115 protein-coding genes and 2 tRNA genes (1 of these 117 running past the window's edge) are annotated in these 108701 nt (G+C 67.2%); 56 read left to right on the top strand and 61 right to left on the bottom strand.

From position 1 onward, the window contains the following. The 6 genes from gpmA to HNO88_RS06110 form a co-directional block, all read left to right on the top strand. A protein-coding gene (gene gpmA / locus HNO88_RS06135; RefSeq protein WP_184243211.1) for a 2,3-diphosphoglycerate-dependent phosphoglycerate mutase crosses the window boundary here: on the top strand, positions 1–251 show its final stretch. The gene continues 436 nt to the left of window position 1, outside the view; the window shows 251 of its 687 coding nt (coding positions 437–687); its start codon lies beyond the left edge, outside the window; the stop codon is at positions 249–251. A 1-nt stretch (position 252) separates the two neighbouring features. Further along, entirely contained in the window at positions 253–738 is a 486-nt protein-coding gene (gene purE, locus HNO88_RS06130; RefSeq protein WP_184243210.1) for a 5-(carboxyamino)imidazole ribonucleotide mutase, read from the top strand. Between the two features lie 25 nt (positions 739–763). Beyond that, positions 764–1819, top strand: a complete 1056-nt coding sequence (locus HNO88_RS06125; RefSeq protein ID WP_184243543.1) for a 5-(carboxyamino)imidazole ribonucleotide synthase — start codon at positions 764–766, stop codon at positions 1817–1819. A gap of 65 nt (positions 1820–1884) precedes the next feature. After that, positions 1885–2370, top strand: a complete 486-nt coding sequence (locus HNO88_RS06120) for a dihydrofolate reductase (protein WP_184243209.1) — start codon at positions 1885–1887, stop codon at positions 2368–2370. 8 nt (positions 2371–2378) lie between these two features. Further along, a complete protein-coding gene (locus HNO88_RS06115) occupies positions 2379–3314 on the top strand; it encodes a bifunctional riboflavin kinase/FAD synthetase (protein WP_184243208.1) in 936 nt (311 codons plus the stop codon). A gap of 39 nt (positions 3315–3353) precedes the next feature. Next, on the top strand, positions 3354–3776 hold the full coding sequence (locus HNO88_RS06110; protein ID WP_184243207.1) for a VOC family protein: 423 nt from the start codon (positions 3354–3356) through the stop codon (positions 3774–3776). Positions 3777–3805: 29 nt separating this feature from the next. Here HNO88_RS06110 and HNO88_RS06105 read toward each other — a convergent pair. Further along, positions 3806–3882: transfer RNA gene (locus tag HNO88_RS06105), tRNA-Arg, on the bottom strand. Positions 3883–4005: 123 nt separating this feature from the next. Here HNO88_RS06105 and HNO88_RS06100 point away from each other — a divergent pair. After that, entirely contained in the window at positions 4006–4509 is a 504-nt protein-coding gene (locus HNO88_RS06100) for an MmcB family DNA repair protein (protein ID WP_184243206.1), read from the top strand. Between the two features lie 576 nt (positions 4510–5085). On the opposite strand, the gene HNO88_RS06095 is transcribed toward HNO88_RS06100, so the two are convergent. From HNO88_RS06095 to pepN, 6 genes are all read right to left on the bottom strand, one after another. Next, on the bottom strand, positions 5086–5268 hold the full coding sequence (locus HNO88_RS06095; RefSeq protein ID WP_184243205.1) for a DUF1289 domain-containing protein: 183 nt from the start codon (positions 5266–5268) through the stop codon (positions 5086–5088). A gap of 76 nt (positions 5269–5344) precedes the next feature. Further along, positions 5345–6193, bottom strand: a complete 849-nt coding sequence (locus HNO88_RS06090; RefSeq protein ID WP_184243204.1) for a cytochrome c1 — start codon at positions 6191–6193, stop codon at positions 5345–5347. Positions 6194–6217: 24 nt separating this feature from the next. Continuing rightward, the gene (locus HNO88_RS06085; RefSeq protein WP_184243203.1) at positions 6218–7546 is read right to left on the bottom strand and encodes a cytochrome b; all 1329 of its coding nucleotides are present in this window, start codon (positions 7544–7546) and stop codon (positions 6218–6220) included. An 11-nt stretch (positions 7547–7557) separates the two neighbouring features. Beyond that, the gene (gene petA / locus HNO88_RS06080) at positions 7558–8124 is read right to left on the bottom strand and encodes a ubiquinol-cytochrome c reductase iron-sulfur subunit (protein WP_184243202.1); all 567 of its coding nucleotides are present in this window, start codon (positions 8122–8124) and stop codon (positions 7558–7560) included. A gap of 226 nt (positions 8125–8350) precedes the next feature. Next, a complete protein-coding gene (gene pgeF, locus HNO88_RS06075) occupies positions 8351–9115 on the bottom strand; it encodes a peptidoglycan editing factor PgeF (protein WP_184243201.1) in 765 nt (254 codons plus the stop codon). A gap of 24 nt (positions 9116–9139) precedes the next feature. Continuing rightward, entirely contained in the window at positions 9140–11809 is a 2670-nt protein-coding gene (pepN, locus tag HNO88_RS06070; protein WP_184243200.1) for an aminopeptidase N, read from the bottom strand. A 255-nt stretch (positions 11810–12064) separates the two neighbouring features. Between pepN and HNO88_RS06065 the strand changes: the two genes are divergently transcribed. After that, the gene (locus HNO88_RS06065; RefSeq protein WP_184243199.1) at positions 12065–12898 is read left to right on the top strand and encodes a Rossmann-fold NAD(P)-binding domain-containing protein; all 834 of its coding nucleotides are present in this window, start codon (positions 12065–12067) and stop codon (positions 12896–12898) included. On the opposite strand, the gene HNO88_RS06060 is transcribed toward HNO88_RS06065, so the two are convergent. Both HNO88_RS06060 and HNO88_RS06055 read right to left on the bottom strand, forming a co-directional pair. Next, positions 12808–13734: a DMT family transporter gene (locus tag HNO88_RS06060; protein WP_184243198.1), complete on the bottom strand. Its 927-nt coding sequence runs from the start codon at positions 13732–13734 to the stop codon at positions 12808–12810. The two genes, HNO88_RS06065 and HNO88_RS06060, sit on opposite strands and share 91 nt — an antisense overlap. Beyond that, the gene (locus HNO88_RS06055) at positions 13731–14726 is read right to left on the bottom strand and encodes a threonine aldolase family protein (protein WP_184243197.1); all 996 of its coding nucleotides are present in this window, start codon (positions 14724–14726) and stop codon (positions 13731–13733) included. Before HNO88_RS06055 ends, HNO88_RS06060 begins: the two co-directional genes overlap by 4 nt. A 78-nt stretch (positions 14727–14804) precedes the next feature. Between HNO88_RS06055 and HNO88_RS06050 the strand changes: the two genes are divergently transcribed. Then, on the top strand, positions 14805–15110 hold the full coding sequence (locus tag HNO88_RS06050; RefSeq protein WP_184243196.1) for a GNAT family N-acetyltransferase: 306 nt from the start codon (positions 14805–14807) through the stop codon (positions 15108–15110). Between the two features lie 171 nt (positions 15111–15281). Here HNO88_RS06050 and HNO88_RS06045 read toward each other — a convergent pair whose 3' ends face one another. Beyond that, the gene (locus tag HNO88_RS06045) at positions 15282–16493 is read right to left on the bottom strand and encodes a M20 metallopeptidase family protein (RefSeq protein ID WP_184243195.1); all 1212 of its coding nucleotides are present in this window, start codon (positions 16491–16493) and stop codon (positions 15282–15284) included. Positions 16494–16533: 40 nt separating this feature from the next. Continuing rightward, entirely contained in the window at positions 16534–17892 is a 1359-nt protein-coding gene (locus tag HNO88_RS06040) for a lipopolysaccharide biosynthesis protein (protein WP_184243194.1), read from the bottom strand. A 115-nt stretch (positions 17893–18007) separates the two neighbouring features. Between HNO88_RS06040 and HNO88_RS06035 the strand changes: the two genes are divergently transcribed. Next, the gene (locus HNO88_RS06035; protein ID WP_184243542.1) at positions 18008–18748 is read left to right on the top strand and encodes a phosphocholine cytidylyltransferase family protein; all 741 of its coding nucleotides are present in this window, start codon (positions 18008–18010) and stop codon (positions 18746–18748) included. Positions 18749–18836: 88 nt separating this feature from the next. Here the strand turns inward: HNO88_RS06035 and HNO88_RS06030 are convergent, their stop codons facing one another. From HNO88_RS06030 to HNO88_RS06020, 3 genes are read right to left on the bottom strand one after another with little or no spacing between them, the layout of a single operon-like run. Further along, positions 18837–19961: a glycosyltransferase gene (locus tag HNO88_RS06030; RefSeq protein ID WP_184243193.1), complete on the bottom strand. Its 1125-nt coding sequence runs from the start codon at positions 19959–19961 to the stop codon at positions 18837–18839. A gap of 12 nt (positions 19962–19973) precedes the next feature. After that, positions 19974–20399, bottom strand: coding sequence for an HIT family protein (locus HNO88_RS06025; RefSeq protein ID WP_184243192.1), 426 nt, complete (start codon positions 20397–20399; stop codon positions 19974–19976). Next, positions 20396–21544, bottom strand: a complete 1149-nt coding sequence (locus HNO88_RS06020) for a CDP-alcohol phosphatidyltransferase family protein (RefSeq protein WP_184243191.1) — start codon at positions 21542–21544, stop codon at positions 20396–20398. The genes HNO88_RS06025 and HNO88_RS06020 overlap by 4 nt, the downstream gene beginning before the upstream one ends. 220 nt (positions 21545–21764) lie before the next feature. On the opposite strand from HNO88_RS06020, the gene HNO88_RS06015 reads away from it, so the two are divergent. Genes HNO88_RS06015 through HNO88_RS06005 form a run of 3 tightly spaced genes read left to right on the top strand, consistent with a single transcriptional unit; the run spans position 21765 to position 24381 of the window. Continuing rightward, positions 21765–22742: a diacylglycerol kinase family protein gene (locus tag HNO88_RS06015; RefSeq protein ID WP_312857004.1), complete on the top strand. Its 978-nt coding sequence runs from the start codon at positions 21765–21767 to the stop codon at positions 22740–22742. After that, on the top strand, positions 22739–23635 hold the full coding sequence (locus HNO88_RS06010; protein ID WP_184243189.1) for a hypothetical protein: 897 nt from the start codon (positions 22739–22741) through the stop codon (positions 23633–23635). Before HNO88_RS06015 ends, HNO88_RS06010 begins: the two co-directional genes overlap by 4 nt. Beyond that, positions 23632–24381, top strand: coding sequence for a nucleotidyltransferase family protein (locus tag HNO88_RS06005; RefSeq protein ID WP_184243588.1), 750 nt, complete (start codon positions 23632–23634; stop codon positions 24379–24381). The genes HNO88_RS06010 and HNO88_RS06005 overlap by 4 nt, the downstream gene beginning before the upstream one ends. A 164-nt stretch (positions 24382–24545) precedes the next feature. Here HNO88_RS06005 and HNO88_RS06000 read toward each other — a convergent pair whose 3' ends face one another. Continuing rightward, positions 24546–25058 (bottom strand): DUF2141 domain-containing protein, encoded by a 513-nt coding sequence (locus tag HNO88_RS06000; protein ID WP_184243541.1) that lies wholly within the window; start codon positions 25056–25058, stop codon positions 24546–24548. Between the two features lie 278 nt (positions 25059–25336). Between HNO88_RS06000 and rpe the strand changes: the two genes are divergently transcribed. From rpe to dxs, 7 genes are all read left to right on the top strand, one after another. Next, positions 25337–25999 (top strand): ribulose-phosphate 3-epimerase, encoded by a 663-nt coding sequence (rpe, locus tag HNO88_RS05995; RefSeq protein WP_184243188.1) that lies wholly within the window; start codon positions 25337–25339, stop codon positions 25997–25999. A 5-nt stretch (positions 26000–26004) separates the two neighbouring features. Further along, positions 26005–27906, top strand: coding sequence for a heparinase II/III family protein (locus tag HNO88_RS05990; RefSeq protein WP_312857003.1), 1902 nt, complete (start codon positions 26005–26007; stop codon positions 27904–27906). A 184-nt stretch (positions 27907–28090) separates the two neighbouring features. Then, the gene (purH, locus tag HNO88_RS05985; protein WP_184243187.1) at positions 28091–29683 is read left to right on the top strand and encodes a bifunctional phosphoribosylaminoimidazolecarboxamide formyltransferase/IMP cyclohydrolase; all 1593 of its coding nucleotides are present in this window, start codon (positions 28091–28093) and stop codon (positions 29681–29683) included. 184 nt (positions 29684–29867) lie between these two features. Then, complete coding sequence (locus HNO88_RS05980) at positions 29868–30020, top strand: hypothetical protein (RefSeq protein WP_184243186.1); 153 nt, start codon at positions 29868–29870, stop codon at positions 30018–30020. A 4-nt stretch (positions 30021–30024) separates the two neighbouring features. Next, complete coding sequence (gene msrA / locus HNO88_RS05975) at positions 30025–30687, top strand: peptide-methionine (S)-S-oxide reductase MsrA (protein WP_184243185.1); 663 nt, start codon at positions 30025–30027, stop codon at positions 30685–30687. A gap of 82 nt (positions 30688–30769) precedes the next feature. Then, complete coding sequence (locus HNO88_RS05970; protein ID WP_184243184.1) at positions 30770–31228, top strand: Fur family transcriptional regulator; 459 nt, start codon at positions 30770–30772, stop codon at positions 31226–31228. Positions 31229–31342: 114 nt separating this feature from the next. Continuing rightward, positions 31343–33265: a 1-deoxy-D-xylulose-5-phosphate synthase gene (gene dxs, locus HNO88_RS05965; RefSeq protein ID WP_184243183.1), complete on the top strand. Its 1923-nt coding sequence runs from the start codon at positions 31343–31345 to the stop codon at positions 33263–33265. Positions 33266–33379: 114 nt separating this feature from the next. On the opposite strand, the gene HNO88_RS05960 is transcribed toward dxs, so the two are convergent. Together HNO88_RS05960 and HNO88_RS05955 are read right to left on the bottom strand one after the other, a co-directional pair. Then, complete coding sequence (locus HNO88_RS05960; protein WP_184243182.1) at positions 33380–33832, bottom strand: DUF3429 domain-containing protein; 453 nt, start codon at positions 33830–33832, stop codon at positions 33380–33382. Positions 33833–33906: 74 nt separating this feature from the next. Continuing rightward, positions 33907–35562 carry a peptide MFS transporter gene (locus HNO88_RS05955; RefSeq protein ID WP_184243181.1) on the bottom strand — a complete coding sequence of 552 codons (1656 nt, stop codon included), beginning with the start codon at positions 35560–35562 and terminating at the stop codon, positions 33907–33909. Between the two features lie 250 nt (positions 35563–35812). Here HNO88_RS05955 and HNO88_RS05950 point away from each other — a divergent pair, with 250 nt between their 5' ends. The 4 genes from HNO88_RS05950 (at position 35813) to HNO88_RS05935 (ending at position 37686) form a co-directional block, all read left to right on the top strand. After that, complete coding sequence (locus HNO88_RS05950) at positions 35813–36100, top strand: integration host factor subunit beta (RefSeq protein ID WP_184243180.1); 288 nt, start codon at positions 35813–35815, stop codon at positions 36098–36100. Between the two features lie 90 nt (positions 36101–36190). After that, positions 36191–36275: transfer RNA gene (locus HNO88_RS05945), tRNA-Leu, on the top strand. Positions 36276–36305: 30 nt separating this feature from the next. Further along, entirely contained in the window at positions 36306–36872 is a 567-nt protein-coding gene (locus HNO88_RS05940; protein ID WP_184243179.1) for a hypothetical protein, read from the top strand. A 178-nt stretch (positions 36873–37050) separates the two neighbouring features. Then, a complete protein-coding gene (locus tag HNO88_RS05935; protein WP_184243178.1) occupies positions 37051–37686 on the top strand; it encodes a PilZ domain-containing protein in 636 nt (211 codons plus the stop codon). 7 nt (positions 37687–37693) lie between these two features. Here HNO88_RS05935 and msrB read toward each other — a convergent pair whose 3' ends face one another. The 3 genes from msrB to HNO88_RS05920 form a co-directional block, all read right to left on the bottom strand. Continuing rightward, entirely contained in the window at positions 37694–38203 is a 510-nt protein-coding gene (msrB, locus tag HNO88_RS05930) for a peptide-methionine (R)-S-oxide reductase MsrB (RefSeq protein ID WP_376768753.1), read from the bottom strand. Positions 38204–38248: 45 nt separating this feature from the next. Then, positions 38249–39421, bottom strand: a complete 1173-nt coding sequence (locus HNO88_RS05925) for an ABC transporter permease (RefSeq protein ID WP_184243538.1) — start codon at positions 39419–39421, stop codon at positions 38249–38251. Between the two features lie 71 nt (positions 39422–39492). Further along, positions 39493–40470, bottom strand: coding sequence for an ABC transporter ATP-binding protein (locus tag HNO88_RS05920; RefSeq protein ID WP_376768752.1), 978 nt, complete (start codon positions 40468–40470; stop codon positions 39493–39495). Between the two features lie 73 nt (positions 40471–40543). On the opposite strand from HNO88_RS05920, the gene queG reads away from it, so the two are divergent. Then, positions 40544–41659, top strand: coding sequence for a tRNA epoxyqueuosine(34) reductase QueG (gene queG / locus HNO88_RS05915; RefSeq protein WP_312857001.1), 1116 nt, complete (start codon positions 40544–40546; stop codon positions 41657–41659). A gap of 55 nt (positions 41660–41714) precedes the next feature. On the opposite strand, the gene HNO88_RS05910 is transcribed toward queG, so the two are convergent. The 5 genes from HNO88_RS05910 to HNO88_RS05890 form a co-directional block, all read right to left on the bottom strand. Next, positions 41715–42986: an MFS transporter gene (locus HNO88_RS05910; RefSeq protein ID WP_184243175.1), complete on the bottom strand. Its 1272-nt coding sequence runs from the start codon at positions 42984–42986 to the stop codon at positions 41715–41717. A 28-nt stretch (positions 42987–43014) separates the two neighbouring features. Further along, positions 43015–44241, bottom strand: coding sequence for an NAD(P)/FAD-dependent oxidoreductase (locus tag HNO88_RS05905; RefSeq protein WP_184243174.1), 1227 nt, complete (start codon positions 44239–44241; stop codon positions 43015–43017). Positions 44242–44317: 76 nt separating this feature from the next. Beyond that, positions 44318–45307 (bottom strand): LLM class flavin-dependent oxidoreductase, encoded by a 990-nt coding sequence (locus HNO88_RS05900; RefSeq protein WP_184243537.1) that lies wholly within the window; start codon positions 45305–45307, stop codon positions 44318–44320. An 11-nt stretch (positions 45308–45318) separates the two neighbouring features. Continuing rightward, on the bottom strand, positions 45319–46164 hold the full coding sequence (locus HNO88_RS05895) for a tetratricopeptide repeat protein (protein ID WP_184243173.1): 846 nt from the start codon (positions 46162–46164) through the stop codon (positions 45319–45321). Positions 46165–46184: 20 nt separating this feature from the next. Next, positions 46185–46931, bottom strand: a complete 747-nt coding sequence (locus HNO88_RS05890) for an alpha/beta hydrolase (RefSeq protein WP_184243536.1) — start codon at positions 46929–46931, stop codon at positions 46185–46187. A gap of 270 nt (positions 46932–47201) precedes the next feature. Here HNO88_RS05890 and HNO88_RS05885 point away from each other — a divergent pair, with 270 nt between their 5' ends. The 3 genes from HNO88_RS05885 (at position 47202) to HNO88_RS05875 (ending at position 51654) form a co-directional block, all read left to right on the top strand. Continuing rightward, complete coding sequence (locus HNO88_RS05885; RefSeq protein WP_184243172.1) at positions 47202–48530, top strand: ArnT family glycosyltransferase; 1329 nt, start codon at positions 47202–47204, stop codon at positions 48528–48530. A 271-nt stretch (positions 48531–48801) separates the two neighbouring features. Beyond that, on the top strand, positions 48802–50808 hold the full coding sequence (gene thrS / locus HNO88_RS05880) for a threonine--tRNA ligase (protein WP_184243171.1): 2007 nt from the start codon (positions 48802–48804) through the stop codon (positions 50806–50808). 174 nt (positions 50809–50982) lie between these two features. Next, complete coding sequence (locus tag HNO88_RS05875) at positions 50983–51654, top strand: spermine/spermidine synthase domain-containing protein (RefSeq protein ID WP_184243170.1); 672 nt, start codon at positions 50983–50985, stop codon at positions 51652–51654. Positions 51655–51779: 125 nt separating this feature from the next. Here HNO88_RS05875 and HNO88_RS05870 read toward each other — a convergent pair whose 3' ends face one another. From HNO88_RS05870 to HNO88_RS22820, 9 genes are all read right to left on the bottom strand, one after another. Beyond that, entirely contained in the window at positions 51780–52667 is an 888-nt protein-coding gene (locus HNO88_RS05870) for a bestrophin family protein (RefSeq protein ID WP_184243169.1), read from the bottom strand. Continuing rightward, entirely contained in the window at positions 52664–52873 is a 210-nt protein-coding gene (locus HNO88_RS05865; protein WP_184243168.1) for a hypothetical protein, read from the bottom strand. The genes HNO88_RS05870 and HNO88_RS05865 overlap by 4 nt, the downstream gene beginning before the upstream one ends. A 236-nt stretch (positions 52874–53109) precedes the next feature. Then, a complete protein-coding gene (locus HNO88_RS22650) occupies positions 53110–53238 on the bottom strand; it encodes a hypothetical protein (RefSeq protein WP_281383987.1) in 129 nt (42 codons plus the stop codon). A gap of 35 nt (positions 53239–53273) precedes the next feature. Next, a complete protein-coding gene (locus tag HNO88_RS05860) occupies positions 53274–54260 on the bottom strand; it encodes an agmatine deiminase family protein (RefSeq protein WP_184243167.1) in 987 nt (328 codons plus the stop codon). Further along, positions 54257–54838: a gamma carbonic anhydrase family protein gene (locus HNO88_RS05855; RefSeq protein ID WP_184243166.1), complete on the bottom strand. Its 582-nt coding sequence runs from the start codon at positions 54836–54838 to the stop codon at positions 54257–54259. The genes HNO88_RS05860 and HNO88_RS05855 overlap by 4 nt, the downstream gene beginning before the upstream one ends. Beyond that, complete coding sequence (locus HNO88_RS05850) at positions 54835–57045, bottom strand: spermidine synthase (RefSeq protein WP_184243165.1); 2211 nt, start codon at positions 57043–57045, stop codon at positions 54835–54837. Before HNO88_RS05850 ends, HNO88_RS05855 begins: the two co-directional genes overlap by 4 nt. Further along, positions 57042–57611, bottom strand: coding sequence for a GNAT family N-acetyltransferase (locus HNO88_RS05845; protein WP_184243164.1), 570 nt, complete (start codon positions 57609–57611; stop codon positions 57042–57044). Before HNO88_RS05845 ends, HNO88_RS05850 begins: the two co-directional genes overlap by 4 nt. Further along, positions 57604–58599, bottom strand: coding sequence for a porphobilinogen synthase (gene hemB / locus HNO88_RS05840; protein WP_184243163.1), 996 nt, complete (start codon positions 58597–58599; stop codon positions 57604–57606). Before hemB ends, HNO88_RS05845 begins: the two co-directional genes overlap by 8 nt. A 31-nt stretch (positions 58600–58630) precedes the next feature. Continuing rightward, entirely contained in the window at positions 58631–60304 is a 1674-nt protein-coding gene (locus HNO88_RS22820; RefSeq protein ID WP_184243162.1) for a M23 family metallopeptidase, read from the bottom strand. Positions 60305–60578: 274 nt separating this feature from the next. Here HNO88_RS22820 and HNO88_RS05830 point away from each other — a divergent pair, with 274 nt between their 5' ends. The 5 genes from HNO88_RS05830 (at position 60579) to HNO88_RS05810 (ending at position 65098) form a co-directional block, all read left to right on the top strand. Continuing rightward, positions 60579–63125, top strand: coding sequence for a helicase-related protein (locus HNO88_RS05830; RefSeq protein WP_184243161.1), 2547 nt, complete (start codon positions 60579–60581; stop codon positions 63123–63125). 34 nt (positions 63126–63159) lie between these two features. Beyond that, positions 63160–63474, top strand: a complete 315-nt coding sequence (locus HNO88_RS05825) for an RNA-binding S4 domain-containing protein (RefSeq protein ID WP_184243160.1) — start codon at positions 63160–63162, stop codon at positions 63472–63474. Further along, positions 63471–63809, top strand: coding sequence for a ferredoxin FdxA (gene fdxA / locus HNO88_RS05820; RefSeq protein WP_184243159.1), 339 nt, complete (start codon positions 63471–63473; stop codon positions 63807–63809). The genes HNO88_RS05825 and fdxA overlap by 4 nt, the downstream gene beginning before the upstream one ends. A gap of 290 nt (positions 63810–64099) precedes the next feature. Further along, on the top strand, positions 64100–64636 hold the full coding sequence (locus tag HNO88_RS05815) for a CarD family transcriptional regulator (protein WP_184243158.1): 537 nt from the start codon (positions 64100–64102) through the stop codon (positions 64634–64636). A 135-nt stretch (positions 64637–64771) separates the two neighbouring features. After that, complete coding sequence (locus HNO88_RS05810) at positions 64772–65098, top strand: hypothetical protein (protein WP_184243157.1); 327 nt, start codon at positions 64772–64774, stop codon at positions 65096–65098. A 76-nt stretch (positions 65099–65174) separates the two neighbouring features. Here the strand turns inward: HNO88_RS05810 and HNO88_RS05805 are convergent, their stop codons facing one another. Continuing rightward, positions 65175–66122: an L-threonylcarbamoyladenylate synthase gene (locus tag HNO88_RS05805; RefSeq protein ID WP_184243156.1), complete on the bottom strand. Its 948-nt coding sequence runs from the start codon at positions 66120–66122 to the stop codon at positions 65175–65177. Positions 66123–66173: 51 nt separating this feature from the next. On the opposite strand from HNO88_RS05805, the gene HNO88_RS05800 reads away from it, so the two are divergent. Further along, on the top strand, positions 66174–67013 hold the full coding sequence (locus HNO88_RS05800) for an ATP-binding protein (RefSeq protein ID WP_184243155.1): 840 nt from the start codon (positions 66174–66176) through the stop codon (positions 67011–67013). Between the two features lie 13 nt (positions 67014–67026). On the opposite strand, the gene HNO88_RS05795 is transcribed toward HNO88_RS05800, so the two are convergent. After that, positions 67027–68502, bottom strand: coding sequence for a PQQ-dependent sugar dehydrogenase (locus HNO88_RS05795; protein ID WP_184243154.1), 1476 nt, complete (start codon positions 68500–68502; stop codon positions 67027–67029). A 61-nt stretch (positions 68503–68563) separates the two neighbouring features. Here HNO88_RS05795 and msrC point away from each other — a divergent pair, with 61 nt between their 5' ends. Beyond that, positions 68564–69046: a free L-methionine (R)-S-oxide reductase MsrC gene (gene msrC, locus HNO88_RS05790; protein ID WP_184243153.1), complete on the top strand. Its 483-nt coding sequence runs from the start codon at positions 68564–68566 to the stop codon at positions 69044–69046. Between the two features lie 142 nt (positions 69047–69188). Continuing rightward, positions 69189–69920, top strand: a complete 732-nt coding sequence (locus HNO88_RS05785; protein ID WP_246381229.1) for a glycine zipper 2TM domain-containing protein — start codon at positions 69189–69191, stop codon at positions 69918–69920. A 36-nt stretch (positions 69921–69956) separates the two neighbouring features. Here the strand turns inward: HNO88_RS05785 and HNO88_RS05780 are convergent, their stop codons facing one another. The 6 genes from HNO88_RS05780 to HNO88_RS05755 form a co-directional block, all read right to left on the bottom strand. After that, positions 69957–70907, bottom strand: coding sequence for a ParB/RepB/Spo0J family partition protein (locus tag HNO88_RS05780; protein WP_184243152.1), 951 nt, complete (start codon positions 70905–70907; stop codon positions 69957–69959). Continuing rightward, on the bottom strand, positions 70904–71680 hold the full coding sequence (locus HNO88_RS05775; protein WP_184243151.1) for a ParA family protein: 777 nt from the start codon (positions 71678–71680) through the stop codon (positions 70904–70906). The genes HNO88_RS05780 and HNO88_RS05775 overlap by 4 nt, the downstream gene beginning before the upstream one ends. After that, positions 71677–72306 (bottom strand): 16S rRNA (guanine(527)-N(7))-methyltransferase RsmG, encoded by a 630-nt coding sequence (gene rsmG / locus HNO88_RS05770; protein WP_184243150.1) that lies wholly within the window; start codon positions 72304–72306, stop codon positions 71677–71679. Before rsmG ends, HNO88_RS05775 begins: the two co-directional genes overlap by 4 nt. Next, positions 72303–74153 (bottom strand): tRNA uridine-5-carboxymethylaminomethyl(34) synthesis enzyme MnmG, encoded by a 1851-nt coding sequence (gene mnmG / locus HNO88_RS05765; protein WP_184243149.1) that lies wholly within the window; start codon positions 74151–74153, stop codon positions 72303–72305. Before mnmG ends, rsmG begins: the two co-directional genes overlap by 4 nt. A 62-nt stretch (positions 74154–74215) precedes the next feature. Then, positions 74216–75496 carry a tRNA uridine-5-carboxymethylaminomethyl(34) synthesis GTPase MnmE gene (mnmE, locus tag HNO88_RS05760; protein WP_184243148.1) on the bottom strand — a complete coding sequence of 427 codons (1281 nt, stop codon included), beginning with the start codon at positions 75494–75496 and terminating at the stop codon, positions 74216–74218. A 34-nt stretch (positions 75497–75530) separates the two neighbouring features. Next, a complete protein-coding gene (locus tag HNO88_RS05755) occupies positions 75531–75797 on the bottom strand; it encodes a DUF6489 family protein (protein ID WP_184243147.1) in 267 nt (88 codons plus the stop codon). Between the two features lie 119 nt (positions 75798–75916). Here HNO88_RS05755 and HNO88_RS05750 point away from each other — a divergent pair, with 119 nt between their 5' ends. Both HNO88_RS05750 and HNO88_RS05745 read left to right on the top strand, forming a co-directional pair. Further along, positions 75917–76615 (top strand): dienelactone hydrolase family protein, encoded by a 699-nt coding sequence (locus HNO88_RS05750; protein WP_184243146.1) that lies wholly within the window; start codon positions 75917–75919, stop codon positions 76613–76615. A gap of 80 nt (positions 76616–76695) precedes the next feature. After that, on the top strand, positions 76696–77664 hold the full coding sequence (locus HNO88_RS05745; protein ID WP_184243145.1) for a quinone oxidoreductase family protein: 969 nt from the start codon (positions 76696–76698) through the stop codon (positions 77662–77664). A 48-nt stretch (positions 77665–77712) separates the two neighbouring features. On the opposite strand, the gene HNO88_RS05740 is transcribed toward HNO88_RS05745, so the two are convergent. From HNO88_RS05740 to hemE, 4 genes are all read right to left on the bottom strand, one after another. Beyond that, entirely contained in the window at positions 77713–78441 is a 729-nt protein-coding gene (locus tag HNO88_RS05740) for a TerC family protein (RefSeq protein WP_184243144.1), read from the bottom strand. 12 nt (positions 78442–78453) lie between these two features. Next, positions 78454–79710: a transcription termination factor Rho gene (rho, locus tag HNO88_RS05735; protein ID WP_184243143.1), complete on the bottom strand. Its 1257-nt coding sequence runs from the start codon at positions 79708–79710 to the stop codon at positions 78454–78456. Between the two features lie 277 nt (positions 79711–79987). After that, positions 79988–80428, bottom strand: a complete 441-nt coding sequence (locus tag HNO88_RS05730; protein ID WP_184243142.1) for a CopD family protein — start codon at positions 80426–80428, stop codon at positions 79988–79990. Between the two features lie 163 nt (positions 80429–80591). Next, positions 80592–81617 (bottom strand): uroporphyrinogen decarboxylase, encoded by a 1026-nt coding sequence (gene hemE, locus HNO88_RS05725; RefSeq protein WP_184243141.1) that lies wholly within the window; start codon positions 81615–81617, stop codon positions 80592–80594. A 349-nt stretch (positions 81618–81966) separates the two neighbouring features. Between hemE and HNO88_RS05720 the strand changes: the two genes are divergently transcribed. The 10 genes from HNO88_RS05720 to HNO88_RS05675 all read left to right on the top strand — a co-directional run bounded on the left by HNO88_RS05720 (position 81967) and on the right by HNO88_RS05675 (position 88418). Beyond that, positions 81967–82812: a pyruvate, water dikinase regulatory protein gene (locus HNO88_RS05720; protein ID WP_184243140.1), complete on the top strand. Its 846-nt coding sequence runs from the start codon at positions 81967–81969 to the stop codon at positions 82810–82812. Between the two features lie 19 nt (positions 82813–82831). Then, positions 82832–83419 (top strand): Maf family protein, encoded by a 588-nt coding sequence (locus tag HNO88_RS05715; protein ID WP_184243139.1) that lies wholly within the window; start codon positions 82832–82834, stop codon positions 83417–83419. Next, the gene (locus HNO88_RS05710) at positions 83416–84246 is read left to right on the top strand and encodes a shikimate dehydrogenase family protein (protein WP_184243138.1); all 831 of its coding nucleotides are present in this window, start codon (positions 83416–83418) and stop codon (positions 84244–84246) included. The genes HNO88_RS05715 and HNO88_RS05710 overlap by 4 nt, the downstream gene beginning before the upstream one ends. Then, entirely contained in the window at positions 84243–84857 is a 615-nt protein-coding gene (gene coaE, locus HNO88_RS05705; protein WP_184243137.1) for a dephospho-CoA kinase, read from the top strand. The genes HNO88_RS05710 and coaE overlap by 4 nt, the downstream gene beginning before the upstream one ends. 48 nt (positions 84858–84905) lie before the next feature. Then, a complete protein-coding gene (dnaQ, locus tag HNO88_RS05700; RefSeq protein ID WP_184243136.1) occupies positions 84906–85589 on the top strand; it encodes a DNA polymerase III subunit epsilon in 684 nt (227 codons plus the stop codon). 26 nt (positions 85590–85615) lie between these two features. Beyond that, entirely contained in the window at positions 85616–86188 is a 573-nt protein-coding gene (gene hpf, locus HNO88_RS05695) for a ribosome hibernation-promoting factor, HPF/YfiA family (RefSeq protein WP_184243135.1), read from the top strand. Between the two features lie 143 nt (positions 86189–86331). After that, positions 86332–86793: a PTS sugar transporter subunit IIA gene (locus tag HNO88_RS05690; protein WP_184243134.1), complete on the top strand. Its 462-nt coding sequence runs from the start codon at positions 86332–86334 to the stop codon at positions 86791–86793. After that, positions 86768–87253, top strand: a complete 486-nt coding sequence (locus HNO88_RS05685) for a PaaI family thioesterase (protein ID WP_184243133.1) — start codon at positions 86768–86770, stop codon at positions 87251–87253. The genes HNO88_RS05690 and HNO88_RS05685 overlap by 26 nt, the downstream gene beginning before the upstream one ends. A gap of 8 nt (positions 87254–87261) precedes the next feature. Continuing rightward, positions 87262–87594, top strand: coding sequence for a DUF1491 family protein (locus HNO88_RS05680; protein WP_184243132.1), 333 nt, complete (start codon positions 87262–87264; stop codon positions 87592–87594). Between the two features lie 233 nt (positions 87595–87827). Continuing rightward, the gene (locus HNO88_RS05675; RefSeq protein WP_246381227.1) at positions 87828–88418 is read left to right on the top strand and encodes a cell wall hydrolase; all 591 of its coding nucleotides are present in this window, start codon (positions 87828–87830) and stop codon (positions 88416–88418) included. Between the two features lie 154 nt (positions 88419–88572). Here HNO88_RS05675 and xth read toward each other — a convergent pair whose 3' ends face one another. The 3 genes from xth to HNO88_RS05660 all read right to left on the bottom strand — a co-directional run bounded on the left by xth (position 88573) and on the right by HNO88_RS05660 (position 90193). Then, on the bottom strand, positions 88573–89349 hold the full coding sequence (xth, locus tag HNO88_RS05670) for an exodeoxyribonuclease III (protein WP_184243130.1): 777 nt from the start codon (positions 89347–89349) through the stop codon (positions 88573–88575). 8 nt (positions 89350–89357) lie between these two features. Further along, positions 89358–89702, bottom strand: a complete 345-nt coding sequence (locus tag HNO88_RS05665) for a HesB/IscA family protein (RefSeq protein ID WP_184243533.1) — start codon at positions 89700–89702, stop codon at positions 89358–89360. Between the two features lie 62 nt (positions 89703–89764). After that, positions 89765–90193, bottom strand: a complete 429-nt coding sequence (locus HNO88_RS05660; RefSeq protein WP_184243129.1) for a CBS domain-containing protein — start codon at positions 90191–90193, stop codon at positions 89765–89767. Positions 90194–90348: 155 nt separating this feature from the next. Between HNO88_RS05660 and HNO88_RS05655 the strand changes: the two genes are divergently transcribed. Next, positions 90349–90642, top strand: a complete 294-nt coding sequence (locus HNO88_RS05655; protein WP_184243128.1) for a tail fiber assembly protein — start codon at positions 90349–90351, stop codon at positions 90640–90642. Positions 90643–90654: 12 nt separating this feature from the next. Here the strand turns inward: HNO88_RS05655 and HNO88_RS05650 are convergent, their stop codons facing one another. The 5 genes from HNO88_RS05650 to HNO88_RS05630 are packed head-to-tail and all read right to left on the bottom strand — an operon-like array spanning position 90655 to position 94200. After that, complete coding sequence (locus tag HNO88_RS05650) at positions 90655–91059, bottom strand: (2Fe-2S) ferredoxin domain-containing protein (protein ID WP_184243127.1); 405 nt, start codon at positions 91057–91059, stop codon at positions 90655–90657. Further along, positions 91056–91490, bottom strand: coding sequence for an acyl-CoA thioesterase (locus tag HNO88_RS05645; protein WP_184243126.1), 435 nt, complete (start codon positions 91488–91490; stop codon positions 91056–91058). The genes HNO88_RS05650 and HNO88_RS05645 overlap by 4 nt, the downstream gene beginning before the upstream one ends. Before the next feature lie 39 nt (positions 91491–91529). Further along, positions 91530–92027, bottom strand: coding sequence for a DUF2497 domain-containing protein (locus HNO88_RS05640; RefSeq protein ID WP_184243125.1), 498 nt, complete (start codon positions 92025–92027; stop codon positions 91530–91532). After that, the gene (locus HNO88_RS05635; protein WP_184243124.1) at positions 92024–93592 is read right to left on the bottom strand and encodes a TolC family outer membrane protein; all 1569 of its coding nucleotides are present in this window, start codon (positions 93590–93592) and stop codon (positions 92024–92026) included. Before HNO88_RS05635 ends, HNO88_RS05640 begins: the two co-directional genes overlap by 4 nt. A 2-nt stretch (positions 93593–93594) precedes the next feature. Continuing rightward, a complete protein-coding gene (locus tag HNO88_RS05630; protein ID WP_246381225.1) occupies positions 93595–94200 on the bottom strand; it encodes a protein-L-isoaspartate O-methyltransferase family protein in 606 nt (201 codons plus the stop codon). 151 nt (positions 94201–94351) lie between these two features. Here HNO88_RS05630 and HNO88_RS05625 point away from each other — a divergent pair, with 151 nt between their 5' ends. The 3 genes from HNO88_RS05625 (at position 94352) to HNO88_RS05615 (ending at position 98135) form a co-directional block, all read left to right on the top strand. Beyond that, positions 94352–95872: a fumarate hydratase gene (locus HNO88_RS05625; RefSeq protein ID WP_184243123.1), complete on the top strand. Its 1521-nt coding sequence runs from the start codon at positions 94352–94354 to the stop codon at positions 95870–95872. Positions 95873–96013: 141 nt separating this feature from the next. Further along, positions 96014–97378, top strand: a complete 1365-nt coding sequence (locus HNO88_RS05620) for a sensor histidine kinase (RefSeq protein ID WP_376768751.1) — start codon at positions 96014–96016, stop codon at positions 97376–97378. Beyond that, positions 97371–98135 (top strand): LytR/AlgR family response regulator transcription factor, encoded by a 765-nt coding sequence (locus HNO88_RS05615; protein WP_184243122.1) that lies wholly within the window; start codon positions 97371–97373, stop codon positions 98133–98135. The genes HNO88_RS05620 and HNO88_RS05615 overlap by 8 nt, the downstream gene beginning before the upstream one ends. 301 nt (positions 98136–98436) lie before the next feature. On the opposite strand, the gene HNO88_RS05610 is transcribed toward HNO88_RS05615, so the two are convergent. Continuing rightward, the gene (locus HNO88_RS05610; protein WP_184243121.1) at positions 98437–98736 is read right to left on the bottom strand and encodes a UrcA family protein; all 300 of its coding nucleotides are present in this window, start codon (positions 98734–98736) and stop codon (positions 98437–98439) included. A 260-nt stretch (positions 98737–98996) separates the two neighbouring features. Continuing rightward, positions 98997–99287: a UrcA family protein gene (locus HNO88_RS05605; protein ID WP_184243120.1), complete on the bottom strand. Its 291-nt coding sequence runs from the start codon at positions 99285–99287 to the stop codon at positions 98997–98999. A 247-nt stretch (positions 99288–99534) separates the two neighbouring features. On the opposite strand from HNO88_RS05605, the gene HNO88_RS05600 reads away from it, so the two are divergent. The 3 genes from HNO88_RS05600 to HNO88_RS05590 are packed head-to-tail and all read left to right on the top strand — an operon-like array spanning position 99535 to position 101615. Continuing rightward, positions 99535–99801 (top strand): hypothetical protein, encoded by a 267-nt coding sequence (locus tag HNO88_RS05600; RefSeq protein ID WP_184243119.1) that lies wholly within the window; start codon positions 99535–99537, stop codon positions 99799–99801. A gap of 37 nt (positions 99802–99838) precedes the next feature. After that, on the top strand, positions 99839–100732 hold the full coding sequence (locus tag HNO88_RS05595) for a diacylglycerol kinase family protein (protein WP_184243118.1): 894 nt from the start codon (positions 99839–99841) through the stop codon (positions 100730–100732). A 10-nt stretch (positions 100733–100742) separates the two neighbouring features. Next, on the top strand, positions 100743–101615 hold the full coding sequence (locus HNO88_RS05590) for a metallophosphoesterase family protein (protein WP_246381223.1): 873 nt from the start codon (positions 100743–100745) through the stop codon (positions 101613–101615). Positions 101616–101753: 138 nt separating this feature from the next. Here the strand turns inward: HNO88_RS05590 and HNO88_RS05585 are convergent, their stop codons facing one another. From HNO88_RS05585 to HNO88_RS05565, 5 genes are all read right to left on the bottom strand, one after another. After that, positions 101754–102701 carry an acetyl-CoA carboxylase carboxyltransferase subunit alpha gene (locus HNO88_RS05585; RefSeq protein WP_184243116.1) on the bottom strand — a complete coding sequence of 316 codons (948 nt, stop codon included), beginning with the start codon at positions 102699–102701 and terminating at the stop codon, positions 101754–101756. 271 nt (positions 102702–102972) lie between these two features. Further along, positions 102973–104337: an acetyl-CoA carboxylase biotin carboxylase subunit gene (accC, locus tag HNO88_RS05580; protein WP_184243115.1), complete on the bottom strand. Its 1365-nt coding sequence runs from the start codon at positions 104335–104337 to the stop codon at positions 102973–102975. Between the two features lie 2 nt (positions 104338–104339). Continuing rightward, positions 104340–104792 (bottom strand): acetyl-CoA carboxylase biotin carboxyl carrier protein, encoded by a 453-nt coding sequence (gene accB / locus HNO88_RS05575; RefSeq protein ID WP_184243114.1) that lies wholly within the window; start codon positions 104790–104792, stop codon positions 104340–104342. Next, positions 104789–105637 carry an acetyl-CoA carboxylase, carboxyltransferase subunit beta gene (accD, locus tag HNO88_RS05570; RefSeq protein ID WP_184243526.1) on the bottom strand — a complete coding sequence of 283 codons (849 nt, stop codon included), beginning with the start codon at positions 105635–105637 and terminating at the stop codon, positions 104789–104791. Before accD ends, accB begins: the two co-directional genes overlap by 4 nt. Positions 105638–105836: 199 nt before the next feature. Continuing rightward, positions 105837–106583 carry an HAD-IIB family hydrolase gene (locus HNO88_RS05565; protein ID WP_184243113.1) on the bottom strand — a complete coding sequence of 249 codons (747 nt, stop codon included), beginning with the start codon at positions 106581–106583 and terminating at the stop codon, positions 105837–105839. Positions 106584–106851: 268 nt separating this feature from the next. Between HNO88_RS05565 and HNO88_RS05560 the strand changes: the two genes are divergently transcribed. After that, positions 106852–108486 (top strand): alpha-D-glucose phosphate-specific phosphoglucomutase, encoded by a 1635-nt coding sequence (locus HNO88_RS05560; protein ID WP_184243524.1) that lies wholly within the window; start codon positions 106852–106854, stop codon positions 108484–108486. Positions 108487–108701: the final 215 nt, after the last annotated feature.

Here is a 108701-nt window from a genome sequence, read left to right as displayed (position 1 = left end):
CCGAAAGCCTGAAGGACACCATCGCGCGTGTTCTGCCTTACTACGAAGGCTCGATCGTGCCGCACCTGAAGGCCGGCGCGACAGTGCTGGTCGCGGCCCACGGCAACAGCCTGCGGGCGCTGGTGAAGCACCTGTCGAACATCTCGGACGACGAGATCACCGGCCTCGAAATCCCGACCGGCCAGCCGATCGTCTACGATCTCGACGATGATCTGGGAGTCCAGGATCGCTACTACCTTTCGGAGCGGTGAGATGACCCTGGCGGTGCCGGTCGCGATCGTGATGGGCAGCCAGTCGGACTGGCCGACGATGACGCGCGCCGCCGAGATGCTCGACAGACTGGGCGTCGCGTACGACGCGCGAATCGTCTCGGCCCATCGCACGCCAGAGCGTCTGGTCGCCTTCGCGCAAGGGGCGGCGGCAGAGGGCTTCAAGGTGGTGATCGCCGGCGCGGGCGGCGCGGCACACCTGCCCGGCATGGTCGCCAGCATGACGCACCTGCCGGTGCTGGGTGTGCCGGTGCAATCGAAGGCCCTCTCGGGGCAGGACAGCCTGCTCTCGATCGTGCAGATGCCGGCGGGCATACCGGTGGGCACCCTGGCGATCGGTGAGGCAGGCGCCGCGAACGCAGGCCTGCTCGCCGCGGCGATCCTGGCTACCAGCGACGATGCCCTGGCCGAGCGGCTGAAGGCATTCCGCGCCGAGCAGACGGCGAGCGTCGCCGAGCGGCCGGCTTGAGCGCGCCATGTCGCAAGGCCGCGCCATGATCCCACCCGGTTCCACCATCGGCATCCTGGGCGGCGGCCAGCTCGGCCGCATGCTGGCGACCTCCGCGGCGCAGCTGGGCTATCGCTGCCACATCTACGCACCCGAACCGGACTCGATCGCCGCGGAAGTGAGCCACGCGTTCACCCAAGCCGAATGGTCGGACACCGTGTCCATGGCCGCGTTCGCGCGCGCCTGCGACGTCGTCACCTACGAGTTCGAGAACGTACCGGTGACCCCGCTGCTGACGCTCGGTACCGTGCCGCTGCTCCCCCATCCGCGCGCCCTGGAGACGGCACAGGACCGCCTGACCGAGAAGCAGTTCGTGCAGGGCCTCGGCGGCACTCCTGCCCCATTCGCCCCGGTCGACACCCTCGCCGAACTCGATGCGGCGATTGCCGCGATCGGCTTGCCGGGCATCCTCAAGACCCGGCGAGAGGGTTATGACGGCAAGGGTCAATGGCGCATCCAGTCGGCGGCCGACGTCGAGGCGCTCGACCTGTCGGCACAGCCGTTGATCTACGAGGGCTTCGTCGATTTCCTCGCCGAGTTCTCGGTGATCCTGTGCCGCGGTGCGGACGGGCAGGTCCGCTACTACGATTCGGCGCGCAACGTGCACGAGAACGGCATCCTGGCGCTCTCCACCATTCCCGCCGGCGAGCCGATCGCCAGCCAGGTCGCGCCCGCACGCGAACTGGCCGCGGCGGTGGCCGAGGCGCTGGACTATGTCGGCGTGCTCACGCTCGAATTCTTCGCGACCGAACACGGGCCCGTGTTCAACGAGATGGCGCCGCGCGTGCACAACTCAGGCCACTGGACCATCGAAGGCGCCGTTACCTCGCAATTCGAAAACCACATTCGCGCGATCTGCGGCCTGCCGCTCGGCGAGCCGGGTCTTGCCGCGAGCATCGCCGAGATGCGCAACCTGATCGGTGACGAGGCCGCTGGCTGGGCGGATATCCTGGCCGATCCGGCCAACCATCTCCACCTCTACGGCAAGGGCGAGCCAAGCCCCGGCCGCAAGATGGGCCACGTGACCCGGTTGGTGCTGTGAGGCTGAACCGTTGAGCCCTACCCTGCCCTCCCCTGCCAGTGGACCCGAGGCGCTGAGGACGTGACGTGAGCGCCGTTCTCACCCTCGTGTACGCCCGCGCCGCCAACGGCGTGATCGGCCGCGATGGCACCTTGCCCTGGCACCTGCCGGCCGATCTCAGACACTTCAAGGCGCTGACCACCGGCAAGCCGATGATCATGGGCCGCAAGACCTTCGAAAGCTTCCCCGCGCCCCTGCCTGGCCGCCGTCACATCGTTCTGACCCGCGACGCCGCATGGCACGCGGTGGGTGCCGAGGTCGCGCACACGCCCGAGCAGGCACTGGCGCTTGCCAGCGAGGATGACATTGCCGTCATCGGCGGTGCCGAGATCTTCGCCGTCTTCGAGCCTCTCGCCGATCGCATCGAACTCACCGAGATCCACGCCGACTATCCCGGCGACATCACGATGCCGCCGCCCGGCGCCACTTGGCGCGAACTGGCGCGCGAGGAACATGCCCCCGCGGACGGTCGGCCGGGCTACGCTTTCGTGACGCTCGCACGCGACCTATAGCGCCAAGCATGATTCGCCTCGACCACCGCGAGCCCGTTCCCGATTCGCTGCGCGGCGCGATCCTGGCACTCGGCAACTTCGACGGGTACCACCAGGGTCACCAGGCCGTCGTCGGTGAAGCGGTGCGCTGGGCGCGCGAGCAGGGCCGACCGGCGATCGTCGCCACGTTCGACCCGCACCCTGTGCGCTTCTTCCGTCCGGACGCCGAGCCATTCAGGCTGACCACGCTGGACCAGCGCGAAGAGCTGTTCGCCGCCGCGGGGGCGGACGCCATGCTGGTGTTCCACTTCGACGCCGCCATCGCCGGCATGGCGGCCGAGCGCTGGGTGCGCGAGATGATCCACGCGCAACTGGGCGCAGCGGGCGTGACCACGGGCGAGGACTTCGTGTTCGGCAAGGATCGCAGCGGCACCGCCACCTCGCTCCGTATTCTCGGCCAGCCACTGGGTATCGCGACGCGCGCCGTGCCTGGCGTTTCGGACGAGCAGGGCCCAATCTCATCGAGCCGCATCCGCGCAGCGCTCAAAGCGGGCGATTGCGAGACCGCGACCCGCCTGCTCACACGCCCGTTCGCGATCCGGGGCCCGGTGCAGCACGGTGACAAGCTCGGGCGCACGATCGGCTATCCGACCGCCAATCTGGCGCTCGGCGCCTACTTGCGTCCCCGCTACGGCATCTACGCCGTGACGGCACGGCTGCCGGGGGGCCGGACCGTGCTGGGCGCGGCGAACCTTGGCGTGCGCCCCACCTTCGATCCTCCCAAGGAGTTGCTCGAGCCTTACTTCTTCGATTTCTCGGGCGATCTCTATGGGCAGGAAATCGAAGTGGCCTTCCACCATTTCCTGCGCCCCGAAGCCAAGTTCGACAGCCTCGACGCGCTCACCGCGCAGATGGATCGCGACTGTGACGAGGCCCGGCGGCTGCTGACATCGCTCGCCGCCTGAACGCCGCGCGGACAAGCATCTCACAGAAGGTACACCGCGTTGGCCTTACGCCCGTTCCATCTCGCCTTCCCTGTCCATGACCTCGACGCGGCCCGGGCATTCTGGGGTGGCGTGATTGGCTGCCCGGAGGGCCGCAGCAGCGCCGAGTGGATCGACTTCGACTTCTATGGCCACCAGATCGTCGCCCACCTGATGCCGGACGATAATCGCACCGTGGCCGGCGGGAACGCCGTCGACGGCCATCACGTCCCGGTTCCGCACTTCGGCGTGATCCTGACGATGCCCGATTGGAAGGCCTTGGCCGAGCGGCTCAACGCCGCCGGTGTCACATTCGAGATCGAACCCCACATCCGCTTCGCCGGACAACCTGGCGAGCAGGCTACCATGTTCTTCCGCGATCCAAGCGGCAACGCCATCGAAATGAAGGCTTTCGAGGAGCTCGAACAGCTGTTCGCCACCTGACCGGCGGGCGCGCTATGGTGGCAGGAACATGGTGCACCCGACAGGATTCGAACCTGTGACCTCTGCCTTCGGAGGGCAGCGCTCTATCCAGCTGAGCTACGGGTGCAGTGCAGGCGCGGTTAGCAGAGGGGGCGCGGGCGCGCCAGTGGCATTTCGCGGGGGCGCGGTGCGGCCCGCGCGTGAGGATGCTATGGCTTGTCAGTTCCCTCTATGTTCCTATTGTGGGGCGATGTCTTCAATCGATTCGCTCGCCCGTACCGCTCCTACGAAGTCTCCGGTGATCGCTGCGGACGTGGTCCGCGGGATCTGCCGGCTGTTCGCACGCAACGACATCTGGTGTCTGCCCGAGATGCCGCTGCGCTGCGGCCGGCGCGCCGACCTGATGGGGATCGACGCCAAGGGCGACATCGTCATCGTCGAGGTGAAGGTGAGCCGGGCTGATTTGCTGGGCGATGCCAAGTGGCCCGACTATCTCGATTACTGCGACCGGTTCTACTGGGGCCTGTCGCCTGAGCTCGATCGGGCATGCCTAGGGACAGAGGCCTTCATGCCCGAGTGCTGCGGAGTGATCGTCGCCGATGGATACGACGCAGAGATCCTGCGCCCTGCACCCACCCGCAAGCTCGCCGCGGCGCGTCGCAAGGTGGAAACCGAGCGCCTTGCCCGGGCCGCGCTGCGGCGCCTGGTGACCGGCGCGGATCCTCACACGGTGCAATGGGGCCGGGAAGGGTAGGCCAAGCCGGATTGTATGGCTGGCGATTGAGCGGCCCTCTACGGAGTCCCGGTGGCTCAGGTCAATATCGCATGCGCTACCTGCAGGGTATGCGGCCGCGCTGCCCGACTGCGTATCTAGAGTGCAAGCGCACGGGGTGATGGAGCCGAGCGATCTGTCCATCGCTATTGGATGAGGAGCTTCTCATTCGAGCGTCCAAGAGCGCGTTTGCGGCATGTGGGAGAGGTTTCCAGGTAGCCCTGCCGGGACCGATCGGATGATCCAGATGGCGACTAAAGGGGGTTTCACGCATCTGGCCGTCAAGCTGGCCTGAAATTGGATTCACTCGCATCGACGCTGCACCAGCGGTTGCGCTCGCCTGACCTACCGCGCCCACAGGCTAGATTGCCGGGCGGTGCATGGGATGCCTCGCCCGGCCAGCTGAGTTGGATGAGGCCGTAGAGGCGTTGATCTGGATCCAGATCGCTCCCGTCGAGGCGATCCACCGGGCCGCGCTCAGGCCCGCCCACCCTGCAAGCGGCAGACGCACAGGGCGAATTGCGAAAGACACCTTTACGCCCTTCAGGCGACCGAGGATCAGTCGACGGTCGAGCGGAGCCGAGATAGGCAATCCTCCAGCACCCGTCGCTTCTCGAACGGCGAGAAGCGCGACCAGCCGGCGATCTCGTCCAGCGTGCGCCGACAGTCGACGCACATTTCGCTCGCATCGTCCAGCCGGCACACACCGCTGCAGGGCGACGGGACCTGCTCTGCGGTCATGAGTGCCCCCGAATGCAAAGCGCCCCTGCCATCCTGCGGATGGAGGGGCGCTGCATGTTGCGGCTTGGCGCGCAGATCAGCTGTGCAGCTGCTTCTTCTTGTCGTGCCAGATATTCTTGTACGACAGGAAGCCCAGGACCGTGGCGAAGAGCAGGAAGCCCAGGACCGGCCAGCCGGTCTGCTTGCGCTTCTCGAGCTTGGGCTCGGCGGTCCAGATCAGGAACGACGCGACATCCTTCGCCATCTGGTCGACCGTCGACTTGGTGCCGTCCGAGTAGGACACCTGACCCTCGCTGGTCAGCGGCGGCGCCATCGCCAGGTTCAGGTTCGCGAAGTAAGGGTTGTAGTGCAGGCCCGGAGGAGTCTTGGCGTCCGGGAATTCCTTCAGCAGCGCGGCTGGCTGAGGCTGGTAGCCGGTGATCAGCGAGTAGACGTACTTGCCACCATCGTGACGGGCCTTGGTCATCAGCGACAAGTCTGGCGGGACCGCGTTGTTGTTGGCGGCGCGCGCGGCGATGTCGTTGGCGAAGGGCTTGGGGAAGTAGTCCGTCGGCATGCCGGGGCGCATCGCGGCTTCACCGGTGTTGGGATCGATGCCCGGAACCTGGAAGCCCTTGGCGATCGCCTTGACCTCGGCGTCGCTGTAGCCGAGCGCGGTCAGGTCGCGGAAGGCGACGTGGCTGAGCGAGTGGCAGGCCGAGCAGACTTCCTTGTAGACCTGGAAGCCGCGCTGCAGCTGCTGGCGGTCGAACTTGCCGAATGCGCCGTCGCTGGCGAAGTGCACCTCCTTGGGATGCTTGTGGAACTCGTGCTCGGCGGTGACCGGGGCGGGCTCGGTAATGGCGGTATAGGCGCCGTTACCGAACGACCACGCCAGCGCGACCGTGAAGAACAGCCCGACGAGGATGGAAATGATGCGGATCATGGCTTGTTTTCCGTCTCGCTCGGTTCAGGCGTGCCCATGGGCGTTGGGGTGCTGGGTGCCCGGGAAGGGCGCGGTCGGGCTGGCGCTCAGCGGCACGTTCTCATCCTTGCCCAGCACCGCCTCGGTGATCGAATACGGCAGCGGATCGGGACGCTCGATCGCCGAGATGATCGGCACGATGATCAGGAAGTGCGCGAAGTAGTAGATCGACGCGATCTGGCTGATCATCACGTAGGGCTCGGCCGCCGGAGCACCGCCGCAGTAGCCCAGGACCAGCGCGTCGACGACGAGGATCCAGAACGCCTTGCGGTACAGGGGCCGGTAGGCGCCCGAGCGGACCGGCGAACGATCGAGCCAGGGCATGAAGAACCACACCAGGATCGCGCTGAACATGGCGAGGACGCCCATCAGCTTGGCCGGGATGAAGAAGAAGTCCGCGGTGAAGGCGCGCAGGATCGCGTAGAACGGCCAGAAGTACCATTCGGGCACGATGTGCGCCGGCGTGCTCATCGGGTTCGCCGGGATGTAGTTGTCCGGGTGGCCCAGAGCGTTGGGGAAGAAGAACAGCACCAGGCAGTAGAGGAATGCGAACGCGCCGACCGCCCAGCCATCCTTCGCGACGAAGTAGGGGTAGAACGGCACGGTGTCGCTCTCGGTCTTCACCTCGACGCCGGTCGGGTTCGACGAGCCGGGGATATGCAGAGCCCAGATGTGGAGGATGACCACGCCGGCGATCACGAACGGCAGCAGGTAGTGCAGCGAGAAGAAACGGTTGAGCGCGGCATTGTCCGGCGCGAAGCCGCCAAGCAGCCATTGCTGGATCGGCTCACCCACCAGCGGGATGGCGCCGAACAGGCCGGTGATGACCTTGGCACCCCAGAAGCTCATCTGGCCCCAGGGCAGGACGTAGCCCATGAAGGCGGTCGCCATCATCAGCAGGAAGATGGTGACGCCCAGCAGCCACACCATCTCGCGCGGGGCCTTGTACGAACCGTAGAAGAAGCCGCGGAAGATGTGGATGTAGATGACCACGAAGAACGCCGAGGCGCCGTTGGCGTGCGCGTAGCGCAGCATCCAGCCCCAGTTCACGTCGCGCATGATGTGCTCGACACTGTCGAACGCCACGCCGGCGTTGGCGGCGTAGTGCATCGCGAGGATGATGCCGGTCACGATCTGCAGGCCCAGGCACAGGCCGGCCAGGATGCCGAAGTTCCAGAAATAGTTCAGGTTGCGCGGCACCGGATAGCCGGCACCCACCGCGTTGTAGACGAGGCGCGGCAGCGGCAGTCGCTCATCCACCCATTGCGTGAACGCATTGGCCGGCTTGTATTCTTGGGCCCAGGGAAAGCTCATGATCTCTTACCTCAGCCGATCTTGACGACGGTGTCGGACGTGAATGCGTATTCCGGAACCTCGAGGTTCTTGGGCGCGGGGCCCTTACGGATGCGGGCGGCGGTGTCGTAGGACGAGCCGTGGCACGGGCAGAAGTAGCCGCCGAACTCACCCTTGCTCTCACCCTCGCCGGCGCCCAGCGGCACGCAGCCCAGGTGGGTGCACACGCCCATGGTGATGAGCCAGTTCTCCTTGCCTTCCTTGGTCCGCTCGGCGAGCGACTGCGGATCGCGCAAGGAATCGACCGGTACCGCATTGGCTTCGGCGATTTCCTTCGGCGTCAGGTTGCGGATGAAGACCGGCTGCTTGCGGAACACGCCCTTGATCGCCTGGCCCGGCTTGATCGACGAGATGTCCACCTCGGTCGAGGAAGCGGCAAGCACGTCGGCGGAAGCGGACATCTGGCTGATCAGCGGGTAGAGAATCGAGACACCGGCAACACCGGCCGCGCTGACCGCCGCGATGTTGATGAAATCGCGCCGGCGCACACCGTCTGCGTGGACCAGGTCCGGAGACTCCGTGACCGCTTCTTCTGCCATGTTCGCCCTTGCCCTACTCTCGTAGTTCTTCTTGAACCCGCAACCGAACGGCGCAGGCTGAATTCCTAGTCAATCTTTGCCTGGAATCCCCCCGTGCCGGCAAACGCCGGGCGCACGGACACCCCGGGCCGATGCCGACTTGGCGCGCTGATAGCCGTGAATATCCCACATGCCAACCGCATTTTTGGGCAGTTCGGATGGGCGTGGGTGCTTGCTTTCGAGCGGCTCAGGCCAGGGCAATCAAGGCAATCTGGCGGCCATATGACGGCTCGCGGGCGTGTGTGGCGCGGCGGAACGAGAAGAACCGCTCGGGCGCGGCATACGTGTCGAGGCCAAGTCCCTCGACCCGAGTCAGTCCCGCACCGCGCAGCCGCGCCACGACATAGCCTTCGAGATCGAACTGCCAGCGTTCCGGCATGCCGGGCACGAAGAACCGGGTATGCGCGGCGTCCTGCGCGAGGAAGCGATCGCGAAACGCTTCATCCACCTCGTAGCTTTGCTGGGCGATGCAGGGTCCGACGGCGGCAGCGATCCGCGAGCGGTCGGCGCCCAGCCTTTCCATGGCGGCGATCGTCGTATCGGTGATGCCACCGATCGCACCTTTCCAGCCGGCGTGAGCCGCGCCGATCACGCCCGCCTTCCGATCCGCGAAGAGGACGGGCGCGCAGTCGGCGGTCAGGATGCCCAGCGCCAGGCCGGGTCGGTCGGTGACAAGCGCATCGGCATGAGGGCGAGCGTCGTCGGGCCAGGGTTCGGCCACCGTCACGCAATCTGCGGAGTGGACCTGATAGACGGTCGCCAGCCGTGAGCCAGGGGCGACGGCGGTGACGGCGCGCCTGCGGTTCTCGGCAATGTGCTCCGGGTCGTCCCCGGAGCCCAGGCCGACGTTGAGGCCGGCCACGATGCCTTGCGAGACGCCGCCGGCCCGACCGAGAAAGCCGTGGGCGACGTCACCCAGGAGCGAGGAGCGGACGACTTCGACCACGGTCATGGGCGATCCGGCATGGGCCAGCCCTCAACCAAGGCTCTTGGTCACCTGCTCGAGCACGTCCTTCGACAGCGACGGCTCGGCGGCGATCCGCTCCAGCTCGGCGCGCATCAGGGCCGCGCGCGCCGGTTCGATCCGGCGCCAGCGCCCGAGCGATGGCACGAAGCGAGCAGCGGTCTGCGGATTGATCGGATCGAGACGGCGGATGAGATCGCCGATGATGCGATAGCCCTCGCCGCTCGGCGCATGGAACGCCTGCGGGTTCACCGCCAGTGCCATGTAGAGCGCGCGCACCCGGTTGGGGTTGTTCATGGTGAAGTCCGGGTGCTCGGCCAGGGCCTTGGCATGCTCCAGCACCTTGGGATGCAGGGAGCCGGCCTGGAGCGAGAACCACTTGTCGATCACCAGAGCATTGCCGGCATAGCGGCCGTGGAAGTCGGCCAGCGCCTCTCCGCGCTCGGGACCGTCGAGCCCGGCGAGAACCATCAGCGCACCCTGGCGGTCGGTCATGTTGTCGGCGGCACAGTACTGCGCAATCGCGCGCCTGCGGGCCTCATCCGGAGCTCCGGCGGCGAGGTAGGTCAACGCCTGGGTCTTGAGCTTGCGCGCGCCGCGAGCCGCGGCATCGCGCGAATAGGGCACGGCGCTTACCCGGTCGTGCAGCGCCTCCAGATCGCCGCGCAGCTTGGTGCCCAGCCACGCCTTGAGCGCCTCGCGCTCGGCATGAATGGCACTGGGATCGGCGACCAGGAACTGCTCGGCGAGGTAGCCCTCGGCCGGCAGGATCAGCAGTTCCCCCCGCATGAGATCGTCGAGCGCCTCGTCCAGCAGGATCGAGCGGAGCGCCTGGACGATGGCCTCGCGCTCGGCAGTGCGGGCTTCCTCAGCGAGGTTGCTGCTCACCGCCGCGATGAGGTGGCGGACGACGAGACTCTGCATGGCTTCGTAGCGGGCGAAGGCATCGTCGTCGTGGGCGGCGAGGAACACCAGGTCTTCGACCGGACGCTCGAAGTCGATCGCCACCGGCGCCGAGAAGCCGCGGTTGATCGAGAGTACGGGCGCGCTTGCATAGCCTGCGAAGCTGAAGCTCTGCTCGGCCTGGTCGAGCACGAGCAACTCCTCGCCACGATGCGTGCCGGTCTCGCGATCGAACAGCGCGAGCTTGAGCGGGATCGGCATCGGCTGCTTCTCGGGCTGTGCCCCCCCGTCATGGTTCGGGGTGGGGGGCACCAGCTGCGTGAGCTTGAGCGTGAACGTATCGCCGCTGTGCTGGGTCGTCACCGTCACCTGCGGCGTGCCCGACTGCGAATACCACAGGCGGAACTGCTTGAGGTCGAGCCCGGCGCCATCCTCGATCGCGCGCACGAAGTCCTCGCAGGTCGCGGCAGTCCCATCGTTGCGGTCGAAGTAGAGGTCGGTGCCAGCGCGGAAGCGCTCGGGCCCTGCCATGGTGCGCATCATGCGGATCACCTCGGCACCCTTGTTGTAGATCGTGGCGGTGTAGAAGTTGCTGATCTCCTGGTACGAATCGGGCCGGATCGGATGCGCGAGCGGCCCCGAGTCCTCGGGGAACTGCGCCGCGCGCAGCACGCGCACGTCTTCGATCCGCTTCACCGCCGGGCTGCCCATGTCGGCGCTGAACATCTGGTCGCGCAGCACGGTGAAGCCTTCCTTCAGGCTCAGCTGGAACCAGTCGCGGCAGGTCACGCGGTTGCCCGACCAGTTGTGGAAGTACTCGTGCCCGATCACGCCTTCGATCGCGTCATAATCGCTGTCGGTCGCGGTTTCCGGATCGGCGAGGACGTAACGGGTGTTGAAGACGTTGAGGCCCTTGTTCTCCATCGCGCCCATGTTGAAGTCGGACACGGCGACGATGTTGAACAAGTCGAGGTCATACTCGCGCCCGAACGCCTGCTCGTCCCAGCGGAACGAGCGCTTGAGCGAGTCCATGGCGTGCTGGGTGCGGCTCTCGTCGCCCTTGCGAACCCAGATGTTCAGTTCGACTTCGCGGCCCGAGCGGGTGGTGAAGCTGTCGTGGTTGGCGACCAGATCGCCCGCGACCAGCGCGAAGAGGTAGCAGGGCTTGGGCCAGGGATCGTGCCACTCGGCCCAGTGCGTGCCGTCTGCGCTCTCGCCGGTGGCTTCGCAGTTGCCGTTGGAGAGCAGGATCGGGAACGCCGCCTTGTCGCCGCTCATCCGTACCCGGTAGGTCGACAGCACGTCGGGCCTGTCGGGGAAGAAGGCGATGCGGCGGAAGCCCTCCGCCTCGCACTGGGTGCACAGCATGCCGTGCGAGGCATAGAGGCCCATCAGCTGGCTGTTGGCAGCGGGGTTGAGCTGGGTCTCGATCTCCACCTCGTGCGCTTCTCCGGCGAGGTCGAGCAGCAGGTCAGGCCCGTCGAGCCGCCAGTCGTTCACCGCCTGTCCGTCCACGCGCACGGCCAGCGGGGCAAGCTGGTCGCCGTTGAGGCGCATCGTCCGGCTGCCGTTGCCATCCGGATTGCGGCGCACACTCAGCTTGCTGGTGACGTGAGTCGCATCGAGGCCGAGTGCGAAATCGAGCGCGATCTCCGGCACCAGCCAGGCCGGTGGCTGGTAATCCTCGCGCCGAATCACGCTGGGCGCATGCGGCGGCGGGGCGGCGTCGGCGATCTTGGGGTTCTCGGGTGCTTCGGAGGGTCTGCTGGCGATGTCCATGGGGCTGTACTTAGGCTTTTGGGGTGCGAATGTAAGCGCCTGTTCGGTTCAGGCGGTCGGAGCGAAGGTGACCATCACCGACCCTGCACACCTTCCTCCTTCGTCATCCCCGCGAACGCGGGGATCCATCTCCTGACCTCGCGTCAAACGGATCTGCGGGAGATGGATTCCCGCTTTCGCGGGAATGACGAAGGTAGAGGTCGGATTGCCGGCAACCGGGTTGCGCCATAGCTTTCGGGGCCGCATGAATCCGACATGCCCCGCATGTTCATCTTCGGCCTCGGCTACACCGCCTCCGTCATCGCCCGGTCCCTCCAGGCGCAAGGCTGGGACGTGGTCTCGACCGGCAGCGCCGGTACTCTGAGGTTCGAGGACGAGGGCAACATCCGCCTGGCGCTCGCCGACAGCGACCACGTGCTGTCCTCGGTGCCGCCGGGCGGCGAAGGCCTCGACCCGGTGCTCGACCGCTATGGCCAGGCACTGGCCGGCAAGCCGCTGAGCTATCTCTCCTCCACCGGCGTCTACGGCGACACCGGCGGCGCCTGGGTCGACGAGAGCGCACCGGTCGGCACCGGCCGCCGTACCGCCCGGGCCGAGGCCGATGCCGCATGGCTCGGACGCGGTGCCAGGGTCTACCGCCTGCCCGGCATCTACGGCCCGGGCCGCAGCGTGTTCGAGCGGATCGCGCAAGGCCGCGCGCACCGCATCGACTTGCCGGACCAGGTGTTCAGCCGGGTGCATGTGGACGACATCGCCTCGGGCGTGCTGGCCGGCCTGAACGCCCCGGCGGGCGCCTACAACCTCGCCGACGACCTGCCCTGCAGCCAGAACACGCTGGTGGAGGAGGCCTGCCGACTGCTGGGGCAGGCGCCGCCACCGCTGCTCAGCCTCGAGGAGGCGCAGCTCTCACCCATGGCGCGCGGGTTCTATGCCGAGAACCGGCGCGTCGCCAACGGCAAGGCCAGGCGCGTCCTCGGCTGGAGCCCGCGCTATCCCGACTACGCGACGGGCCTGCGCGCCCTCAGGGCCACGACCAGCCCGGCCATCGCCAGTCCCGCTCCGATCGCCGCGAGCAGCGACCAGCGATAGCCCTCGAACAGGGTCGAGATCACCATGGCGATGACGATCACCGCGACGCCGTTGTAGGCCGCGCGTCCGGCGCCGAGCTGGCGGATCAGCGTGTAGTACATCGGAAAGGTCACCACCGAGCCGGCGATCGCCAGATAGGCCGTGCCCCACCAGTATTCGCCGTCGAGCGGGATCACCGGCGGCCCCGACAGCACCAGCGCCAGGCCGGCGTTGCACAAGGTGCCGTAGAGCATCGCCCAGGCCAGCAGGCTGACGGCGGGCAGGTTTTGCCCGGTCTCGTTCGCCTGCATGACGTTCGAGATCGACGCGCACAGCATGGCCATCAGCGCCAGGAACACGCCCAGCGGCACTTGTCCCCCGAGTGGTGCCATGCGGGCTTCATGCAGGAGCAAGAGCCCGATGCCGAGGATCGCGATGGCGCTGCCCAGCGCGAAGCGGCGGGAAATGACCTGCCCCAGCAGCACCCGCGCGAACAGCGTGTTGGGCACCAGCAGCAGTCCGATCATGACCGCGACGATGCCGGAGGTGAGGTAATGCTCCGCGCGATAGACGAAGTTGTAGTTGCCGCAGAACTGCGTCAGCCCGACGAAGAAGGCGAGCCGCTGGCCCGCCGCGCCCAGCCGCAGGGATCGACGCATCGCCAGGGCCACGACGAACATCGCCGGCGTGGCGATGACGAAGCGCCACGTCACCGACCAGCCGACCGGCGCCGCGGAGTTCTGGCCCAGGATCACGAACCAGGTCGAACCCCAGATCAGCGCGACGATCAGGAAGGGAATGGCGATCGCGGGCCGCAGCAGCGCATGCGGCGGCGGAGGCGTCTCCGACGCGCTCATAGCGCCCGGATTGCCTTGGCAAGCGCCCCGACATGATCGGGATCGGCGTTCCACGATGTTACCAGCCGGGCGCCGTCGACGCCCCAATCGTAGAACGAGAAGCCCTGCGAGCGCAGCTCCGCCCGCTCCTCGTCCGAGACGGTCAGGAAGATCTCGTTCGCCTCCACCGGGTGCAGCAGGCGAGGGCCCGCCGCGGCCGCGATCTCGGCGGCGACGGCGTTGGCCGCCCGGCCGTTCTGCAGCCACAGGTCGTCCTTGAGCATCGCCAGGATCTGCGCGGCGAGGAAGCGGCCCTTGGATTGCAAGTGCCCCGCCCGCTTGCGCCGGTAACGCACCACATCGGCAAGGCCCGGCTCGAAGAACACGATCGCCTCGGCGCCAAGGCCGCCATTCTTGACGAAGCCGAAGCTCAGCGCGTCGACCCCGCCGCAAGCCTCGGCCGGAGCACAGCCCAGGTACGCCACGGCATTGGCGAAGCGGGCGCCGTCCATGTGGAGCCTCAGACCGCGAGCTTTCGCGAAGGCGGCGATCGCGGCGACCTCCTGCGGCCGGTAGACGCAGCCGTATTCGCTCGCCTGCGTGATCGAGACCGCGTGGGGCTGCACCTGGTGCACGTCGTCGCGGATCGGATCGATGACGGCAGCGATGCTCTCCGGCGTCAGCTTGGCGCTCCGCCCTTCGGCGAGCATGAGCTTGGCACCGTGCAGATAGAAGCCGGGCGCGCCACCTTCATCGGCTTCGATGTGCGCTTCGCGGTGACAGACCACGCCTCCATGCGGGGGCACCATGGCGGCGAGCGCCAGGCAGTTCGCCGCGGTGCCGGTCGCCACCCACAGCGCCGTGCATTCGCGCCCGAACAGGCTTGAGAATGCGCCGTCGAGCTCGCGGCTGAGCGTATCGGTATCGTACGGCGAATCGGGCGCATCCGCCGCGAGCATGGCGCTCCACACGGCAGGATGGACGGCGGCGGCATTGTCGGAGAGGAACTGCATGGCCACATCGCCTGTTACCGGACGATAGGCGCGTCAAGTCCCGCGCCAACGGGTTGTCCGGGCTAGACAGGAGCGAACATGGCAAGTGGAGAAGGCGTAGGCCTCACCATCACCAAGCACGACCGCGGGGGTGCGGGCGAATACCAGGCGCACCTCGCCGACAGCGATTCGATCGGCCGGCTGACCTGGGTCGAGCGGGGCGACGTGCACATCGCCGATCACACCCTGGTCCCGCCCGAGATCGGCGGCCGCGGCGTCGCCGCCCGGCTGGTCGAGGCGCTGGTGGCCGACGCGCGGGAGAGCGGCTTCAAGATCGAGCCGATGTGCAGCTATGTCGCGGTGGCGTTCAAGCGGCACCCGGAGTGGAACGACGTGCGGGCCTGAGCTGATCGCGCCGCGTCCCCATCATTCGTCATCCCCGCGAAGGCGGGGATCCATCTCCTGACCTGGCGTCAAACGAAGCAGCCGGAGATGGATTCCCGCTTTCGCGGGAATGACGAAACCGATGACGGGGTCAAACGCATGCCTTCGCCCTGATCCGCGGGCCAAAAACCTTTACGAATAGAACCCCTCGGCCAGGAAGCTCTCGGCCAATCCCGCCAGGTAGGCAGCACCCAGCGGCATCGTGCTTTCGTCCACCCGCATCCTGGTCGAGTGGATGCCGCAGCAATGCTGCCAGTCCTCGCCTTCGTGGCTGACGCCCAGGAAGAACATGGCGCCGGGCACCTTCTCCAGCACATAGGCGAAGTCTTCCGCGCCCATGATCGGGTCTGGCAGGCGCAGGAACTGGCTGAACAGGCCCTGCGCAACGCGTTCGCCGAAGTCGACGGCGCCGGGGTTGCACATGGTAACCGGAAAGCCCTCCTGGATCGTCACCTCGGCGGTGAGGCCATGGGCGCCGGCAATCCCGACGGCGAGATTGTGGACCTCGTCGCGCAGCCGTGCCCTGCTTGTGGGGGAGAGCGAGCGCATCGTGCCGGTGAGCTGCGCGGTATCGGCGATGACGTTGTGCGCGGTGCCGCATTCGATCTTGGCGATGGTGACGACGACCGGATCGAAGACGCTGAACTTGCGCGTCACCATCGCCTGCAGCGCGGTGACGATCTCGCAGGCGACCGGCATCGGATCGAGCGTGCCGTGCGGCATCGAGGCATGGCCCCCGCGCCCGTTGACGCGAATGCCGATCTGGTCCGCCGAGGCGAGCAGCGCGCCGGCTCGCCCGCCGAACACACCATGCGGCGCATTGGGCATGACGTGGAGCGCAAAGGCAGCGTCGGGCAGCGGCACGCCATCCTCGCCGCCGCCGAGCAGCCCGTCCTCCAGCATGAAGCGCGCGCCGTGGTACCCCTCCTCGCCGGGCTGGAACATGAAGCGCACTTCGCCCTTCAGCTCATCCGCCCGGGCGCAGAGCAGCTCGGCCGCGCCGGCGAGCATGGCGACATGGGCATCGTGGCCGCAGGCATGCATGACGCCGGGCACTTGGCTGGCGAACTCCAGCCCGGTCTCCTCGGGCATCGGCAGCGCGTCCATGTCGCCGCGCAACAGGACCGAGCGCCCCTCTCCCGCGCCGCCCTTCAGCGTGGCGACCAGTCCGGTGGTGGATGGTCCCTCGCTCCAGGTCAGCGGCAGGTGAGCGAGGGCGGCGCGGATCTTGTCACGGGTCTTGGGCGTGTGCAGCCCGATCTCGGGCTCGGCATGGACGGCCCGGCGCAAGGCCGTGATCCGGTCCGCCACAGCAACGGCTTCGGCGACGAGGGTTGTGGTCATGGCCGCAGCATAGGCTTGCGCCGGCCCATGTCGAGGTCGCTTACAGGGTGGACTGCTCGGCCGGTTGCAGGGGCTCATCGCCCTTTATGTGCCTCAAGGTGAAGAAGGCCATGCCCCCCATCACCACGTAGAGCGCCGCCGACCCCATCGCGACTGCCCAGGCCGCGCCGCTCGGACCGTTGTGGATCAGCAGCACCATGGCGATCCCCAGCACCGCCAGGCCGATCAGGCGCGCGGTCAGCGAAAGCTGCGCCTTGCCGGTCGAATGCAGCACGGGTTCGAACGCGACGCTTGCAAGGTCGAAGCTGGCGGCCACCGCGAGCGGCACCAGGATCGCCGCGCCGCCCTCGAAGGCCGTGCCACCGATCAGCCCCAGCAGCCCACGCCCGACGACAAGGGCGATGCCGACCACCACCAGGCCGCCCGCGCCGGCGATCAGGCTGGTCTGCACCGCAAGCTTGCGGAACTCCTGCAGGCTGGAGGCCACCCGCATGCGTGAGACTTCCGCGTAGACGGCGCGGGTCAGCATGGTCGAGAACTTGCTGAGCGCCTGGCTGAGCTGGCTCGCCAGGCGGTAGAGACCGGCCGCCCGGGTCCCGACGATGCCGCCGACGATCAGCAGCGGCCCATTCTTGGTGAGTGCGTCCAGCGTCGAACCGGCGAAGGTGACCAGGAAGAAGTGCCACAGGCCCGGGTTCTCATCCAGCGCGCGACGGTAGTCCTTCAGGTGCGCCAACCGCACCGCCTCCGGACACAACTTGCGGGCCATGGCCCAGTACAGCGCTGCCTCGATCAGGTCGACCAGGGCCCAGACGAACAGGAACCAGCCGACACTGGGCGTCATCAGCCAGACCGCGACCGCGCCGAGCAGGCGCCCGACGGGCACCACCGCCTCGACGTATACGGCCATCTGGAACTTGTTCATCGCCCGGACCATGCCGGTGGGCGCCGACACCAGCGCCCACAGCTGCGCGCAGCAGAACAGGAATCCCGGGACGATATAGTCCTCGTTGAGATCGAGGAGGTGCGCGAAGCCGAAGAACACGACCGCGGCGATCAGGCACCCGCATGCCGCGCCGACTGCGTCGAGCACGCCTGCGAACATGCCCAGCCGCCCGAAGGCCGCCCAGTTCCTTTCATGCACATGGCTGGCGCCATAGCGCACGACGACGCGCCAGGTCTGGAAGCCGGCGATCGCGATCAGCGCCTGCGCAGTGCCGAAGATCAGCGAGAAGTGTCCGAAGCCCTTGAGGCCCAGCGTGCGCGTCAGGATCGCAAGGTAGACGATCGAGCACAGCGCCCCGAAGCCCTTGCCCCCCAGCAGCCAGGCCGTGTTGGCGAGGATCCGCGCGATGGGTGAACTGGAGGATGGCGTAGGCTTGGCGCGACCGGCGGGCATTGTCGCCTCCTTTGCGCCTTTCGCCCCATGCTGGCAAGCCGGGCGCCGTCCCCGTACCGAGCGCGGACACACGCCGCGACTTCCGCTCGCGGCGCGAGGCGGGTAGAGCGTGGCGATGATCGAACACGCCATTCTCCTCAGCGCCGGGCAAGGCTCACGCATGCTTCCGCTTACGGCCGAACGCCCCAAGTGCCTGATCGACTTTTCCGGCCGCACCTTGCTCGAGTGGCAGATAGAGATGCTGGCGCGCGGCGGCGTCAGGCACATCGACGTCGTCACCGGGTTCATGACCGACATGGTCGACGATGTCGTCGCCCAGATCGACGATCCACGCGTGACGATCACCACGCGCTTCAACCCGTTCTTCAAGGTCGCCGACAACCTGGGCTCATGCTGGATCGTGCGCGAGCAGATGACGCAGGACTTCCTGATCCTGAACGGCGATACGCTGGTCTCCGAGGAGATCGTGCGCACGGTGCAGGAGGATCGCGGGTGGCCGATCGCGGTCACTGTGGACGTGAAGCCTGCCTACGACAGCGACGACATGAAGGTCGAACGCGAGGGCGAGCGCCTGGTCCATATCGGCAAGACGCTCACCGCGGCGCAATCCAATGCCGAATCGATCGGCTTCCTGGCATTCCGGGGCGAAGGCGTCGAACTGTTCCGCGAAACCGTGCGCAAGGCGATGCGCACGCCCGAGGGCGTGCAGCATTGGTACCTCAAGGTGATCGACAGCATCGCGCCCACCGGCAAGGTCGGCACCGTCTCGATCGAAGGCCAGGAGTGGGCCGAAGTCGACTTCCTCAACGACATCGAGATCGCGACTGCCCTGACCGACCGCTGGGCGTCGCGCTAGAGCATTTTCAAGTCGACCGGTCACGGTCAATGCGCGGGAAATGTCGGCATCGAAAACCCGGCGCGTCTTGGCTCGTAGCGAAGGCGCTCTAGCTGCGGATCAGGTCCTCGAACATCGCCTGGTACTCGGCCAGCGTGCGTGAGCGGTCGTAGTCGGCCGCGCGCGCGCCTGGCCGGATCGCACGGACGGAATCGACCTGCGCGAGCAGCGCCTGCGCCATGGCTTGTGCGTCCCAAGGGTCGACGAGCAGCCCGAACCGGCCACCGTCCAGCACTTGCTCGGCATTGCCCGCCGAGTACGAAGCCACGATCGGCACGTCGCAGGCGAGCGCCTCCAGCAGCACGTTCGACGCGCCCTCCCATACCGATGGCAGCGCCAGCACCGATGCAGCCCGCATATAGGGGAAGGGGTTGGTGACCCGGCCGACGAAAGCCACGTCTTCAAGCACACCCAATTCGCGCGCCTGCTGCTCCAACCGCTCGCGCGAGGCGCGCTTGCCGCCGCCCACGATCATCAGCCGCAGCGGGCGCTCGGCGCGCGCGTGGGCGAAGGCGGTGACGAGCGTCCCGAAGTTCTTCTGCCGCGCCAGCCGGCCGATGCCCAGCACGATCGGCACTGCCTCGTGAGTCCAGGGATGATCGCAAGGCTCGGCTGCGCGGGCCCGCACAGCGGCTATGTCGACACCGTTGGCGATGACCTGCGCCCTGCCCTCCGCCAACGCCGTGGTGAGAATCGCGTCGCTGGCGAGATGCGGCGAGACCAGCACCAGCCGGGAGGCCTCTCGCACTACCAGGTTGGCGATCAGCCGCCGCGGGCTCAAGGTGGCGATCGGATCGCCGTTGCGCGCATTGTGTAACAGGTCGTTGCTGATGCGGTAGACGATGCGGGGCGTCGGCCGCAGTCCGTGAGCCGCATAGACCATGGCCAGATGCGCATGGTTGCCGGCCGACATGACGATGTCGGGCGCGAGAGCGGTGAGCTCACGGCCGAGCGCCGGCACCGCGCGCAGCAGCTCCAGCTTGCGTGGCAGTTTCGCGCCGCCCAGCACCACATGGTCGAGGCCGTCCGCGAGGTGGGCGAGTTCGCCTCCCTGTCGCACGGTCACCAGAGTCACGCGCCAGCCCGCCTCGCGCATGTGCTGGGCGATGGCCACGGCATTGCGCGCGACGCCGGTGGCGACGAGTTGGTGCAGGAAGATGGCGAGGCTGGGCACGTCCGGCAGACTTCAGAAGCGGGTTGAGAGCTCCCCAGAGAGGGCGGCGATCGCTTCGGGCGCCAGCGCTGTCGCGGCGTTGAGATCGGGCACCTTGGGCCAGCCGATGTCGGCGAAGCTCATCCCCTGCCACTCGCGCGTGCCCTCGTAGCGCGGGATGACGTGGAAGTGGACGTGCGGGTCCACCATCATCAGCATGAGGTAGTTGAGCTTGGCATAGCCGACGAAGGCGCCCAGCACCCGCTCGATCGCGGCCGTGGCGGTCTTGAGCTCGGCATGGGCTTGGGCCGGCAGGTCGCCGAAGGCGGTTGCGTCCGACCTGGCGGCGAGCACCAGGCTGCCCAGTGTCGGCTGCGCGGGACGCAAAAGGACGACCCAGTGTTCGTATTCGGCCACCAGCGTGGCGGGATAGCCGAACTTCGATATGGTCGCGTTCATCGCGCGGCGGCTCCTTCGTCGGACAGCCAGCTGACGATCGTGCCGCCGCGGCTGCGGAAGAGCCACGCCTGGACCAGCCGGATGGCATGAACAAGGCAGGAGATCGCCGTCCACCACGCGACCGCGATCAGGCCGATGTCGGGTCGTGCGAACAGCATAGAGACGAACAGGATCACCATGTTCGGATTGCGCCGTGCGGTGATCAGGCGGAACTGGCTGTCGAACCGGCGCCAGACGTGGATGTGCATCATGCCGTTCTGACGCATGAACACGCCCTCGATCAGGCGCTGCACCCAATAGCCGAGCTGGATGACGCCCTGCACCCACCAGAAAGTCGTGTCGTCATAGCCCAGGTTCCAGTGGACCAGCCCGGTCGCCCAGAACCACCACCAGAACGGTGGGTGTACCAGATCCATGCCGTGGTCGAACACGTTGCCCCAGGCCGAGGACGTGATGGTGCAGCGCGCCAGCTTGCCGTCGACGGTGTCGAGCACCATGAATCCCAGCCCCAGCAGCATGCCCAGCCAATAGCGGCCCTCGGCGAAGCACCAGGTGGCGAGCACGCAGAGCGCCGCGCCGATCGTGGTGATCATGTTGGGGGTGAGGCCCAGCCTGGCCGAGATCCGCGTCAGGACCAGCGCCCACTCGGGCCACAGATACTTGGTCAGGACATCGGTGACGCCCTTGTAGGCGCCGAAGTAGCTGGCCCGCTCGATGTCACGCACCGTGTCCGCCCGCAGCGGCATCACGAAGGGTGTCTCGCGCTTGCGAAGCGCCTTGTTCTCGATCGTGGGGTCGTCCTCGTAGGCGAGCACCTGGAGCGAACCCGCCTGGACGAGCGCCCGTTCCTGCGCGATCGCCGCCTCGATCGCCTCGGCTTCAGCCGCGTCGCGAGCGTGGGCAAGGACGGGCACCCCGGCGACCGTCAGCACCAGTCCGGGCTGTGCGGCGACATGGCGGAACCAGGCCGGATCGAAGGCGTAGGCCGCGTTGGCGAGAACCACCGGTGCCGCCATGCCCTGGCGCGGGGTGAGCTTCGCGGCCACCGCGATGCGCCGCACGCGCTCCTCGACGCTTAGCCCCCAGAGCCGCGTCGGGTTGGTGCCGACGGTCGCGAAAGCGAGCGATGTTTCGGTCTGAACCATCGTTGCGCCCCTAGTCCAGGGGCGGCGCTGCGGCAATGCGGGAGCATGGTGGCAAGGCGCCCGAACCGCAACAAAACTGTAACAAGCGTGTGTCCGCTCGCCATTTGCAGGTGATTTTGGCGGGCACCGTCCCTAAGTAGGCCGGGTTGTGCACGGAACGATCTACGAATTCGAAGCCCTCCCCCGCGTCGGGCGACAAGGGCCCACGGCGGCATCCCGGGTGACGTCCTACGCTCCGCGGGCGCGCGCCGTGCCGCTGGTCGGCATCGTCCGCAATCCTCGCAGCCACCGCAACAAGGGGCTTGAAGCAGAGCTTGCCGACTGCTCGAACATCCTGACCGAAGAACCCCGCAGCCGCGAAGCCTTGCGGGTCAGCCTGAGGGATTTCGCGCAGCGCGGCATCGACTACCTGGTCATCGACGGCGGCGACGGCACCGTGCGCGACGTTCTCACCTGCGGCGCGGACATCTTCGGTGAGAACTGGCCCACGATGATCGTGTTGCCTAAGGGCAAGACCAACGCCCTTGCGGTCGACCTCGGCCTCCCCAACCACTGGAGCCTGGCCGAGGCGCTGGTCGCCGCACGCAGCGGCGGGATCATCCACCGCCGCCCGATGCGGATCACCGACCGCGACCAGGGTGAGAAAGGCGGCAGCGTGCTCGGCTTCTTCCTCGGCTCCGGCGTGTTCACGATCGGCACCGAAGCTGGCCAGGCGGCGCACCGTCGCGGTGCCTTCAACAGCTTTGCCGTCGGGCTCACCATTGCCTGGTGCATCCTGCAGATCGTGTTCGGTCGCGCCGGCAACCCCTGGCGGGCCAGCACCCGCATGCGCCTGCGCAACCTCGTCACCGGCCGCGAACTGCCGCGTCGCGGCCCCGGCAAGCCGGACGAGCGCTTTCTGGCGGTCGCCTCCACGTTCGAGCGGTTTCCGCTGGGCCTGCGGCTGTTCGGCAAGAATCCTCCCGCCGGGCTGAAGCTGGCGGTGCTCGACGCGCCGATTCGCTGGGTCCTGATGCTCCTGCCGATGATCCTGCTCGGCTTCCTGCCCAAGTTCATGCAGCGTGCCGGCACGCACCGGGTGGCGTCGGGGCCGGTCGACTTCGAACTCGGCGGCGCCTTCATCCTGGATGGCGAGGCGTTTCCGGCGGGGCATTACGTGCTGGAAGAAGGACCGCAGCTCACTTTCGTCGTGCCATGAGCGACACTCTCGCCGCGCGAATCGCGACGGCACTTGCGCGCCCGGTCGTTCCCGAAGTTCGGGCCTTTGCCGAGCGGCTGGCGGATGGACGCGTGCATGGCGTCCTGTTCTACGGATCGAACTTGCGCACCGGGTTGCTGGAGGGCGTGCTCGACTTCTATGTCCTCACCACCGGACCGATCGAGCGTGGGATCTGGCCGCGCGTCAGCTATCATGAGTGGGAGCACGAAGGCGTGGTGCTGCGCGCCAAGGTCGCGACGATGACGCTGGCGACCTTTGCCGCCGCCGCCGCCGGACGCCTGCTCGACACCACGATCTGGGCGCGCTTCGTCCAGCCGAGTGCGCTGGCCTGGAGCCGCGACGAGGCTTCGGCACTGGCGATCCGCGACGCGGTGGCGCAGGCGGCGCAGACTGCCGCGCGGCTAGCGGTGGCGCTCGGGCCCAACGAAGGCACGGCAGACGCATACTGGCGCGCCTTGTTCCGGGCCACTTACGCTGCCGAGTTCCGGGTCGAGCGCGGTGGGCGAGAGGAGTCCATCCTGGCGGCCAATCGCGAGCACTTCGACGGATTGCTGCCCCTTGCCCTCGATGCCCAGGGTATCGGCTTCTCGCGCGATGCGGACGGCACCTTGCGCCCCGCTCTCGCGCCGTCGCGCCGCGCCGCACTCTTGCGCTGGTGGGCGCGCCGGCAACGGCTGGGCAAGCCGTACAACCTCGTGCGCCTCATCCGCGCCTCCACCACGTTCGAAGGCGCGGCGCGCTATGGCGCATGGAAGATCGAGCGGCATACCGGCGTGCCCGTCAAACTGACGCCCTGGCGCGAGAAGCACCCGGTGCTCGCCGCGCCGGCGGTGCTTTGGCAGGTCTGGCGCGCGCGGCAGGCAAAGCCGTGACGGGACCAGCCGCTCTGGTCCTGGCCGGTTCGCGCCCGGGCGCCCCCGATCCCGTGGCGCTCGCAGAGGGGGTGGCGCACAAGGCTCTGGTGGACGTAGGCGGCGCGCCGATGCTGGCCCGCGTCGTCGAGGCGCTGCGACAGGCCGGCAGCGGTACGATCGCGGTCAGCGCGAACGAGCCCGCCGTGGTCGCCCTTGCGCAAGCGCTGGGCTGCATCGTCCTGCCCACCGGTCGCGGGCCGAGTGCCAGCGTCGCTGCCGCCTTCGACCGCCTCGGCGCGCCGATGCTGGTGACGACCGCCGATCATGCACTGCTGCGGCCCGAGTGGATCCACGACTTCCTGGCCGACACCCCAGACGATGCCGATGTCGCCGTGCTGCTCGCCCATCGCGATGCGGTGGAGCGCGCGCTGCCGGGCACGCGGCGGACCTACCTCAAGCTTGCCGACGGGGGCTGGTCGGGATGCAACCTGTTCCTGCTGGCCAGCCCACGAGCCGAAGCCGCGATCGCCACCTGGAGCGCGGTCGAAGCTGACCGCAAGCGCCCCTGGCGCATCGCCGCGCGTCTGGGCGTCGGCACCTTGTGGCGCTACGCCACGGGCAAGCTGACCATGACCGAGGCGATTGCAGGCCTGGGCCGGCGGATCGGCATCACGGCCGCCGCCGTACCTGCGCGGGACGGCCTGGCCGCGGTCGACGTCGACAAGCCCGAAGACCTGAGGCAAGTCCGCGCGTTGGTGGCTTGAAGGCTTCTTCTAGGAGCGCCTCTCGGAATCAGACCCCGTTCGGCAACCAAAGCATTCGTCATCCCCGCGAACGCGGGGATCCATCTCCTGACCTTGCGCCGAACGAACCACCTGGAGATGGATTCCCGCTTTCGCGGGAATGACGAAGAGATTTGCTTAGGGCGTCACATATACTTCATCTGGATGCGGATCGGCCTCACCCCATTGCCGACCGGAAACGCGGTCTTGCTCACGCTCGGCTTGCCCAGGTTGAAGATGTTGATGCTGGGATTGTTCGACATGCCGCCGCCGTCGCTGCGGATGTCGGTATCGCCGTTGCCGTTGACGTCATGGCGCACCGCCACCGCGTAGGACCCGGCGGCCGGGACCGGCAGGCAGAAGGTCATCCGCCCGGCACGCGCGGGAACCTCGATCCGCGAGAGCCAGCGTCCCTTCTGCAGCCAGTCGCCCGGTGTGCCGCGATAGGTCTGGATGCGCAGCTTTCCGGTGGAGCTCTTGACGCCCTCGACCGTCACCAGCACCGCGGGGCCGTCGCCCGTTTCGCAGCGGCGCATGTCGTTGCGCACTTCCTGCTTGTACTGCGCGGCCGCCGGCGCGCTGCCGGCGAGGGCCACGGCGCCCAGGGCGGCAGCAGCCAGAGTTCGGGAGAAAATTCCAGACGGGTTGTGAATGTTCATGTCCTGATAGTCTTTCTGCGGCCAGCGCATGTCGATGTTCGAGCCGCCATGTCGATGGAGCCGTATCGATCGTGAGGCCCCACGCATCCGTTCGTCTTGCGCGACGGCCGCTTAATCCGCTCTGAATTGACCGTCACGCTCCAGTTGCCCTGTGCAACGATGCGGGTCCTCTGCGAAGGATTCCTGTGCCATGCACCATCGCGTGTGGAAAACGCAGCGGCACAGCTTGTCGCCACAAGATATGGTGTACTAGTCGCCGATAAAGGACATTTCTTCGCATGCCCGTGCCATTGATCTCCCCCTCCATCCTGTCCGCCGATTTTGCCCGCCTGGGCGAAGAGATCCGCGCGATCGACGAAGCCGGTGCCGACTGGATCCACGTCGACGTTATGGACGGCCACTACGTGCCCAACATCACCATCGGTCCCGCCGTGGTCAAGGCGCTGCGCCCGCACACCACCAAGCCGTTCGACGTGCACCTGATGATCTCGCCGGTTGACACCTACCTGGAGGCCTTCGCCGCCGCCGGGGCCGACATCATCACCGTGCACCCCGAAGCCGGCCCGCACGTCCATCGCACGGTGCAGGCGATCAAGGGGCTGGGCAAGCAGGCCGGCATCTCGCTCAATCCCGGCACGCCCGCCAAGATGCTCGACTACTTGATCGACGAGATCGACCTGGTCCTGATCATGAGCGTCAATCCGGGTTTTGGCGGACAGAGCTTCATCTCCAGCCAGCTGCGCAAGATCGAAGCGGTGCGCAAGATGATCGACAAGACCGGCCGCGACATCCGCCTCGAGGTCGATGGCGGAGTGGACGCGACGACCGCATCCTCCTGCGTCGACGCCGGCGCCGACGTGCTGGTCGCCGGCACCGCGACGTTCCGAGGTGGACCGGAACGTTACGCCGCCAACATCCGAACGCTCAAGGGTCTGGACTGACCGGCGTGAAACAGGAGGTGCGCTCGAGCAGCCGCCCGGTTCCTTGGAACCGCAGCGAGCCTCGGGCGATACCGCTGCATGAAGCCAAGGATTTTCGGGTCGAGGAGGGCGTGCTGGAGGACGAGGATCGCGGCACTTCCCTTGACGGCGAGCCGCACGTCACCGCTGCGAACGGCGAGCTGATCGAGCCTGGCCGCGCCCTTGCGCTGACCGACTTCACTCCGCCCGAAATCGGCACGGGAGAGCGTCTGATCCGCCTCGCCTATCGTATCGGCGTGCCCGGCTCGATGCTGGTCTCGCCGATGGGCAAGAAGGCCAAGCTGCGCCTGCTCGCCACGGTGACCAGCCCTCTGCCCGGCAATCGCGTCTCCGGTACGGCCCTGCGCGCGGGGCACTTCCTGATCCATGGCGCCAAGACGCCGATCGCGCAGGTCGACTATGCCGGCGCCGCGCGCGTCACCCCGCCGCTGGAACGCGTGGTGCACGGCTTCTCCTGGCTCGCCGACCTGGAAGCCAGCGCACCCCGCGCGCAAGTCACCCCGATCGCCGAGCGGATCCTCAACACCTGGCTCAATGCCAATCCCAAGCCGCCCACCCGGCCCGGCAAGGGACCGGCGTGGACGGTGGGCAACACCGGCATGCGGCTGCTGAACTGGCTGGTCCATGCCCCGCTGATCCTCTCTGGCGACAAGCCGTTGCGCAGCCGCGCGCTGCGCGCGATGAACGAGACGGCACGCTGGCTCGATCGCAATGTCCACCACGCCGAGGATGGCCTGGCCGAGCTGGGCGGCTGGGCGGCGATCGTCGCGGCCGGACTGCTGCTGCCCGACGGCAAGCCGCGGCGACTGTATGCCGAGGCGGGTCTGATCAAGGCACTGGGCGAGCTGGTGGGCGAGGATGGCGGCGTCCTCTCGCGCAGCCCGATCGCGCAGATGGATGCCATCGCGCTGCTGGTCCGCCTGCGCGCCTGCTACCGCGCCACCCGTCGCGAACCGCCCAAGGCGGTGGAGACGATGATCGGCCTGCTGGTGCCGCCGCTGCTGGCGCTGGTCCACACCGACAGCGCGCTGGGCAACTGGCAAGGCGGCTGGGCGATCGAGGAAGACGAAGTCGTCACGCTCGTCGAGGCGAGCGGCGTGCGCACCCGGCCCCTGCGCGACGTGCGCCAGTGGGGCTACCAGCGCGTGCTGGCGGCTAGGACCGTGCTGCAGTTCGATGCCGCTCCGCCGCCGATGCCCAGGCACGCCCGCTTCGGCTGCGCCTCGACTCTGGCTTTCGAGATGTCGCATGCCGGCCAGCGCCTGATCGTCAACTGCGGCGGCGCGGCGGCGGCTGGCGGACTGGTGCCGGTGCGCCTGGAGCAAGGCCTGCGGGCAACGGCGGCGCACTCGACCCTGACGCTGGACGATGCCAATTCGACCGCCGTGCTGATCAACGGCGCGATCGGCGTCGGTGTCTCGGAAGTCGATATCGAGCGCCGCACGATCGAGAGCGGCGGCGCCTCGGCAACTCGCCTGGAGGCGAGCCACAACGGCTATGCCAGCCGCTACGGCCTGACCCACCGCCGCATCCTGATCCTGCGCGACGATGGCACCGAGCTGCGCGGAGAGGACCTGCTGCTGCCCTCCTCGCGCAAGGCCAAGCGCGGCAAGGTCGGCTTCGCCATCCGCTTCCACCTGGGGCCCGATGTCGAAGTCGGCCTGTCGGAGAACGGCCAGGGCGCCGGCCTCGCCCTGCCGGACGGCAGCTATTGGCAGTTCATCGCGTCGGGCTGCGACATCGCGCTGGAGGACAGCCTCTGGGTCGATGGCCAGGGCCGCCCGGTGGCGACGCAGCAGCTGGTATTGCAAGGCCTGGTGTCACGCGGCGGCGGCAACTTCGGCTGGCTGCTCAAGAAGATGGGCTGAGACGCCGCCACGGTGGAAAAAAAGTCCAGTATCTTCCTCCGTTCGTGTCGAGCGAAGTCGAGACACGTCGACGCAAAACCAGCGTGTCTCGACTTCGCTCGACACGAACGTAAATGAACCGCTTCAACTCAGGCCCAACCCGTTCTAGGAGCGCGCGCGAAAGCCACGTTGTCGAAAGCCTGCCATGACCCAGCTCGTCCCCGTCCGCCGTGCCCTCCTGTCCGTCTCGGACAAGACCGGGCTTGCCGAGCTGGGCCGGGCGCTCGCGGCGCGTGGCGTGGAGCTGGTCTCGACCGGCGGCACCGCCAAGGCGCTGCGCGACGCCGGGCTGAGCGTGAAGGACGTGTCGGATCTGACCGGCTTTCCCGAGATGATGGACGGCCGGGTCAAGACGCTGCACCCGATGGTGCACGGCGGGCTGCTGGCCGTGCGCGACAATGCCGAGCACGCGGCCGCCATGACCGAGCACGGCATCGGCGCGATCGACCTGGTGGTGGTCAATCTCTATCCCTTCGAGGCGACTGTCGCCAAGGGCGCAGAGCGTGACGAAGTGATCGAGAACATCGACATCGGCGGCCCCTCCATGGTGCGCTCGGCCGCCAAGAACCACGCCTATGTCGCGATCGTCACCGATGCCTCTGACTACGCCGAACTGCTTGCCCAGCTGGACGCGAACGACGGCGCCACCGACTTCGCGTTCCGCAAGCGCCTGGCCGCGCGCGCCTTCGCCGCGACGGCCGCGTACGATTCGGCGATCGGCCAGTGGTTCGCCTCAGTCGACCAGGGCGAGACCTTCCCGCCCCGCGTCAGCCAGGCCCGCGTGCTCGCCGGTACGCTGCGATATGGCGAGAACCCGCACCAGAACGCCGCGCTCTACCTGCCTGCGCAAGTCGAGGCCAAGGGCCTTCCGCAGGCCGAGCAGGTTCAGGGCAAGGAGCTTTCGTACAACAACTACAACGACGCCAACGCCGCCCTGGAACTGGCCGCCGAGTTCCGCGGCGGAGCACCCGCGATCGTGATCGTCAAGCACGCCAACCCTTGCGGCGTCGCGCAAGGAGCCTCGTTGCTCGAAGCGTGGAACGGCGCACTGCAGTGTGACAGCGTCTCGGCCTTCGGCGGCATCGTCGCCTCGAACGTGCCGCTCGACGGCCCGACTGCCGAGGCGATCTGCCAGATCTTCACCGAAGTGGTCGTCGCGCCCGGCGCCGACGAGGCGGCGCGCGCCGCATTCGCGAAGAAGAAGAACCTGCGCCTGCTGCTGACCGACGGCTTGCCCGACCCGCGCCGCGCCGGCCAGACAATGGCGGTGATCGCCGGTGGCGTGCTGGTGCAAGACCGCGACAACGGCGCGATCACCGAAGCCGACCTCAAGGTCGTCACCCAGCGCGCGCCCACTTCGCAGGAGCTCAAGGACTGCCTCTTCGCCTGGACCGTGGCGCGCCACGTGAAGTCCAACGCCATCGTCTATGCCAAGGACGGTGTCACCGCCGGCATCGGCGCGGGCCAGATGAACCGCCGCGACTCCTCGCGCATCGCCGCGATGAAGGCGGCCGAAGCGGCGCAGACCTACGGCTGGACAAGCCCGCGCACCGTCGGCAGCGCCGTTGCTTCGGACGCGTTCTTCCCCTTCGCCGACGGCTTGCTTGCCGCCGCCCAAGCGGGTGCGACCGCCGTGATCCAGCCGGGCGGTTCGATCCGCGACGAGGACGTCATCAAGGCCGCCGACGAGGCGGGCCTGGCGATGGTCTTCACCGGGATGCGGCACTTCCGCCACTAAGCATAGCTCGCGCCCCCTGCCACCATGAGGCAGGGCTGGTTGCAGTCCTGCCGTTGATCGCCAACTCGATGGCGTTCGTCGAGATGAAGGCGATCTGCACGCCGCATTCAGGCCAGCGCAATCGTCACAAGAGCAGATCCCGTCTGGACGGCGGGCTGCAACAGACCACGATCGGAATTTACAAATGTCGTTTCTCAAGACCGAATTCACGCGCTTCTTCGTGCTGGGCTTTGCCGGCGGCGCTGCCCTGGTGATTGGCGTGCTCGGCATCGATGCGGCGACGGAGATCGCGAACGGCGTCGTGCCGCCCGCGCAAGCGGCCACTGCGAGCCACTGATCCCATGAGGCGCGGCGCCATCGCGATCCTCCCGCTGCTCGCCGCCTGCAGTGCGGCGGCCCATGCGGATGCGGTCCAGGCGCCAGCCGCGGCGGTAACGTCGCACGATACCGGCAAGCGCGAGACGGCGGTGTTCGCCGGCGGATGCTTCTGGGGCGTCGAGGCGGTGTTCAGCCATGTCAGGGGCGTGACCAGCGCGGTATCGGGCTATAGCGGAGGTGCGCGGAGCACGGCGCAGTACGAAACCGTAAGCGGTGGCACCACCGGCCATGCCGAGGCCGTGCGCGTCACCTGGGATCCGCGCGTGGTGCGGTATGACGAGCTGCTGCGCGTCTACTTCTCCGTGATCGCCGACCCCACGCTGCGCGATCGGCAGGGTCCGGACGTCGGCACGCAGTACCGGTCCGCGCTGATGCCGCTGAACGCGGAGCAGGCGCGCGTCGCCAGGGCCTATGTCGCGCAGTTGGCCAAGTCTGGCCTATGGTCCCGCCCGATCGCCACACGTATCGAACCCTTTCGCGGCTTCTACCCGGCCGAGAGCTACCATCAGGATTTCGCCTCTCGCAATCCCGACCATGGCTACATTCGCCGCTGGGATGCACCCAAGGTCGTGGCTCTGAAGCAGACTTATCCGACGCTCTACAAGGCCGCGTTCACCGACGGCTGAGCACAGTAGGACTGGCACACGGGGCTGAGCAGCGGTCGAACGGGCGATTGCGCCTGGCGCGCTGCGGGCCCATATCGCGCTCATGTCCCACCACACGCATCACGAGCACTCGGGTGACAACCTCGTGGCCGCCGCCCAGGCTGCACTCGTCCAGGCCGGTGAGCAATGGACCGAGATGCGCGCCGACGTCTTCGAGGCTCTTGCCGATCGCGAGCGCCCGGCCTCGGCCTACGACCTGGCCGAGAACGTCTCCGCCCTGCGCGGCAAGCGGGTGGCGCCCAACAGCGTGTACCGCATCCTCGACCTGTTCGTGCGCACCAACCTGGCGCGGCGAGTCGAAAGCGCAAATGCCTACGTCGCCAACAGCCATCCGGGATGCCGCCATGACTGCATCTTCCTGATCTGCGACTCGTGCGGGACGGCCGTCCATATCGACGACGACCGGCTCACCGGGGCGCTGATCGGCGCCGCGCGCGAGAATGGCTTCGCCGATGTACGCCCTGTGGTAGAGCTGCGCGGCACCTGCGCCGCGTGCAACTGAGGCTGCGGGCGACCGGCGCCGCCCTAGCGGTTTTTCCTGTCCTTCGGGGCATGACACTCATAAGGCACCATGTCGCTATTCGACAGCATGACAACGCACGTGTAGAAGCCTGACATGACAGCCGATCCGGCAACGCCACTCCTCGACACCGTCAACACCCCTGACGACCTGCGCAAGCTGAAGCCGACGCAGTTGCGCCAGCTGGCGGACGAATTGCGCGCCGAGATGATCTCGGCCGTGGGGCAGACCGGCGGACACTTCGGCTCCGGGCTCGGCGTGGTCGAGCTGACCGTGGCCATCCACTACGTGTTCAACACGCCCGACGATCGTCTCATCTGGGACGTCGGCCACCAGGCCTATCCGCACAAGATCCTGACCGGCCGGCGCGACCGCATCCGCACGCTGCGCCAGGGCGGGGGCCTCTCCGGGTTCACCAAGCGCAGCGAGAGCGAGTACGATCCGTTCGGCACCGCGCATAGCTCCACCTCGATCTCGGCGGCACTGGGCTTCGCCATCGCCAACAAGCTGACCGGTTCGCCCGGTCGCGGCATCGCCGTGATCGGCGACGGCGCGATGAGCGCCGGGATGGCCTACGAGGCGATGAACAACGCACGCGACGCGGGCAATCGCCTGGTCGTGATCCTCAACGACAACGACATGTCGATCGCGCCGCCGGTCGGCGGATTGTCGGCCTACCTGGCGCGTCTGGTCAGCTCCGGCCAGTTCCTCGGCTTGCGAGAACTCGCGCGCAAGTTCGCCCGCAAGCTGCCGCGCCCGCTCCACAATGCCGCGCGCAAGACCGACGAGTTCGCGCGCGGCATGGCCATGGGCGGCACCTTGTTCGAGGAGCTGGGCTTCTACTACGTCGGCCCGCTCGACGGCCACGATCTCGACGCGCTGGTTCCGGTGCTGGAGAACGTGCGCGATGCCGCCGCCGGCCCGATCCTGATCCACGTCGTGACGCAGAAGGGCAAGGGCTACGCGCTTGCCGAAGCCGCGGCCGACAAGCTGCACGCGGTGCAGAAGTTCGACGTCATTACCGGCGAGCAGGTCAAGAGCGCGGGCGGTCCGCCCAGCTATACCAACGTTTTCGCCAAGGCGCTGCTGGCCGAGGCGGAGAGGGACAGCCGCATCTGTGCGATCACCGCGGCGATGCCGGGCGGCACCGGGCTCGACAAGTTCGGCCAGACCTTCCCCGAGCGCACCTTCGACGTCGGCATTGCCGAGCAACATGCGGTCACCTTCGCCGCCGGCCTTGCCGCGCAAGGCATGCGCCCGTTCTGCGCGATCTACTCGACCTTCCTGCAGCGCGCCTTCGATCAAGTGGTGCACGATGTCGCCATCCAGAACCTGCCGGTGCGCTTCGCGATCGACCGCGCCGGCCTGGTCGGCGCGGACGGCGCCACCCACGCCGGGTCGTTCGATGTGACCTACCTTGCCACCCTGCCCAACCTGGTGGTCATGGCCGCCGCCGACGAGGCCGAGCTGGTCCACATGGTCCACACCGCCGCCGAGTACGACGCCGGGCCGATCGCCTTCCGCTATCCGCGTGGCAACGGCGTCGGCGTGCCACTGCCCGAGACGCCGCAACTGCTGGAGATCGGCAAGGGCCGCGTAGTGCGCGAAGGCACCAAGGTGGCGATCCTCTCGCTCGGCACGCGTCTCGCCGAAGCGCTCAAGGCCGCCGACACGCTGGAGGCCAAGGGCCTGTCGACCACCGTCGCGGACCTGCGCTTCGCCAAGCCGCTCGACACCGCGCTGATCCGCAAGCTGATGCTGAGCCACGAAGTGGTGGTGACGGTCGAGGAAGGCTCGATCGGCGGCCTGGGCGCGCATGTGCTCACCATGGCGAGCGACGAGGGCCTCACCGACGCCGGCCTCAAGATCCGCACCATGCGCCTGCCCGATGTGTTCCAGGACCACGACAAGCCGGAAAAGCAATACGACGATGCCGGCCTGAACGCGCCGCAGATCGTCGAGACGGTACTCAAGGCCCTGCGCCACAACAGCGCCGGCGTGAACGAGGCGCGGGCTTAGGCCAAGCCGGTCGACGTCGTCTCGGGCTCGACCCGGGACCGGTTTCGCCATGCCGCCAGCCTTCGTCAGGGCGCCCCGACGCGAGAGTAGTCACTGCCGGAACCGGGCTCCCGATCAAACCCGCGTCGATGCGAGCCACAGCAGCACCAATCCACCCAGCGCAATCGCCATCTGCGGCGGGCGCAGCCTCGCGAAGTACCGCGGCGCCGCGCCGTTGCGGGCAGCAAACGGGTCGTAGACGAGCGAGCTCAGGTATCCGGCGGCCAGCACCGGCATGGCAAGCACCGGAGGCAGCACAAGCGAGACGAGCCCGCACGAGAAGCGCACCATCATGACAGCCACCTGGCTCAGGCGCGGCCCGCCCTCGGTGAAGAAGCTCAAGCCTCGCACCACCCCTGCCAGGAAGATCAGGATCGCCGCGGCCCATAGCGATCCGAAGGTCAGGGCGTATGGCAGGCCGGCCAGTGCCAGCGCTCCCGCCGCCAGGATCACCAGCGCCGGGCCGTAGCCCAGCAACAGCTCGAGCAAAGGCGTCTTGTCGGGCGTGTCGGTGCGGGCCTGGGTCATGCCTGCTCAATGCACGAGCCCGCACGTGGGTTCAGGACCTGCGCGAAGGGGCAGGCGTGCCCCTCCTCGGTCGATCAGTTCGGCCGCACCGCCGGGTGGATGCCGGCCTCCTGGTTGTCGATCCCGGCTTGTGCCTGTCCGGCCAGGTCATCACCCGGATCGCGGTCCTGCAGCGTGTCGACGTGCATCCAGCGCTTCACGATGGGCGAGAGCGCCAGCACCACGACCGCGACGCCGATCGTGATCCAGCCGATCTTGGAATAGATCGCCAGGGTCAGGTCCTTGCTCATCGCCCCGCTTTCGCCGCCGGTCGCCTCGCCGATCTTGCCGGCGACGAAGTTGCCGACCGCCGTCATGTAGAACCAGGCGCCCATGATGAAGCTGCCCAGGTGCACCGGCGACAGGCGCGTCATCGCCGAAAGGCCGACGGGCGAAAGGCACAGCTCGCCGGTGGTCTGCAGCAGGTAGATCAGGAACACGAAGATCACCGGGGTCATCACCGCCGGCCCGACCGAGTTCGCGCCCCACACGAAGACCAGGAACGAAAGACCGACCTGGATCAGCGCATAGCCGAACTTGGCCGGCGCGCTCGGCTCGATGCCCTTGCGGCCGAGATACTGCCACAGCGCCGCGAATATCGGCGCGAACAGGACGATGTAGATCGGGTTGATCGACTGGAACAGGCTGGTCGGCACCCCGCCGCGGTCGACGTACTTGTCGGTATAGAGGCTCAAGCTGCCGCCCGCCTGCTCGAACAGGCCCCAGAACACCGGATTGAGCGCGATCAGGAACAGGATCGCGAACATCCGCTCGCGCGGCTCCTTGGGCAGCTTGAACGCCTCGTAGAGCGTGTAGCCGAGCATCGCCACGCCCGAGATGATCAGCAGCGTCTGGATCACGTCCTGGTATTGCACCAGCAGCCAGATCACCACGACCGAAGCGAGGCCGATGCCGTAGAGCATCCACTCGCGGCTGCGCGCCAGCGGCACCGGCGGCTCGCCGTTGCCGCGCAGCGCCGGACGGCCGAAGGTGAAGATGACGAGGCCGAGCGCCATGCCGATGCCGGCAAGGCCGAAGCCCCACGACCAGCCGATCGTCTCGCCCAGGTAGCCGACGAGGATCGTGCCCATCGCCGCGCCGACGTTCACGCCCATGTAGAAGATCGTATAGGCCGCATCGCGCCGGGGGTCGGTCATGCGATAGAGCTGGCCGACGATCACCGAGATGTTGGCCTTCAGGAATCCCGAGCCGACGATGATCAGCGACAGCGCCAGCCAGAACACGTTGATCGCCGGATCCGCCTGCTTGACCGCAGGATCGGCCACACCGTGCATGCCCTCCACCGCCATGAACAGGTGCCCGATGGCCAGCAGCACGCCGCCATAGAACACCGCCTTGCGCTGTCCCAGGTAGCGGTCGGCCAGGTAGCCGCCCAGCACCGGGGTGATGTAAACCAGCGCGGTGTAGGCGCCGTAGATCAGGTTGGCCTTGCCGTCGGTGAACAGCCAGAACTTGGCGAGATAGAGCACCAGCAGCGCGCGCATGCCGTAGTAGGAGAACCGCTCCCACATCTCGGCATAGAACAGCACGAACAGGCCGCGGGGATGGCCGGCGAACTCATCGCTCTTGCGCGTGGCGATGATCCCGCCGATCGCCAGCACCGCGAAGAGCGCGATCGCGGCGATCGCCGCGATCCAGTCGCCTTCGTTCCAGCTCCCCATGTCCTTCATGCAGTGTCCTTGTGCTTTTGCGAGCATGCGTAAACGACGCAGGTTAGCGCTCGTTGTGCGCCAAGCAAAGAACATTGGCGGCCCTGTCGGGCGTGCGGCTGCCCCGTAGTTGCGCGGCAAACTTAAGAAGCCACGGCCTCACGGACGTGCGAAGTATCTTCCATTGCGGAAAATTTCAAAAGATGGCACCTTAACAAAGGTGGGATTGGCGGTTTCGGGGTGTCCGGGGCCGCTTTGTGCTGGGGGCTCCATGATCCGGTCTGAGTTGCTGCAAGCGCTGGCGAAGGAAAATCCCGAGCTGCGGCTCGACGACGTGGAGCGTGCGCTCGACACCTTCTTCGATGAGATCGGCGAGACGCTGGCGGCAGGCGGGCGTGTCGAACTGCGCGGGTTCGGCGCGTTCTCGACCCGTCACCGCGACGGGCGCAAGGGTCGCAACCCACGTACCGGCGAAACCGTGGAAGTGGCGGAAAAGCGCGTGCCCTACTTCAAGCCGGGCAAGGAAATGCGCCAGCGGCTCAACGTCTCCGAAGAGTGAGCCGGCACGGCATTGCCCGTGCCTGACTGATCTGCCAATGCTTACCCTCATCCCGGCACGACGATGAACGTGGCCGGGGCGAGGCTCCGTGCGGGCGTGGCGGAATGGTAGACGCAGCGGACTTAAAATCCGCTTGGGGTTCCCAGTGCGGGTTCGAGTCCCGCCGCCCGCACCAGGCCTCGCACCGCAAGGATGCGAGCGCACGATGGCACGCAAGCCCAAGAAACTGAAGGTCTTCCGCACCGCCGTCGGCTTTCGCGACGCCTATGTCGCGGCGCCCAGCCGGGCGGCGGCGCTGCGTGCCTGGGGCACCGAGAAGGACCTGTTCGCCCGCGGCGCGGCGGAAGAGGTGACCGATGCCGAGCTCGGCGCCGAAGCGCTCGAGAAGCCGGGAGACGTCGTCTACCGCACGCGGGGCGGACTGAAGGAGCAGGTCGCGGCTCTCGGCAAGCTGCCTGCAAGGAAGGCTGCCAAGGCCGCAACGAAGCCTGTCTCTGCGAAGGCCGCCCCAGCGACGGCCGCCCCTGAACCGGCCAAGCCGCCCATCCCCCGCCCCAGCCGTGCCGAAGTCGAGGAAGCGGAGGCGGCGATCGCGCAGCACGAGCGCGAACAGGCCGAGGCAGAGCACGCCATGCAGGAGCGCGAGCGTGCCCTGGCAGCCGAGCGCGACGCGATGGAGTCGCGTCTCTCCCGCGAGCGCAAGCAACTTCAGGGAAAGCTGGAGGCCGCACGGGCGGCGTATCGCGAGGCCCTCGACCGCTGGGAACCGTGATCAACCTGACGGACACGCGCTAAGTCATTCAAAGGGCCTGCACAGTCCATTATTCTCAGCTCGGCTGTGGGTTTTCACCGAATCTTAGGGACGCTCGCGATAGTAACGGCAGCGTACCCGCAGGTTCGCCGTGCTGCTCGTCGCCAGCTCAGGACCTGCGGGGTAGCTGGGGGCATCAATGCAGGACTCTGCACAAGGCGAAGCATACGGTAGGGGCACGCTGCAAAGCGGCGCCGACTTGCGCGGTGCGCCGCGCTTCGCGCTTATGCTGCGCAGCGCCAAGCTCATCGCCGACGGCACCGAATTCCTCTGCATCATCCGCGACGTCTCGGAAACCGGCGTGAAGCTGCGCCTGTTCCACGCCGCACCGCGTGCCGAACTGATGATGATCGAGACCGCCAGCGGCCAGCACTATCCTATGCAGCTGGTGTGGGAAGCGAACGGCGAGGCTGGCTTTCGCTTCCTGCAGCCGATCGACGTCGACGCGTTCGTCAAGGAGTCCGGTCCTTACCCCAAGCGGCCGCTACGGCTACGCGTGCAGCACCCCGCGACGGTTCGGATGAACAACCAGTCGCACGACGCGACCATCCTCGACATCTCGCGCCAGGGCGCGCGCATCGCGATCTCGACCAAGCTCGCGATCGGACAGAAGTTCTGGTTGGAGGCCGACGAACTGCCGCTTTTCGAGGCGACCGTGTGCTGGCGCCGCGTGCCCGAATACGGGCTGGTGTTCGGCCAGCTGATGGGCCTGGAAGAACTCGCCCAGCGCGCCGAGCGCATGGATCGGCCCGAACGCTCGCTCGCCGCCGAATAGGCGGTCCTCAGCCGGCGCGGAACGTCAGCGCCGCGCCGTTCATGCAGTAGCGCTTGCCGGTGGGCTTGGGCCCGTCGTCGAAGACGTGGCCCAGGTGGCCCCCACACTGCATGCAGTGCACTTCCGTGCGCGGGTAGCCGAGCTTGAAGTCCGTCGAGGTTCCGACCGCGCCGGGCAGCGGCTTCCAAAAACTGGGCCAGCCGGTGCCGCTGTCGAACTTGGTGCTCGATGCATAGAGTGGATGGCCGTCGGCCGCGCACAGGAACGTGCCCTTGCGATGCTCCTTGTTGAGCGGGGAGGAGAACGGCTGCTCGGTCCCCTCCTCGCGCAGGATGTGGAACTGCGCCGGGGTTAGCCGCTTGCGCCACTCGGCAGGCGTGAAGCGCACGGGGTAGGTCTTGGCTTCGGCATCGCCGCTCCCGCAAGCCGCTACAACGGGCATTGCGGCACCCACGCCAAGCCAGCGCAGGAACTGTCGACGCGAGGGCGCGGGCGCATGCATGACGGGCTTGTCCATGCTCACGAGATCGGCACGCGCTGCAGGAGTTTCAATCCGCTGCCCTCAAGTGCCGCTGCGCCTCAGGCGCGCGAACAGACCTGCCTTGTTCACGCTTGCCGGGCCTGACTTCATCACCCGCTTGCGAAACAGCTTCGAGCCGGCGCGCACCATGACCAGCACACAAAGAGCCTGCCAGCCGATCGCCAGCACGTGCTGGCCCAGCCCCGGCTGCTGCGCCGCGCGCGCCAGCATCGCGAAGGGCGAGCTGAACGGGAACACGATCGCGAAGATCTCGGCCGGACTGCCCGGCTGCGTCATCGCGTAAGTGGCCAGGAAGAACACCACCAGTTGCATCATCGTCGCCGGCATCGACAGCGTCTGCACCTCTCGGACCGTCGCCGCCAGGGAGCCGATCGCCAGGAACACCGAGCCGAGCAGCAGGTAGGCCATCGCGAAGTAGATCACGCCGAGCGCCGCCAGCGCCGGCCAGCCCACCGCCGGAGGCGGCAACGCGGCCAGGCTGCCGCCGGTCACCAGCGTGAACAGTCCGGCCGCCGCGCCCCACACCGTGATGCCGACGAACGAAATGCCCAGCATCGCGAACAGCTTGCCGAAGAACACCGCATCCATGGGGATCGCGGCGGCCAGGATCTCGATAACCTTGTTGCCCTTCTCTTCCACCAGGTTGGAAAGCACCATGCCGGCGAGCAGCATCGTCAGCAGGAACAGCAGCGTCTGCGCCGCCTGCGCCGTCATCATCTGGCCCTTGTGCTCGCTCGCGCCGCTGGAGGCCGTGCTCTGCAGCGCGACTTGCGGCGCCGGGCCGGGCAGGCCGTGAACGGCCGCGGCCGCGACGAGGCCGACCGGTCCGGCCCATTCGGCGATCTGCCCCTTGGTGCCGGTGAGCACCGGGTGGGCGAGCGTGCCGGTGAGCACGGCGGCAACGTCGGCATGTCCACCGCCGGTGAGCGCAGCGCGCGCATCGAACGTCTCGCCGGGTGCAAGCCGCTTCAGCACCACCATCGGCGGCACCCCGTCGCCGAGATGGCCTGCCAAGGCCGCTCGCGCGCCCAGCGCGGCGTCGAGATCGGGCGCTGCCATCGCGACACCCAGCTGCGGGCGGCGCATCGAATCGTTCAGCTTCTCGCCCACGCCCCCGGCAAGGCCGGCGACCAGCAGCGGAAACAGCGGGCCGAGCAGGAAGAAGAAGAAGCTGCGGCTGAACAGGATCGCCATGAAGTCCCGCCGCGCGATGACGAAGGCGGCGGCGAACAGCGACAGGCGCTCGGCATGGGCTCGATCGGTGCTCACTTGCCTTCCTCCTCCGGCGTGCCCGCTTCGAGCGCCCTGGCGGCTGCCTCGCCCGCGATCGCCACGAACGCATCGTGCAGGCCCGCGCGCTCGATCGAGAGCGAGAGGATGCCGGCATCGCCTTCGATCAGGCGGCGCAGCAGCGGCTCGACGCCCGATTCGGGCAGCGCGAAGAGCCAGTAGCGCCCCTCTCGCCGGACACTGTCCGGCAGCGCCGCGCGCCAGGGTCCATCCTCGGCACGGGTTTCCAGGCGCACTTGCGGGGGAATGCGATCGCGCGCGACATCCACCGGTCCCGCGAAGGGCACCCTGCCACCGGCGATGATCGCCACTTCGTCGCACAGCCGCTCGGCATGGGCGATGACGTGGGTGGAGAAGATCACGGTGGTGCCCTCCGCCGCCAGGCCACGAATCACCGTCTCCAGCTTGCCCTGGTTGAGGGCGTCCAGCCCGGAGAACGGCTCGTCGAGCACCACCAGCCTTGGCCGATGGACGAGAGTGCCCAGAATCTGCACCTGCTGCGCCATGCCTTTCGACATCTGGCGGATCTGACGGTCCGCGGCATAGCCCAGGCCTTGCGCCTCGAGCAGCTCACGCCCGCGGCGCCGGCCTTCCTTCAGCGGCAAGCCGCGCAGGGCGCCGATGAAGGCGATCGCCTCGTACGCCTTCATCGATGGGTACAGCCCGCGCTCCTCGGGCAGGTAGCCGATCGCGCGGGCGACATCGTGCGGCCGCTCGGCGCCCAGAATGCGGCGGTAGCCGGCGTCCGGGTCGATGATGCCCAGCAGCATGCGCAAGGTGGTGGTCTTGCCCGCGCCATTGGGTCCGAGGATGCCGTAGACCGCGCCCTCGGGCACCGACAGGTCGACCCCGTCCACGGCCGTGAAGCCGTCGAAACGCTTGACCAGCCCACGCGCCTCGATCGCCAGGGGAGGTGAACTTGACCGGCCGGTCGCGGCTGCGTTGCCCGCCAAGCTTGTGTCTCCTATCTCGACCTTCATGCAGTCGCCCTTACCTCGTGGCACGTCAACACCAGCATCGGCAAGCGTGGTTAAGGGCGATCTAAGCGGCTTCGTCGCCGGCCTTGAGGCGCAAGCCCGCGAGGTTGGCTTCTGCGCCTTCGGGATCGCGCCCGCCGGCACCGATCCGATTTACGGCGACCGCCTCTCTGCGTGGCTCGAGCAAGGCATGCACGGCACCATGGAGTGGATGGCCGAACGCGCGCACCAGCGACGTGCGCCCCAGGCGCTCTGGCCCGAGGCGAGGAGCGTGATCGCGCTGGGCATGAGCTATGCGCCCGCCGGCGATCCGTTGAAGCTGGCCGCGCATGGCGAGCGGGCGCGGATCTCCGCCTATGCGCAAGGAGCCGATTACCACGATGCGCTGAAGAAGGCGCTGAAGGCCCTCGCGCGCTGGATGGTGGCGGAGGCGCCGAAGCATGGACTGAGTGCGCCGGAGGTGAAGGTCTTCACCGACACCGCGCCGGTCATGGAGAAGCCGCTGGCGCAAGCTGCGGGCCTGGGCTGGCAGGGCAAGCACACCAACCTGGTAAGCCGCGAGCATGGGTCCTGGCTGTTCCTTGGCGAGATCTACACTACGCTGGAACTGCCGCCCGAGCGCCCGCTCGGCGACCGATGCGGTTCGTGCCGGGCGTGCCAGGATGCCTGTCCGACCAAGGCCTTCCCCGCACCCTACCGCCTCGATGCGCGGCGCTGCATCAGCTACCTGACGATCGAGCACAAGGGTCCGGTCGATCCCGAGCTGCGCGCGAAGCTGGGCAACCGCATCTACGGGTGCGACGATTGCCTGGCCGTATGCCCGTGGAACAAGTTCGCTCGCGACGCGCATGCCTTCCGCGCGTATCTGCCGCGCGCCGAACTCACCGCTGCGGAGTTGCGCGATCTGCTGACTCTCGACGATGCGGGCTTCCGGCGGCTGTTCAGCGGTTCGCCGATCAAGCGCATCGGCCGGAACCGCTTTGTGAGAAACTGCCTCTATGCGGCCGGGAATAGTGGGCGGGTCGAGTTGCTTGAGCAGGTGCGGCCGCTCTGCGATGATCCGGACGAGGTGGTGGCCGATGCTGCGAAGTGGGCGGTCGACCAATTGGGGCGGAAGACACCTCCTCCCTCCCCGTTCGTGTCGAGCGAAGTCGAGACACGCTGATCCCGCGCTACCGTGTCTCGACTTCGCTCGACACGAACGGATCTTGGGGTTTGATCTAAACCCTGAACTCCCGCTCGGTCCGCGCCGGCACCGCCAGCAGGCCGACCAGCGTCAGCACCGCCGCGCCGGAGATATACAGCCCCACGAACGCCAGCCCGCCCCGGTCGGCGAGCCCTTGCGCGACAGCCGGTGCGAAGCCGCCACCCAGGATCCCACCGACGTTGAAGGCGATCGACACGCCGGTGTAGCGAACCCGCGCCGGAAACAGTTGCGGCAGCAGCGAAGCCAGCGGTCCGTAGACCAGCCCCATCGTGAACAGGCCCAGGCACAGGAACAGCGCCACGATCCCAAGCGATCCCGAGCCGAACATCGGCCCCATGATCAGCCCGACCAGCACCGCCACGCCGCTGCCGAACATCAGCACCCCGCGCGAGCTGCGCTTGTCGGCGGCATAGCCGGCGACCACGATGCCAAGCGCCATGAACAGGATCGCGAACAGCTGGACACCGAGGAACTCGCGCTTGTCGTAGCCCAGCTCGGTGGTGCCATAACCCAGCGCAAAGGCCGTGGTCAGATAGTAGATCGCGAAACAGGCGACGACGGCAAAGGTGCCGGCGAGCGTCTGGCGCCAGTGGGACGCCAGCAGCTCGACGAACGGAATGCTGGTCGGGTGATCGTGCTCGATCGCCGCAGCCGCGGGTGTGTCGGCAAGGCGAAAACGGATCCACAGACCGAGTCCCACCAGCACCGAACTGAGCAGGAACGGCAGGCGCCATCCCCAGGCGAGAAACTGCGCCTCGCTCATGCTGGTGCTCAGGATCAGGAACAGGCCATTCGCGGCCAGGAAGCCGACGGGAGCGCCAAGCTGCGGCGCCATGCCGAAGCGCGCGCGCCAGCCCGGCGGCGCGTTCTCCACCGCCAGCAGCGCCGCTCCGCCCCACTCGCCGCCCAGGCCCAGCCCTTGCCCGAATCGCAGAAGGCATAGCAGCAGCGGCGCGTACCAGCCGACGCTCTCGTACGTCGGCAGCACCCCGATCAGCACCGTCGCGCCGCCCATCAGCAGCAGCGAGGCGACCAGTGTCGACTTGCGACCGATCCTGTCGCCGAAGTGTCCGAACAGTGCCGCGCCCAGGGGCCGGGCGACGAAAGCTATGCCGAAGCTGGCATAGGCGGCGAGCTGCTGCGCCGAGGCCGACTCGGCAGGAAAGAACAGCGGCCCGAACACCAGCGCGGCGGCGGTGGCGTAGATGTAGAAGTCGTAGAATTCGACAGCGGTGCCGACCAGGCTGGCGACCAGGACGCGCGCGTGAGTGCGATAGACGTTCACGCGCCCACCCGCCTCGGATCATCCCGCCTCAGACGAGTTCCTTCAACGGCTTGTCCTTGTCGGCCAAGGCAGCGAGATCGGGCCTGGCGCCATTCTCGACCAGCTTGCGGCCCTGCACGTAGTCCTTGACCATGTTGACGCAATCGAGCGCCAGCACGCGGCCTTCCTTGAGGTAGACGACGCTGAAGGACCGGCTCTCGGGCTCGCCGCGCACCACCACCTTGTCGAAGCCGACGTTGATGCCGGCGGTCTGCAAGCGCAGGTCATACTGGTTGGACCAGAACCACGGGAACGCCTTGTACGGCTTTTCATCCCCGCAGATCGCCTTGGCGACGCAGCTGGCCATGTCGTTGGCGTTCTGCACCGATTCGACGCGCATCACCGTTCCGCCGGCGAATTCGCAGGCGAAGGCGGCGCAATCGCCCACGGCATAGATGTCGGGCAGCGACGTGCGGCAGTATTCGTCGACATCGACGCCGTTGGCGCCGCTCGCACCGGCGACGATCAGGGGGCCGACCGCGGGCACGATGCCGATACCGACGATCACGGCCTGGGCAGGCAGCACTTCTCCGTCCGCCAGCTTGACGCCGGTGACCTTGTGCCCGTCGCCGACGATGCAATCGACCGCGACGCCGGTCCGCAAGTCGACGCCGTGATCGCGATGCTCCTTCTGGTAGAAGGCCGAAAGCTCCTCGCCCGCGACGCGCGCCAGCACGCGCGGCAGCGCCTCGAGCAGCGTGACGTGGCAGCCCAGCTTGCTGAGCACCGCCGCTGCTTCCAGGCCGATGTAGCCGCCGCCGATCACGACAATGCGGTTGGTGCCCGCGTCGATCTCGCTCATCAGCAGATCGCAGTCCTGCCGCGTGCGCACGGCATGCACGCCAGCGAGGTCCGCGCCCGAGCACGAGAGCCGGCGCGGATCGCCGCCGGCCGCCCAGATCAGCTTGCCGTAAGCCAGCTTGTTGCCGTTCGAGAGCGTGACCTCATGCGCCGAGGCATCGACCTTGGTGACCTCGACGCCGAGTTCGAAATGGATTTCCTTCTCGGCCCAGAACGTCGGCGGACGGATGTAGAGCCGGTCGAAGGTCTTCTCGCGCGCGAAGTACTCCTTGGAGAGCGGCGGGCGCTCGTAAGGATACTCCGGCTCGCGCCCGATCACCACGACGGTGCCGGTGAACCCGTTCTGCCTCAGGGCAATCGCAGCCTGCGCACCCGCATGCCCTGCCCCCACGATCACGACGTCTGCTTTTTCCATGGCCGGCGTGGTTCGGAGAAAACCGCGCGCGCGTCAATGGCTCAGACGCGCGACAGCGCTTGGCCGCAGATGATCGTCACGCCGGTTGGCGCACCGCGTCCATCGTCAACTGCAGCGAGCGGCGCATTGCCTCGGGATCGTACGTCGAGCCCGACAGGATCAGCTCGTCCGCCTGCGTGCGCCGCACAAAGGCTTCCAGGCCGGCGCGCACCGTCTCGGGTGAGCCGATCGCGCTGACCGAGCGCATCTGGTCGAGCATGGCGAGCTCATGGGGGCGCAAGGTCTCGCGATAGCCACGGATGGGCGGCTTCGCGCGGCCTGGCGTGCCCGAGCGCAGCGCGACGAAAGCCTGGTCGTTGGTGGACGCCAGGTACCAGGCTTCTTCGTCGGTATCGGCCGCCATCACGTTGATCGCGGCCATGAAATGCGGCTTGTCGAGCGTCTCGGACGGCTCGAACCGCTCGCGATAGATCGCCGCCGCCTGGTCCAGCTGCGCGGGTGCGAAGTGCGAGGCGAAGGCATAGGGCAGGCCCAGCATGGCGGCGAGCTGCGCGCCGAAGGTGCTCGATCCCAGGATCCACATCTCGACCTTCGCACCGGCCGCTTGCGGGGCGGCGACGCCATGGAGCGCCTGGCCTTCGAAGCGGGCGCGCAGTTCGACCACGTCTTGCGGGAACACCTCCGAAGCCTGGCGGATGTCCTTGCGCAACGCATAGGCGAGCCGCCCGTCCGCGCCCGGAGCGCGACCGAGGCCGAGATCGACCCGGCCCGGGAACATGGCGTCGAGCGTGCCGAACTGCTCGGCGATCACGTAGGGCGTGTGGTTGGGCAGCATGATCCCACCCGCACCGATGCGGATCTTCGAAGTCGCGGCGCCGATATGGGCCAGCACGACCGACGTCGCACCACCGGCGATGCCATCCATGCCGTGGTGTTCGGCCACCCAGTAGCGCGCATAGCCGGCACGTTCGGCAACTTGCGCGGTCTTGGCCGCTTCGGTGAGCGACTCGGCGACCGAGCCTCCTTCGCGCACCGGAATCAGGTCGAGGACGGACAAGGGGGTCATGGCCCGAGAAGTCATGGCTTGGTGCCTCCGGTATCGAGTTGCGCAAGGTAGGCCTTGGCGGTCTTCGCGGCATCGCTGTCCGGGGCGGTCGCGAGCACCGATTGCCAGCTCTTGCGCGCCGCCGCGTCACGGCCCGAGAGCACGGCGATCACGCCGGCCTCCAGGCCGATCTCCGGATCTTGAGGCGCGATCTGCGCCGCGCGCTCGATCTGCACTTGCGCTTGCGAAAGGTTGTTCTGGCGGCGCGAGAGCGTGGCCGAAAGCAGCCAGGCCTGTGCGTTGTCGGGGGTCGCGGCGCGCGCTTCGTTCAGCGCGGATGCGGCTTGCGCCTGCTGGCCGAGCGCGACGTGCGCGCGGGCGCGATCGATCGCGATCGTTCCGAGCAGATCGGCGTCGCCGGCGGACCTGGCCTGGGCCTGCGCCGCTTCCAGCAGCGGCAATGCGCTCGCGGCCGAACCACCCGCCAGCGCGGCATTGCCGGCCATGGCGCCGAGGCGCGCGCGGCTAGCGCTGTCGGTCGGCGAAGCGGCGTCGCGTGCGCGCAGGAAGGCGTTCTGCGCCTCGCTCCAGCGCTCCATGGCACCCAGCGCCACGCCCAGGCACAGGCCGGCGCGCACCCGCTGCTCGCCGGTGGCACGGTCGAGCGCCTTTTGCGCGGCAAGCGCCCCGGCGGCGGGGCTCGCTTCCATCTCGCCGATGCAGCCTTCGGTGCGCGCATAGGGGATCACCGGCCCGCTCGATGCGGCCGCTTCCCGCGCCTCGCGCTTGGCTGCGATCGACTTCTGGTCGAGCATCTCGGGCGGCAGTGAAGTGACCGAGGCGCCCAGTTGCAGGATGGGGAGGAGCAGCGGCAGCATCAGGGGATTCTCCGGTGGGATCAGCGCGGCCAGCCGGCCAGCTCGCCCACGGTGGCCAGAAGCAGCGCGATGTCCGCCTCACGCGAGAGGCGATGGTCGCCGTCCTTGAGCAAGGTTACCTGCACTGCGTCTGAACGCAGGGCTTCCGCCAGACGGAGCGAGATGGCCCAGGGCACATCGCCATCGGCCTGGCCGTGGAGCAGCCGCACCGGACAATCGATCGCGATCTCGCCGCCCAGCAGGCGCTGCGCCTGTCCATCCGCCCAGAAGCCGGGGTGGGTCGGCGTGGGCTCGGAGCCGTAGGGGTTCTGCGCCAGCAGCGTCTCACCGGCGGCGAGGCGAGCCTGGTCTGCCGCGGGCGTGCCCCAATCGGTGAAATCGGGCGCGGGCGCGACGCCGACCAGTCCGGCGACTTTCCCCACCGGAAGCGCCAGCGCGACCAGCAGCATCAGCCACCCGCCCATCGAGGAACCGACCAGCACCAGCTGGCCCGGACAATGGACATCGATCAGCGCCAGCACCTCGTCACGCCAGCGCGAGAGCGTGCCGTCGGCGAACTCGCCCGAACTCGCGCCGCAGCCCGAGTAGTCGAGCAGCAGCGCCGCCCGGCCCTGGCGCCGCGCGGCATCGAGCAAGGCAGTCGCCTTGCTGCCGGCCATGTCGGACTTGTAGCCGGGGAGGAACACCAAGGTCGGCCCCTCGCCCGGCGTGAAGCGATGCGCGATGCGGCGGCCGTCGGCCATGGTGAGGAAAGCGATGTCGCCCATGCAGACGGTAGTGGCGATTGGGTCGAGGCGGTACAAGGCGCGCTTGCCCTCGATCCTCCCCTGCAAGGGGAGGTGGCAGGCGCGCTAGCGGCTGACGGAGGGGTGTTCCCCCTGGCATATTGCTCGGACGAGAGGGTTATACCCCTCCACCTCCAGCTACGCTGGCGGTCCCCCTCCCCTTGCAGGGGAGGATCTCCGTCCCGGCATCAATCCGATCTTAAGCGCCTTCCCCTAGATGCCGGCACAATCCAAGCAAGGGCACTGCGCGAGATGCACGAGACACGATCCACCCTGCTGGACCGCTTCGCAACGAGCCCACGCGCATTGTGGGCGATCTGGTCGGTGTTCATCGGCTTGCGTCTCCTCGTCCTGCTGATCCCGGTCGCGCCGAGCTCCGACGCCGAGTGGTACGTGCTGCGCGCGACCAGCCTGGCGGCAGGCCAGGGCTACCTCGACAACGCAGGCCAGCCGACCGCGTTCTGGCCCGCAGGCTGGCCGATGGCGATGTCGGTGCTGTTCCGGGTGACCGGCCCCTCGCTGCTCGCTTTGGGCCTGTTCAACCTGGCAAGCGCGGTGCTGACCGGCTGGCTCGCGCTGGCGCTGGGTCGGCGCTTGTTCGGCAGCGAGGCGGCGGCGCGGATCGGGCTGTTGCTGCTGGCGATCTATCCCAATGCGATCGGCTACGTTCCGCTCGGCCTGACCGAGGTGTTCTACACCGCGCTGCTGCTGCTCGGCTGCTGGCTGGTGATCGCGCGCAAGTCGGCGCTGTGGCTGGTCGGCGCCGGCCTGGTGTTCGGGTTCGCTACCCTGGTGAAGGCACAGACGCTGGTCATGGTGCCGCTGCTGTTCGCCATCGACTGGCTGCGCGCCGGGGACGTGTGGCGCCGCCTGCCGAAACTCATCGGCCACGCCGCGCTGGTTCTCGGAGTCGCGGCGCTCACCGTCTTGCCCTGGACGCTGCGCAACCATGCGCAGCTTGGCCACTGGGTCGCGGTTTCGACCAACGGCGGCTTCACCCTGCTCACCGGCAACAACGACAGCGCCACCGGAGACTACACGCCCGACGACACGACGGTGACCGCGTTGATGGCGCGCCGGGACCTGAACGAAGTCAGCCGCGATGCCGAAGCCAAGCGCCTGGGACTGCAATGGATCGCCGAGCATCCCGGCCGATTCGTCGCTCTCGCCCCCAGGAAACTGATGCGCCTGTGGCTGCCCGATGGCGAGGCCGAGTGGGCCTACCAGGCCGCTGCGCCCTCCTACCCCCGGTTCGAGCTGCTGTACCGCGCGGTCCGGGTGGCCAACCAGGCGTACTACATGCTGCTGATGCTTGGCTTCGCGGCTGCCTTCGTGGCCATGACCATCCGCCGCCGCGCCGAAGGACAGCGGTGGGTCGGCTGGTGGCTGGTGCCCTGGGGGGTGGCGCTCTACCCATCGCTGATCGCGGTGGTGTTCTCGGGCCAGTCTCGGTTCCACTATCCGGTGATGCCGTTCGTGTGCCTGGCTTGCGGATGGCTGGCGGCTGACCTCCTCGCCCGCTTCTCCCAAACTCGTCATTCCCGCGAAAGCGGGAATCCTTCTCCGGCCTTGTCGGTCTAGGCGAGCTCGGGAGATGTATCCTCGCCCTCGCGGGGATGACGAACGAGAGAAGGCAAGCTATATGAGCATCATGGCTCAGTCGCTGACCACCACTACGACCACGACTACCCGGACACTCCCGGGCTGTTCGGTCACGCGCTAAGCGCAGCCGCACCGCCCGAGTTCGGGCGGCTGGCGTCACCTCCCGAGACTGCTGAAAATGGCGCCGGACCTTCCGTGTTGCGCGCCTGTGTGCCATGGCGCGCGGCAGTATCGAGAGAGACGACCACCGATGTCCGAGATGTTCAAGATCAGCCTGCCCGACGGTTCCGTGCGCGAGATGCCGCAGGGTGCGACCCCGGCGGACGTCGCAGCGGCGATCGGGCCGGGCCTCGCCAAGGCGGCGATCGCGGCCAAGGTCGACGGCGAGCTGGTCGACCTCTCGCGGCCGTTCACGGGCGATTCGCAGCTGTCGCTGGTTACCTCGCGCGACGAGGCGGACGCGCTGGAACTGGCTCGGCACGACTATGCCCACGTTCTCGCCGAGGCGGTCCAGGCGCTGTTTCCAGGTACGCAGATCACCTTCGGTCCCTCGACCGACGATGGCTTCTACTACGACTTCGCACCAAAGGATCGCCCCTTCACCGAGGAGGACCTGCCGGCGATCGAAGCCGAGATGCGCAAGATCATCGCCGCGAACAAGCCGCTTCACCGCGAGGTCTGGAGCCGCGAGGACTTGATCGCCCGCTGGCGCGCGGAGGGCGAGACCTTCAAGGCCGAATGGGCCGGCGAACTGCCCGAGAACGAGGAGCTGAGCGTCTACTGGTCGGGCTCGCCGAACTCCGAAGGCGCCTGGCTCGACATGTGCCGCGGGCCCCACCTGCCCTCGACCGGCAAGCTCGACCCGGCCGCATTCAAGCTGACGCGCGTTTCGGGCGCTTACTGGCGCGGCGACCAGAAGAACGCGATGCTCAGCCGCATCTACGGCACCGGCTGGCTCAACAAGAAGCAGCTCGACGCGCACCTGACGCGGCTGGAGGAAGCCGCCAAGCGCGACCACCGCAAGCTGGGCAACGAGATGGACCTGTTCCACCTCCAGGCCGAGGCGCACGGGTCGGTGTTCTGGCACCCCAAGGGCTACGTGATCTGGCGCGAGCTGGAGGCCTACATGCGCCGCGCGATCGACGGCGCCGGCTATCGCGAGGTCAAGACCCCGCAGGTGATGGACGCGCGCCAGTGGGAGCAGTCCGGCCACTGGGGCAAGTACCGCGAGAACATGTTCGTCATCCCCGACGAAGTGCCTAACGTCGAGGAGGAAGGCCCGATCGTCAGCGACGATGCGGACTGGATGGCCCTGAAGCCGATGAACTGCCCGGCGCACGTGCTGATCTTCCGCCAGGGCATCAAGTCCTACCGTGACCTGCCGCTACGCCTCTACGAGAACGGCTGCTGCCACCGCAACGAGCCGCACGGCGCGCTCCACGGGCTGATGCGGGTGCGCCAGTTCACGCAGGACGACGCGCATATCTTCTGCCGCGAGGACCAGATCGTCAGCGAAGTGCAGGCGTTCTGCCAGCTGGCCGACCGCATCTACAAGGACTTCGGCTTCACTTACGCGATCAAGCTGGCGCTGCGTCCTGACAAGCGCTTCGGTACCGAGGAGATGTGGGACAAGGCCGAAACCGAGCTGCGCAACGCGGTGGAGCAGGCGGGCCTGGCCACGCCCGAGTACGGTTGGGAAGAGCTGCCCGGCGAGGGTGCGTTCTATGCGCCCAAGCTGGAATGGCACTTGACCGACGCGATCGGCCGCACTTGGCAGGTCGGCACCATCCAGTCCGACCGCGTGCTGCCCGATCGGCTCGACGCGCACTACATCGGCGAGGACGGCGAGAAGCACCGCCCGGTGATGCTCCACCGCGCGATCTTCGGTTCCTACGAACGATTCATCGGCATCCTGATCGAGCACTTCGCCGGCAAGCTGCCGGTCTGGCTCGCGCCGGTTCAGGCCGTGGTAGCGACGATCGTCTCGGACGCGGACGGCTATGCCGCCGAGGTCGCGGCCAAGCTGAAGGCTGCTGGCGTCCGGGTCGAAACCGACCTGCGCAACGAGAAGATCAACTACAAGGTGCGCGAGCACTCGCTCCAGAAGGTCCCCTTCCTGCTGGTCGTCGGGAAGCGCGAGGCCGAGGAAGGCACCGTCGCAATCCGCACCCTGGGCGAGCAGCAGCAGCGCTTCGTCTCGGTCGACGAGGCGCTGGCGCTGCTCAAGGACGCAAGCATGGCGCCGGACCTGAAGTGACATCATCCTCTCCCCGCCGGGGAGAGGATACGAAGGCTTGGCTCCGCAGGAGCTTAGCCGAAGTTGGAGAGGGCAGTTGGCGCACTCAGCCCTCTCCAAGCTATGCTAGTTCCTGGCGGAACAAGCTTCGCTATCCTCTCCCCGACGGGGAGAGGAGGATAGGACGACCTGATCATGATCCAGCGCGAACACCTGGCCACGGCGCAAGTCCCCGGCGGCGAGGAGCTCAAGCTCTACCGGCATGACCGCGATCACATGATCGTGCTGGGCCACAACGAGCTGATGAGCACCCGCAAGTGGGGCTCGGAAGAGGCGCTGGCCACCATGGCGATCGACAAGATCGGCAATGCCAAGCAGCCCAGCCTGCTGATCGGCGGCTACGGCATGGGCTTCACCCTGAGGGCGGCACTGAAAGCCCTGCCGGCCGACGGCCATGTCACCGTCGTCGAGCTGGTGCCAGAGATCATCGGTTGGGCGCGCGGGCCGATGGCCGAGCTGACCGGCGATTGCCTGCAAGATCCGCGGGTGACGCTGGTAATGTCGGACGTCGCGCCGTTCATCGCCGGCGCGCATGCCGACTACGACGCGATCCTGCTCGACGTCGACAACGGGCCCGACGGCTTGGTGCGCGAGGACAACAACATCCTCTATTCCACGCCGGGCCTGCGCGCCGCCAAGCGGGCGCTGACGCCCGATGGCGTGCTGGCGATCTGGTCGGCCGGCCCCGATCCGACCTTCACCCGGCGACTGGAGAAGTGCGACTTCGTGGTCGACGAGGTCAAAGTCTCCTCGCGCAGCAACGGCAAGGGGCCCAAGCACGTGATCTGGTTCGCGCGGAAGCGTTAGAGCATTTTCAAATTGAACGTTCACGGTCGATGGCTCGGAAAATGCGGCATCAAAAAACTAGAGCGTCTTCGCTCATAGTGAAGGCGCTCTAGACCGCACCGCTGCGCGTTACCTCGTCGCGCAGCTCACCACAGCACGCCATCGCGGTCGGGTTTGATCGGCTCGGGCGCCTCTTCACCGATGGACTGCAGCAAATCTATCTCGATGGTGCGGCACATCGCGTTGAGAGGCAGATCATGCACGGTGTTCGCGAATGGATCGACAAGGTCGTCGCCGATGGCGAGCACCGCCAGGAACATCAGGCCCGCGATCGTGGATCCCAGCGGCGTGGCATACTGCAACGTCTCCACGAGGCCGATCGGCAGGAGAATGCAGAACAAGTGCGTGAACAAGGTCGGCAGGAAGCGGTACTGCACCGGCAGCGGCGTGTTCTTCAGGCGCTCCATGCCGCCCTGGGCATTCGCGATGTCGACCAGCACGGCCTCCATTTGCGCTTGCTGGATGGTATCGATCCAGCCCGCCAGCCGCGCCTCGTTGATGCGCCGGCCGGTCCCGTCGAGGATGCCGTTGGCGACGTTGGTGCGCGCAAGCGCCAGATCGGCGTCGCCCTTCGAGAGCATGCGCAGCACCTCGCTATCCGGGCTCTGCCGGCGCAGCTGACAGCGCAATGCGTTCACGTAGGCGATCTGGCGCTTGACGATCCGGCGCTTCATGTCGGCAGCTTCGGGATCGGGCATGTAGTTGCGGGTGGAGCGCGCCAGGTTGCGGCTGGCATTGATCATCAGACCCCAGAGGCTGCGCCCTTCCCACCAGCGCTCGTAGGCCGAGTTGCTGCGAAAGCCGAGGAACAGCGCCAGTGCCGAGCCGAAGATGGTGAGTGGCAGACTGGGCGCCGTGAACGGCAGCACGAAGTACGTGATCGTGACGATCACGTCCCAAACGAACAGGGCAATCAGCACTTTCCAGACCTCCTTGAAGATCTGGCGGGCGCTGGGGGCTGCGTTGACGATCATCGGGTGGCAGGATCCTCGCTGTTCACAGGTGCGGCCGCGTTGGCCATGGCGACCGAGGTGCCGGTCGCGGGACGAATGGCAAACCAGTCAGGATGGTCGATGGCGACCAGGAAGCTCAGGACGCCAAAGCCGAAAACGAGCAGCAAGAGCCGACCCACGAGGATCTCTCGGGTGCGCTGGGCAGTAGGTTGGTCGGAATTGGGCATGGTCATTCTCCGGCGTTAACGAACGAGAGACCGGAAAGTGGGAGCGTCCTTTTTCACATGCGTTAGGTTTCTGCATCGAAGTTTTGCTGCGACGCAGCATAATCAATGTGCGGTGCAGCAGCTGCGATGCCGGTGTCGTTCGCGGATCGGCATGTATGGGGCTGCAGCCCAGGTCCTACACAGTCCCGCAGCGCAGCGCAGCGCTGTACCGGCCAAACCTGCCGGTCGAACCGTCGTCAGAAACCCAGCGGCATCCGCGCGAGAACCAGTGCCAGGGCGCAGCCACTCACGATCATTGTGCGCAGCATGCCCGCATGGAAGGCAGTGCGGGGCATGCGCGATGCAAGGATGATGACCCGGGGCATGTCGCCACCATGCCCGACGGATCATTGTGGAACGGTTAAGATCGCCGCGGCATCTGCTGGCTGGAGCAATGGAACGATCCGCCGCCGGCAAGGATCGCGTCAGCCGGCACGCCAACCGTGTCTCGATCCGGAAACAGCGCCGCGATCGCCGCCACTCCGTCCTCGTCGTGCGCGGTGCCGTAGGTCGGCACGACGACGAGCTTCGTGGTCACGGCGAAGTTCATGTAGCTTGCCGGCTCGATCCGCCCCTCGTTCTCGACGCGCCCAGGCGACGGGACCTCGCGCACGGTCACGCCCGCCGCCTCGGCGCGGGCCCTGGCATCGGTGTAGATTGCGGCGTTGGCATCGTCCGGCCCGGTCGCGCTAGGCAGGGCCAGTGTGTTCGGGCCCACGAAGCGCGCAAGATTGTCGACGTGGCCGTCGGTATGGTCGTTGATCAGCCCGTCACCCAGCCAGAGCACGCGTTCGTAGCCGAGATCGCGGTGCAGGCGCGCTTCGAGGTCCCGGCGCGAGAGCTGCGGGTTGCGGTTCGGGTTGAGCAGGCACTGCTCGGTGGTGACGACCAGGCCGGTCCCGTCGCCATCGATCGCTCCGCCTTCCAGTATCCAGTCGGCGGTGCGGACTTCCAGCCCGGCACTCGCGGCGAGCTCGGCGCCGATCTCCTGGTCGCCGTCCATCAGGTACTTACCGCCCCAGCCATTGAAGCCGAAGCGCATGGCGCGCTGCGTGCCGTCACTCTCGTGCAGCACGAGCGGACCGGTGTCGCGAAGCCAGACATCACCGAAACGGCGCATCTCCAGAGTGACCCTGGCGGAGCACAGTTCGGCCGCCCGCGCGCGATTCGCCTCGTCGCGGACCAGGAGCCTGACTTGCTGGCCGCTGTCGGCCACGGCATTGGCGAACGCGGCCATCTGCTCCTGCGCGCGACCGAGATAACCCGGCCACTCGACCGGATCGTGGGGAAAGCCGATCCACAGCCAATCCTGCGGATGCCACTCGGGCGGCATGTGGAACGTCGTCATGCGCGATCATCCGCCTGGCTAAGAGCGGCGGCGTGAAGCCGGCCGTTGACGACATACCCCTCCACACCCGCGCGATGCGCCGCCAGGGCGGCTTCATCGAGATCGCGCGCGTATTTGGCAGGGCGGCCCATCCACAGCTGGCGCGCACCGATGACCTTGTTCGGCGAGAGCATGGCGCCTGCCGCGAGCATGCCTTCGCTCTCGATCGTGCAGCCGTCCATCACGATCGAGCCCAGGCCGACGAAAGCGCGGTCCTGCAGCACGCAGCCGTGCACCATGGCGAGGTGACCGATCAGCACGTCCTCGCCGATGATGGTCGGAAAGCCCTCAGGCCGACCGGGCTTGGGGCTGTCGCAGTGCACGACGCTGCCGTCCTGGATGTTGGTGCGCGCGCCGATCACGATGCGGTTGACGTCCGCGCGGATCACGCAGTTGTACCAGATGCTCACGTCGGGCCCGATCTCGACGTTGCCGATGATGCGGCAGCCGGGCGCGATGAAGGCGCTGGCGTGGATTTGCGGCGCCTTGCCGTTGAAGGCGGCGACTGTCACGTCGCGGCGCTGGGTGTGGTCGGTCATAGCTTCCCCATGATGGCGCCCCAGCGGATGTAGGGCAGGACGGAGGCGTGGTCATCGGTCCAGGCCGCGCCCGTCGCGGGATCGAGTGCGTTCCACGTGCGGCCGCCGCTCTCGGCGCGCAATCGAGCCAATCGCGCCTCGCTGCGCGCGAGCACGACCCAGTTCGACGCGACGGTGAGATCCCCCTTCGGCGTGTCGCGTCGGATCATGGCGACGAGCCCGCGCTTAGCGGCGATGGCCGAGAGAACCGGCTCCAAGTCGATGAAGCGGTTGGAGATATGGATCAGCAGCAGGCCGTCGGGCGCCAGGGCCTGCTCGTAGACACCGACGGCCTCGTCCGTCAGCAGGTGCAAGGGAATCGCGTCGGACGAGAAAGCGTCCACCGCCAGCACGTCCAGGCTGGCGCGCGGCACCTTCTCCAGCTCCAGCCGCGCATCGCCCAGAACGATCTGCGCATCGGGCGCGCAGGTCTGCAGGAAGGTGAACGTGCCGTCGCGCGAATAGCGGACGATCGCGGGATCGATCTCGAACACCGTCCAGGTCTGGCCGGGCTTGTGCCGGCACGTCAGCGTGCCGCTACCCAGGCCGACGACGCCGATCCGCGCCCCCGCCCCGAACAGGCGTGGCGCGGCTTCGAGAGCGAGGCCGACACCGGACGTATCGCCATAGTACGTCGTCGCCTCGCGGCGGCGCGCGAGATCGAGCGACTGCTTGCCGTGCAGCGTCGTCCCGTGCGCCAGCAGGCGGGTGCGCTCCACCTGGTTGTCATAGACGTTGTATATGCCGAAATAACTGCGGGTACGCTGGCCTTCGAGCGAGGCCTTAAAGGTGCTCACCCCGCCCTGCGCCAGCATCGCGCCCGTCAGCACCAGCACGTAGGCCCAACGCCAGGGCAGCAGCAGCAGGCCGAGCCCGGTCAGCGCGATCAGCAGGAATATCTGCAGGAGCTCGTTCTCCTGGTCGCTGACCAGCGACATCAGCTGCGCGGTCAGGAACGTGGCGATGACCAGCAGCACCGCCAGCGCGATCCACGACATGCCGCGGTCCAGCCCGCCCATGCGCCGCCAGTCGAGCTCGCGCGGGAGCGGCAGCAGCATGGCCGAGGCGAGGATCAGGATCGGGTGCTCCCACACCCAGTCGAACACCACCGGCGCCACCAACGCAGTGAACGCGCCGCCCATTGCGCCACCCGCCGACATGACGAGGTAGAAGAACGTCAGCCGCGAGGTACCGGGGCGCGAGTCGTAGAGCCTGGCGTGCAAGGCCACCGACACCTCGAACAGCAGCAGCAGCGCCGCCAGCGCCGCCGCCATCGTCCCGGCCGAGGTCGAAACCATCGCGAAGCTGCCGGCAAATATCACGGCAGCGGGCGCCATGATCGAGATGACATGCGCGATCGCGCGCCGATCGGAGAACGCGAAGACAAAGCTCAGAAGATAGAGGCCGAGCGGGATGACCCACAGCAGCGGCATGGCGAAGATGTCGGTGGTGAGGTGCGTCGAGGTGGAGAGCAGCAAGCCGGACGGCACCGCGGACAGTGCCAGCCACAGCAGTACCCTGCGTGCGCCGATACGCTCCTGCGGTTCGTCGCCGTGCTCGATCGTGGCGACGGGACCGGCATTCCACCGCGCTCGGGCGGCAAGCGCCACCAGCACGAAGAGCAGGCCGTAGCCCAGACTCCAGGCCAGGCTCTGGTCGTGCAGGCTGAGCAAGGGCTCGGCCAGCAGCGGATAGGCGAGCAGGCCGGCGAAGCTGCCGATGTTGGACGCGGCGTAGAGCGCCCACGGCTCACCGGCATCGGGTGCGGCCGAATACCAGCGCTGCATCAGTGGCGCCTGCGCGGACATGATGACGAAGACCGGACCCACGGTCGCCAGCAGCAGCAGCGGCACCCACAGCACTTCCCACCCCGATGCGGGTGGAGAGAGGTTCGCCAACACGATCGGCAGGGTCAGCGCGGCGAGTGCCAGCAGCGCGAGATGAACCACGATCTGCCGTCGCTGCGCCAGCTTGGACAGGCCATGCGCATAGCCGTACCCGGCCAGCAGCAGCGCCTGGTAAACCACCATGGCGCTGTTCCAGACGTTAGGCGCACCGCCAAGCCGGGGCAGCGCCATGCGCGCCACCATCGGCTGCACCAGGAACAACAGGAAGCTGCCCGCCAGGATCGTCGCGACGAACAGGGGGCGCCGTGCCGAAGTGCTCATGCCGCGCGTGCGCTCCAGCTCTCGGCCGAGATCGTCCACGCCAGTTGCGCGGGTATGACGAAGCGGTGATCCTCGTAGTCGAGATCGGGGCGCCGGCGCATGCCGAGCCGCTCCATCAAGCCCCAGCTGGGCGTGTTCTCGATGACAGTATAGGCGATGACCTCTCCTGCCGCGAAACGGCCGAATGCCGCGTCCAACGATGCCGTGGCCGCTTCCCGCGCATAGCCTCTGCCCCACGCATCAGTGCGCAGGCGCCAGCCGATCTCGAACCCGCCCAGGTAAGGGCTGCCCGGCGCATCGTCGCGCTTGATCCCGCAAAAGCCCAGCACCTCGCCAGCGAGATGCCCGCCATCGTCGTGGCGCTGGACGAGCCAGAAGCAATGGCCGTGATGCTGGTGGCAGGCCATGACGCGCGCCTCGGTGGCGGCCAGCCCGGCCGCGTCCAGAGGAGGACCCAGCCAGCGCGTGACTTCCGGCGTGTTGGCGACCGCGGCATAGCGATCAATGTCGCCCGGTTTCCAGTTGCGCAGCACCAGCCGTTCGGTTTCGAGGCGAAAGTCAGCCATTCAGCAGCCGCGCGGCGTGGGCGGCATGATAGGTCAGCACGCCCGAGCAGCCGGCGCGTTTGAAGGCCAGCAGCGTCTCCAGCACCAGCGCGTCGCGGTCCCCCGCGCCGGCGGCGGCGGCCGCCTCGATCATCGCGTATTCGCCCGAGACCTGGTAGGCGAACACGGGCACTTCGAAGCGATCCTTCACCCGGCGCACGATATCGAGGTACGGCAGGCCGGGCTTGACCATCACGCTGTCGGCGCCCTCGGCCAGGTCCATGGCGACTTCGCGCAAGGCTTCATCGCTGTTGCCCGGATCCATCTGGTAGGTCTTCTTGTCGCCCTTCAGCAGCCCGCGCGAGCCGACCGCGTCGCGGAACGGACCGTAGAAGGCCGAGGCATACTTGGCCGCGTAGGCCATGATCTGGACGTTGACGTGGCTCTCGCCCTCCAGAGCCGCCCGGATCGCGGCGATGCGCCCGTCCATCATGTCGGACGGCGCGATGATATCCGCGCCCGCCGCCGCCTGGTTGAGCGATTGGCCGACCAACGCCTCCACCGTGCGATCGTTGAGGACGTAGCCGGCCTGGTCGATAAGCCCGTCCTGGCCGTGGCTGGTATAAGGATCGAGCGCGACATCGGTCAGCACGCCAAGCGAGTCACCCACCGCATCGCGGATGGTGCGGATCGCGCGGCACATCAGGTTGTCGGGATTGAGCGCCTCCTCGCCCATCTCGCTGCGCCGCTCGGGCTGCGTGTTGGGGAACAGCGCCAGGCATGGAATGCCGAGCGAGACCGCTTCACGCGCACGATCCGCGATCCCGTCGAGCGACCAGCGCGAGACGCCGGGCAGCGAGGCGATCGGATCCTCGACGCCGCTGCCGTCGGTGACGAACAGCGGCCAGATCAGGTCGGCCGGCGTCAGCACGTTCTCGCGGTGCATCGCGCGACTCCACGTGGTCGTGCGAGTGCGTCGGAGGCGAGCGTGCGGATAAGCTGCGGTCATCGTGGCCGCTTGCCGCAAATCGGCACGCGCTTCAATTGTGGTTCGGCAAGTTCCCGGCGACGGCAAGCCCGATCGCGGCCCGTGCATTCGGCAGCGTCTGCACGACGTCGCGCTGGTCGGCCAGGCGGTCGATCTCTCGGTCGCCGCCATGCCGCGTCTCCGGTGGCGCACTCGCGGCAATGCTGCCCAGGGCCGCGCCCGGCCGGATCGCGAGGATCTGGGCCAGACGCTGCTTGAACGCCGAGGCCTGGCGCACGTCGATCTGCGGTCGCGAGACGAAGCGCAGACCCATGGGGTTGACGGTGCGCCCGGACTGATAAGCCTCGAAGTGCAAGTGCGGCCCGGTCGAAAGGCCGCTTGAGCCGACATAGCCGATCACCTGGCCCGCCCTGACGTGAGCGCCGGGGCTCACCGCGATACGGCTCATGTGGCCATATCCGGTGCCGTTGCCGCCGCCATGATCCAGCCGCACGTAGTTGCCATGGCCGCCATGCCGCCCGGCGAACGAGACGACCCCGTCCGCCACTGCGTAGATCGGCGAGCCGTAGCTCGCGCCGAAGTCGATCCCCGCGTGCATGCGAGTGAACCCCAGGATCGGGTGACGGCGCATGCCGAAGGTCGAGGTGATGCGGCCGGCCACGGGCGCGCCGATCGTGCGTGATTCGGTGGGCTGCTGCAGCCCTGCCGCCGCGACCATCTGGCCACCCGCTCCCCACTGCAACAGCTGCAGGCGAGGCTTGCCGCCACGCTCCAGCCCGGCATAGAGCAAGTCGCCCAGCTGCCGCTCGCCCTTGGCGGAGCGCTTGTAGGCAACCACGATGTCGAAGGCGTCGCCGGGCGCCAGATCGCTTTCGAGGCTCACCTGCGAGTCGATCGCGCGCAGATACGACTGGATCGCCGCGATGGGCGCACCGGCATTTCGCGCGGATCGATAAAGGCCGGAGCCGACCACGCCGCGAATACGCAGCGGGGTCGTATCGGTGGCGATCGGACGGCGCACCAGCGCCAGCGCGCCGCCCTGCCGCTTGACCGTGAGGTCGAGATCGAAGCGGGCGCGAAAATCGATGCTCTGCAGCACGCGCGGCGCGCCCGGCTGCGGGCGCTGGCCCAGGCTGATGTCGAACTGCGTGCCCGGCGCGATCGCGCTTCCCGGCATCGCGGTGCCGACCAGCCGGCTGACTTGCGCGACATCGCCCTCGCCCACTCCGGCGCGCGCCAGCATGCGGGTCAGGCTGTCACCTTGGCCGAGCGTCGCCACGAGCTGCAAGGTCGGTCGCTCGGGCGCGCCGGTCAGCGGACGGATGCTGGCCGTGGCGCCCATGTGGCGGCCGCTATCTGCGCCGAGCGCCAGCGGCATGATCGTCTGGCTGCGGAACTCGTCACGGACGGCCGGCTGCTCGGGCATCATCGCCGCGGCCTCTACGTGCGCGAAGTCGGGCCAGAGCGAGATCGCGAACACACTGAGCCCCAGCATGGTCCCCGCCCCATGCAGCCAGCGCTTGCTGCCGATGTCGGTGGCGAGATCGGGCGCCAGGTCCAGCGATGCGCACCAATCCTCCACACGGCAGCGCCAGGCGGCCAGTCGGTGCGTGTTGCGCCGATCCGTGACCGAAGGCTCATCGACGATGACCTGGTCGGCCACGAGAGCGGCCGGACCATGCCCGCGCGCATTCGCGTCATCGAACTGGTCCCGATCCCTGAACACGACTTGCCCCGCTTCATCGCCCCCAGGGCGTTCACGAGCGGAATCTGCCTTCTCAAGGTTAACATCCTGTCAAACCTAGCGATTCGGTGCATGTACGGAGATGAAGCGAGTATGGGGGGCGACGAACCGACAGGCACAGGTGCGAGCGAGATCGCGGCAACCCTGCACATGCATGATCTACGTAAATAACTGTGCTTAATTTCCCCAAGCCAGAGCGTGGTATCGGCGCAGGTACCTTGTGCCTGCCCACCGGCGATGCCACATTTGACCAGCGATGGCCGACCTTCGAACCGCTGGTGCCCGCGAGCCGGGATCGAGCCGCATCCGTGCCGTGCTCGGCCCCACCAATACGGGCAAGACCCACCTCGCGATCGAGCGGTTGTGCGCCCATTCGAGCGGCGCCATCGGCTTCCCCCTGCGACTGCTGGCACGCGAGGTCTACGACCGCGTCTGCGCGATCAAGGGACCCAACCAGGTCGCGCTGATCACCGGCGAGGAGCGGATCGAGCCCAAGGACGCGCGCTGGCTGCTGTGCACGGCCGAGGCGATGCCGGTGGTGCAGGACAAGCTGGCCTTCGTGGCGATCGACGAGGCCCAGCTCTCCGCCGACCGTGAGCGCGGCCACGTCTTCACCGACCGGCTGCTCCACGCGCGTGGCCGCGAAGAGACGATGATCCTGGGCTCCTCGACGCTGGAGCCGATGGTCAAGGCACTGATCCCGCGCGTGGAAGTGGAGACCCGCCCGCGCTTCTCGACCCTGCGCCACGCCGGTGCCCGCAAGCTCAGCCGGGTGCCGCCACGCAGCGCCATCGCCGCGTTCTCGGCCGAGCAGGTCTACGCCACCGCCGAGATGCTGCGGCGCTTCCGCGGTGGTGCAGCCGTCGTGATGGGCGCGCTCAGTCCCCAGACCCGCAACGCACAAGTCGAGCTCTATCAATCGGGCGAGGTCGATTATCTGGTCGCCACCGACGCGATCGGCATGGGCCTCAACCTGGATGTCGAGCATGTCGCATTTGCCGGATTGTCCAAGTTCGACGGCTTGCGCCAGCGCCGGCTCACCACGGCCGAAATGGCGCAGATCGCGGGGCGGGCTGGGCGGCACCAGAAGGACGGCACCTTCGGCACCCTCGCCGGCAGCAATCACGCGTCCGAATTCACCGACGAGGAAGTCTACGCGATCGAGGAGCATCGCTTCCCGCCGCTGACCAAGCTGTTCTGGCGCGAACCCGAGCCGCGGTTCGACAGCCTGGGATCGCTGATCGTCGACCTGGAGGCGCCACCCCGCACGCCCGAACTTGCCGCCGCGCCAGAGGCCATCGACCTTGCCGTGCTCAAGCTGCTCGCCGACGAGCAGCAAGTGGTGGACAGCGTGCGCACGGTCGGCATGGTCCGGCGGTTCTGGGAAGTGTGTCGCCTGCCCGACTTCCGCAGCCAGGGTCCCGAGATGCACGCGCGCTTCGTCTCGCGGCTGTGGCAGGATCTGCGCCACGGCGAGCTTGGCGCCGACTACATGGCACAGCAGATCGCCCAGCTCGACGTCACCAGCGGCGATATCGACACGCTGCAGGGCCGCATCGCCGCAATCCGGACCTGGGCCTACATCGCGCAGCGCCCCGACTGGGTGCTTGCCCGCGACGAGATGGCGGCGCGCGCCCGAGCGGTCGAGGCTCGGCTGTCGGACGCGCTGCACGGCAAGCTGACCGAGCGCTTCATCAATCGCCGCACGGCAGTGCTGATGCGCAAGCTCGGCACCGATGCCGGGCTGCTCTCCGTTCGCTTGGAAGACGAGGAAGTGCTGGTGGAGGGTGAGCATATCGGATCGCTGCGCGGGTTCACCTTCCAGGTCGATCCCGACGCGCGTCTGTCCGATCGCAAGCTGCTGCTCGCCGCGGCCGAGCGGCACCTGCCGGGGCTGCTGGAGCGTCGCGCGGCCGAGCTGGTCGTGGCCGTGCACGAAGGCAGCGCCGGGCTGCAGCTGGAGGCGGGCACGGTCACGCTCGACGGAGAGCGGATCGCGCGCCTCGCCCCCGGTCGCTCGCCGCTGGCGCCGCAGCTCCAGGCAGAGCGCACGCTCGACATGGTGCCGGCCCCCGCACGCAAGGACCTGCTGGCGGCGCTGGAGCAGTGGCTGGCCGCATCGCTCCAGCCGCTCGAACCCCTGCGTCGCATCGCCGAGGCAAGCCGCAGCAGCGAAGCAGGCCCCGAACTGCGCGCCTTGCTGATCGCGCTGGTCGACTCGGGCGGCATGGTGGAGCGCGCAGGCTCGGGCCTCGAACGCCTCGACAAGGACCAGCGGGTGCGCCTGTCGCGCCTGGCGGTCAAAGTCGGCACGCTCGACATTTTCGCGCCCGCCATGCTGCGCCCGGACGCCGTTCGGCTCTGGCGCGCACTGTCGCCCGAAAGGAACGCACCGGACGACGTGCAATCGACAGCGGATTCGATGCCGCCTGCGCTCACCGCCTGGCGCGGCCCTCCTCCGCGCGGGTACCGGGCGGTGGGCAAGCAGCTGATCCGGCTCGACCTTGCCGAAAAGCTGCTGCGCGAGGCGCATCAGGTGCGTGGCGCCACCGGGCGACGACCATTCGTGCTCGATTCGGCCAAGGCGATTTCCATGAGCCTGACGCAGGCCAGCTACGAGCGGCTGCTGCGGCTCGCCGGGTTCCAGCCGATCGGCGCCCGCGTGCTCACGCCCGAGATGCACGGTCCGATTGCGCCGACACGCTGGCGCTGGCGCCCTGCCCGTCCCCAGACCGAGCCGGTGAGTGCCCCTGCCGTGCCTCGCAACAGCGCCTTTGCGGCGCTGTCGGACTTGGTTCGCTGAGCCGCAGGGCCGCCCCGCCGGCGCGGATGGCGCGGTGAGGATCGACAAGGTCCTGTGGTACTTGCGCCTCGCCAGGAGCCGGGCAGTGGCGCAAGCCATGGCCCACGAAGGCCATATCCGCCTGAACGGCCGCCGGATCGAACGCGCGCACCAGCAGATCGTGATCGGCGACGTGCTGACCGTGCCGGTCGGCCGCGAGGTGCACGTCCTGGAAGTGCTGGCCATGCCCATGCGGCGTGGCCCCGCATCCGAAGCGCGCACGCATTACAGAGTGCTTGACGGGACCGCAGTTGATCCCATAGCAGCCGCCGCACCGAGTGCGTTCCAAGAGGGGTTTCCGCAGCCATGACTTATGTCGTCACCGACGCCTGCATCCGCTGCAAGTACATGGACTGCGTGGAAGTCTGCCCGGTCGATTGCTTCTATGAGGGCGAGAACATGCTCGTCATCAATCCCAGCGAATGCATCGATTGCGGCGTGTGCGAGCCCGAGTGCCCCGCCGAAGCCATCCTCCCGGATACCGAGAGCGGCCTGGAGCAGTGGATGGAGCTGAACGCCAAGTACTCGGCGGAATGGCCAAACCTGACCTCCAAGAAGGACTCGCCCGAGGATGCGGACGAGTTCAAGTCGGTCGAAGGCAAGTTCGAGAAGTTCTTCTCGCCCGAGCCCGGCGAGGGCGACTGAGCGGGCGCGGCCTTCGCCGCCCCTCCGACATCGCCATCCGCGCATCGAAGCGGCAGGCCGAGCCCGGCAACGTGGCTTCGGTGCTGGTAATTTTGTGACACCGGTGCTATATACGGATCAACTGCTGGGGCGTTCTGCCCTCACGGCAGTCATTTTCGTATGAGGCAGGGTTCGACAGCACACGGTTGAGATTGCGATCTGACCGGCGGCACGGCCTTGTCTCTGCAGGGTCTGTAATTGGGTCGCACCATCTTCACCATCCGGCGGACCTGCAGGTGAAAGGACGTTACATGGCAACCAACGCCAATGCCTTCGATGTTGGAGATTACGTCGTCTATCCCAAGCACGGTGTCGGCCGGGTCATCGAGCTTCAGAAACAGGAAATCGCAGGCATGCAGCTTGAGCTGTACGTGCTGCGGTTCGAGAAGGAGCGCATGACGCTCCGCGTGCCTGTCAACAAGATCGAATCGATCGGCATGCGCAAGCTGTCCTCGGACAAGACCCTGCGTGAGGCGCTCGACACTCTCAAGGGCAAGCCCAAGGTCAAGCGCACCATGTGGTCGCGCCGTGCCCAGGAATACGAAGCCAAGATCAATTCCGGCGATCTGGTCTCGATCGCCGAGGTGACCCGCGACTTGTTCCGCGCCGACGACCAGCCGGAGCAGAGCTATTCGGAGCGCCAGATCTTCGAAGCCGCATCTTCGCGTCTCGCGCGTGAGCTGGCAGCGATGGAGAAGACCGAAGAGCCGGCAGCGCTCAAGAAGATCCTTGAGATCCTCAACGAGCATGCCCCCAAGTACTACGACACGCCGGAGACTGCCGCCTGATCTCGCCGATCGGCTGCATTCCAGCAACTCAAAGGAGCCGCCCTCGCAAGGGGCGGCTCTTTTGCATTGTGCGAGACGCACTGCCCCCCGTGTTGTTCATTGCCTCGCAACCGGGAGCATGGCAGCGGTAGACTTATGAACCGCCCTGCCCTCCTGCTCGCTCCTCTTGCCATGCTGGCCTTGTCCGGCTGCCTGGCCCGTGCCGCTGTCGGCGTCGTCACCGCGCCCGTGCGGGTCGCGTCCCAGGCGGCGGACTGGGCGACCACCAGCCAGTCGGAGGCCGACGAGAAGCGAGGCCGGGACCTTCGTCGCCGCGAGGCACAAGTCGGCAAGCTCCAGCGCAGCTACGACAAGCACCGCCGCCAGTGCGAAAACGGCGATCGCAGCGCGTGCGACACCGCGCGCGCCGAATACGAACAGATCCAGGATCTTTTGCCCGGACTGCCGCGCGAGCCGCGCTGAGTTCACGAAGTCGGGGCATCGCTGCTCGCCTCGACGAAAGCGACGAGGAGCCGTCCTGGACCGTCGCGACGGTCTTTCAGGCGGCAGCCCGGCGCAGTCTGTCGTTGATGGCGCTGCCCACGCCTGACTTGGGAATGGGGGCCACGGCGATCCGCGGCTGCACTGCCGATGCCGCTTCGTGGAGGACGGCGTAGAGCCGGGATGCCGCTTCTTCGAGATCGCCACGTGCCGACATGCTGAGGTGGCCGGCCACGTCGCCAAAGCCTATCAGGAACTCATCGGGGTCGGCCCAGGTAGCCTCCAGCCGCACGGGCTTGCCAGGCGCATAATGGCTGGCAAGCTGGCCAGGGGCTTCGATGCCGTGACGACCGCCGCTTGCGAGCGGTGCCACGCCGAGCACGGCGGCAAGGTGGTTTTCGGTCACCGGCCCGGGTCTCAGGATCTCCCACCCACCCGATCGAAGGGCGACAATCGTCGATTCGACGCCCGCAGCGCAAGGACCGGCATCCAGAATCAGATCGACGGCGCCCGCCAACGATGTGGCCACATGCTCGGCCGTGGTCGGGCTCACCGCCCCGCTGCGATTGGCCGAGGGAGCGGCAACCGGCACACCGGCCTGCTCCAAAACCGCGCGCATGACCGGATGGGCAGGACAGCGTAACGCCACCGTCGGCAAGCCAGCCGTCACGGCCTTGGCGAGGCGCGCCCCCTCCCGGAGCGGCAGCACGAGCGTCAGCGGACCCGGCCAGAACGCGGATGCAAGCGCCCTCGCGCGCTCGTCGAAATGGGCCAGATCCTCCGCCTGCTGGGTGCTGCCGACATGGACGATCAGCGGATTGAAGCTCGGCCGCCCCTTGGCGCGATAGATGGCCGCAACGCTCGCGTCGGTATCCGCTCGCGCCGCCAGGCCATAGACCGTTTCAGTCGGCAGTGCCGCCAGTCCGCCATCGCGCAGCTGCCGTGCCGCGCGGCGGATCCCATCCGCGTCGGCGGCGAGGATGGGGGATCGGCTGGCCGGCGTCATGGCTCGCCGCTATAGCCGCGCGGGATCACTTGCCAGGGAAAAGTACCGCCCATGACCATCGAAGCTGCCGAGATCGGCACCTTGCTCGCCCGTATCGCGGGCACTCTGGAGCGGCTTTCTCCGCCGGTCGCGCCCGCCGTAGACTGGCTCGGCGCCCCTGCCTACGTCTGGTCGGCCAACGGTGTCCGTGCGGTCGATCGGCTGGAGGCGCCCGCGCTGAACCTGCTGCAAGGGATCGACAGCCAGAAGGCCCGTGTCGTCACCAACGTGCAGCGTCTCGCCGCCGGACACGCGGCGCACGACATGCTGCTGTGGGGCTCGCGGGGGATGGGCAAGTCTGCCTTGCTGCGCGCCGCCATCCGCGAAGCACAAGCCGAGGCACCCCGGTCCATCGCGCTGGTACAGGTCGGCCAGGATGCGCTCGGCGGCGTGGCCGAGCTCTTCGCCGAACTGGGCCGCCCGCAACGTCAATTCCTGGTCTTCATCGACGATCTGGGGTTCGAGGAGGGAGACCTGTCGGGCCCTCGCCTGCTGCGCTCCTGGCTGGAAGGCGGGGTGGAGGCGCGGCCTGCCAACGTGCGTCTGGCCGTCACCGCCAACCGCCGCGCCATTGTCGCGCGTTCGATGTCCGAGCAGGACGATCCGATCAACGCACGCGATGCGGTCGACGACAAGCTTGCCCTGGCCGATCGGTTCGGCCTCTCGATCGGCTTCCACAACTGCAGCCAGGACGACTACCTGGCCATCATCGCCGGCTACGCCGAGACGCTCGGCTTGGGCTGGCACGAAGCCGACGCGCTGGAGTGGGCGCAGCGTCGTGGCGCGCGCTCGGGCCGGGTCGCCTGGCAATACATCGCCGAGCTCGCCGGACGGGCAGGTGTTCCGCTCTGAGCCGCAGCCAAGTTCAGGGCAGCAGGCGATCCGGACCGGACTTGAAGCTCGCCTCGGATCCACGCGGCTGCGTGGGGTCGACCAGTTCCTTGGAAGGCTCCAGGTGCTCGGTAACCACGGCGCGCGGACCGACCGCTGGCGCCGCTCCCGGTGCGATCACCCGCCAGATCACACCGCCCGTATCGTCGCTGACCAGCAGAGCGCCCGCCCTGTCGAAGGCGAGCCACACCGGGCGTCCATGCGCCTTGTCCCCGCCCTTCTCCAGAAAGCCGCTCAGCACCTCGACAGGCCGTCCCCGCGGATTGCCGTTGGCATCGAACGGCACGAACACGACATCGTAGCCCGACGGCGGCTTGCGGTTCCATGAGCCATGGCGCGCGACGAAGGCGCCGTTGGCGAACGCATCGCCCAGCCGGTTACCCGCGCTCGCGAACTTCAGTCCAAGCACCGCCGTATGCGCGCCCATCGCGTACTCGGGCTTGCGCGTGTACTCGAGCATGTAGGTGTCCATCGGCCAGGTCACCCGCTCGTCGAACTTGTCCTTCCAGTAGACCCAGGGCCAGCCGTACTGCGCGCCGACCGGGACGTTGGTGAGGTAGTCCGGGACAAGGTCGGGCCCGAGCATGTCGCGCTCCTGCACCACGGCCCACATCTCCGCCGTGGACGGGTTCCAGTCCATCCCGTTGGGATTGCGCATGCCGGCGGCATACTGGCGGCGACGCCCGGTGGCGGTGTCGATCTCCCAGATCGCGGCGCGCCCGGTTTCGGCCTCCATGCCGTTGTCGGCGATGTTCGTGGCCGAGCCCACGGCAGCGTAGAGGTGCGCGCCATCGGGGCTCAGCAGCAGGTTGCGCATCCAGTGGTTGCCGCCCGCCGGCAGCTCCATCAGCTGCCGGGGCTTGCCTTCAAGCTTGGTCGCGCCCGGCGTGAAGGCGAACTCCAGCACGGCATTGTGATTGGCGATGTAGAGCTTGCCGTTGCCGTAAGCCATTCCCGAGGGGGAGTGCATGTCTGCCTGGCGGAAGACCGCGCGTGTCTCCGCCCTGCCGTCGCCATCGGCATCGCGCAGCAGCATGATCGTGTCGGGTGACGGGTCACCCGCGCCCACCCGTCCCATGAACAGCTTCATGAAGAAGCCGGTGATCCCGCCCTGCTTGTTGCCGGCCGGAGCATTGGTGAGCGCGGCCAGAACATCGCCGTTAGGCAGCGTCAGCAGCGTGCGCGGGTGATCGAGACCGGTGGCGAACCGGCTGACGGTGAGGCCGCGTGCCGCTTGCGGCGCCAGGTTCTCGCCCCAGCCCGACGGCTTGGCCAGACTTACGCTGGGTATGGTCTGCTCCGCCGGTTCGACCAGCACCGGATCTATGCCGGTGGTCGCGGCCGGATCGCGATCCGAACGGTGCGCGAGATTGAGATAGGCGAACAGCGCCGCTCCCAGCACGACGATGACGACGAGAACGATAAGCGCGGTGCGCTGCCAGCTTTTCATGCCACCTGAGATAGGCCGGCACGCTCTAGGCGACAACTGCCGAGCGGGCTATGTCGCGCGGATGTTCGACATCGCTCCCCCATCCGACCTTCCCAAGCCCCTCGCCTATACCGCCCTCGCCCAATCGGCTGCGGCCCTGATCGAGGGCGAGCACGATCCGGTGGCCAACATGGCGAACTTGGCCGCGCTGATCTGGATGTCGGTGCCTCGACTGAACTGGGCGGGGTTCTACCGTATGGTAGAGGGCGAGCTCGTCCTTGGCCCCTTCATCGGCAAGCCTGCGTGCATCCGGATCCCGGTCGGCCAGGGCGTCTGCGGCACCGCCGCCGCGCTGGGTGCGACGCAACTGGTGACCGACGTGCATGCCTTCCCCGGCCACATCGCCTGCGATGCGCAGAGCCGCTCGGAGCTCGTCGTCCCCGTTCTGGTCCACGGACGCGTGCGCGCGGTCATCGATCTCGATAGCCCCGAACTCGCTCGCTTCGACGAGGAGGACGCGGCCGGCATCGAACTTGTCGCCCGTGTCGCCAGCACTTTCCTTTGATCTACTACCCGACCTTGTTGCTCCAAATCGGCACAGGCGCTGCGATGCCGTGATCGCGGCCTTGGTGCTGGCGCAGCCAAGATGCTAAATTTCGCGTTAAGGCCGAACGATCCGGCATTCGGTGGACGCGAAAGGACCGCTCATGGCTCAAGGTTACTCACAGGTACGAATGCTGGCCACTCTGATGGTGCTGGCCGCAGGCGCATCGCCTGGGCTTGCCGCGGCGCAGGACGACCATGCATCGCGTTCGGGCTGGCACAACGGCAGTTGGTACGGCGATGCACCGCCGCCCGAGGCGCCGGCGCCCTACCCTGATCCCCGCCAACCGTTTCAATCGGAAGCACAGTTCCATGCCGGTGCGCGCGATGCATGGCTGGCTGACTGCCGGCAGCGCGTTGCCGCACGCGACGATGGCATCGGTGGAGCGGTCATCGGCGGCGTCGTGGGTGGTGTTGCCGGAAACCGGATCGCCGGGCGCGGCAACCGCACCGTCGGCACGGTCGCGGGTGCAGCGGTAGGAGCCGTCGCCGGGGCCGCCATCGACCGCGCGGAGGATCGCGGCCGCGCGCGCGACGAATGCGAGGCGTACCTGGACGATTACTACGCGCGCTACACCGCAAGCTATCCGCAATCCGGATATGGCGGTCAGGCATACCCGGGCTACGGCTATTCCGGATATGCACCGGCGTATGGCTATCCTGCGGGCTGCTGCACCAGCGCGCCGGTGATGATGGTTCCGGCACCAGCTGCGCCGCAGTGCACCGAAACGGTCGAGTACGTCTACGAGGATGTTCCGGCACGCCCTCGTACTCGCCGGCATGTACCAGACAAGCGCGTGAAGATCGTCCCGGACAAGCGGGTGCGGATCAAGTAATCACATTCTCGGGAGTACGTACAGTTGACCGGCGGTTCAGATGGAGCCGCCGGTCAACCGTTGACAGATCAGATCCAGCTGATCGAGCGTCGCATACTTGATGGTAACCAATCCGGATTTCGGGTCGGCATCGCTCTGAATACGCACGGGCAAGCCGAGAAATTCTTCAAGGTGGCCTTGTACGGCGACGATATCGGCATCGTCGCTTGCGTTTCGGGCAGTGCGGGCGCGGCGCGGCGCGGCATCGACTTTTGACTGGCGGCGGACCAGCTTTTCCACCTCGCGCACCGACATCTGCTTGTCCACAGCGGCTTGCGCGATCTGTTCGGCATCATCCGCACCGATCAAGGCGCGGGCGTGACCCATCGATAGCGAGCCGCGCTCCACCAGATCCATCACCGGCGCGGGCAAGGCCAGTAGCCTCTGCAGATTGGCGACATGGCTGCGGCTCTTGTCCACCATCTTGGCGATCTCGGCCTGGGTGAGCCCCTCGCTCTCGGCCAGGCGCTGATAGGCGCGCGCTTCCTCGATCGGATTGAGGTCCTCACGCTGGAGGTTCTCGATCAGCGCCAGTGCCATGACGTCACGGTCGCTCAGCTCTCGGATCAGCGCCGGGATGTCGTGGAGCTGTGCCTTCTGGGCTGCCCGCCAGCGCCGCTCGCCAGCGACCAGCTGATAGCGGCCAGTGTCCAGCGCCCGCACGACAACAGGCTGGATGACACCCCGCTGCGCGATCGACGCCGCGAGTTCGTCCAGTGCCGCTTCGTCGAAGTGCCGCCTGGGCTGGTGTGGATCGGGAGAGATGGAGGAAACGGGCAGAAGCGCCAGGCCCGATCTCTGCAGCCCTTCCCGCGCCCCCGCATCAGTTCCACGTGAGACAGGCTCCTCGCGCCGTGTCTCGCCGAGCAGGGCGCCAAGGCCACGCCCAAGACCCTTGGCCTTCGACTTTGCCGCAGGTGCTGCAACGATGCTGGCTTCCTCGCTCATGCCGCCTTCCTCTCTTCGGGCAAGCGCGTGATCAGTTCGCGCGCGAGCGCGATGTACGCACGGCTCCCTGCACATGCGTGATCGTAGATCAGCGCCGGGACGCCATGGCTCGGCGCTTCCGACAGGCGCACATTGCGCGGGATCGTCGTCTCGAACACGAGCTTGCCAAGGCATGATCGCACGTCATCCGCGACCTGATCGGTCAGCCGGTTGCGGCGATCGAACATGGTCAGTGCAATACCGATGATCCCCAGGTCTGGGTTAAAGCGCTGCTGCACGCGCTCGACTGTCGTCAGCAGCTGGCTCAGCCCTTCGAGCGCGAAGAACTCGCACTGAAGCGGCACCAGCAATGTATCCGCAGCCGTCATCGCATTGAGCGTCAGCAGACCGAGCGACGGGGGGCAATCGATCAGGCAAACATCGTAGCCCAGATCGGGCTGCAAGGCCTTCTGCAAACGATGGGCTCGATCATCGACGCCCACCAATTCCACCTCGGCTCCCGAAAGATCGACCGTTGCTGGACAGAGGTCGAGCTTGGGGATCGGTGTCGGAACGATGCAGCTTTCCATACTCGCTTGATCGACCAGCACGTCATAACTCGATCGGTCGCGCTGTGCTGTGCCGACTCCGATCCCCGTCGAGGCATTACCCTGCGGATCGAGATCGATCAGCAAGGTCTTCCACCCCGTCGCGGCCAGCGCCGTCGAGACGTTGATTGCGGTTGTGGTCTTGCCGACCCCACCCTTCTGGTTGGCGATAGCGATGCGGATCATGCTGCCGTACCTTTCCGGCCGATGAGTTGACCGACAAGGATGCCGGCCTCAGGATCGGTCAAGGATTGTTCCACGTGGAACTTGTGATTCCATCCGCGGAGCTCATTCACTTCTTGGCCCGCCGACCGGCCTTTGGGCAAGACCCAGCACGTCGTGGCTGCCGAAAACCGAGCGGATAAGTCCAGGAGCTCGGCTAAAGGCGCAAACGCTCTTGCCGATATGACATCGAATACCTTCGTCGGCACGGTTTCCAAGCGCCGACCTTCAACATCGACATTTGTGAGCCCAAGGCGATCTACCATCTGGGTCAGCCACTCAACGCGTCTGGTGCGCGACTCGACAAGCGTCACGTTCCAGTCACTCCTTAGGATCGCTATCACGAGCCCGGGAAATCCAGCGCCAGTGCCGAGATCTAGCCACGTCGATGTTTCATGTGGAACATGTGCCAAGAGTTGCGCGCTGTCGAGAATGTGCCTCGCCCACATACTTGGCAGCGTTGCCCTTGCGACCAAGTTCTGCCGCTCGTTCTCTTCGATCAATGCACTGATGAAGCTATCGAGCTTCGCCTCAGCTTCATCACTCTGTGCAAGTGCAAGCGTCTGCGATCGAGCGCCTGCCTCGGTCATGCAGCGAGCTTTCGGCGTGCGTGAACCAGCAAGGCCGACAATGCCGCAGGCGTCACACCGGGAACGCGGCCGGCCGCGGCCAGCGTTTCTGGCCGTGCACCGGAAAGTCGCTCCACCATCTCCGATGAGAGCCCAGGCACGTCGGCATAGGGAAAGTTATCGATAAGGCGCAGAGACTCACTCGCTCGAAGCTCGCGTAGTTCCCGCTCCTGCCGATCAAGGTACGGCGCGTACGCCAGATCTTCGGTCATCTCATCTACCAAGTCATCGTGCGCTTGTTCGAGCTGTGGCAGCCACGGTGAAAGCGCTGCGAGATCGACACCGTCGAAGCGCGTCCACTCTCGCAATGGCATAGTGCCGAGATCCTGGCGAACCGATAGACCGCACGCCGACAGCTGGGCTGCGGACACTTCCGCATCCAGGTGGCTCTCCAGTTCGGACCGACAGTGCTGCCGCTCGGCAAACCAGGACGCGCGTTCGGCACCAACGGCACCCAATTGCGTCGCTAACCCGGTGAGTCGCGTTGCAGCATTGTTGGCACGAAGCCGGAGCCGATATTCCGCCCGTGCGGTGAGCATGCGGTATGGTTCGCTCACACCTTGCAAGGTCAGATCATCGATCATCACGGCCAGATAGCTGTTGGTTCGATCGAGCGCTGGCAGGTCGCGATCCAGAACCGCGCATGCTGCGCTCATCCCCGCGACAAGCCCCTGCCCCGCCGCTTCCTCATACCCGGTCGTTCCATTGATCTGGCCGGCACAGTAAAGCCCCGGAAGGTCTCTTAGCTCCAAGGTCGATCGCAGCGCGCGTGGGTCGATGTGGTCGTACTCCACGGCATATCCGGGGACCACGATCTCGACGCTCTCGAGACCTTCGATCGTTCGCAGCATCGTGGCTTGCACGTCTGCTGGCAAGGACGTGCTGATGCCATTGGGATAGACCAGGTGTGATCGCAAGCCTTCCGGCTCCAGGAAGATCTGGTGGCCGTCCCGATCCGCGAAGCGATGAATCTTGTCCTCGATCGACGGACAATACCGCGGGCCTCGCGCACCGATCGCTCCACTGAACAGCGGTGAGCGGTGAAGGTTGGCGCGGATGATATCATGCGTCCGTACGTTGGTGCGCGTGATGGCGCAAAACACCTGGGGGTTGGCGCGAGCACGGACCATGGGTGACATGGTCCACGGATCGGCGTCCGACGGCTGTTCGTCCAACAGTGACCAATCGATGGTTCGACCATCCAGTCGCGGCGGCGTCCCCGTTTTCAAGCGGGCCATGGGTAAGTCGAAGCTGCGCATCTGGCGCGCCAGTAGCTGCGCCGATGCCTCGCCGATGCGGCCACCTTCAAGCCTCTCCTCGCCGCGGAACAGAGTTCCTCCCAGGAAGGTGCCCGTGCACAGGATGGTGGCTGCAGCGGAAATTTGCTCGCCACCTGTGAGCTCGATGCCTTCTACCCGTCCACCTACCAAACGGAGCGATGCGACCTCCCCCTCAACCAGGTCGAGGCCCGCGGTCGCTGCAAGCTGCCGCTGGATGGATGCCTTGAAGAAAGTCCGATCCGCCTGCACCCGGGGACCTTGGACGGCACTGCCTTTGGAGCGATTGAGCATGCGATAATGGATTGCGGCCGCATCCGCCGCGCGGCCGATCAACCCATCGAAGGCGTCGACCTCTCGGACAAGGTGCCCCTTGCCCAGGCCACCGATCGCCGGATTGCAGCTCATGGCCCCAACCGTCGTCAGGTCGAAACTGACCAAGGCGACACGCGCGCCCATGCGAGCCGCAACCGCGGCGGCCTCGCAGCCGGCATGACCGCCGCCTACGACCACAATATCGTATGTGTGCATGACGCGGCTTTTAGCGTGACAGTCGCCGGTGGTCAAAGCTCATCCATGTTCCACGTGGAACATCACTTGCCGATGCAAAATCGTCCGAACAAGGCATCGAGCATGTCCTCGGTTGCAGCACGCCCGAGCAGCCGATCGAATGCGCTTCTGGCATTGCGCAACAACTCGGCAATCAGGAGCGGATCGACTTGAGAACCTGCCTGATGCAGGGCCTCTGCCGCCTCCAAAAGCAGAGTGCCCTGACGTTGGTTCAAGGCAAACTGGTTTGGACCCGGCAGCGCGGTGCGCGCGAGATCGATGAGATCGCTTTGTAGCTCGGCAATGCCCGCGCCCGTTTCAGCCGAGACGCGGTGACGGGGACGGACTTTGCCCTTGTGCGAGGCAAGATCGGCGAAGCTGTCGAGTTCCCAGACGCACCTGCCCTGCCCCTCGCCTTCCGGCCCCAGCCAGAGCACAAGGTCCGCTCGCGACAACTCCTGTGTCGCTCGGTCGATGCCGATAAGTTCGACGGCGTCCTGTGTATCGCTGCGTAGGCCCGCGGTATCTACGAAGAGAAAAGGAATGCCTTGCAGCGCGACGGGCCGGGTCAGCACATCGCGTGTCGTCCCCGGGATGGGCGTGGTTATGGCAGCATCGGCATCAACCAAGCAATTGAATAAACTGCTTTTTCCGGAGTTCGGCGGCCCCGCGAGTACCACGCGAAAACCCTCGCGCAGAGATTCCGCGCGCGGTCCGGCCACGAGCGCATCGATTGCGGTGGCCAAGCGGGCCAGATCGAGGGAGAAGCTGGGTGGGAGATGCGCGACATCATCCTCGTCGCCGAAATCCAGCACCGCTTCGACTTGTGCCGACAACACCAGCACTTGGTCGCGCCACTCGGAAATCTGCGAGGACAAGCCACCACTCGCCAGCGCGAGAGCGTGGCGCCGCTGCAGTTCGGTCTCCGCGGTCAGCAGATCGGCGAGACCTTCCGCTTCCGCGAGATCGATCCGGCCATTGGCGAAAGCGCGCCGGGTGAATTCTCCGGGTGTCGCCCAGCGTAACCCAGGTAGTTCGGCCAAGGTCCGCTCGACCGCCGCAACCACCGCCCTTCCCCCATGCAGGTGGAATTCGGCCAAGTCCTCACCGGTGGCCGTTGCCGGACCTGGAAACCACAGGACCAGCGCCTGATCCAGCGGATCGCCGTTCCGATCCCGCAAGCGCCGCAGGCTGGCATGCCGCGCTTGAGGGACCTGGCCGGCCAATGCTTCGACAGCACCGGCAGCCGCGGGCCCGCTGATCCGCACGATGCCGATCGCGGCCGGCGGCGCACCGCTGGACAAGGCGAAGATCGTGTCGTTCATGCCGTCGCGTCACGGAAACTTTTAGAGGAGCGGCTTAGCGATCCTCGGGCTTTGGCGCGCCTGGCTTGGACATCGCCATCGCCGCGCCGCCTTCCATCAACTGCTGGAACAGTTTGAGGCCGAACTGGCCCATCGGTGCCATCTGCTTGGCCAGGTCCTGCATCTGATCGACGCTGCCGACACCTTGCATCGCCTTGGCGAGCGCATCGACATAGACCTCGTTGGCGCGAGTCACATCCGGCAGGCCCAGAAAGCGCCTCGCCTCTTCCGGCGAGCAGTCCACCTCGACATTGACCTTCATCGGGCTCTCCTGCCTCGCTTTCCTTCCGTTGTGCTGACACATGCGCTTGGCAAAGTCCATTGCGGCAGCCTAATCCCATGCAAGCGAAGACGCCCGGTGACACAGGCAAGGAGAGCCCCATGACCACGAACACCCAGATCCCCACTCTCGACGACGACGGACAGATCCCGGTCCTGGTCATCAAGCCGGAGGGCACGCCGCGCGGTGCTGTGATCGTGCAGCAGGAGATCTTCGGCGTGGACGCCGGTATCCAGAAGAAGGCGCAGCAATGGGCCGATCGCGGGTACCTTGCGGTGGCGCCGGATACGTTCTGGCGCCAGCAGCCGGGCGTCGCTCTCGATGCCGACATCCCGGAGCAATTCCAGGAAGCCGTCGGCTACATGATGAAGCACGACTTCGACCTGGGCATTCGCGATATCGAGGCCGTCATCCACTGGATCCGTCGCGATGCGGATGTGGCCAAGGTCGGGCTGGTCGGCTTCTGCATGGGCGGCCGCGTCGCCTACATGGCCGCAGCGCGCACGGACATCGATGCTTCGGTCGGCTACTACGGCGTGATGATCGACCAGATGCTGGGCGAAAAGCATGCCATCGCCAAGCCGCTCATGCTGCATATTCCCACCGCCGATCACTTCGTCAGTCCCGATGCCCAGAAGGCCATGCACGAAGGGTTGGACGATCACCCGAAGGTCACGCTGTACGACTACGAAGGGCTCGACCACGGCTTCGCCGCCGAGATCGGCTCACGTCGCGACGAGGCGGCAGCACAGCTTGCCGATGAGCGCACAGCAGCGTTCTTCGCCGAGCACTTGGGTTAAGCGAGCGCCCTCAATCCCCTCACCGGCAAATCCTTGAGCGCGATGGTTGTATGACCATCGCGCCAGCAACAGGTTCAGGCATGGCAGACGGCTATCGATTGGTCATCCGGGACCACGGCGGACCCGAGGCGATCATGCGAGAGGACGCGCGGTTCGCGGATCCGGGACCGGGCGAGCTGCTGATCGAAACCGAGGCAGTCGGCCTCAATTTCATCGACGTCTACTATCGTATCGGGCTCTACCCGGCGCAGCTGCCTATCACGCTCGGTTCCGAAAGTGCCGGGACAGTCGTGGCCGTGGGTGAAGGCGTGGATGGCTTTGCTCGCGGCGAACGTGTCGGCTGCGCGCAGGGCGACGGCGCCTACGCCACGCATCGGGTCATCAAGGCAACGCAGGCGGTTCGGTTGCCCGAGGCGGTCAGCGCCGAGATGGCTGCGGCTACCATGCTCAAGGGCTTTACCGCGTGCTATCTTGCCGAAGATATCATCCCGCTGGAGGCCGGACAGATCGCCCTGGTACATTCGGCAGCAGGCGGCGTCGGCTCGCTGCTGGTGCCCTGGCTACGAGACAAAGGCGTGATCGTCGTCGCGCATGCCGGAACCGCGGACAAGGCCGCAAGCGTGGACGCGGACCATGCGCTCAGCTGCAGGTTCCAGGACCTGCCGCAGGCGCTGCTGGAGGCGACCGGCGGGCGCAGGGCTGACGTGGTCTACGATGGGGTGGGCCAGGCCTCCTGGACCGCCTCGCTGGCCTGTCTGCGCAAGCGCGGGCTGATGGTGAGCTTCGGCAATGCATCGGGCCCTGTTCCACCGGTGGCGCTGACCGACTTGATGCGCGCGGGTTCGCTGATGGTGATCCGACCGACGATGGCGGACTATATCGGCACGCCCGCAGAACTGGCGCATACCGCCGAGCGGCTGTTCGACAGGATCGCGCGCGGTGTGGTGAAGCCCGTCATCGGGCAACGCTACGCGCTTGCAGATGCCGCCGAAGCGCATCGGGCGTTGGAAGCACGGCAGACGACCGGATCGACGGTGCTGATCCCCTGAAGCAGGAGTCACGTCGTCCCGGGTCAGTCCCGGGACGACGCTCAAGGCTCAGAACAGGGTGCCGATGCCGAGCTGCGGGTCTACCCAGCCTTCGTAGATCATCTTCAGAGCAACGTAGACGATAACCGCGAGGCCGATCCACGCGATCCAGCGGAAGCGCTCGATATAGCGGGCGATGAAGTTTGCCGCGAGGCCCATCAGGGCAATGGCGAAGACCAGGCCGACGATCAGAATGCCAGGATGCTCACGCGCCGCACCCGCCACGCCCAGCACGTTGTCGATGCTCATCGACACATCGGCGACCGCCACGGAAATGGCGGCGCTGGCGAAGCTCTTGGCCGGCTTCAAGCCGGAACGCTCGTCGCCCGCGACCTCGGGAGAGCCATGCGAATGCACGTCCTGCCCGCCATGGGTGTGGAGCTCGCGGTACATCTTCCAGGCGACCCACAGCAGCAACAGGCCGCCGGCGAAGACCAGGCCGACGATGCCGAGCAGCCAGGTCACGATCAGCGCGAAGCCGATGCGCAGGACCAGCGCGGCGAGGACGCCGATCAGGATGACCTTCTTGCGCTGCTCGGCGGGAAGTCCCGCAGCGAGCGCACCGACCACGATCGCATTGTCGCCCGCGAGCACGAGGTCGATCATCATGACTTGCAGGAACGCCGCCATCGCCGATGGCGTGCCGATGTTCGAGAAGTCGTTGACGATATGCTGCCAGATCTCGGCCGGTCCCCCGATCGAGGGAGCGGCAGCGGCCAGCGTCAGCAAAAGATCCAAGGCCACTGCCCCTTACTGGTTCATCGTTGCGAAAAAGTCCTCGTTGGTTTTCGAGTCCTTCATCTTGTCGAGCAAAAACTCCATCGCATCGACGGTTCCCATTTGCATGAGAATGCGGCGCAGGACCCACATCTTGCTGAGCTGGTCCTTGGGGACGAGCAGCTCTTCCTTGCGGGTGCCGGACTTGCCGACGTCGAGCGCCGGGAAGATGCGCTTGTCGGAGACCTTGCGGTCGAGGACGATTTCCGAGTTACCGGTGCCCTTGAACTCCTCGAAGATGACCTCGTCCATGCGGCTGCCGGTGTCGATCAGGGCGGTGGCGATGATCGAGAGCGAGCCTCCCTCCTCGATGTTGCGCGCGGCGCCGAAGAAGCGCTTGGGGCGCTGCAGGGCGTTCGCATCGACACCGCCGGTCAGCACCTTGCCCGAACTGGGCACCACGGTGTTGTAGGCGCGGCCGAGGCGCGTGATCGAATCGAGCAGGATCACGACATCGCGCTTGTGCTCGACGAGGCGCTTGGCCTTCTCGATCACCATCTCGGCGACCTGGACGTGGCGCTGGGCGGGCTCGTCGAAGGTGGAGGAGATGACCTCGCCCTTCACCGAGCGCTGCATGTCGGTGACTTCCTCGGGGCGTTCGTCGACCAGCAGGACGAGCAGGAACACCTCGGGGTGGTTGTCGGTGATGGCCTTGGCCATGTTCTGCAGCAGCACGGTCTTGCCGGTGCGCGGCGGAGCGACGATCAGGGCGCGCTGGCCCTTGCCCTGCGGGCTGATGAGATCGATGACCCGCGCCGACTTGTCCTTGACCGTGGGGTCGAGGCCATCGAGGTTCAGGCGCTCGTCGGGATAGAGCGGCGTCAGGTTGTCGAAATTGGTGCGGTGGCGGACCATGTCGGGATCGTCGAAGTTGACCTTGGTCAGCTTCGTGATCGCGAAATAGCGCTCGCCGTCGCGCGGGGCGCGGATCTCGCCTTCGACGGTGTCGCCGGTGCGCAGGCCCCACTTGCGGACCTGGTTCGGCGAAACGTAGATGTCGTCCGGTCCGGCCAGATAGTTCGCCTCGGGGCTGCGCAGGAAGCCGAAACCATCGGTGAGCACCTCGATGGTGCCCAGCCCCATGATCTCCTCGCCATCCTCGGCCACTTCCTTGAGGATGCCGAACATGAGTTCCTGGCGGCGCATGGTGGACGCGCCTTCGACGCCGAGTTCCTCGGCCATTTCGACCAGCTCGGCCGGGGTTTTCTGCTTGAGTTCTTTAAGGTGCATGATGTGGTGTCTTGATTTTCCGTGAGGATCGGGATGGCCGGCGGACCGATGGGCTTGGGGAAAGCGGATCCGGGCAAGGCGAGGGAACCCTCGCGGCCCTGTGCCGGAACGTCGGGTAGATAAACGTTGTGCCGCTGGCGGTCAATCGACTCGCGGCAGGTCGGGGCTCGGGAACGCCCGGCCTTCCGGCACCGCGTCACCCTGAACTTGTTTCAGGGCAAATCGGGCAGTCTGGGCCGGAGGGTTGCTTCGCCGTACGCCGGTGCCCCGGAAGGCCTCAGAACGGCTTCACGACCACCAGGATCACGATCAGCGCCACGGTAACGCCCGGGATCTCGTTCAACAGCCGCAGTGCCTTGCCCGAGAGCCGCCGCTCGCCCTTGGCCAGCTTCTTGGCATAGCCGACCATCCAGCCGTGATATCCGCTGAGAGCCAGCACCAGCAGCAGCTTGGCGTGCAGCCATCCCGCGACCCACCATTGTCCGGCGCTCGCCACCGCGATGCCAAGAACCCAGACCAGCACCAGCGCCGGCGTCAGGATGATCTTGCGCAGCTTGGCTTCGCGATCGAGCCAGCGCGCTTCCTCGGCCGAGCCCGGCTCGCTCTCCTGGTGATAGACGAAGAAGCGCGGGAGCATGAACAGCCCGGCCATCCAGAAGATCACGAAGATGACATGCCCGGCCTTGAGCCAGAGGTAGATTGCGGAAAGCTGGTCCATGTGCCGCCCTTAGCGCGGTTGAAGGGCCGCGTCACGCCGTCGCGGGCTCGACCCGGGGCCGGTTTTGCGACGAGCCGACCTTGCCGAAGGCGCCATGACGAGAGCTTGCGACATGCCGAAACCGGTCCCGGGTCACACCCGCGACGACCTCGGCCCTCTCCGTCTAGCCTTCCGCGCCGCGCACCACTGCCAGCAATCTCTCGACATGCTCGATCGGGGTGAACTGGCCGATACCGTGCCCCAGATTGAAGACATGGGGGCGCCCCGCGAAAGTATCGAGCACGCGCCGCGTCTGGCGGTCCAGCTCGTCGCCGCCGGCCAGCAACAGCAGCGGGTCGAGGTTGCCCTGCACCGGCATGCCCTGCGGCAGCGCCTCGGCGGCCCACAGGGGATCGATCGTCTCGTCCAGCCCGACCGCGTCGACGCCGGTCTCGCGGGCATAGGCAGGCAGCTTCTCGCCCGAGCCCTTGGGGAAACCGATGACGGGCACGCCCGGGTGCCGCTCGTGGATGGCAGTCGCAATCAGGGCGTTAGGGGCGATGACCCAGCGCTCGAACTCGGCCGGGGCCAGGCTGCCTGCCCAGGAATCGAACAGTTGGACCGCCTCGGCTCCGGCGGCGATCTGGCCCGAAAGGTACTCCACCGTGACCGCGATGATGGCATCGACGATCGCCTGGAAAGCGGCCGGGTCGCGATAGGCCATGGCGCGCGCCTCGTGCTGGTCGCGGCTGCCCTCGCCCGCGACCATGTAGGTGGCGACGGTCCAGGGACTGCCGGCAAAGCCGAGCATTGTGGTCTCCGGCCCAAGCTGCGCGCGGACCTTCGCCACCGTGTCGTAGATCGGCGACAGGCGTGAGGGCACGGGCTCAAGGCTGGCGAGCGTCGCGTCGACCAGCGGCGGCGCCAGCCTGGGCCCCTCCCCTGCCAGGAACGTCAGGTCTTGCCCCATCGCGTAAGGCACGATCAGGATGTCGGAAAACAGGATAGCACCATCGAAGCCGAAGCGGCGGATCGGCTGCAGCGTGATCTCGGCGGCGGCATCGGTGTCGTAGACCAGCGCCAGGAAACCGCCCTTCTCCGCCCGCAGCGCGCGGTATTCCGGCAGGTAGCGCCCCGCCTGGCGCATCAGCCACACCGGCCGCCTCGGGGAGGCTTCGCCCTTGAGCACGTTCAGCAGAGTTCCGGGCATCGCGGCTTGGTCCCACTTAAATAATATTAGATTCTTAGAAGGATGATGGAGTCTGTTGGCCCTGTGGAAACTGGGGACGGCGGCGCCTTGCCCGATTTGTCCGGCGCTGAACAGTCCTTCGCCTGCTGCCGACTCCCGACGCCCTGGCGGTCAAGCAAAGGTTGTGCGCCTTATCCCCAGCCTGTCGAGAACCGCCCTGCCCTGTCCGTAACTCGGCCGCGAACACGCCGGTAGTGGGGGCAGAATCCCGATGCCGAGTTGTCACCCGCCCTCTCCCGTGGTTTATGCCACGCGTATCCACAGGGTTTCCGGAGCGGCTGCCGGACAGCACGGGTTCGCGAAAAGGGTCATGGCGCGCTTCCACCTTCACCTGCTGTCGGACTCCACCGGAGAGACGCTCGAGATGATCGCCAAGGCGGCACTCGCGCAGTTCGACGACACCGAAGTCGTGCGCCATTTCTGGCCGATGGTGCGCTCGCAGCAGCATCTCGACCGCATCATGGGCGAGATCGCCGCCAATCCGGGCCTCGTGTTCTTCACCCTCGTCAACGACGAGACTCGCGGCAAGCTGGAAGCGCGATGCCAGGTGCTCGGCCTGCCCGCGATCGCCGTGCTCGATGGCGTAACCGACGCACTGGAAGACCTGCTGGGCCAGGAGGCCAAGGGACGCCCAGGCCGTCAGCACCGGTTGGACGAAGCCTACTTCGCGCGCGTCGATGCGATCCAGTTCACCATCGCCCACGACGACGGCATCGGTTGGGAGAACTGGGAGGAAGCCGATATCGTGCTGGCCGGCGTCTCGCGCTCGTCCAAGACGCCGACCAGCATCTATCTCGCCAATCGCGGCTACAAGGTCGCCAACATCCCGATCGTGGTCGAAAGCCCGCCGCCCTCGCTGCTCTACGACTTGAAGCGGCCTCTCGTGGTGGGTCTGACCACCGCGCCCGAGCGGCTGATCCAGATTCGGCGCAACCGCCTGCTCTCGCTCAGCCAGTCGCCCGACACCGATTACGTCGACCAGGACAAGGTCGAGACCGAGCTGAAGTACGCGCGGCGCATGTTCGCGGACAACTCGTGGCCGGTGATCGACGTCACCCGCCGTTCGATCGAGGAAACCGCAGCCGCGGTGATCAACCTCTACAACGAGCGCCACGCCGCCAGTGGCCAGAGCGGCAGCGATCCGCGCCCGATATGATTTTAAGAGCGAACCGCCGATGAGCCTCGTCCTCGCCTCCAAGAGCGCGTCGCGACAGGCCATGCTGGCCGCGGCCGGCGTGCCCTTTACCGCGCGCCCCGCCGACGTGGACGAGCGGGGCATCGAGGCGGCGCTGGTCGGTGCAAGCCCGGCCGACGTGGCGCTGGCACTCGCCCGCGCCAAGGCCCTGGCGGTTTGCGCGCAAGTCCCCGGGGAACTCGTGCTGGGCAGCGATTCGCTGGTCGAGTGTGCGGGTCGCCGGTTCGACAAGCCGGAAAGTCGTGATGCGGCGGCAGAGCACTTGCGCTTCTTCTCGGGCAAAGTGCTCGACCTGCACAGCGCCGCCGTTCTGGCGCGCAACGGCGAGGTCATGTGCGGCGAGGCACGGGTCGCCCGCCTGCATGTGATCGACCTGTCCGAGCGCTTCATCGAGGACTATCTCGATCACGAGTGGCCTGCCGTGTCCGCCTGCGTCGGCGTGTTCCGGATCGAAGGGCGCGGCGTTCAGCTTTTCCGGGCGATCGAGGGCGATCACTTCACCGTGTTGGGCATGCCGCTGCTGAGTGTGCTGGCCTTCCTGCGCGAGCTGGGAGTGCTGCGGCGGTGAGCCATGTTTCGGACGAGCCCTATGCCGAGGTGATCGGCGATCCGATCGTGCAATCGAAGTCTCCGGCGATCCATGGGTTCTGGCTTACCGAGCTAGGGATGGATGGCCGCTACGATCGTTGCCACGTCACGGCCGATGGCTTGGAGCGCTACCTCTCGCTGCGGCGTGCCGATCCCGCATGGCGCGGTTGCAACGTCACGATGCCGCACAAGCAGGACGTGTTGCCTCTGCTCGATGCCGTCGAACCGATCGCACGGCGCATCGGCGCCGTGAACACGATCGTGCGCGGTGCGGACAGCACGCTGACCGGCACCAACACCGACGCGGCCGGGTTCATGGAACCGCTCGGATCGGCTCGGTTCGAGACGGTGACGGTGATCGGGGCGGGGGGTGCAGCCCGCGCGGTGCTGGCGGCGCTCGCCGACGCCGGCACGGGGTGGATTTCGCTGCAGAACCGCAGCCTCGACAAGGCGCAGGCGCTGCTTGCCGAATTCGACGTGCCGGGACGCGCCTATGGCCTGGGCGAGCAGGTCCCGGCCGCCGACCTGCTGGTGAACACCTCTGCGCTCGGCATGACCGGGCAACCGCCCTTGCCGCATCTGCTCGACGATGTCGCGGACGGTGCGGTGGTCTACGATATCGTGACCAGTCCGCTCGACACCGTGCTGCTGTGCGAGGCCCGCGAGCGCGGGTTCGCGACGGTGGACGGCCTCGCCATGCTGATCGGCCAGGCGGACCAGGCCTTTGCTCGCTTCTTCGGCACGCACCCGCCGCGTGGCGAGGACCAGCGCCTGCGAGAACGAATCCTGTCGGGACAAGGGGGATGAGCAAGACTCGCCCCAAGATCCTCGGGCTCACCGGCTCGATCGGCATGGGCAAGTCAACGGTTGCCGCCATGCTGCGCGCGCTGGGCGTGCCCGTCTTCGATGCCGACGCGGCGGTGCACGCGCTGCAAGGCCCCGGTGGCGCACTGCTACCGGCGATCGAGGCAGCCTTCCCGGGTACCACCGGAGCGGCCGGTGTCGATCGACCCAAGCTGGGCGCGCTGGTCTTCGGCGATCCCGAGAAGCTCGCCCGGCTCGAATCGATCGTCCATCCCGCGGTGGCGGAATTGCGCCGCGACTTCCTGCGCGATCATGCCGCGCGTCCGCTGGTCGTCTTCGACATACCTTTGCTGTTCGAGAAGGGCGGCGCACAAGGGCTCGATGCGGTCGCCGTGGTCTCCGCGCCGGCCGCCGCGCAGCGCGAGCGGGTGCTGGCGCGGCCAGGCATGACGGAGGAGAAGTTCGCGCAGATCCTGGCGCTGCAGGTACCCGACGCCGAGAAGCGTACGCGTGCCGACTTCGTCATCGACACCGGCACCGATCTCGCCTCCACCCGCGCTGCGGTGGAGCGTATCGTGCACGGGTTCACGCAAGGGTTTGTCACGCACGATTAAGCCGACGCGCTCTTGCGCCCCGCTGGCGGCGGGTCGATATGGAGTGGAATGCGAGAGATCATATTCGACACCGAAACGACCGGCCTCGACCCCCGCACGGGCGACAGGATGGTGGAGATCGGCTGTATCGAGATGATCAACCGGGTCACAACCGGCCGCACCTTCCACGCCTACTTCAATCCCGGTCGGCCGATGCCTGCCGAGGCCGAGGCGGTGCACGGCCTGTCCGACATCTTCCTTTCCGACAAGCCGGCCTTCGCCGAACGCGTGCACGAACTGCTCGAGTTCATCGCCGACAGTCCGCTGGTGGCGCATAACGCCGGTTTCGACTTCGGCTTTCTCGATGCGGAGCTGGCCATCTGCGGCCATCCGCCGGTCTGCCGCACCCGCATGGTGGATACCGTCGCGCTGGCCCGCGTGCGGCATCCTGGCGCCAAGCTCTCGCTCGATGCGCTGTGCACGCGCTATGGCATCGATCGCAGCCATCGCACCATGCACGGCGCGCTGCTCGATGCCGAGCTGCTGGCGCAAGTCTACGTGGAACTGCGTGGCGGGCGGCAGATCGGGCTGGAGCTCGTGGCCGAGGTGGTCGAGGCCGTGACGGCAGGACCGGTGCTGGTGCGCCGCGAACGTCCGCCGCGCCCGGCTCGGCCTCATTGTGCCAGCGCGGAGGAACTGGCCGCGCACATGGCGTTTCTGGCTACGGTGGACACGCCGATCTGGTCCAACTAATTTCCAACCAAGAGGAGACAACGCCCATGGATATTCGCGTTTCTGGCCATCAGGTCGACACGGGCGAGGCGCTGCAAACCCATGCCAGCGACCGCCTCAGCACCATGGTGGAGAAGTACTTCAGCCGCGCATTGTCGAGCCATGTGACTTTCGGCAAGGCTCCGGCCAATGCGTTCCGTTGCGATATCATCATGCACGTCATGCAGAACCTGGTGCTGAAGGGCACCGGCGCCGCGCAGGATGCGCATGTCGCCTTCGACCAGGCCGCGGAGAAGATCGACAAGCAGCTGCGCCGCTACAAGCGTCGCCTGGTCGATCGCCATGAACAGAGCGCGCACGCCATGGCGGTGGAGGACGCGTCCTATACGATCTTCGAAGAGCAGGCCGAGCAGGACGAAGTCGAGGTGGATGCTCCGCTGGTCATCGCCGAGACGCGGGTCGACGTTCCCGAAGCGACTGTTTCGGACGCGGTGATGATGCTCGACTTGCGCAATACTACCGCGCTGCTGTTCAAAAACGCTGGCACTGGACGCCACAATATGGTTTACCGCCGCGGCGACGGATCGATCGGCTGGGTCGAGCCTTCTTCGACCCCCTGAGTGGGCGTCACGCTCTTCGGATTTGAAGTAGTGGGCCGAGGCCCCCGGTTTCGTCCGGGGGTTTCGTGGTTCCGGCGGTGTCGCGATCATGGGGTCGGGTGGTCCTGGCAGACCAGCCTGGCTCGAACACGATTGATGATTGAATGAGTGCTCTTTTCATTCTTCTGCCCGAAGCCGTCACCACGGCGAGCGGGGACGACAAGGCGGGCATCCTGGCGCGCCTCGCCGACGTTTTCGCGCAAGTCTATCAGCTTGACCGCGATCTGGTGCTGGAGCGGATCACGGAGCGTGAGCGTCTGGGCAGCACCGGCTTCGGCCGTCACGTCGCCATTCCCCATGCGCGGATTGCCGGGCTGAGCCGCCCGGTCGCCGCCGTGATCCGCCTCGATCGTCCGGTCGAGTTCGACGCCGCCGATGGCATGCCGGTGGACCTCGTATTCGGCCTGCTCTCACCCGACGGTGCCGGTGCCACTCACCTGCAGGCCCTTGCCGCCGTTTCGCGCATGATGCGTGACGAGCGCATGCATGCCGCGCTGGTGGCGGCGCCGGGCACGGATGCGATCTACAGCTTGCTGTCCAATGTCATCGATCGCGACGCCGCCTGAGGCGGCTTCGGGCGCCGAGCTTCACTGGCGCGCGCTGGAGGGGCTCTATGCGTCCGCTCCGATCAACCAGCTGTTCCGCTCTTCGCTGACGGTCACCGGCGAGGGCCGAGCCCGCATCGTCTTCCCGGTCGAGCCCGAGGTGTTCCATGCGGCGGGCGCCGCGCACGGCACCATGTACTTCAAGATGCTGGACGACGCGGCGTTCTACGCGGCCAACTCGCTGGTGACCGACCGCTTCCTGCTGACCACCGCGTTCAACCTCCACCTGACCAAGCCGGTGCGCGGCGGCACGATCGTCGCCGAAGGGCACTGGGTCAGCGGTCGCAGGCGTGTGCTGGTCGCCGAATCGCGGCTGGTGGACGAGGAGGGGGAAGAGATCGGCCGGGGTACCGGCACCTTCATGCGCTCGCGCATCGCGCTGTCCGGCCTGCGCGGCTACGCCGTCAAAGCCCCCGGCTGAGCAGGCGCGTGCGGCTCCCAACGCACCTGGAAGTCAGCGCTCTGATCCGCCGCGTCGAGGGAGAAGGGGGGTTCGCCACGGTGCTCGCCCGAGGCGACCGCGACTCCGGAACCTTGATGGTCGTTCTGACCGATCGTGGTACGTTATCAACCGCTTACGAGCGAATGCCGCAAGCCGACGGCACGCGCCGCTGGAGCCTGTCGCGAACGCAGGAGGCCGATGCACCACTCGCCTTCGGCGAATACCTGGAGCGTCGGAAAGATCAGGATCCGGATCTCTGGATCGTGGAACTGGACGTCCGCAATGGCGAACGCTTCATCGAAGAGCTGTCCCCTGGCTGATTGACTTCGCAGTTGCGGTAGGCCATCGGCGCTTTCGCTCACATGCGGAAGCGGCCAGGACGCGCAGTTCAGCGGTCCGGCTAGCACGCAGACGGGGGGCCATCGGCAGGCGTGCACGTACTATACGTGCTTGAGGGGCAAAGCGTTCCCGCGTGCGACGGATGCTCACCGCTTTTTGAACGTCTTAAATGCTACGTAAAGTACCAGCGGCGAGCGCAGTGGCGCTTGCCGGAATGCTGTTGACCGGTCTGTTCGGCTTCCGAGCCGCAGGCGCAGCAGCCGAAGTGATGATCCCGACCATCGTGCTTCCGGATACATCCACCCAGTTCGTCGCCAATCCCGTGGTGCAGCCCCTGCCGCAAGTCGGCACCGGCACTGACCCGGAGGCCAAGCTCGCGGCAGCGCGACAGGCCGGCACGCTCGGCGCTCTCGTCGATGCGCAGCCCACCGAGGGCGATCTCTCTCCCGAAATGCGCTGCCTGGCAGGCGCGATCTATTTCGAAGCGCGCGGTGAAACGTTGGAAGGCCAGCTTGCCGTCGGCCGCGTGGTCGTGAACCGCTCCAAGTCGGGCCGCTTCCCCGCCAGCTACTGCGGCGTCGTCTACCAGCCCTCGCAGTTCTCGTTCGTGCGCGGGCGCAGCATGCCCGCGGTGCGCACCGGTTCGCAGGACTGGCGCGAAGCGGTGGCGGTCGCGCGCATCGCAGATCAGAACGCATGGAACAGCGAAGCCCCGGAGGCGCTGTTCTTCCACGCGGCGCGGGTTTCGCCCAGCTGGCGGCTGACGCGCCTGGCACGCGTCGACAACCACATCTTCTACCGCTGAAATCCGGCGCTGAAGTCAGGCGTCGAAAACCGGCGTCGACCCGGGCTCGACCCGGGTCCGGTTTCGCCAATAACGAACCTTTCGTCAGGGCGCCGCTACGAAAGCCGGTGAGATGCCGAAACCGGACCCGGGTCAGCCCAGTCCGGAATGGTCCTCAGGTCCGCAGCGCTACCCACACCGGAGCGTGGTCGCTGGCCTTTTCCCGGCCGCGGTGCACCTTGTCGACACCGCAGGCGACCAGGCGATCGGCCAGCTCGGGCGAGAGCAGCGCGTGGTCGATGCGAAAGCCATGGTCGCGCTGCCAGGCGCCCGCCTGATAGTCCCAGTAGGTCCACACGCCACCGCGCGGGTTGTGCGTCGCCAGCGCGTCGGTCCAGCCTTCGTACATCAGCCGGGTATAGGCATCGCGCGAGCCGGGCTGCATCAGCGCGTCGCTGTCCATCGCCTTGGGGGCCCAGACGTCGCAATCGTTGGGGATGACGTTGTAGTCGCCGGTGACGATCGCCGGCACTTCCTCGGCCGCGATCTGGCGCATGCGGCTGCGCAGGCGGTCCATCCAGCGCAGCTTGTAGTCGAACTTGGGGCCGGGCTGCGGATTGCCGTTGGGCAGGTAGATGCACGCCACCCGGATGCCGAAGACCTGCGCCTCGATATAGCGCGAGTGCTCGTCCTCGGGCTCGCCCTCCAGGCCGCGCCGGACCTCGACGGGCTGTTCGCCGTCGGCCAGGATGGCGACGCCGTTGAAGCCCTTCTGGCCATGCCAGACCGCCTTGTAGCCCAGCTTCTCGAACTCGTCGGCCGGAAAGCCCTCGTCCTGCGTCTTGATCTCCTGCAGGCAGGCGACGGACGGACGCGTCTCCTCCAGCCATTCGAGCAGCCGCGGCAGGCGCGCCTTGATGCCGTTGATGTTGAACGACGCGACCTTGAGCATGCGGGCGCTCAGATCGCGAAGCTGGAGCCGCAACCGCAGCCGGCGACAGCCTGCGGGTTCTCCACCCGGAACGCGGCGCCGCCGAGCGACTCGACGTAATCGACGACGCAGCCGGCGACCAGATCGAGGCTGACGTCATCGACGACCAACTGCACGCCGTCCGTCTCGCTCACCGTGTCCGCGCCGTCCACCGCCTCCGCCAGGCCGAACTTGTACTGGAACCCCGAGCAGCCGCCGCCTTCGACCGACAGGCGCAGGATCGCCGCCTTGCCTTGCTTGGCGGCGATCGCCGCGACACGCGCCGCGGCGGAGGGGCTGAGAGTCACGGGCGCGGTCTGGAGATCGGTGGTCATGGCCTTGATGTAGGCCTCAGCCGGTGCAGCGGCAAGCGCCGGCCCGCAACCTTCCGTCAGGCTCACGCCATCTGGATGTAGGTCCGCATTGCCTCGGCCTCGGACTGGATCTGATCGATGCGATGCTTCACCAGGTCGCCGATCGAAACGAAACCGATCATCTCGCCGTCGGACAGCACGGGCAAGTGGCGGATGCGACGGCGCGTCATCAGCGAAAGGGCCTGGAGCACCGTGGTATCGGGGTCGACGGTGACGGCCGGCGCGGTCATGACTTCGCCGACGGTCTTGGCGAGTACCTGCGGGCCATGCTGGTGCAGGCCGTATATCACGTCGCGCTCGGAAAACATGCCGGCGAGCCGTTCGCCTTCGGTCACCGGCATGGCGCCGATGCGCCGCTCGGCAAGCATGGCCACGGCCTCGCTGACCGGAGTGTCGGTGCTGCAGGTCAAGACGGCCGCATCGCGGCCCTGGATAAGACGACCGACCGTCATGGCGTGCTCTCCTGTATCTTGTTGTGGCCTATATCTTGTTGTGACGGTGAGAGTACCACAGCCACGGCCTGCCGCCAAACCACCTGAGACCTTGCGGTGCTCGTCCCGTCGCCAGGCCCTTGCAGGCGGGCTTCGGGGGTCGCACATAGGCCTGGATGATTCCCCGTTCCCCCCTCGACGATCCCGAAAAGGCAGCGCACGCCTGGGCGCGCTACCGCCAGATCATGCGCTGGATGATGCTGGTCACGGTGACGCTGGTCGTTGGCTCGCTCTGGGTGCTCTACAAGAGCAACGGCATGGTCTCGATCCACATGTACATCGCCGCGGCCTTGGGCATCGGTTTCACCATGCTGCTGACGTCCGCGCTGATGGGGCTGCTGTTCCTGTCGAGCGGCACCGGGCACGACGATGCGATCGCCGACAAGCTCGAGGAAGAGCGAAACCGCTGACGTGGGCCCGCATCAGTCCTCGATCGACAGACTTTCGATCTGAGGGTCCTGAGCGGGACGCAAGCGAAACTCCTCCACCGGAACCCCGCCGATCAGATGCTGCTGGATCACGCGTTCCAGCACCTCGTCGGTGCACGAGTGATACCAGACGCCATCGGGCCAGACGACCGCGATCGGTCCGGCGACGCAGATGCGCAGGCAGTCCGCCTTGGTCCGCGCGACGCCGCCGCGCCCGTCCAGGCCCAGCTGCTTCAGCCGCTTCTTGAGGTACTTCCACGCGGCCGCGCCGACTTCGGGCCGGCAGCACTCACCCTTCTGCGGCTCGGCGCAAAGGAAGATGTGGTTGTGGATGCCGGTGCCGCCTGCCTTGGCGAAGGCGTGGCGGGCCTGATCGATCTCTCGGCGAGTCGCGGTCATGCGCGCAGCATCCATCGGTCGACCTGCTTGGTAAAGGACGGTGGGATCGCGACCGGGCCGTCGGGACCGACGGTCACCATCACCGTGCGTGAGAAGGCGATGACGCGGCCGTTCTGCATGACCAGCTTCACGACTTCGTGGCTGGTGCGTCCCACGTGGGAAACGGCGAGGTGGAAGTCGACCGGATCAGGGTAGGCGCCTTCGCCCAGGTACTCGATCGTCACGCTTGCCACCATGGTGGTCACCCCAGCCGGCAGCGCCTGCCGGTAGCCGCTGGCACGGTGGAGGCGCACGTGCGATTCCTCCAGCATCGAGGCCATGGCGACGTTGTTGATGTGCAGGTTGACGTCGAGGTCACCGAAGCGCGGCTCGATGCGGCAGGTGAAGGGATAGCGTGCCGGGTCGAGCAGCGCGGGATCGGGTTTGGCCATTGCCACGCAAGTAGGAAGCGGCGCTCCCTACGTCCAGCGTCAGAGCTTCTTGCCGACGATCCGCGCGATCTCCGCCGCGACCAGCCGCTCCACCAGAGAGGGCAGGTGCTTGTCGAGCCACTCGGAAAGGGCCGGGCGCAGCATTTCGCGCACCAGGCCCTCCAGCGAGGTCTCGCCCGAACGGACGATCTGCGGCGCGGCGCCCGGTCCCGAGATCGCCGCCAGAGCCGCCAGCGAGTCGCGCATCGCGGCGCGGGTGCCCTCCGTCAGCAGCGGCGAGATCTCGTCCGGCCCGGCATGGTCGATCGCCACCGAATCGCTCTCGGCAAGTTCGAGCACGTCGTCGGCCGGATCGGGTCCGGGGTGGGCCTGGGCGTGGGCCTGAACGTGGGCTTGGGCGTGGGATTCCGCAGGAGCGCTTGTCACCGGCTCGCGGCGCACGGCTTCGTATGCCGTGCCGACGCGGGTGTCGCGTGCGATCACTTGCTTGATCGAGGCCAGGATCTCCTCGACGCTGGGTTCACCGTTCTGCTTCATGGCCTTGTCGCCCCAATTGCCCCTGCCGGTCGTGCTGCCCCTGTCGGCGAGGCCGTGACCCCGGTCCCGGCATCGCCCGGCTGGATCGCGGGTTCCGGTACGTCCGCCTGCGGAATGTCCGCACCTTGCACCGGCGTGTCAACGGTGCGCGTCGATTTGGGGTTCGGTGCCGGATCGTCGTCGAAGTCGAAGAACTTGCCTTTCACCCGGTCGTAGTTGACTTGCGGGTCGTAGAGCGTGCCGCCTTCCAGGTTGAGGTCACGCGCTTCGGCCCGCCCCATCGCCGCCAGCAGGCTGAACCCGGCGACATAGGCGTTGCGGCGGGCGATCACGAGCTGGACTTGCGCCCGCAGCCGCTCCTGCTCGGCATCGAGGATGTCGAGGATGGTGCGGTTGCCGACGCTGTTCTCGGCCTGGACGCCTTCGAGGCTGAGCGCGGCCGCATCGACTGCGGTCTGGTTCAGCGCGATCAGTTCGTTGGCGGCGATGTACGATTGCCACGCCGAGCGCACTTGCGCGATCACGCCGCGCTCGGTGGCGATCTCGGTTTCCATCGTAGCGGAGGCGTTGGCTTGCGCCTGGCGGCGCTGGGCCGCGGGTCGTCCGCCCTGGAAGACGGGGATCGAGAGCTGCGCACCGACTTGAGCCTGACGATCGGTCTGCGAGACGCCGGCGACGCCGCTTGCCAGGGTGTCCAGGTAGTTGCTGTAAGTCCCGGTGCCGAACAGGCTGACGGTCGGGAGACGGCTGGCGCCGGCAACGTCGATGTCGCGCTCGGCCGCCTTCACGCGTTCGCGCGCGCCGACAAGGTCGGGATTGTTGTCGAGCGCGTAAGCGACCGCATCCTCCGCGCTGGCGGGCAAGTTGGGCAGCGGTGGCGGCGGCTGGAGATCGACGGGCGGCTTGCCGACGAGCTGTATGTAGCGCTCGCGTGCGTTGGCGAGATTGGCTTCGGACGTCCGCAAGTCGCCACGCGCCAAGGCCAGCCGCGATTCGCTCTGCGCCACGTCGGTGCGGGTCAGGTCGCCGATCTGGAAACGATCGCTGGTCGCCTGCAGATTGGTGCCCAGCGCCGCGACGTTGCTGCGGTTCAGGCCGACGATCGCCTGGTTCTGGATCACGTCCATGTAGGCGGCGACGACATCGTTGAAGAGCGACGATTCGGTTCCGCGCAAGTCGGCCTGCCCGGCGGTGACGCGAAGCTTCGCCGCCTTGATCTGGTTCTTCACGGCGCCGCCGGAATAGATCGGTACGCCCAGCTGCGCCTGCGCCTGCACAACCCTGACAGGCGCGGTGAACGCGTTGACCGGGCGCTGCACGAATTCGGTGTAAGTGCCCGTCACATCGGCATTGGGCCGCCCGGCCGCCTTGGCGATCGGCACGTTCTCGTCGTTCGCCCGCTGCTGCGCGCGCGAGGATTCGAGCGTCGGGTTGCTTTGATAAGCCTGGACCAGTGCCTCGGTCAGAGTATCGGCTTGTGCCGCATCGACGCTCGCCCCCGCGAGTGCCAGTGCCAGAAGTCCCACCCCCGTCCGGAGCCCGGTGCGCCTTGCGAACCGGGCCACCGTCAGAACGTCCAGCGTTTGGGCGCGGCGAACTCCGGCAGGATCGGGATGCCGATCTCCGCCAGGGGAAGCAGCGTGATCGTACCGGCCGACTTGCGCCCGGTGGCGATGCGGGTGACGCCGCGCAGGACCTGACCGGTTACGACGCGGCCATCGTCCGCCAGGCGATCGGCCAGCCGCTCGGGCACGACCTCGACCGCGCCGTCGATCGCCAGCAGCGTGTAATCGCCCGTGCCGCTTTCGTTCGCCTCGGCCGGCGCGATCACGTCGAGCGAGCCGACCAGCGGGCGCAGCAATGCGGCGAAGTAGCCCTGCGCGTCGCCGACCAGCAACGCCTTATCGCTCTTGGTCGGACGGCCTTCCGCCAGCAGGCGGCCATGGAACAGCGGGGCTGCCAGCATGCGGCCGTCGCCCAGCGGAATCGCGCGATCGATGTAGGCGGCTTCGCGCATGGTGGCGGGCACGAAGTCCTCGCGCGGGAGCGATCCCATCGGGTCCAGGATCCATGGCTCGTTGATGCCGCTGGTGCGCAGCTGGCTGTCGATCATGGCCCGGCGCGCCGCTTCGCTCGACCGTTCCTCGGTAACCGTCATTGGGGTAACCGTCATTGGCTTCAAAGTTCCCTCACCGTCCGCGGTTGGCCGCGGGCATGCATGCGGCGCCTTCTAAGTCATGGTCCACGCGTGGCCAAGCGCTTTGACGGAACGCCCGTCGCACGCCTATGGAATCGCGCAAGAGCGTATCAGGAGTGCAACGATCATGGCCGAAATGGTCACCATCCGCGAACAGGACCTAATCGAGAGCGTGGCCGACGCGCTCCAGTACATCAGCTACTTCCACCCGATGGACTACATCCGCGCGCTCGCCGCCGCCTATGAGCGCGAGGAGAACCCCGCCGCCAAGGACGCGATGGCGCAGGTGCTGGCGAACTCCAAGATGTGCGCGCAGGGCCACCGGCCGATCTGCCAGGACACCGGCATCGTCAACGTGTTCCTGAAGTGGGGCCAGAACTGCCGGCTGGAGAGCGACAAGTCGCTCCAGGAGGTCGTCGACGAGGGTGTGCGCCGGGCCTACAATCACCCCGAGAACAAGCTGCGCGCCTCGATCGTGGCCGACCCGGCCTTCACCCGCCGCAACACCAAGGACAACACCCCTTGCGTGCTGAACGTCGAGTTCGTGCCGGGTGACAAGGTCCACGTCGACGTCGCGGCCAAGGGCGGCGGCAGCGAGAACAAGTCCAAGTTCAAGATGATGAACCCCAGCGATTCGATCGTCGACTGGGTGCTGGAGATGATCCCGCAGATGGGCGCCGGCTGGTGCCCGCCCGGCCAGATCGGCATCGGCATCGGCGGCACTGCGGAAAAGGCGGTGCTGCTGGCCAAGGAGTCGCTCATGGAAGAGATCGACATCCACGAGATCAAGGAACGCGGGCCCAAGACCGACACCGAGGCGCTGCGACTGGAGATCTTCGAGAAGGTCAACGCGCTGGGCATCGGCGCGCAGGGTCTGGGCGGCCTCACCACCGTGCTCGACGTGAAGATCAAGGAGTGGCCGTGCCACGCCGCTGGCAAGCCGGTGGCGATGATCCCCAACTGTTCGGCGACGCGACACGCGCACTTCACGCTCGACGGCTCGGGTCCGAGCTTCCTGGAGACGCCCAAGCTAGACGAGTGGCCCGACGTCACCTGGGCTCCCGACAAGGAAGCCAAGCGCGTCGATCTCGACACGCTGACGCACGAGGAAGTGCAGAGTTGGAAGCACGGCGATCGCTTGCTGCTGAACGGCACCATGCTGACCGGCCGCGACGCGGCGCACAAGCGCATCCAGGACATGCTGGCGAAGGGCGAGGAGCTGCCGGTCGATTTCCGCGGCCGTGCGATCTACTACGTCGGCCCGGTCGATCCGGTGGTCGGCGAAGTGGTCGGCCCCGCCGGCCCGACGACCGCGACGCGCATGGACAAGTTCACCGACATGATGCTCGACCTCGGGCTGCTGGCGATGATCGGCAAGGCCGAGCGCGGGCAGGGCGCGACCCAAGTCATCGCCAAGCACAAAGTCGCCTACCTCATGGCGGTCGGCGGTGCGGCCTACCTGGTCGCTCGCGCGATCCGCGAGGCGCGCGTGGTCGGGTTCGAGGACCTGGGCATGGAGGCGATTTACGAGTTTACGGTCACCGACATGCCGGTGACGGTGGCGGTCGATTCGCAGGGCAACAACGTCCACCAGCTTGCACCGCTCGTGTGGAAGGAGCGCATCGCGCGCGAGGCGGAGACGGTTTGAGGCATCGCCCAAGAACCCTCGTCATCCCCGCGCAGGCGGGGATCCATCTCCTGATATGGCGTAAACCGAACCACCTGGAGATGGATTCCCGCTTTCGCGGGAATGACGAAGGTAGGGCGGAGCGTCGGGGAGGATAGTTACGTGCCCGGCTCGACCAACCGCAGACGCGCGTCGACCGGCGACATGGCCAGCAGCAGGCCGACCGGGCTATCACGTCTGACGATGATCGATCTCACCCAGCCGCGGGTGCCGGCACGTCTGGTGCTGGCCTCGCTCGGTGCGCTTTGGGCCTGCTATTTCCTGGTAGCCACCCTGCGCGGCATCTTCCTCGGCCTCGATTTCGTCTGGCCGATCGTCTCGCGCCGGCTGACCATCTGCATCATCTCGATGCTGGTCATGGCCGCCCTGTGGCCGGTGCTGCAGCTGTTCGACCGCAAGTCGTTCGGGACGCGGCTGGCCGTGGTGGTGATCGGCGCGCTGCCGGTCAGCCTGGCGCTCAGCTTCATCAACGAGGCGATCTTCTCCGACATCCAGATCATCATCGACAAGGAGGATGCGCAGAGGAACGTGAAGGTCTCGCGCGACGCGGCCGGCAACATCCTGGTCGACCTGCCGCCGCCTGCGCCCCCAGCGCCTCCTGCTCCTCCGGCACCGGGCGCCACGACCACGCCAGTGCCGCCGGCCGTCCCGATCGTCACGCGTGACGAGGGCAAGCGCACGATCACCATCAACACCGGCAAGACGCGCGAGGGAGCCGACGCGAAGCACGAACGCTGGGGCATGATCGCCGATACCGCGTTCGGCCGGTACTTCCTGGTGCTCGCCTGGGCCGCCTTCTACTTCGCGCTCGCCAAGGCCGAGGAGGCGCGCGCGGCCGAGCGGCGCGAGGGCGAGTACCGCCGCGCCGCCGAACAGGCGGAGCTGCGATCGCTGCGCTACCAGATCAATCCGCACTTCCTGTTCAACACGCTCAACTCGTTGTCCGCGCTGGTCATGACCGGGCGGCATGACGACGCCGAACAGATGATCCAGACATTGTCGACGTTCTATCGGCACACTCTGTCCGGCGATCCGACCAACGACCTGGCGCTGACGGACGAGATCGAACTGCAGAAGCTTTACCTCGCGATCGAGGCCGTACGCTTTCCGGATCGGCTGAGAACCGAAATTGTTGTTGACGCCGATGTCGCCGACGCCATGGTGCCCGGCATGATCCTGCAGCCGCTTGTCGAGAACTCGGTCAAGTACGCCGTCGCCGCGACGCAGGCACAAGTCACCATTACCATCGCCGCCCGGGCCGAAGGCAGCGACCTGGTCGTCACCGTCAGCGACGACGGACCGGGGACCTCGCAACCGGGCACGCCGGGATGCGGAATCGGCCTGGCCAACGTGCGTCATCGCCTGCGCGCCCGCTTTGGCGAGAATGCCCGGGTGGAGTTCGGAAAACCCTCTGCAGGCGGCTTCCGCACGGTCGTGCGCATGCCGCTGGAGCATCGGCATGACTGATCCGGCCCCCGCGCCGGCGCTGCGCACCCTGATCGTCGACGACGAGCCGCTGGCGGTCGAGCGGCTGCAGGTGATCTGCGCGCGGCTGGATGGCGTGCAAGTCGTCGGCACTGCGGGCGATGGGCAGGCCGGCCTGCGCCTGATCGAGGCGCTGAGCCCCGACCTCGTCCTGCTCGACATGACAATGCCGCTTACCGACGGGCTGACGGTGGCGCGCAAGCTGGGCACGCAGGACAATCCGCCGGCCGTGATCTTCGTCACCGCTCACGACGAGTTCGCGGTCGAGGCCTTCGATCTCGAGGCGATCGACTATGTGTTGAAGCCCGTCTCGCCCGACCGCCTGCAGCGCGCGATCCAGCGCGTCGGCTCGCGCCGCGGCAAGGTCAAGGACCGGCCCGCGCAGGAGAGCCAGTGGCTCACCGAGTTCTGGGTGCCGCACCGCTCCGAGCTGGTGCGCATCGGCGCCACCTATGTGGAGCGCATCGATGCCGAGCGCGACTATGTGCGGCTGCACGTCAGCGCCCAGGCCGGGGGCGGGCAGAACTTCCTGCTGCTGCAGACGATCACCAGCCTGGAGGAGCGGCTCGACCCCGAGCAGTTCATACGCATCCACCGCAGCTGCATCCTGCGGCGCGACCGCATCACCGGCTTGCGGCACGAAGGCCTGGGCGTCTGGTCGGTGGAGACGGCGGATGGCCAGGTGCTGCGGATCGGCCGGACGTATCTTCCCAACGTCAAGAAGATGGCCGGGCGTTAAATCAGGATGACGTGAGATCGAGGCAGCAGAAGGTCTTTCTCGTCCCCTCTATCTTCGTCGCTTCTATCTTCATCATTCCCGCGAAGGCGGGAATCCATCCCCAGGTGGTTCCTTTGATGCGAGCCTCAGGAGATGGATCCCCGCGTTCGCGAGGATGACGATCCGCCAAGTGCATCGTCCGTCCACTCTGATTTCAAACAAGAAAATGGCGGACCCTTGCGAGCCCGCCAGTCTGTATCCGGTTTCTGTTCTAAGGGACGTCGTGGGTCGGAGGCGCGTGGTCCCCGACGGTAACGTGAGCTCAGCCGCCGACCTGGGCTTCGCCGATGAGGGTGGCGAGCGTCGCTTGCGAGCGGCTCTTGGCGTCCTTGTAGCAGGCCTTGGCGGAGGGCGGGACAAGGCGCGATCCGGTGGTCGTGTCATCCAGGCCGCACGCAGCCTTGGCAGCGGCGTCCATGCGGCGTGCGAGGGTCTTCTGATCCTTGGCGCTCGAGAGATCGAGATCCTTGTAGGTCACCGTGACGTCGTTGGCGAAAGCGGGAGCCGCGATGCCCAGGGCGGCTGCGGCGATGGCGGCGGCAACGGGGGCGATCTTGATCATGGGTCTGGTCCTCTGCTGATCGAGCCGGACGATGCGGTTGGCGGCTCGTTGGAACCGTTCTGGCGCCCGCGTCGGTCCGGCGCACGTCCTGCTCGACGATCGTGTGGCGACGCTCGACGGGATGCATGGGCGGCGACGAGCGACTTGGCGGATCGACGAACGGCATGGGCAAGCTCAAAGGCCGATCCGCTGGCGAAGCGCACAACGAAAAAGGCGGGCCGCCTGGGCCCGCCTGGGTATTGTCGGCTCGTTCGGAGGGCTTAGCCGCCGAGGCGGGTGTTCTCCACGATCGAGGCCATCTCGGTCTTCGCCTTGATTCGGGCCGTGCGGTAGCAGGTCATGGACGAGTGGCTGGGAAGCCGGCCGTTGGCTTCGAACTCGCAAGCCTTGCGGGCGGCGCGGTCGATGCGGCGGGCGAAGTCCCGCTGGCCCTTCTCGCTGGCGAGATCGAGGTCGGCATAGGACACGACGACGTCCCTGGCGAGGACCGGCGCGGCAGTGGCGGCGGTGGCGAGAGCGGCGGCAGCGGCGAACAGTGCGGTCTTGATCATCGGTAATCTCCCTTGCGGTGGAGCCGGCTGCGAAGGGGCGGTGAGCGGCTCGATGAGTGTGTTGTGCCCAAGGGCGCCCCGGCATGCATCGCGTGCTCGACTGCCGCGCGGCAGCGGTCGACGAGCGATGAGCGGGGCGGACGAGCGGCTTTCCCGCGCCGACGAAATGCATGGGGAGCGTGCCCACCATGATTCGCAGCGCTGCCGCTGGCCAGCGCCGGCCTGAGGCACTACATCGGTTGCGCAGATGGCCATCGTGATCGTCTTCCTACTCGGCATCGCCAACTTCGCCGCGCATCGCGCGGTGCTCGAAAGCGGGCACCCGCTGGTCGACCTCGTACCGCGGCCTTTCCAGCTGCTGGGCGGCCGCATGAGCCTGATCGTGGAGTTCGCGCTGCTGCTCGGCGCGCTGTGGATGGTGTCGGTCGGCTCGACCGGATGGGCGACTGCATACTTGGGCTACAGCGCGATGAACGGGCTGGCCGCGTGGCTTATTCTCTCGGGCAAGGCGTGATGGGGAACTTGCATGCCCGCTCCCGGTTTGCAGCGGCATGACCGACCCCAGCGCACCCGCCGCAAGCCCCGACGCAGGCTCCCAAGCCGCAAAGGTCTGGCTGGTCCACAACAAGTCCAGCGGCAGCAACGACGACGATGCCCTCGCAGCGTTACGGGACGCATTCGGGACGGCCGGGATCAGCCTCGTCGGCGACACCTGCTTCCCACGTGACGATGCTCCCGGCCCGGGCGATCTCGACTCGGCGGGCGCCGACACCATCGCCATCTTTGCCGGCGACGGGACGATCAGCTCGGTGGTCGCGGGTCTCGACGGCTGGCAGGGCGCGGTCCTGCCGCTCCCTGGCGGCACGATGAACATGCTCGCCCGCCGCCTCCACGGCGATGCCACCGCGCCCGAGATCGTCGCCCGCTTCCGGGGCGGTCTGGTTCAGCGCGTCCGGCCCACGGTCTTGCAATCGCGTCATGCGATCGGCCTGACGGGCGCTCTGGCCGGCCCCGGCACCGCCTGGGCCGACGTGCGCGAGGCGATGCGCGAGCCGAACCTGAAGGACCTGGTCAGCACCGCGAGCGAGGCGATCTCCTCGTCCACCGGCGGGGCCAAGGTCCTGTGCCTGGATGTCGATTGCGGGCGGGAGGAAGGCTACACCGCCATCACGCTCACTCCGCGCGACGATGGAATCGAGGGCGCGGGCTATTACACGGCATCGCTGGCGGACTATGCGCGCCAGGGTGTCGCCCTGCTGCAACGTGACTTCCGTAATGGTCCCAACGAGCCGCTAGGCCGACACACCAAGATGCGTCTCGCCAGTTCCGACAAGGAGCCGATGGGCCTGCTGATCGATGGTGAATCGTACGAGGGCGGCGTGGAAGAGGAGTTCGAATTGGGAACCAGCCGTGTCGACTTCTGGGCCACGGCCGATGCACGGTAAGGCGGGCGATATGCGCCAGGCGGCGAAGGCGGGTCCGATCAAGCTGTTCCACATCTCGGACATTCACTTCGGCCTCGAAGATCCGGCAGCGCTCGCCTGGGTAGAGGACTGCATCGGCTCCGAGCGGCCGGACGCCGTGGCGATCACCGGCGACCTCACCATGCGCGCGCGGCACAAGGAGTTCATCGCCGCGTGCAAGTGGATCAGTTCGCTCGACGTGCCGGTGACGGTGGAGATCGGCAATCACGACATGCCGTACTTCAACCCGATCGAGCGCTTCCTCGATCCCTACAAGCGCTTCCGCGGCATCGAAGCGGTGCTGGAGCGCGAGCTGGACCTGGGCGGCCTCGCCATCGTGCCGTTGAAGACCACGGCGCGCGCGCAGTGGCGCACCAACTGGTCGCGCGGCTGGATTACCCGGCCTGCGCTCAAGAAGACGCTGGCGATGATCGATGCCTTGCCGGAGGGCACCCCGGTGCTGGTCACCGCGCATCATCCGCTGGTGGAGGTCAACTCACGCGGCAACGTGCTGACCAAGCGCGGCTCTCGGGCGCTGGAGGAACTGGCCAGGCGCAAGGTGCTGGGCGTGTTGACGGGCCACGTGCACGATCCGTTCGACCTGATCGAGCAGACCCCGTCGGGGCCGGTGCGCATGATCGGCGCGGGCACCTTGTCCAAGCGGGTGCGCTCGACGCCGTGCAGCTTCAACCAGATCACCATCGACGGCACCAAGGTCGTCGTCGAGGCGCGCAACCTGGAAAAGGTCGCGACGCCCGACATGCAGATCGACGACGTGCCCAAGGACGCCCTGCCGCCGCGCAGCCCGGAGGAGCCGGTATCGCCGGTCGCCGCGGTGCCGCCGGTCGATCCGCCGGTGCATTGACGTAGAGGGTCAGCGTCGACCCGGGCTCGACCCGGGTCCGGTTCCGCCATGTCGCGAGTTCGCTTGGCGCGCTTCTGAGAGCTCTCGAGTTGCCGAAACCGGACCCGGGTCAAGCCCGGGTCGACGCCTGACGCCAAGTCAAAGTCGCCCGATGCGCAGGAACCGTTCCTCTCGCCGCTCGGTCAGCTCATCCGCAGATAGCCCAGTCAGCCCATCCAGTTCCTCCCCGATCGCGCTGCTCAGCGCCGCTGCTGCCGCGCCAGCATCGCGGTGGGCACCGCCGAGTGGTTCGGGCACGATCCGGTCGATCACGCGCAAGGCCAGCAGGTCCTGCGCCGTCACCTTCATCGCCTCGGCCGCATCCGCCGCCTTTTCCGGCGTACGCCACAGGATCGAGGATGCGCCCTCGGGCGAGATCACCGAGTAGACCGCATGCTCCAGCATCAGCACCCGCTCGGCGCTGGCGATCGCCACCGCGCCGCCCGAGCCGCCTTCGCCGACGATCGCCGCGACCATCGGCACCGGCAGCGACAGGCACGCCTCGGTCGCCCGCGCGATGGCTTCGGACTGGCCACGCTCTTCCGCCTCGACGCCGGGAAAGGCGCCGGCCGTGTCGACCAGCGTCACCACCGGCAGGCCGAACTTGCCCGCCATCTCCATCAGCCGGATGGCCTTGCGGTAGCCTTCGGGCTTGCCCATGCCGAAGTTGTGCTTGAGGCGACTCGCGGTGTCGTTGCCCTTCTCATGCCCGATCAGCATGACCTTGCGCCCGTTCAGCCGCGCCGGTCCGCCCAGGATCGCCTCGTCCTCGCCGAAGCGGCGATCGCCGGCTAGCGGGATAAAGTCGGTAAACATGAGGCGCACGTAATCGAGGAAATGCGGCCGCTGCGGATGGCGCGCGACTTGCGTCTTCTGCCAGGGGGACAGCTTGCCGTACGTACCCTTGAGCAGGGCGGCGCTCTTCTTCTCGAGCTTGTCGATCTCGGCGGCGAGGTCGAGTTGGCCGGATTCGGCCGTCGTGCGCAGTTCGGCGATACGGGCTTCGAGCTCGGCGATGGGCTTTTCGAAGTCGAGGAAGCTGATCATGCCGTCGCTCCGGCAAAGGGTTTCACGCGGAGGCGCGGAGACGCGGAGGAAGAAGTAAGAGCAGGGATTGCGCGCGCAGAGTCGCAGAGGCGCAGAGGAGGAAAGAAGAGAGAAGCTTGCGGCAAAGCCGCCTTCTCCTTCGACGTTGCGGCGAGCGTAAGGCCAGATCGGCGCAGGGGCCTGCGGCGCTCAACGCCCTCTCCGCGCCTTTGCGCCTCTGCGCGCGCCAGTTCCTTTTTCTCCGCGTCTCCGCGCCTCCGCGTGAACCCGCTCATGCGGAGCGCTCCGCCAACCACTCTTCGAGCCACTTGATCGTGTAGTCGCCCGAACGGAAGTCGGGCTCGTCCATCAGCGCCTGGTGCAAGGGGATCGAGGTCTTCACCCCGTCGATCACCATCTCCTCCAGCGCGCGCTTGAGGCGCATGATGCAGCCTTCGCGGGTGCGGCCCGAGACGATCAGCTTGGCGATCATCGAATCGTAGTAGGGCGGCACGCGGTAGCCGGCGTACAACCCGCTATCGACGCGCACGTTGAGGCCGCCGGCCGCATGATAGTTCTGCACCAGCCCGGGTGAGGGCGCGAAGGTCCAGGCATCCTCGGCGTTGATGCGGCACTCGATCGAGTGGCCGCGGAACTGGACCTGCTCCTGGGTGAAGGTCAGCGGGTGGCCCTCCGCCACGCGGATCTGTTCGCGCACCAGGTCGATTCCGGTGATCGCCTCGGTCACCGGATGCTCCACCTGAAGGCGGGTGTTCATCTCGATGAAGTAGAACGCGCCCGCTTCCCACAGGAACTCGATCGTGCCGGCACCGCGATAGGCCATGTCGGCCATCGCCTTCGCCACGATTCCGCCCATGCGCTCGCGCTCTTCGGGGGTGATGACGGGGGAGGGAGCCTCCTCCAGCACCTTCTGGTGGCGGCGCTGGAGCGAGCAGTCGCGCTCGCCCAGGTGGATCGCCTCGCCCTTGCCGTCGCCGAAGATCTGGAATTCGATGTGGCGCGGGTTGCCGAGGTACTTTTCCATGTAGACGGTGGCGTCACCGAAGGCGGCCTTCGCCTCGGAGCGGGCCTGGCCCATCTGGCTTTCCAGCTCGTCGGCATGCTGGACCACCTTCATGCCGCGCCCGCCGCCGCCCGAGGCCGCCTTGATCAGCACCGGATAGCCGATCCGTTCGGCCAGCGCCTTGGCCTCGGCCACATCCTCGATCGCGCCGTCCGAGCCGGGGACCAGCGGCAGCCCGAGGGCGCCGGCGGTGCGCTTGGCCTCCACCTTGTCGCCCATGGTGCGGATGTGCTCGGGCTTGGGGCCGACCCAGATCAGCCCGTGCGCCTCGACGATCTCGGCGAACTGCGCGTTCTCGGACAGGAAGCCATAGCCGGGATGGATCGCGTCGGCCTGCGTGATCTCGGCGGCCGAGATGATCGCGGCGACGTTGAGATAGCTGTCCTTGGCGGCCGGCGGCCCGATGCAGACCGCGTGGTCGGCCAGGCGCACGTGCATGGCGTCGGCATCGGCGGTGGAGTGCACCGCCACCGTCTCGATCCCCATCTCGCGCGCGGCGCGGTGGATACGCAGCGCGATCTCGCCGCGATTGGCGATCAGGAGGCGCCTGATGGGCCGGTCGACGCTCGCCATGGTCAGCCGATCACCACCAGTGGCTGGTCGTACTCGACCGGCTGGCCGTTCTCGACCAGGATCGCCTGCACGGTGCCTGACTTGGGCGCGGTGATCTGGTTCATCACCTTCATGGCCTCCACGATCAGCAGCACGTCGCCGGCCTTGACCTGCTGGCCCACGCTGGCGAAGTTCGCCGCGCCGGGTTCGGCGGCGAGGTAGACCGTGCCGACCATCGGCGACTTCACAGCGTCGATCGGGGCTGCAGCTGCGGCTGAAGGGGTATCAATCGGATCGTTGTACGGGACCGGTGCCGGAGCGGCCAAGGGAGCCGGTGCGGCGACGCTCGCCATCACGGGCGCGAGCTGGCGCACGACGCGGATCTTGCGCTCGCCGTCTTCCACTTCGATCTCGGTGAGGCCGGTGGCGGCCAGCAGCTCGGCCAGCTCGCGCACGAGGGCGCTGTCGATGTTCACGCTACGTCCTTTCGGGTCAGATAATCGAGCAGGCGCGCCAGTGTCGCCTTCAACTCGTGGCGGTCGACGACGAGGTCGACCATGCCGTGTTCGCGCAGGTATTCGGCGCGCTGGAAGCCTTCGGGCAGCTTTTCGCGGATCGTGTCGCGGATGACGCGCTGGCCGGCGAAGCCGATCAGCGCGCCGGGCTCGGCGATGTGAACGTCGCCCAGCATGGCATAGCTGGCGGTGACGCCGCCGGTGGTGGGATCGGTCAGCACGACCAAGTAGGGCAGGCCGGCGCGGCTCAGGCGACGCAGCGCGACGGTGGTCTTGGGCATCTGCATGAGGGAAAGGATACCCTCCTGCATGCGCGCGCCGCCGGCCGCGGTGAACATCACGAAGCCGCAGCGCCGTTCGATCGCGCGCTCCACGGCGCGGACGAAAGCCTCGCCCACCGCCATGCCCATCGAGCCGCCCATGAAGGCGAAGTCCTGGACGGCGAGCACCACCGGCTGGCCGTCGATGGCGCCCTCGGCCGCAGTCAGTGCGTCGGGGTAGGGGTTGGCGGCGCGCGCAGCCTTGAGGCGGTCGGAGTACTTCTTGCTGTCGCGGAAGTTCAGCGGGTTTTCGGGCACGCTGGGCGCCGTCAGGATCGCGAAGCCGGGGTCGAGCACCTGGCTGAAGCGCGCCTGCGCGCCGATGCGGCCATGGTACGCGCAGCGCGGGCAGACCGAGAGGTTGTCCTGCCAGGCCTGGGTGAACACCATCTCCTGGCAACCGGGGCACTTCACCCACAGGTTGTCCGGCGTGTCGCGCTTGCCGAGCGAGCCCAGCGAATTGCGTACCTTGGTGATCCAGCTCATGCCTTGCGACGCCATGTTCTTCTGCGCCGTTGGGTCGACGCGGTCGGACCCCATAGGCGTATCGCTGGGGCGATGCAAATCGGCAGAGAACTCAATGCGTAGATCCTCCCCGCAAGGGGGAACCGACGCGATCCCTGCACATGAGCTCGACAAGGCCGACCTCGCGGCGCCGGCCGCGCGGCCGGCGCCGATCCCATTCCTACTTCAGGCAGCCCACGATCGCGGCGATGGCCGTCAGGGTGCCCTCGGGGTTCTTCACCCGCACGACGTCCAGCCCCAGCTGCTGCGCGGGGTAGTCGTTGCCGCCCGGGAAGATCGCGTCGCCGATGAACATCATCGCGTCGAGCGGGATGCCGCTCTCCGCGCTCAGCTTCTTGAGGCCGTACGCCTTGTCGACACCCTCGCGCGTGATGTCGATCGAGGTCGCGCCGCCCATGTTGATCGACAGCCCCGGCAGGCGCTGCTTGAGGTCGGCCTGGATCACCTTGCGCTTGGCGAAGTCGGGATCCCAATGCTCCTTGGCGTCGATCGGCGCCTGCTGGCCAAGCGCGGAGAAGGTAATCTGGCTACCGCGATCCTCGATCCGCTCGCCCCAGGTCTGCTCGGGCACGAAGCCGGTCGCTTCCAGCGAGGCGTCGAAAGCGGTCAGGATCGCCGCCTTCTGCGCCTCGTCGAACAGCTCGGCGTAGATCGTGGTCCAGGCGCCATCCTGATAGCGGTAGAGCTTGGTGCCGGTGGTGGGCATCAGCCACAACTTCGTGCGGTCGGCACGCACGGGCAGGCGGCTGGCGACCTGCTTTTCGAACTGCGGCCAGTCACCGCCGGAGATCACCGCCACATGCGCGACGTCGAGCAGGTCGGCCAGCGCCTCGCCCATGGGCTCCAGCAGGGCCTGCTTGCTCTCGGCCAGAGTGCCGTCAAGGTCGAAGGCGACCAGTTGCTTCATGTCAAAAACCTCCAGCAGATGAAAATGGGCAGAACGAAGTAGGACGGGCACGGCACGCTTGTCGTTCGTGCGTCTCGTAGGCGGCGGTTGTGCGCGGCACAATGTGCGTGTGGCAAGTGACGGCGCCGTGAAGATCGAACACGGAACTGTCATCATCCATGACGGATGCGGGACGGTGTTGCTTGGCGGCTCCGGAACAAGGATAGAGATCGCGAAACCGGCGATACCTTCGCGGGTTCCGTCACACTTATTGCTACGGAGACGTGTCCTGCCCCAGATCGTTACAGTCGCGAGCACGCCGTTCGATGGTCAGGCGCCGGGCACCTCGGGCTTGCGCAAGAAAGTGCGGGTGTTCCAGCAGGCCAACTATGCCGAGAACTTCGTGCAGTCGGCGTTCGATGTGGTCTCGCCCGAGCCCGGCGCGACGCTGGTGGTCGGCGGGGACGGGCGCTTCCACAACCGCACGGTGATCCAGCAGGTCATCCGCATGGCCGCTGCGAACGGCTATGGCCGGGTGCTGGTGGGGCGCGGCGGCATTCTCTCGACGCCCGCCGCCAGCCACGTCATCCGCAAGTACGGGGCCAGTGGCGGGCTGATCCTGTCGGCCAGCCACAATCCCGGCGGTCCGGACGAGGATTTCGGCATCAAGTACAACATCGCCAACGGCGGCCCCGCGCCCGAGAGCGTGACCGGCGCCATGCACGAGCGCACGAAGACGATCGACCGCTGGCTGACGGTCGAGGCCGACGACATCGATCTCGACGCGATCGGCGAGACGCAAGTGGGCGGGATGACCGTCTCCGTGATCGATCCGGTGGCGGACTATGCCGACCTGATGGAGAGCCTGTTCGACTTCGCCGCCATCCGGGCGATGGTCGCGAGCGGCTTCACCATGCGCTTCGATGCGATGGGCGCGGTCACCGGCCCTTATGCGACCGAGATTCTCGAGAACCGCCTCGGCCTGGCTCAGGGCACCGTGGTCAACGGCGTGCCGCTGGAGGATTTCGGCGGCCACCACCCCGATCCCAACCTGATCCACGCCAAGGAGCTGTACGACCTGATGATGGGGCCGGACGCGCCCGACCTGGGCGCAGCCTCGGACGGCGATGGGGATCGCAACCTGATCATCGGGCGCGGGCGGTTCATAACGCCGTCCGACTCTCTGGCGATGCTGGCGGCGAACATCGAACTGGCGCCCGCCTACAAGGGGCGCCTCACCGGCATTGCCCGCTCGATGCCGACCAGCGCCGCGGCGGATCGCGTGGCCGAGGCGCTCGGCATCCCGCTGTTCGAGACGCCGACCGGGTGGAAGTTCTTCGGCAACCTGCTCGATGCCGGCAAGGTCACCATCTGCGGCGAGGAAAGCGCGGGCACCGGTTCCGATCACGTGCGCGAGAAGGACGGGGTCTGGGCGGTGCTGCTCTGGCTCAACATCCTGGCGGCGCGCGGCATCGGCGTCGATGCCATCGCGCGCGAGCACTGGGCTCGGTTCGGCCGCAACTACTACGCGCGTCATGACTATGAGGGCATCGAGACGGCGGGCGCCAACGCCTTGATGGAAGAGCTGAAATCCCGGCTCGCGACGCTGCCGGGCCAGTCGTTCGGCCCCCTGACCGTCGCCACGGCGGACAGCTTCGCCTACACCGATCCCGTAGACGGGTCGGTGAGCGCCAACCAGGGCCTGCGCGTCCTGTTCGAAGACGGCAGCCGCGTGGTGTTCCGCCTATCGGGCACCGGCACCCAGGGCGCCACGTTGCGCGTATACCTGGAAAGCTATGTGAACGCTTCGGGCGATCTCGATGCGGAGACCGGCGCGATGCTGAAGCACCAGATCGACGCCGCCGAGCAGATCGCGGGCATCGCCCGGCACACCGGCCGTAGCGCACCTGACGTGATCACCTGACGTGCAGGCTTGACATCCATAACCATTTGGGTTACATGCCGCAGCACTGGAGCCAGGTGAAAGCTTGGCTTTCGGTACACGGCGGGTGCGGGTGAGCGGTGCATCGCTCGACCAACCCCGCACCATGCGGCCGGCGCCTAGAGACGGGCGCCTGCACCCTCGATGCGACGCACTATCCCGCCTGGATGCGACACACTGCACTTCCAGCCCGGAGC

The organism is Novosphingobium chloroacetimidivorans, assembly GCF_014204535.1.
Lineage (GTDB): Bacteria > Pseudomonadota > Alphaproteobacteria > Sphingomonadales > Sphingomonadaceae > Novosphingobium > Novosphingobium chloroacetimidivorans.
Note: the sequence above shows the minus strand (reverse complement) of the source record. Positions and strands in the feature narration are given on the sequence as shown.

What these genes read in the sequence shown, in the direction of transcription:
- hemE (WP_184243141.1), bottom strand. Translation starts at nt 81,617, where the DNA reads ATGCCCGGAACTCTGCTGAACGTGCTCAAGGGCGAAGCCTCCCCGAGG.
- HNO88_RS05830 (WP_184243161.1), top strand. Translation starts at nt 60,579, where the DNA reads ATGGCCGACCTTCGAACCGCTGGTGCCCGCGAGCCGGGATCGAGCCGC.
- HNO88_RS06100 (WP_184243206.1), top strand. Translation starts at nt 4,006, where the DNA reads ATGTCTTCAATCGATTCGCTCGCCCGTACCGCTCCTACGAAGTCTCCG.
- HNO88_RS05900 (WP_184243537.1), bottom strand. Translation starts at nt 45,307, where the DNA reads ATGACCCCCTTGTCCGTCCTCGACCTGATTCCGGTGCGCGAAGGAGGC.
- coaE (WP_184243137.1), top strand. Translation starts at nt 84,243, where the DNA reads ATGAGCAAGACTCGCCCCAAGATCCTCGGGCTCACCGGCTCGATCGGC.
- HNO88_RS06040 (WP_184243194.1), bottom strand. Translation starts at nt 17,892, where the DNA reads ATGCCCGCCGGTCGCGCCAAGCCTACGCCATCCTCCAGTTCACCCATC.
- HNO88_RS05895 (WP_184243173.1), bottom strand. Translation starts at nt 46,164, where the DNA reads ATGCTGCCGCTGCTCCTCCCCATCCTGCAACTGGGCGCCTCGGTCACT.
- HNO88_RS05625 (WP_184243123.1), top strand. Translation starts at nt 94,352, where the DNA reads ATGGCCGAAATGGTCACCATCCGCGAACAGGACCTAATCGAGAGCGTG.
- HNO88_RS06085 (WP_184243203.1), bottom strand. Translation starts at nt 7,546, where the DNA reads ATGAGCTTTCCCTGGGCCCAAGAATACAAGCCGGCCAATGCGTTCACG.
- HNO88_RS05875 (WP_184243170.1), top strand. Translation starts at nt 50,983, where the DNA reads ATGATCCAGCGCGAACACCTGGCCACGGCGCAAGTCCCCGGCGGCGAG.
- HNO88_RS05905 (WP_184243174.1), bottom strand. Translation starts at nt 44,241, where the DNA reads ATGGAAAAAGCAGACGTCGTGATCGTGGGGGCAGGGCATGCGGGTGCG.
- HNO88_RS06020 (WP_184243191.1), bottom strand. Translation starts at nt 21,544, where the DNA reads ATGGTTCAGACCGAAACATCGCTCGCTTTCGCGACCGTCGGCACCAAC.
- HNO88_RS05940 (WP_184243179.1), top strand. Translation starts at nt 36,306, where the DNA reads ATGGCACGCAAGCCCAAGAAACTGAAGGTCTTCCGCACCGCCGTCGGC.
- HNO88_RS06035 (WP_184243542.1), top strand. Translation starts at nt 18,008, where the DNA reads ATGATCGAACACGCCATTCTCCTCAGCGCCGGGCAAGGCTCACGCATG.
- purH (WP_184243187.1), top strand. Translation starts at nt 28,091, where the DNA reads ATGACCCAGCTCGTCCCCGTCCGCCGTGCCCTCCTGTCCGTCTCGGAC.
- dnaQ (WP_184243136.1), top strand. Translation starts at nt 84,906, where the DNA reads ATGCGAGAGATCATATTCGACACCGAAACGACCGGCCTCGACCCCCGC.
- purE (WP_184243210.1), top strand. Translation starts at nt 253, where the DNA reads ATGACCCTGGCGGTGCCGGTCGCGATCGTGATGGGCAGCCAGTCGGAC.
- HNO88_RS22650 (WP_281383987.1), bottom strand. Translation starts at nt 53,238, where the DNA reads ATGCCCCGGGTCATCATCCTTGCATCGCGCATGCCCCGCACTGCCTTC.
- HNO88_RS05615 (WP_184243122.1), top strand. Translation starts at nt 97,371, where the DNA reads ATGACTGATCCGGCCCCCGCGCCGGCGCTGCGCACCCTGATCGTCGAC.
- HNO88_RS05865 (WP_184243168.1), bottom strand. Translation starts at nt 52,873, where the DNA reads ATGCCCAATTCCGACCAACCTACTGCCCAGCGCACCCGAGAGATCCTC.
- msrC (WP_184243153.1), top strand. Translation starts at nt 68,564, where the DNA reads ATGTTCGACATCGCTCCCCCATCCGACCTTCCCAAGCCCCTCGCCTAT.
- pgeF (WP_184243201.1), bottom strand. Translation starts at nt 9,115, where the DNA reads ATGACCGTGGTCGAAGTCGTCCGCTCCTCGCTCCTGGGTGACGTCGCC.
- HNO88_RS05800 (WP_184243155.1), top strand. Translation starts at nt 66,174, where the DNA reads ATGACCATCGAAGCTGCCGAGATCGGCACCTTGCTCGCCCGTATCGCG.
- HNO88_RS05970 (WP_184243184.1), top strand. Translation starts at nt 30,770, where the DNA reads ATGTCCCACCACACGCATCACGAGCACTCGGGTGACAACCTCGTGGCC.
- accC (WP_184243115.1), bottom strand. Translation starts at nt 104,337, where the DNA reads ATGGCGAGCGTCGACCGGCCCATCAGGCGCCTCCTGATCGCCAATCGC.
- rpe (WP_184243188.1), top strand. Translation starts at nt 25,337, where the DNA reads ATGCCCGTGCCATTGATCTCCCCCTCCATCCTGTCCGCCGATTTTGCC.
- HNO88_RS05890 (WP_184243536.1), bottom strand. Translation starts at nt 46,931, where the DNA reads ATGGGCGACATCGCTTTCCTCACCATGGCCGACGGCCGCCGCATCGCG.
- HNO88_RS05755 (WP_184243147.1), bottom strand. Translation starts at nt 75,797, where the DNA reads ATGAAGGTCAATGTCGAGGTGGACTGCTCGCCGGAAGAGGCGAGGCGC.
- HNO88_RS05925 (WP_184243538.1), bottom strand. Translation starts at nt 39,421, where the DNA reads ATGGCGATCCTGTTCAGCCGCAGCTTCTTCTTCTTCCTGCTCGGCCCG.
- hpf (WP_184243135.1), top strand. Translation starts at nt 85,616, where the DNA reads ATGGATATTCGCGTTTCTGGCCATCAGGTCGACACGGGCGAGGCGCTG.
- HNO88_RS05600 (WP_184243119.1), top strand. Translation starts at nt 99,535, where the DNA reads ATGGCCATCGTGATCGTCTTCCTACTCGGCATCGCCAACTTCGCCGCG.
- HNO88_RS05665 (WP_184243533.1), bottom strand. Translation starts at nt 89,702, where the DNA reads ATGACCACCGATCTCCAGACCGCGCCCGTGACTCTCAGCCCCTCCGCC.
- HNO88_RS05660 (WP_184243129.1), bottom strand. Translation starts at nt 90,193, where the DNA reads ATGACGGTCGGTCGTCTTATCCAGGGCCGCGATGCGGCCGTCTTGACC.
- HNO88_RS06125 (WP_184243543.1), top strand. Translation starts at nt 764, where the DNA reads ATGATCCCACCCGGTTCCACCATCGGCATCCTGGGCGGCGGCCAGCTC.
- HNO88_RS05720 (WP_184243140.1), top strand. Translation starts at nt 81,967, where the DNA reads ATGGCGCGCTTCCACCTTCACCTGCTGTCGGACTCCACCGGAGAGACG.
- HNO88_RS05935 (WP_184243178.1), top strand. Translation starts at nt 37,051, where the DNA reads ATGCAGGACTCTGCACAAGGCGAAGCATACGGTAGGGGCACGCTGCAA.
- HNO88_RS05690 (WP_184243134.1), top strand. Translation starts at nt 86,332, where the DNA reads ATGAGTGCTCTTTTCATTCTTCTGCCCGAAGCCGTCACCACGGCGAGC.
- HNO88_RS05650 (WP_184243127.1), bottom strand. Translation starts at nt 91,059, where the DNA reads ATGACCGCGACTCGCCGAGAGATCGATCAGGCCCGCCACGCCTTCGCC.
- rho (WP_184243143.1), bottom strand. Translation starts at nt 79,710, where the DNA reads ATGCACCTTAAAGAACTCAAGCAGAAAACCCCGGCCGAGCTGGTCGAA.
- dxs (WP_184243183.1), top strand. Translation starts at nt 31,343, where the DNA reads ATGACAGCCGATCCGGCAACGCCACTCCTCGACACCGTCAACACCCCT.
- fdxA (WP_184243159.1), top strand. Translation starts at nt 63,471, where the DNA reads ATGACTTATGTCGTCACCGACGCCTGCATCCGCTGCAAGTACATGGAC.
- HNO88_RS05605 (WP_184243120.1), bottom strand. Translation starts at nt 99,287, where the DNA reads ATGATCAAGACCGCACTGTTCGCCGCTGCCGCCGCTCTCGCCACCGCC.
- HNO88_RS06090 (WP_184243204.1), bottom strand. Translation starts at nt 6,193, where the DNA reads ATGATCCGCATCATTTCCATCCTCGTCGGGCTGTTCTTCACGGTCGCG.
- HNO88_RS05845 (WP_184243164.1), bottom strand. Translation starts at nt 57,611, where the DNA reads ATGGCTGACTTTCGCCTCGAAACCGAACGGCTGGTGCTGCGCAACTGG.
- HNO88_RS05860 (WP_184243167.1), bottom strand. Translation starts at nt 54,260, where the DNA reads ATGACGACGTTCCACATGCCGCCCGAGTGGCATCCGCAGGATTGGCTG.
- HNO88_RS06095 (WP_184243205.1), bottom strand. Translation starts at nt 5,268, where the DNA reads ATGACCGCAGAGCAGGTCCCGTCGCCCTGCAGCGGTGTGTGCCGGCTG.
- HNO88_RS05855 (WP_184243166.1), bottom strand. Translation starts at nt 54,838, where the DNA reads ATGACCGACCACACCCAGCGCCGCGACGTGACAGTCGCCGCCTTCAAC.
- HNO88_RS05815 (WP_184243158.1), top strand. Translation starts at nt 64,100, where the DNA reads ATGGCAACCAACGCCAATGCCTTCGATGTTGGAGATTACGTCGTCTAT.
- HNO88_RS05715 (WP_184243139.1), top strand. Translation starts at nt 82,832, where the DNA reads ATGAGCCTCGTCCTCGCCTCCAAGAGCGCGTCGCGACAGGCCATGCTG.
- xth (WP_184243130.1), bottom strand. Translation starts at nt 89,349, where the DNA reads ATGCTCAAGGTCGCGTCGTTCAACATCAACGGCATCAAGGCGCGCCTG.
- rsmG (WP_184243150.1), bottom strand. Translation starts at nt 72,306, where the DNA reads ATGACCGAGGCAGGCGCTCGATCGCAGACGCTTGCACTTGCACAGAGT.
- HNO88_RS05595 (WP_184243118.1), top strand. Translation starts at nt 99,839, where the DNA reads ATGACCGACCCCAGCGCACCCGCCGCAAGCCCCGACGCAGGCTCCCAA.
- HNO88_RS05850 (WP_184243165.1), bottom strand. Translation starts at nt 57,045, where the DNA reads ATGAGCACTTCGGCACGGCGCCCCCTGTTCGTCGCGACGATCCTGGCG.
- HNO88_RS05955 (WP_184243181.1), bottom strand. Translation starts at nt 35,562, where the DNA reads ATGAAGGACATGGGGAGCTGGAACGAAGGCGACTGGATCGCGGCGATC.
- HNO88_RS05645 (WP_184243126.1), bottom strand. Translation starts at nt 91,490, where the DNA reads ATGGCCAAACCCGATCCCGCGCTGCTCGACCCGGCACGCTATCCCTTC.
- HNO88_RS05750 (WP_184243146.1), top strand. Translation starts at nt 75,917, where the DNA reads ATGACCACGAACACCCAGATCCCCACTCTCGACGACGACGGACAGATC.
- thrS (WP_184243171.1), top strand. Translation starts at nt 48,802, where the DNA reads ATGTCCGAGATGTTCAAGATCAGCCTGCCCGACGGTTCCGTGCGCGAG.
- HNO88_RS06055 (WP_184243197.1), bottom strand. Translation starts at nt 14,726, where the DNA reads ATGCAGTTCCTCTCCGACAATGCCGCCGCCGTCCATCCTGCCGTGTGG.
- HNO88_RS06025 (WP_184243192.1), bottom strand. Translation starts at nt 20,399, where the DNA reads ATGAACGCGACCATATCGAAGTTCGGCTATCCCGCCACGCTGGTGGCC.
- HNO88_RS05950 (WP_184243180.1), top strand. Translation starts at nt 35,813, where the DNA reads ATGATCCGGTCTGAGTTGCTGCAAGCGCTGGCGAAGGAAAATCCCGAG.
- HNO88_RS05775 (WP_184243151.1), bottom strand. Translation starts at nt 71,680, where the DNA reads ATGATCCGCATCGCTATCGCCAACCAGAAGGGTGGGGTCGGCAAGACC.
- mnmG (WP_184243149.1), bottom strand. Translation starts at nt 74,153, where the DNA reads ATGCACACATACGATATTGTGGTCGTAGGCGGCGGTCATGCCGGCTGC.
- mnmE (WP_184243148.1), bottom strand. Translation starts at nt 75,496, where the DNA reads ATGAACGACACGATCTTCGCCTTGTCCAGCGGTGCGCCGCCGGCCGCG.
- HNO88_RS06060 (WP_184243198.1), bottom strand. Translation starts at nt 13,734, where the DNA reads ATGAGCGCGTCGGAGACGCCTCCGCCGCCGCATGCGCTGCTGCGGCCC.
- HNO88_RS05675 (WP_246381227.1), top strand. Translation starts at nt 87,828, where the DNA reads ATGCTGTTGACCGGTCTGTTCGGCTTCCGAGCCGCAGGCGCAGCAGCC.
- petA (WP_184243202.1), bottom strand. Translation starts at nt 8,124, where the DNA reads ATGGCAGAAGAAGCGGTCACGGAGTCTCCGGACCTGGTCCACGCAGAC.
- HNO88_RS05870 (WP_184243169.1), bottom strand. Translation starts at nt 52,667, where the DNA reads ATGATCGTCAACGCAGCCCCCAGCGCCCGCCAGATCTTCAAGGAGGTC.
- msrA (WP_184243185.1), top strand. Translation starts at nt 30,025, where the DNA reads ATGAGGCGCGGCGCCATCGCGATCCTCCCGCTGCTCGCCGCCTGCAGT.
- HNO88_RS06115 (WP_184243208.1), top strand. Translation starts at nt 2,379, where the DNA reads ATGATTCGCCTCGACCACCGCGAGCCCGTTCCCGATTCGCTGCGCGGC.
- HNO88_RS06065 (WP_184243199.1), top strand. Translation starts at nt 12,065, where the DNA reads ATGCCCCGCATGTTCATCTTCGGCCTCGGCTACACCGCCTCCGTCATC.
- HNO88_RS06000 (WP_184243541.1), bottom strand. Translation starts at nt 25,058, where the DNA reads ATGAACATTCACAACCCGTCTGGAATTTTCTCCCGAACTCTGGCTGCT.
- HNO88_RS05805 (WP_184243156.1), bottom strand. Translation starts at nt 66,122, where the DNA reads ATGACGCCGGCCAGCCGATCCCCCATCCTCGCCGCCGACGCGGATGGG.
- hemB (WP_184243163.1), bottom strand. Translation starts at nt 58,599, where the DNA reads ATGACCGCAGCTTATCCGCACGCTCGCCTCCGACGCACTCGCACGACC.
- HNO88_RS05655 (WP_184243128.1), top strand. Translation starts at nt 90,349, where the DNA reads ATGATTCCCCGTTCCCCCCTCGACGATCCCGAAAAGGCAGCGCACGCC.
- HNO88_RS05810 (WP_184243157.1), top strand. Translation starts at nt 64,772, where the DNA reads ATGAACCGCCCTGCCCTCCTGCTCGCTCCTCTTGCCATGCTGGCCTTG.
- pepN (WP_184243200.1), bottom strand. Translation starts at nt 11,809, where the DNA reads ATGGACATCGCCAGCAGACCCTCCGAAGCACCCGAGAACCCCAAGATC.
- msrB (WP_376768753.1), bottom strand. Translation starts at nt 38,203, where the DNA reads ATGGACAAGCCCGTCATGCATGCGCCCGCGCCCTCGCGTCGACAGTTC.
- HNO88_RS05795 (WP_184243154.1), bottom strand. Translation starts at nt 68,502, where the DNA reads ATGAAAAGCTGGCAGCGCACCGCGCTTATCGTTCTCGTCGTCATCGTC.
- HNO88_RS05730 (WP_184243142.1), bottom strand. Translation starts at nt 80,428, where the DNA reads ATGGACCAGCTTTCCGCAATCTACCTCTGGCTCAAGGCCGGGCATGTC.
- HNO88_RS05590 (WP_246381223.1), top strand. Translation starts at nt 100,743, where the DNA reads ATGCGCCAGGCGGCGAAGGCGGGTCCGATCAAGCTGTTCCACATCTCG.
- HNO88_RS05980 (WP_184243186.1), top strand. Translation starts at nt 29,868, where the DNA reads ATGTCGTTTCTCAAGACCGAATTCACGCGCTTCTTCGTGCTGGGCTTT.
- HNO88_RS05685 (WP_184243133.1), top strand. Translation starts at nt 86,768, where the DNA reads ATGTCATCGATCGCGACGCCGCCTGAGGCGGCTTCGGGCGCCGAGCTT.
- HNO88_RS06045 (WP_184243195.1), bottom strand. Translation starts at nt 16,493, where the DNA reads ATGACCACAACCCTCGTCGCCGAAGCCGTTGCTGTGGCGGACCGGATC.
- HNO88_RS05780 (WP_184243152.1), bottom strand. Translation starts at nt 70,907, where the DNA reads ATGAGCGAGGAAGCCAGCATCGTTGCAGCACCTGCGGCAAAGTCGAAG.
- HNO88_RS05745 (WP_184243145.1), top strand. Translation starts at nt 76,696, where the DNA reads ATGGCAGACGGCTATCGATTGGTCATCCGGGACCACGGCGGACCCGAG.
- HNO88_RS05585 (WP_184243116.1), bottom strand. Translation starts at nt 102,701, where the DNA reads ATGATCAGCTTCCTCGACTTCGAAAAGCCCATCGCCGAGCTCGAAGCC.
- HNO88_RS05565 (WP_184243113.1), bottom strand. Translation starts at nt 106,583, where the DNA reads ATGAAGCAACTGGTCGCCTTCGACCTTGACGGCACTCTGGCCGAGAGC.
- HNO88_RS05640 (WP_184243125.1), bottom strand. Translation starts at nt 92,027, where the DNA reads ATGAAGCAGAACGGTGAACCCAGCGTCGAGGAGATCCTGGCCTCGATC.
- HNO88_RS05610 (WP_184243121.1), bottom strand. Translation starts at nt 98,736, where the DNA reads ATGATCAAGATCGCCCCCGTTGCCGCCGCCATCGCCGCAGCCGCCCTG.
- HNO88_RS06010 (WP_184243189.1), top strand. Translation starts at nt 22,739, where the DNA reads ATGAGCGACACTCTCGCCGCGCGAATCGCGACGGCACTTGCGCGCCCG.
- HNO88_RS06050 (WP_184243196.1), top strand. Translation starts at nt 14,805, where the DNA reads ATGGCAAGTGGAGAAGGCGTAGGCCTCACCATCACCAAGCACGACCGC.
- HNO88_RS05960 (WP_184243182.1), bottom strand. Translation starts at nt 33,832, where the DNA reads ATGACCCAGGCCCGCACCGACACGCCCGACAAGACGCCTTTGCTCGAG.
- HNO88_RS05630 (WP_246381225.1), bottom strand. Translation starts at nt 94,200, where the DNA reads ATGACGGTTACCCCAATGACGGTTACCGAGGAACGGTCGAGCGAAGCG.
- accD (WP_184243526.1), bottom strand. Translation starts at nt 105,637, where the DNA reads ATGAGCTGGATCACCAAGGTACGCAATTCGCTGGGCTCGCTCGGCAAG.
- HNO88_RS05785 (WP_246381229.1), top strand. Translation starts at nt 69,189, where the DNA reads ATGGCTCAAGGTTACTCACAGGTACGAATGCTGGCCACTCTGATGGTG.
- HNO88_RS05885 (WP_184243172.1), top strand. Translation starts at nt 47,202, where the DNA reads ATGCACGAGACACGATCCACCCTGCTGGACCGCTTCGCAACGAGCCCA.